Source organism: Streptomyces liliiviolaceus (assembly GCF_018070025.1).
Taxonomy (GTDB): Bacteria; Actinomycetota; Actinomycetes; order Streptomycetales; family Streptomycetaceae; genus Streptomyces; species Streptomyces liliiviolaceus.
This window is the reverse complement of sequence record NZ_JAGPYQ010000002.1, coordinates 1725059-1839193: the sequence shown is the minus strand read 5'-3', so window position 1 is coordinate 1839193 and position 114135 is coordinate 1725059. Positions and strand designations below refer to the sequence as shown.

General features: G+C 71.2%; 101 protein-coding genes (2 of these 101 only partly in view). 50 read left to right on the top strand and 51 right to left on the bottom strand.

The features are described from left to right. The 4 genes from J8N05_RS43465 to J8N05_RS43450 form a co-directional block, all read right to left on the bottom strand. A protein-coding gene (locus J8N05_RS43465; RefSeq protein ID WP_210893116.1) for an outer membrane protein assembly factor BamB family protein crosses the window boundary here: on the bottom strand, positions 1-643 show its start. Its footprint begins 1505 nt before the window's first position; the window shows 643 of its 2148 coding nt (coding positions 1-643); the start codon lies at positions 641-643; its stop codon lies off the left edge, out of view. 165 nt (positions 644-808) lie between these two features. Next, positions 809-1696, bottom strand: a complete 888-nt coding sequence (locus J8N05_RS43460; RefSeq protein ID WP_210893114.1) for a citryl-CoA lyase — start codon at positions 1694-1696, stop codon at positions 809-811. Then, the gene (locus tag J8N05_RS43455; RefSeq protein WP_210893112.1) at positions 1693-2895 is read right to left on the bottom strand and encodes a CaiB/BaiF CoA transferase family protein; all 1203 of its coding nucleotides are present in this window, start codon (positions 2893-2895) and stop codon (positions 1693-1695) included. Before J8N05_RS43455 ends, J8N05_RS43460 begins: the two co-directional genes overlap by 4 nt. Before the next feature lie 127 nt (positions 2896-3022). Beyond that, a complete protein-coding gene (locus tag J8N05_RS43450) occupies positions 3023-3808 on the bottom strand; it encodes an IclR family transcriptional regulator (RefSeq protein ID WP_247706933.1) in 786 nt (261 codons plus the stop codon). A gap of 129 nt (positions 3809-3937) precedes the next feature. Here J8N05_RS43450 and J8N05_RS43445 point away from each other — a divergent pair, with 129 nt between their 5' ends. Genes J8N05_RS43445 through J8N05_RS43420 form a run of 6 tightly spaced genes read left to right on the top strand, consistent with a single transcriptional unit; the run spans position 3938 to position 12054 of the window. Next, the gene (locus tag J8N05_RS43445; protein WP_210893110.1) at positions 3938-5443 is read left to right on the top strand and encodes an aldehyde dehydrogenase family protein; all 1506 of its coding nucleotides are present in this window, start codon (positions 3938-3940) and stop codon (positions 5441-5443) included. Next, positions 5440-7257 (top strand): thiamine pyrophosphate-binding protein, encoded by a 1818-nt coding sequence (locus tag J8N05_RS43440; RefSeq protein ID WP_210893109.1) that lies wholly within the window; start codon positions 5440-5442, stop codon positions 7255-7257. The genes J8N05_RS43445 and J8N05_RS43440 overlap by 4 nt, the downstream gene beginning before the upstream one ends. A gap of 57 nt (positions 7258-7314) precedes the next feature. Continuing rightward, positions 7315-8496 carry an ABC transporter substrate-binding protein gene (locus J8N05_RS43435; RefSeq protein ID WP_210893107.1) on the top strand — a complete coding sequence of 394 codons (1182 nt, stop codon included), beginning with the start codon at positions 7315-7317 and terminating at the stop codon, positions 8494-8496. Positions 8497-8531: 35 nt separating this feature from the next. Then, a complete protein-coding gene (locus tag J8N05_RS43430; protein WP_210893105.1) occupies positions 8532-9401 on the top strand; it encodes a branched-chain amino acid ABC transporter permease in 870 nt (289 codons plus the stop codon). Further along, positions 9398-11281 carry a branched-chain amino acid ABC transporter ATP-binding protein/permease gene (locus J8N05_RS43425; RefSeq protein WP_210893103.1) on the top strand — a complete coding sequence of 628 codons (1884 nt, stop codon included), beginning with the start codon at positions 9398-9400 and terminating at the stop codon, positions 11279-11281. The genes J8N05_RS43430 and J8N05_RS43425 overlap by 4 nt, the downstream gene beginning before the upstream one ends. Beyond that, positions 11278-12054 carry an ABC transporter ATP-binding protein gene (locus J8N05_RS43420; RefSeq protein ID WP_247706932.1) on the top strand — a complete coding sequence of 259 codons (777 nt, stop codon included), beginning with the start codon at positions 11278-11280 and terminating at the stop codon, positions 12052-12054. The genes J8N05_RS43425 and J8N05_RS43420 overlap by 4 nt, the downstream gene beginning before the upstream one ends. Positions 12055-12076: 22 nt before the next feature. Here the strand turns inward: J8N05_RS43420 and J8N05_RS43415 are convergent, their stop codons facing one another. Next, positions 12077-12940, bottom strand: coding sequence for a helix-turn-helix transcriptional regulator (locus tag J8N05_RS43415; protein WP_456339987.1), 864 nt, complete (start codon positions 12938-12940; stop codon positions 12077-12079). Between the two features lie 162 nt (positions 12941-13102). Between J8N05_RS43415 and J8N05_RS43410 the strand changes: the two genes are divergently transcribed. Further along, a complete protein-coding gene (locus J8N05_RS43410; RefSeq protein WP_210893099.1) occupies positions 13103-13969 on the top strand; it encodes an SDR family NAD(P)-dependent oxidoreductase in 867 nt (288 codons plus the stop codon). 44 nt (positions 13970-14013) lie between these two features. Beyond that, positions 14014-15012 carry an aldo/keto reductase gene (locus J8N05_RS43405; protein WP_210893097.1) on the top strand — a complete coding sequence of 333 codons (999 nt, stop codon included), beginning with the start codon at positions 14014-14016 and terminating at the stop codon, positions 15010-15012. Between the two features lie 58 nt (positions 15013-15070). Here the strand turns inward: J8N05_RS43405 and J8N05_RS43400 are convergent, their stop codons facing one another. From J8N05_RS43400 to J8N05_RS43390, 3 genes are read right to left on the bottom strand one after another with little or no spacing between them, the layout of a single operon-like run. After that, positions 15071-15430: an STAS domain-containing protein gene (locus J8N05_RS43400; RefSeq protein WP_210893095.1), complete on the bottom strand. Its 360-nt coding sequence runs from the start codon at positions 15428-15430 to the stop codon at positions 15071-15073. Continuing rightward, complete coding sequence (locus J8N05_RS43395) at positions 15427-16761, bottom strand: PP2C family protein-serine/threonine phosphatase (protein WP_210893092.1); 1335 nt, start codon at positions 16759-16761, stop codon at positions 15427-15429. The genes J8N05_RS43400 and J8N05_RS43395 overlap by 4 nt, the downstream gene beginning before the upstream one ends. Then, complete coding sequence (locus J8N05_RS43390; RefSeq protein ID WP_210893090.1) at positions 16761-17570, bottom strand: alpha/beta fold hydrolase; 810 nt, start codon at positions 17568-17570, stop codon at positions 16761-16763. The genes J8N05_RS43395 and J8N05_RS43390 overlap by 1 nt, the downstream gene beginning before the upstream one ends. 125 nt (positions 17571-17695) lie before the next feature. On the opposite strand from J8N05_RS43390, the gene J8N05_RS43385 reads away from it, so the two are divergent. Next, complete coding sequence (locus tag J8N05_RS43385) at positions 17696-18475, top strand: class I SAM-dependent methyltransferase (protein WP_210893088.1); 780 nt, start codon at positions 17696-17698, stop codon at positions 18473-18475. A gap of 47 nt (positions 18476-18522) precedes the next feature. On the opposite strand, the gene rox is transcribed toward J8N05_RS43385, so the two are convergent. Then, entirely contained in the window at positions 18523-19950 is a 1428-nt protein-coding gene (gene rox, locus J8N05_RS43380; protein WP_210893087.1) for a rifampin monooxygenase, read from the bottom strand. A 210-nt stretch (positions 19951-20160) separates the two neighbouring features. After that, positions 20161-22236, bottom strand: a complete 2076-nt coding sequence (locus J8N05_RS43375; protein ID WP_210893085.1) for an MMPL family transporter — start codon at positions 22234-22236, stop codon at positions 20161-20163. A 120-nt stretch (positions 22237-22356) separates the two neighbouring features. On the opposite strand from J8N05_RS43375, the gene J8N05_RS43370 reads away from it, so the two are divergent. Further along, positions 22357-22836 carry a MarR family winged helix-turn-helix transcriptional regulator gene (locus J8N05_RS43370; protein ID WP_210893083.1) on the top strand — a complete coding sequence of 160 codons (480 nt, stop codon included), beginning with the start codon at positions 22357-22359 and terminating at the stop codon, positions 22834-22836. 16 nt (positions 22837-22852) lie between these two features. Here J8N05_RS43370 and J8N05_RS43365 read toward each other — a convergent pair whose 3' ends face one another. Both J8N05_RS43365 and J8N05_RS43360 read right to left on the bottom strand, forming a co-directional pair. After that, positions 22853-24883: a hypothetical protein gene (locus tag J8N05_RS43365; RefSeq protein WP_210893081.1), complete on the bottom strand. Its 2031-nt coding sequence runs from the start codon at positions 24881-24883 to the stop codon at positions 22853-22855. 134 nt (positions 24884-25017) lie between these two features. Continuing rightward, complete coding sequence (locus tag J8N05_RS43360; protein ID WP_210893079.1) at positions 25018-26262, bottom strand: DUF418 domain-containing protein; 1245 nt, start codon at positions 26260-26262, stop codon at positions 25018-25020. A gap of 175 nt (positions 26263-26437) precedes the next feature. Between J8N05_RS43360 and J8N05_RS43355 the strand changes: the two genes are divergently transcribed. Together J8N05_RS43355 and J8N05_RS43350 are read left to right on the top strand one after the other, a co-directional pair. Then, positions 26438-27103, top strand: coding sequence for a response regulator (locus J8N05_RS43355; protein WP_210894291.1), 666 nt, complete (start codon positions 26438-26440; stop codon positions 27101-27103). A 116-nt stretch (positions 27104-27219) separates the two neighbouring features. Continuing rightward, positions 27220-28302, top strand: coding sequence for a sensor histidine kinase (locus tag J8N05_RS43350; protein WP_210894289.1), 1083 nt, complete (start codon positions 27220-27222; stop codon positions 28300-28302). Positions 28303-28392: 90 nt separating this feature from the next. Here the strand turns inward: J8N05_RS43350 and J8N05_RS43345 are convergent, their stop codons facing one another. After that, the gene (locus J8N05_RS43345) at positions 28393-29058 is read right to left on the bottom strand and encodes a lytic polysaccharide monooxygenase auxiliary activity family 9 protein (RefSeq protein WP_210893077.1); all 666 of its coding nucleotides are present in this window, start codon (positions 29056-29058) and stop codon (positions 28393-28395) included. A gap of 114 nt (positions 29059-29172) precedes the next feature. Continuing rightward, positions 29173-30081, bottom strand: a complete 909-nt coding sequence (locus J8N05_RS43340; protein WP_210893076.1) for a LysR family transcriptional regulator — start codon at positions 30079-30081, stop codon at positions 29173-29175. A gap of 71 nt (positions 30082-30152) precedes the next feature. Between J8N05_RS43340 and J8N05_RS43335 the strand changes: the two genes are divergently transcribed. Further along, complete coding sequence (locus J8N05_RS43335) at positions 30153-31040, top strand: SDR family NAD(P)-dependent oxidoreductase (protein ID WP_210893074.1); 888 nt, start codon at positions 30153-30155, stop codon at positions 31038-31040. Positions 31041-31197: 157 nt separating this feature from the next. On the opposite strand, the gene J8N05_RS43330 is transcribed toward J8N05_RS43335, so the two are convergent. Together J8N05_RS43330 and otnK are read right to left on the bottom strand one after the other, a co-directional pair. Beyond that, positions 31198-31857: a class II aldolase/adducin family protein gene (locus tag J8N05_RS43330; RefSeq protein WP_210893072.1), complete on the bottom strand. Its 660-nt coding sequence runs from the start codon at positions 31855-31857 to the stop codon at positions 31198-31200. Then, positions 31854-33158 carry a 3-oxo-tetronate kinase gene (gene otnK / locus J8N05_RS43325; RefSeq protein WP_210893071.1) on the bottom strand — a complete coding sequence of 435 codons (1305 nt, stop codon included), beginning with the start codon at positions 33156-33158 and terminating at the stop codon, positions 31854-31856. The genes J8N05_RS43330 and otnK overlap by 4 nt, the downstream gene beginning before the upstream one ends. A 157-nt stretch (positions 33159-33315) precedes the next feature. Between otnK and J8N05_RS43320 the strand changes: the two genes are divergently transcribed. The 3 genes from J8N05_RS43320 to J8N05_RS43310 are packed head-to-tail and all read left to right on the top strand — an operon-like array spanning position 33316 to position 36936. Continuing rightward, positions 33316-34731: a homoserine dehydrogenase gene (locus tag J8N05_RS43320; RefSeq protein ID WP_210893069.1), complete on the top strand. Its 1416-nt coding sequence runs from the start codon at positions 33316-33318 to the stop codon at positions 34729-34731. After that, positions 34731-36089 (top strand): GntT/GntP/DsdX family permease, encoded by a 1359-nt coding sequence (locus J8N05_RS43315; protein WP_210893067.1) that lies wholly within the window; start codon positions 34731-34733, stop codon positions 36087-36089. The genes J8N05_RS43320 and J8N05_RS43315 overlap by 1 nt, the downstream gene beginning before the upstream one ends. Positions 36090-36141: 52 nt before the next feature. Then, positions 36142-36936, top strand: coding sequence for a DeoR/GlpR family DNA-binding transcription regulator (locus tag J8N05_RS43310; RefSeq protein WP_210893065.1), 795 nt, complete (start codon positions 36142-36144; stop codon positions 36934-36936). Positions 36937-36985: 49 nt separating this feature from the next. On the opposite strand, the gene J8N05_RS43305 is transcribed toward J8N05_RS43310, so the two are convergent. After that, on the bottom strand, positions 36986-37729 hold the full coding sequence (locus tag J8N05_RS43305) for a class I SAM-dependent DNA methyltransferase (protein WP_210893063.1): 744 nt from the start codon (positions 37727-37729) through the stop codon (positions 36986-36988). A gap of 126 nt (positions 37730-37855) precedes the next feature. On the opposite strand from J8N05_RS43305, the gene J8N05_RS43300 reads away from it, so the two are divergent. Next, positions 37856-39043: an FAD-dependent monooxygenase gene (locus J8N05_RS43300; RefSeq protein WP_210893061.1), complete on the top strand. Its 1188-nt coding sequence runs from the start codon at positions 37856-37858 to the stop codon at positions 39041-39043. A gap of 4 nt (positions 39044-39047) precedes the next feature. Here the strand turns inward: J8N05_RS43300 and J8N05_RS43295 are convergent, their stop codons facing one another. From J8N05_RS43295 to J8N05_RS43275, 5 genes are all read right to left on the bottom strand, one after another. Beyond that, positions 39048-39959, bottom strand: a complete 912-nt coding sequence (locus J8N05_RS43295; protein WP_210893059.1) for an alpha/beta hydrolase — start codon at positions 39957-39959, stop codon at positions 39048-39050. Between the two features lie 108 nt (positions 39960-40067). After that, on the bottom strand, positions 40068-41099 hold the full coding sequence (locus J8N05_RS43290; RefSeq protein WP_210893057.1) for an amidohydrolase family protein: 1032 nt from the start codon (positions 41097-41099) through the stop codon (positions 40068-40070). Continuing rightward, the gene (locus J8N05_RS43285; protein ID WP_210893055.1) at positions 41086-41451 is read right to left on the bottom strand and encodes a XapX domain-containing protein; all 366 of its coding nucleotides are present in this window, start codon (positions 41449-41451) and stop codon (positions 41086-41088) included. Before J8N05_RS43285 ends, J8N05_RS43290 begins: the two co-directional genes overlap by 14 nt. Beyond that, the gene (locus J8N05_RS43280) at positions 41448-41603 is read right to left on the bottom strand and encodes a DUF1427 family protein (RefSeq protein ID WP_210893053.1); all 156 of its coding nucleotides are present in this window, start codon (positions 41601-41603) and stop codon (positions 41448-41450) included. Before J8N05_RS43280 ends, J8N05_RS43285 begins: the two co-directional genes overlap by 4 nt. Beyond that, complete coding sequence (locus tag J8N05_RS43275; RefSeq protein ID WP_210893052.1) at positions 41600-42160, bottom strand: quercetin 2,3-dioxygenase; 561 nt, start codon at positions 42158-42160, stop codon at positions 41600-41602. The genes J8N05_RS43280 and J8N05_RS43275 overlap by 4 nt, the downstream gene beginning before the upstream one ends. Positions 42161-42290: 130 nt before the next feature. On the opposite strand from J8N05_RS43275, the gene J8N05_RS43270 reads away from it, so the two are divergent. Continuing rightward, positions 42291-42770 carry a MarR family winged helix-turn-helix transcriptional regulator gene (locus J8N05_RS43270; protein WP_210893050.1) on the top strand — a complete coding sequence of 160 codons (480 nt, stop codon included), beginning with the start codon at positions 42291-42293 and terminating at the stop codon, positions 42768-42770. Between the two features lie 58 nt (positions 42771-42828). On the opposite strand, the gene J8N05_RS43265 is transcribed toward J8N05_RS43270, so the two are convergent. The 3 genes from J8N05_RS43265 to J8N05_RS43255 all read right to left on the bottom strand — a co-directional run bounded on the left by J8N05_RS43265 (position 42829) and on the right by J8N05_RS43255 (position 47254). Continuing rightward, entirely contained in the window at positions 42829-43587 is a 759-nt protein-coding gene (locus J8N05_RS43265) for a hypothetical protein (protein WP_247706931.1), read from the bottom strand. Between the two features lie 475 nt (positions 43588-44062). Beyond that, entirely contained in the window at positions 44063-44683 is a 621-nt protein-coding gene (locus J8N05_RS43260; RefSeq protein WP_210893046.1) for a hypothetical protein, read from the bottom strand. 150 nt (positions 44684-44833) lie between these two features. Continuing rightward, the gene (locus J8N05_RS43255) at positions 44834-47254 is read right to left on the bottom strand and encodes a beta-L-arabinofuranosidase domain-containing protein (protein WP_210893044.1); all 2421 of its coding nucleotides are present in this window, start codon (positions 47252-47254) and stop codon (positions 44834-44836) included. Positions 47255-47573: 319 nt separating this feature from the next. On the opposite strand from J8N05_RS43255, the gene J8N05_RS43250 reads away from it, so the two are divergent. Both J8N05_RS43250 and J8N05_RS43245 read left to right on the top strand, forming a co-directional pair. Beyond that, positions 47574-48020, top strand: a complete 447-nt coding sequence (locus J8N05_RS43250) for an SRPBCC family protein (RefSeq protein ID WP_210893042.1) — start codon at positions 47574-47576, stop codon at positions 48018-48020. Positions 48021-48090: 70 nt separating this feature from the next. After that, the gene (locus J8N05_RS43245) at positions 48091-48450 is read left to right on the top strand and encodes a DUF6204 family protein (protein ID WP_210893040.1); all 360 of its coding nucleotides are present in this window, start codon (positions 48091-48093) and stop codon (positions 48448-48450) included. A 20-nt stretch (positions 48451-48470) separates the two neighbouring features. On the opposite strand, the gene J8N05_RS43240 is transcribed toward J8N05_RS43245, so the two are convergent. Continuing rightward, entirely contained in the window at positions 48471-49025 is a 555-nt protein-coding gene (locus J8N05_RS43240) for a hypothetical protein (protein WP_210893038.1), read from the bottom strand. Positions 49026-49468: 443 nt separating this feature from the next. Between J8N05_RS43240 and J8N05_RS43235 the strand changes: the two genes are divergently transcribed. Together J8N05_RS43235 and J8N05_RS43230 are read left to right on the top strand one after the other, a co-directional pair. After that, positions 49469-49696 carry a DUF397 domain-containing protein gene (locus J8N05_RS43235; protein ID WP_210893036.1) on the top strand — a complete coding sequence of 76 codons (228 nt, stop codon included), beginning with the start codon at positions 49469-49471 and terminating at the stop codon, positions 49694-49696. A 108-nt stretch (positions 49697-49804) separates the two neighbouring features. After that, positions 49805-50725, top strand: a complete 921-nt coding sequence (locus J8N05_RS43230; protein ID WP_210893034.1) for a helix-turn-helix domain-containing protein — start codon at positions 49805-49807, stop codon at positions 50723-50725. Positions 50726-50761: 36 nt separating this feature from the next. On the opposite strand, the gene J8N05_RS43225 is transcribed toward J8N05_RS43230, so the two are convergent. Continuing rightward, on the bottom strand, positions 50762-51580 hold the full coding sequence (locus J8N05_RS43225; protein WP_210893033.1) for an SAM-dependent methyltransferase: 819 nt from the start codon (positions 51578-51580) through the stop codon (positions 50762-50764). Positions 51581-52175: 595 nt separating this feature from the next. Here J8N05_RS43225 and J8N05_RS48080 point away from each other — a divergent pair. After that, entirely contained in the window at positions 52176-52898 is a 723-nt protein-coding gene (locus tag J8N05_RS48080; RefSeq protein WP_308287107.1) for a helix-turn-helix domain-containing protein, read from the top strand. On the opposite strand, the gene J8N05_RS43215 is transcribed toward J8N05_RS48080, so the two are convergent. Then, positions 52799-53752, bottom strand: a complete 954-nt coding sequence (locus tag J8N05_RS43215) for a MerR family transcriptional regulator (RefSeq protein ID WP_308287106.1) — start codon at positions 53750-53752, stop codon at positions 52799-52801. The two genes, J8N05_RS48080 and J8N05_RS43215, sit on opposite strands and share 100 nt — an antisense overlap. Positions 53753-53845: 93 nt before the next feature. Here J8N05_RS43215 and J8N05_RS43210 point away from each other — a divergent pair, with 93 nt between their 5' ends. Then, complete coding sequence (locus tag J8N05_RS43210; protein WP_210893031.1) at positions 53846-55393, top strand: alpha/beta hydrolase; 1548 nt, start codon at positions 53846-53848, stop codon at positions 55391-55393. A gap of 13 nt (positions 55394-55406) precedes the next feature. Here the strand turns inward: J8N05_RS43210 and J8N05_RS43205 are convergent, their stop codons facing one another. Next, positions 55407-56177, bottom strand: a complete 771-nt coding sequence (locus tag J8N05_RS43205) for a response regulator (protein ID WP_210893029.1) — start codon at positions 56175-56177, stop codon at positions 55407-55409. Positions 56178-56285: 108 nt separating this feature from the next. On the opposite strand from J8N05_RS43205, the gene J8N05_RS43200 reads away from it, so the two are divergent. The 3 genes from J8N05_RS43200 to J8N05_RS43190 all read left to right on the top strand — a co-directional run bounded on the left by J8N05_RS43200 (position 56286) and on the right by J8N05_RS43190 (position 59982). Further along, positions 56286-57893: a sensor histidine kinase gene (locus tag J8N05_RS43200; protein WP_210893027.1), complete on the top strand. Its 1608-nt coding sequence runs from the start codon at positions 56286-56288 to the stop codon at positions 57891-57893. Next, the gene (locus tag J8N05_RS43195; protein WP_210893025.1) at positions 57890-59095 is read left to right on the top strand and encodes a PP2C family protein-serine/threonine phosphatase; all 1206 of its coding nucleotides are present in this window, start codon (positions 57890-57892) and stop codon (positions 59093-59095) included. The genes J8N05_RS43200 and J8N05_RS43195 overlap by 4 nt, the downstream gene beginning before the upstream one ends. 188 nt (positions 59096-59283) lie before the next feature. After that, positions 59284-59982: a LamG domain-containing protein gene (locus tag J8N05_RS43190; RefSeq protein ID WP_210893023.1), complete on the top strand. Its 699-nt coding sequence runs from the start codon at positions 59284-59286 to the stop codon at positions 59980-59982. A gap of 61 nt (positions 59983-60043) precedes the next feature. On the opposite strand, the gene J8N05_RS43185 is transcribed toward J8N05_RS43190, so the two are convergent. The 6 genes from J8N05_RS43185 to J8N05_RS43160 all read right to left on the bottom strand — a co-directional run bounded on the left by J8N05_RS43185 (position 60044) and on the right by J8N05_RS43160 (position 70736). Beyond that, positions 60044-62410, bottom strand: a complete 2367-nt coding sequence (locus tag J8N05_RS43185; RefSeq protein ID WP_210893021.1) for an AbfB domain-containing protein — start codon at positions 62408-62410, stop codon at positions 60044-60046. Between the two features lie 232 nt (positions 62411-62642). Continuing rightward, entirely contained in the window at positions 62643-63584 is a 942-nt protein-coding gene (locus J8N05_RS43180; protein ID WP_210893019.1) for a TauD/TfdA dioxygenase family protein, read from the bottom strand. A gap of 337 nt (positions 63585-63921) precedes the next feature. Further along, on the bottom strand, positions 63922-67047 hold the full coding sequence (locus J8N05_RS43175) for an AfsR/SARP family transcriptional regulator (RefSeq protein WP_247706930.1): 3126 nt from the start codon (positions 67045-67047) through the stop codon (positions 63922-63924). A gap of 343 nt (positions 67048-67390) precedes the next feature. Then, entirely contained in the window at positions 67391-68908 is a 1518-nt protein-coding gene (gene glpK, locus J8N05_RS43170; RefSeq protein ID WP_210893017.1) for a glycerol kinase GlpK, read from the bottom strand. A 27-nt stretch (positions 68909-68935) separates the two neighbouring features. Then, complete coding sequence (locus J8N05_RS43165) at positions 68936-69781, bottom strand: MIP/aquaporin family protein (protein WP_210893014.1); 846 nt, start codon at positions 69779-69781, stop codon at positions 68936-68938. Between the two features lie 97 nt (positions 69782-69878). Next, on the bottom strand, positions 69879-70736 hold the full coding sequence (locus J8N05_RS43160) for a helix-turn-helix domain-containing protein (RefSeq protein WP_210893012.1): 858 nt from the start codon (positions 70734-70736) through the stop codon (positions 69879-69881). A 92-nt stretch (positions 70737-70828) separates the two neighbouring features. Here J8N05_RS43160 and J8N05_RS43155 point away from each other — a divergent pair, with 92 nt between their 5' ends. Together J8N05_RS43155 and J8N05_RS43150 are read left to right on the top strand one after the other, a co-directional pair. Beyond that, positions 70829-71614 (top strand): alpha/beta fold hydrolase, encoded by a 786-nt coding sequence (locus J8N05_RS43155; RefSeq protein ID WP_210893010.1) that lies wholly within the window; start codon positions 70829-70831, stop codon positions 71612-71614. 47 nt (positions 71615-71661) lie between these two features. Beyond that, a complete protein-coding gene (locus tag J8N05_RS43150) occupies positions 71662-72189 on the top strand; it encodes a DinB family protein (RefSeq protein ID WP_210893009.1) in 528 nt (175 codons plus the stop codon). Between the two features lie 36 nt (positions 72190-72225). On the opposite strand, the gene J8N05_RS43145 is transcribed toward J8N05_RS43150, so the two are convergent. Together J8N05_RS43145 and J8N05_RS43140 are read right to left on the bottom strand one after the other, a co-directional pair. Next, complete coding sequence (locus J8N05_RS43145; protein ID WP_210893008.1) at positions 72226-73026, bottom strand: LolA-like protein; 801 nt, start codon at positions 73024-73026, stop codon at positions 72226-72228. A gap of 133 nt (positions 73027-73159) precedes the next feature. Beyond that, positions 73160-74209 carry an alpha/beta hydrolase gene (locus tag J8N05_RS43140; RefSeq protein ID WP_210893006.1) on the bottom strand — a complete coding sequence of 350 codons (1050 nt, stop codon included), beginning with the start codon at positions 74207-74209 and terminating at the stop codon, positions 73160-73162. 307 nt (positions 74210-74516) lie between these two features. Here J8N05_RS43140 and J8N05_RS43135 point away from each other — a divergent pair, with 307 nt between their 5' ends. Next, on the top strand, positions 74517-75506 hold the full coding sequence (locus J8N05_RS43135; protein ID WP_210893003.1) for a TIGR01777 family oxidoreductase: 990 nt from the start codon (positions 74517-74519) through the stop codon (positions 75504-75506). A gap of 108 nt (positions 75507-75614) precedes the next feature. Here the strand turns inward: J8N05_RS43135 and J8N05_RS43130 are convergent, their stop codons facing one another. Continuing rightward, entirely contained in the window at positions 75615-76631 is a 1017-nt protein-coding gene (locus tag J8N05_RS43130) for a LacI family DNA-binding transcriptional regulator (RefSeq protein WP_210893001.1), read from the bottom strand. Positions 76632-76914: 283 nt separating this feature from the next. On the opposite strand from J8N05_RS43130, the gene J8N05_RS43125 reads away from it, so the two are divergent. From J8N05_RS43125 to J8N05_RS43105, 5 genes are all read left to right on the top strand, one after another. Further along, positions 76915-78228 carry an ABC transporter substrate-binding protein gene (locus J8N05_RS43125; RefSeq protein ID WP_210892999.1) on the top strand — a complete coding sequence of 438 codons (1314 nt, stop codon included), beginning with the start codon at positions 76915-76917 and terminating at the stop codon, positions 78226-78228. A 230-nt stretch (positions 78229-78458) separates the two neighbouring features. Further along, on the top strand, positions 78459-79448 hold the full coding sequence (locus J8N05_RS43120; RefSeq protein ID WP_210892996.1) for a carbohydrate ABC transporter permease: 990 nt from the start codon (positions 78459-78461) through the stop codon (positions 79446-79448). Between the two features lie 13 nt (positions 79449-79461). Beyond that, positions 79462-80406 carry a carbohydrate ABC transporter permease gene (locus J8N05_RS43115; RefSeq protein ID WP_210892994.1) on the top strand — a complete coding sequence of 315 codons (945 nt, stop codon included), beginning with the start codon at positions 79462-79464 and terminating at the stop codon, positions 80404-80406. A gap of 90 nt (positions 80407-80496) precedes the next feature. Beyond that, positions 80497-81951, top strand: a complete 1455-nt coding sequence (locus J8N05_RS43110) for a GH1 family beta-glucosidase (RefSeq protein WP_210892993.1) — start codon at positions 80497-80499, stop codon at positions 81949-81951. Positions 81952-82164: 213 nt separating this feature from the next. Further along, the gene (locus tag J8N05_RS43105) at positions 82165-82410 is read left to right on the top strand and encodes a DUF5133 domain-containing protein (RefSeq protein WP_210892991.1); all 246 of its coding nucleotides are present in this window, start codon (positions 82165-82167) and stop codon (positions 82408-82410) included. A gap of 463 nt (positions 82411-82873) precedes the next feature. Here J8N05_RS43105 and J8N05_RS43100 read toward each other — a convergent pair whose 3' ends face one another. Beyond that, the gene (locus tag J8N05_RS43100; protein ID WP_210892989.1) at positions 82874-83791 is read right to left on the bottom strand and encodes a LysR family transcriptional regulator; all 918 of its coding nucleotides are present in this window, start codon (positions 83789-83791) and stop codon (positions 82874-82876) included. An 89-nt stretch (positions 83792-83880) separates the two neighbouring features. Here J8N05_RS43100 and hisD point away from each other — a divergent pair, with 89 nt between their 5' ends. The 7 genes from hisD (at position 83881) to J8N05_RS43065 (ending at position 92049) form a co-directional block, all read left to right on the top strand. Then, a complete protein-coding gene (gene hisD / locus J8N05_RS43095) occupies positions 83881-85200 on the top strand; it encodes a histidinol dehydrogenase (protein WP_247706928.1) in 1320 nt (439 codons plus the stop codon). Between the two features lie 126 nt (positions 85201-85326). Further along, entirely contained in the window at positions 85327-86724 is a 1398-nt protein-coding gene (locus J8N05_RS43090; RefSeq protein ID WP_210892987.1) for an ABC transporter substrate-binding protein, read from the top strand. Next, on the top strand, positions 86721-87728 hold the full coding sequence (locus tag J8N05_RS43085) for a carbohydrate ABC transporter permease (protein WP_247706927.1): 1008 nt from the start codon (positions 86721-86723) through the stop codon (positions 87726-87728). The genes J8N05_RS43090 and J8N05_RS43085 overlap by 4 nt, the downstream gene beginning before the upstream one ends. Further along, a complete protein-coding gene (locus J8N05_RS43080; RefSeq protein ID WP_210892985.1) occupies positions 87725-88525 on the top strand; it encodes a carbohydrate ABC transporter permease in 801 nt (266 codons plus the stop codon). The genes J8N05_RS43085 and J8N05_RS43080 overlap by 4 nt, the downstream gene beginning before the upstream one ends. After that, a complete protein-coding gene (locus J8N05_RS43075; protein WP_210892984.1) occupies positions 88522-89415 on the top strand; it encodes a nitrilase-related carbon-nitrogen hydrolase in 894 nt (297 codons plus the stop codon). The genes J8N05_RS43080 and J8N05_RS43075 overlap by 4 nt, the downstream gene beginning before the upstream one ends. Then, positions 89412-91175: a glycoside hydrolase family 13 protein gene (locus J8N05_RS43070; protein ID WP_210892982.1), complete on the top strand. Its 1764-nt coding sequence runs from the start codon at positions 89412-89414 to the stop codon at positions 91173-91175. The genes J8N05_RS43075 and J8N05_RS43070 overlap by 4 nt, the downstream gene beginning before the upstream one ends. A gap of 94 nt (positions 91176-91269) precedes the next feature. Next, positions 91270-92049, top strand: coding sequence for a DUF4097 family beta strand repeat-containing protein (locus J8N05_RS43065; RefSeq protein ID WP_210892980.1), 780 nt, complete (start codon positions 91270-91272; stop codon positions 92047-92049). Between the two features lie 24 nt (positions 92050-92073). Here the strand turns inward: J8N05_RS43065 and J8N05_RS43060 are convergent, their stop codons facing one another. The 7 genes from J8N05_RS43060 to J8N05_RS43030 form a co-directional block, all read right to left on the bottom strand. Further along, entirely contained in the window at positions 92074-94347 is a 2274-nt protein-coding gene (locus J8N05_RS43060; protein WP_210892978.1) for a glycoside hydrolase family 3 N-terminal domain-containing protein, read from the bottom strand. After that, a complete protein-coding gene (locus J8N05_RS43055; protein WP_210892976.1) occupies positions 94344-96278 on the bottom strand; it encodes a glycoside hydrolase 5 family protein in 1935 nt (644 codons plus the stop codon). The genes J8N05_RS43060 and J8N05_RS43055 overlap by 4 nt, the downstream gene beginning before the upstream one ends. Positions 96279-96350: 72 nt before the next feature. Next, entirely contained in the window at positions 96351-97424 is a 1074-nt protein-coding gene (locus tag J8N05_RS43050; protein ID WP_210892974.1) for a LacI family DNA-binding transcriptional regulator, read from the bottom strand. After that, positions 97421-98248 (bottom strand): carbohydrate ABC transporter permease, encoded by an 828-nt coding sequence (locus J8N05_RS43045; protein ID WP_210892972.1) that lies wholly within the window; start codon positions 98246-98248, stop codon positions 97421-97423. Before J8N05_RS43045 ends, J8N05_RS43050 begins: the two co-directional genes overlap by 4 nt. 15 nt (positions 98249-98263) lie before the next feature. After that, entirely contained in the window at positions 98264-99202 is a 939-nt protein-coding gene (locus tag J8N05_RS43040; protein WP_210892970.1) for a carbohydrate ABC transporter permease, read from the bottom strand. A gap of 64 nt (positions 99203-99266) precedes the next feature. Beyond that, positions 99267-100559, bottom strand: coding sequence for an ABC transporter substrate-binding protein (locus J8N05_RS43035; protein ID WP_210892968.1), 1293 nt, complete (start codon positions 100557-100559; stop codon positions 99267-99269). A gap of 319 nt (positions 100560-100878) precedes the next feature. Continuing rightward, positions 100879-104631, bottom strand: a complete 3753-nt coding sequence (locus tag J8N05_RS43030) for a S8 family peptidase (RefSeq protein WP_210892966.1) — start codon at positions 104629-104631, stop codon at positions 100879-100881. 151 nt (positions 104632-104782) lie between these two features. Between J8N05_RS43030 and J8N05_RS48250 the strand changes: the two genes are divergently transcribed. Beyond that, positions 104783-105082 (top strand): putative leader peptide, encoded by a 300-nt coding sequence (locus J8N05_RS48250; protein WP_407700008.1) that lies wholly within the window; start codon positions 104783-104785, stop codon positions 105080-105082. A gap of 309 nt (positions 105083-105391) precedes the next feature. Further along, positions 105392-106705 carry an NtaA/DmoA family FMN-dependent monooxygenase gene (locus tag J8N05_RS43025; RefSeq protein WP_210892964.1) on the top strand — a complete coding sequence of 438 codons (1314 nt, stop codon included), beginning with the start codon at positions 105392-105394 and terminating at the stop codon, positions 106703-106705. 103 nt (positions 106706-106808) lie between these two features. On the opposite strand, the gene J8N05_RS43020 is transcribed toward J8N05_RS43025, so the two are convergent. Then, positions 106809-107060: a PepSY domain-containing protein gene (locus tag J8N05_RS43020; protein WP_210892962.1), complete on the bottom strand. Its 252-nt coding sequence runs from the start codon at positions 107058-107060 to the stop codon at positions 106809-106811. A 28-nt stretch (positions 107061-107088) separates the two neighbouring features. Between J8N05_RS43020 and J8N05_RS43015 the strand changes: the two genes are divergently transcribed. Next, complete coding sequence (locus J8N05_RS43015) at positions 107089-107382, top strand: hypothetical protein (protein ID WP_210892959.1); 294 nt, start codon at positions 107089-107091, stop codon at positions 107380-107382. Positions 107383-107459: 77 nt separating this feature from the next. On the opposite strand, the gene J8N05_RS43010 is transcribed toward J8N05_RS43015, so the two are convergent. Continuing rightward, positions 107460-108764, bottom strand: coding sequence for a sensor histidine kinase (locus J8N05_RS43010; RefSeq protein ID WP_210892957.1), 1305 nt, complete (start codon positions 108762-108764; stop codon positions 107460-107462). Continuing rightward, entirely contained in the window at positions 108761-109453 is a 693-nt protein-coding gene (locus tag J8N05_RS43005) for a response regulator transcription factor (protein ID WP_210892955.1), read from the bottom strand. Before J8N05_RS43005 ends, J8N05_RS43010 begins: the two co-directional genes overlap by 4 nt. 102 nt (positions 109454-109555) lie before the next feature. Between J8N05_RS43005 and J8N05_RS43000 the strand changes: the two genes are divergently transcribed. Next, positions 109556-110098, top strand: coding sequence for a hypothetical protein (locus tag J8N05_RS43000; protein WP_210892953.1), 543 nt, complete (start codon positions 109556-109558; stop codon positions 110096-110098). A gap of 41 nt (positions 110099-110139) precedes the next feature. Here J8N05_RS43000 and J8N05_RS42995 read toward each other — a convergent pair whose 3' ends face one another. Then, positions 110140-110586, bottom strand: coding sequence for an excalibur calcium-binding protein (locus J8N05_RS42995; RefSeq protein ID WP_247706926.1), 447 nt, complete (start codon positions 110584-110586; stop codon positions 110140-110142). Between the two features lie 215 nt (positions 110587-110801). Between J8N05_RS42995 and J8N05_RS42990 the strand changes: the two genes are divergently transcribed. From J8N05_RS42990 to J8N05_RS42980, 3 genes are read left to right on the top strand one after another with little or no spacing between them, the layout of a single operon-like run. Beyond that, positions 110802-111347: a hypothetical protein gene (locus J8N05_RS42990; protein ID WP_210892951.1), complete on the top strand. Its 546-nt coding sequence runs from the start codon at positions 110802-110804 to the stop codon at positions 111345-111347. Between the two features lie 2 nt (positions 111348-111349). Beyond that, positions 111350-112561 carry a sensor histidine kinase gene (locus J8N05_RS42985; RefSeq protein WP_210892950.1) on the top strand — a complete coding sequence of 404 codons (1212 nt, stop codon included), beginning with the start codon at positions 111350-111352 and terminating at the stop codon, positions 112559-112561. Continuing rightward, positions 112558-113223 carry a response regulator gene (locus tag J8N05_RS42980; RefSeq protein WP_210892948.1) on the top strand — a complete coding sequence of 222 codons (666 nt, stop codon included), beginning with the start codon at positions 112558-112560 and terminating at the stop codon, positions 113221-113223. Before J8N05_RS42985 ends, J8N05_RS42980 begins: the two co-directional genes overlap by 4 nt. A 42-nt stretch (positions 113224-113265) precedes the next feature. Here the strand turns inward: J8N05_RS42980 and J8N05_RS42975 are convergent, their stop codons facing one another. Then, positions 113266-113862: a helix-turn-helix domain-containing protein gene (locus tag J8N05_RS42975; RefSeq protein WP_210892946.1), complete on the bottom strand. Its 597-nt coding sequence runs from the start codon at positions 113860-113862 to the stop codon at positions 113266-113268. A gap of 115 nt (positions 113863-113977) precedes the next feature. On the opposite strand from J8N05_RS42975, the gene J8N05_RS42970 reads away from it, so the two are divergent. Beyond that, a protein-coding gene (locus tag J8N05_RS42970; protein WP_247706925.1) for a class I SAM-dependent methyltransferase crosses the window boundary here: on the top strand, positions 113978-114135 show its 5' portion. It continues 481 nt past the right edge of the window; only the first 158 of its 639 coding nucleotides appear in the window; its start codon is at positions 113978-113980; its stop codon lies off the right edge, out of view.

Here is a 114135-nt window from a genome sequence, read left to right as displayed (position 1 = left end):
CGGTCGAGCCCTCGGTGCCGATGTAGACCAGGCCGTCCCAGTGCACGACAGCGCCCGCGAGGCCGCCGCTGTTGCCGCCGCACTGGCCGCTGTCGTTGTCGCAGCCGTCGTCACCGCCGTTGTCGTCGACGATCAGCGGCTTCTGCCAGACGATCGCGCCGGTCCGCCGGTCGAGGGCGTACACGATGTTGGCGCCGGAGATGGTGAAGACCTTGCCCTCGGCGACGGCGACGCCACGCATGTTGGTGGTCTCGGTGCCGAGGCCGGCACTCCAGATCACCTCGCCGGTCCTGCCGTCGATCGCGAAGACGTTCTGCTGGGTGGTCTCGACGTACAGCACACCGTCCCGCACGACGATCGTGCACTGCTGGTACGCGCTGGTGGAGCCGCCCTCCAGGTTGATGTGCCAGGCCCCGCCGAGCCGTTCGACGTTCTTCGGGGTGATGTCCTGGAGCGTGGAGTGGTTCTGGTTGCCGTAGTCGCCGCCCACCTTGGGCCAGTCGGCGCCGGTGGTGCCGAGCGCGGCGGACTGCCGGGGGACCGGGAGCGCGAGGCCCGGGGCCGCGCTCGCGGTGGATGCCGCGGTGGAGGCGCCGACCGCACTGCCCGCCGCGGCCGTCAGGAGGAAGGTCCGTCTTTCCATCGCCGAGTTCCCTCGATTCGATCAAGGTCCGCTAGATGGTTCATGCGAGCCGCACCATGGGTTCGCGTGATGGGAGGTCACGTTAGGGACGGCTGTGCGTCCATGACAAGACACGTGACAGGGGATTTTCGCGTCGCACGCGTCGATGCGAGGGTCAACGAGCCGCTACGGACGCGCTGTTGGTGCCACCAGGTGGACAGGCACCATGGAAGGCGGCATGGGGCTCTTGTTGCGTCGCCCCTGCCCCGTCTCCTCCCACGCGTGCGCCAGGATGCCGACACTGCGGCTGAGTACGAACAGGCCGCGGGCCAGCGGCGCGGCGAAGCCCAGTTCGGCGTAGATGACGGCCGTGGCGCCGTCGATGTTCATGGGCACCGGCTTCTTGCCGGCGCGTCCGCGGTTGAGCAACTCCTCCACCGCGCGGGCCGCCCGCAGATGGGCGCCCTCGACCAGGCCGTCCGCCACGGCCCGGTCCACCAGCGCGAGCAGCGGGTCGCGGCGCGGATCACGCGGGTGGAAACGGTGTCCGAAGCCGGGCAGATAGCGCGAGCGGGCCCGCCACTCGCCGACGACCTCCGCGACGGCGAGCTCGAACTCCGCGTCCCGGGCGCGCTGTTCGGTCTCTCGGACGGGCTGCCCGGCCTCTCCGTCGGGCCGCGCCGTACTCCCGCTCTGCCGTTCGACGATCTCGCCCAGTAACTCCACACACTGCTGACCGGCCCCGCCGTGCACATCGCCGAGCATGTTCACGCCGGTGGCCACCGCGCTGTTGAGCCCCACCCCGCAGGTGGCGGCCATCCGGGCGGCGGCGATCGAGGGTGCCTGCGGGCCGTGGTCGACGCCGGCCACCAGCGCCGCCTCCAGCAGTCCGGCCTGCTCTGCGCGGGGGAGTTCACCGCGGAGCAGCAGCCAGATCGTCTCGACGAAGGTCGCGTGGCCGATCAGGTCCTGGACCGGGTGCTCGCGCAGTTCGACGATGCCGGGCTCGACCCGGCTGACGGCGGTGGCCCACCACTGCGCGACCAGACCGTCCTGCGGCCCGGTCGCCGTCATGACGCCCGGGCCTCGGCGGCGTGGCGGTGCGCACGCCAGCGGGCGATCAGCCGCTCCCGCTCCTCGCCGTGCTCGTCGAGCAGCGGGGGCGGGGTGTCCGGTGACAGCGCCTCGCCGTCCACCAGTACGCCGTTGCCGCTGACTCTCAGCGTGCGGCCGGAGCCGTCCGGATAGGGCAGGTCCGTGAAGAAGCCGCGATGCGCCAGCTGTTCCAGCTCGACGGCCTCGGGGACGGTCAGGACGCGGGCCGCCGGGACCCCGGCCGCGGACAGCATGGCCTCCCACTCCAGGGCGGTCTTCCTGCGCAGGGCCGCGTTGAGTTCGGAGTTGAGTTCCGCGCGGTGCAGCTTCCGCGCCTCACGCTCGGCGAACCTCGGGTCGTCGATCAACCGGGGCAGCCCGGCGAGACGGCAGAGCGTGACGAACTGCTCCTGCCGGTTGGCGGCGATGTTCAGCCCTCCGTCGGCGGTCTCGAAGGTCCCGGACGGCGCCGCGGTGGCGTTCTGGTCGCCCATCGGCTCCGGATCCACCCCGCTGACCAGGTAGTTGGAGACCGCCCAGCCCATCGCGGAGAGGGAGACCTCCAGCATGGACACGTCCAGCCGGGCCCCTTGCCCGGTCCGCTCCCGTCCGACCAGGGCCGCGCTGATCGCGAGGGCCGCGCCGAGACCGCCGAGCGAGTCGCACACCGGGAAACCCACCCTGAGCGGGGCGGTGTCGGTGGTACCGGTGATGCTCATCATCCCCGAGAGCCCCTGGATGATCTGGTCGTAGGCGGGCGCGGCACTCATCGGCCCCGACTGGCCGAAGCCGGTGATCGCACAGCTGACCAGCCGCGGATTCAGCTCCCGCAGCCGGTCGGCCCCGTACCCCATCCGGGCCAGCACGCCGGCCCGGAAGTTCTCCAGGAGGACGTCCGCGCCGCACAGCAGTTCCTCGAAGTCGGCCCGGTCGCCGGGGTCCTTGAGGTCGAGTACGAGGGATTGTTTGCCCGCGTTCTGGGCGAGGAAGGACGCGCCGATACCGGACCGGTTCAGCTCCGGATCCGGGCCGAGACTCCGTGCGAGGTCGCCCCTGCCCGGCTGTTCGACCTTGACGACCTCGGCGCCGAGGAGCATGAGGTGGTAACTGCAGTACGGCCCTGCGAGCACATTGGTGAGATCGAGTACGCGGATTCCTGAGAGCGGTCGTTCGGGCATGCACCGGCTCCTTCTGCGGTCACAGCGGTTCGAGCGGGTCAGGCAGGTCCAGCGGGTCAGGCGGGTCAGGTAGGTCAGGTAGGTCCAGCGGTTCGAGCGGGTCAAGCGTGTTCTGAGAGTCGTCGGTTCACTTCGCGGGGCTGAGCGGATGGTCGAAGCCCTGCTCCGACATCCGCCGGGCGACCTCGGCGAGCGCGGTGGCGAACCGCTCGACGACGGACTCGGGGAAGCGGTGGCTCGGACCGCTGAGCGAGAGCGAGGCGACCACGGCCCCGCCGCGCCCCACGACGGGTACGGCGACGGCCGTCAGCCCCTCGTCGCGCTCGCCCCGGCTGACCGCGAAGCCCCGCTCCGCCGCCAGGTCCGCCCACACCCGCAACTGCCTGGCATGTCCCTCACCGTGCGGCGAGCCCGCGGCGATCCGGCGCAGCAGGGCATCGGGTGCCGTACGCAGCAGGATCTTCGACGAGGCACCCGCCCACAGCGGGAGTTCGTCGCCGACCCGTACGACATGACGCAGCGGCTGCGGGCTCTCCTGCTGGGCCACGCAGACACGGGACAGGCCGCGCAGCATGAAGAGATTGACCGTCTCCTGCTGTTCCTCGGCCAGTTCGCGCATCAACTTGCGTGTCTCGCGCGGCAGTTCCCAGCTGGTGTGCGCGAGGTGGGCCCAGCGCCACAGGCCCGGCCCCGCCGTGTAGCCGGCCGGGGTGTCCCAGAGCAGACCGCACTGCTCAAGGGTCTGCACCATGCGGACCACCGTGGTCTTGGCCAGCCCGGTCGCGTCGACGATCTCGCGCAGCGTGACCGTCGGCTGATCCTCCGTCAGCAGTCCCAGGATGTCCAGAGCCCTGCGCACACTGCGCACCCCGGTCGCCTCGGCCGCCGCCCCCTCATGGTCGGTCCCGCTCACGCGCCTTCCCCCTCTGCTTCGAAACTTCCTCGAACGGCCCTCTTGTCACCGCGAGTTGGCGCCCGTACGTTACACGCCGACCCACAGAGCAGTCCACCAGTACCACTGAGCGGTTTCCTGGGAGATCTCATGCTCGATTCCCTTCTCAAAGCCGGCAGGGACGCGGCGGTGGCCGAAGCGCCTCCCTACGTCGCCGGCCGATGGGGTGGCAGCGGACCCGCGTCGACCCGAACAGGCCCTTACCTGCGCCGCGTGGTGAGCCGGACCTCGACGGCGACCGGGGACGAGATCTCCCGCGCCCTCGCCCGGGCCCGTACCTCGGCCCGGACGGTGGCCGAGCTCGCGCCCGCACTGCGCGCCGACGTCCTGGAACGAGCATCCCGCGCCGCGTCCGCCCACCGCGAGGGCCTGGCCCGCCTCCTCGCCCTGGAACTGGGCAAGCCGGTCAGGGACGGGCTCGGCGAGATCGACCGGGTCGCCGACACCTTCGCCGTGTGCGCCGCGGAGGCACGGCACATCGGCGGCGAGACCCTGCCCGTCGCGGGCTGGGCACGCGGCGTCGGCAACACAGCCTTCACCTACCGCGCCCCGGCCGGGGTCGCCCTCGCCATCACCCCCTTCAACGCTCCCGCGAACCTCCTCGCGCACAAACTCGGCGCGTCCTTCGCCGCGGGCAACACCACCCTCGTCAAGGCCCCGCCCCAGGCCCCGGCCTCCACCGCCGCGATCGTGGCCCTCCTCCTGGAATCCGGTATGCCCCCGGAGGGCGTGCAGTTGCTGCACGGCGGCGCCGAGGTGGGCGCGATGCTGTGCGCGGCAGACGAGGTGGCCGTCATCAGCTTCACCGGCAGCGCGGAGACCGGCCGTGCCGTCGCCCGCGCGGCCGGGGCCAAACGACTGGTCCTCGAACTCGGCGGGAACGCCGCCACGATCGTCTGCGAGGACGCCGACATAGGGCAGGCCGCGAAGGAGTGCGCCCGCACCGGATACAGCAACTCCGGCCAGAGCTGCATCTCCGTCCAGCGCGTCTACGTCCACCGCTCCCGCTACGCCACCTTCCTCGACGCGTTCACGGCCGCCGTCGACACCCTCAAGGTCGGCGACCCGCTCGACCCGGCCACCGACGTGGGGTCGATGGTCGACGAGGAGGCCGCCGAACGTGTGGTGCGCTGGTCCGCGGAGGCCGCCGCCTCCGGCGCCCGCGTGCTGCGCGGCGGCACCCGCGACGGCGCCACCGCGGCGCCCACCGTCGTGGCGGACCCCGCACCGGACTCCTCGGCCGTGGTCCACGAGGTCTTCGGGGCACTGGTCGCGGTGCTCCCCTACGACGACTTCAGTGCGGTCATCGACCTCTGCAACGCCAGCCGCTACGGCTTGCAGGCGGGGCTGTTCACGCGTGACCTGGGCCGTGTGATCACCGCCTGGCGGGAACTGGAGACCGGCGCGCTGATCGTCGGCGGCACCTCGAACCACCGCCTCGACCACATTCCCTTCGGCGGGGTCAAGGACTCCGGCTTCGGCCGGGAGACACCCCGCTCGATGATCGACGACTACACGGTCGTCAAAACACTCATGCTCCGCGGCCTGTCCGTCTGGGGCGACACGACGTCCATCGACGGGGAGAGCACCGCATGACCGTGACCGCCGCCGAAGCCCTGGTCGCCCAACTGGAGTCGTACGGAGTCGAGTACGTCTTCGGCACCTGCGGCCACACCAACATCGCGCTGCTGGACGCGCTCGGCCCGAGCCCGATCCACTTCGTGATCGCCCGGCACGAACAGGCCGCCGCACACGCCGCCGACGGCTACGCCCGTGCCTCCGGGAAACCCGGCGTCCTGCTCACCCACGTCGGGCCCGGCATGATGAACGCCGTCACCGGGGTGGCCACCGCCGCCCTCGACTCGATCCCGCTGATCGTCATCTCCGGCGACATCCCCTCCTACTACTCCGGCCGCCACCCGCACCAGGAGGTCAACCTCCACGCGGACGCCGACCAGACCGCCATCTACCGGCCCCTCACCAAACGCGCCTGGCACGTACGCCGCGTCCAGGATCTGGCCCGTACGACCGAGCGCGCCTTCTGGACCGCGACGTCCGGACGGCCCGGGGCCGTGCTGGTGAACATCCCGATGGACCTGCTCAGCCGACAGGTCGAGGAGTACGCCGACGACCACCCGCTGCCCAAGGGCGCCGCGCTGCCCGCTCTGGACCGGGACACCGCCGAACGGATCGCCCAGACCCTGCTGGCCGCCGAACGCCCGCTGATCTACTTCGGGGGCGGGCTGCGCAAACCGGCAGCGCGCCAGGCCCTTTCCGCCCTCGCCGAGCACCTCGACATCCCCCTCGCCCACTCCCTGATGGGCAAGGGCGTCCTGTCCGACAGCCACCCCCTGCTGCTCGGCATGCCCGGCTTCTGGGGCCTGGAGACCACCCACGCGTACACCAGGGGCGCCGATGTGGTCCTCGCGCTGGCCACCCGGTTCGCGGAGACCGACGCCAGCTCGTGGGACCCGGCGTACACCTGGACCTTCGGCGAGAAGCACGGCTCGACCGGCGACAGCCACAACCCGCCCGGTGACCGGCACAATCCGCCCGGTGACCGGCACGGCCCGCCCAGCAGGCTCATCCAGATCGACATCGACCCCGCCGAGATCGGCCGCAACTACCCCGTCGAGATCGGCGCAGTGGCGGATGTCGGCGACGCGGTACGAGCCATCGGAGCCGCGGTGAGATCCGCCCGCCCCGAGCCCTTCGTGAGGGAAGGGCTGCGCGAGACCGTCGCCGCCGCCCGCCGGGCCGTCTTCGACACCGCCCGCGAGGACGGCCGCAGCGACACTTTCCCCCTGCGGCCCCAGCGCATCCTCGCCGACCTGCGCGACGCGCTGCCCGACGACGCGGTGCTCGTCACCGACGTCGGCTGGAACAAGAACGGCGTCGCCCAGTGCTACGAACTCCCCGACGGCGGGCGCTTCATCACCCCCGGCGGAGCCTCGACCATGGGCTTCGGCCCCGCCGCGGCGGTCGGCGTGCAACTGGCACAGCCGGACCGCGTGGTGGTCGCGCTCATCGGCGACGGCGGGATGAGCGCGCAGCTGCCCGCGGTGCCGATGGCCGTCGAACAGGGCCTGCCCGTCGTCTTCGTGGTGATGAACAACCGGGCCCACGGCACCATCGCCGACCTCCAGGCCTCGTCCTTCGGCCGGTCCTACGGCTGCGAGTTCACCGATGCCGAGGGCCGGCCCTACAGCCCGGACTTCGCGGCCTTCGGCCGGTCCTGCGGCGCCGACGGACACACCGTCACCGCCCCCGCCGACCTCTCCAAGGCCCTCGCCGACGCGGTCGCCCGGCGCAGGCCCGCCGTCATCGACGTACCGATGGTCAACGAACCCGTGCCGACGCCGGGCCACTGGAACATCAAGGACATCTACCGCGGGTCCTTCGCCGACTGACCGCCATCCCCCACATCGTCCTGTCCGTTCACCGCTCGCCCACAACGAGGTGACCCCATGACCCGCAGCAGCACCCCACGACCACGCACCGGCACGCGCACCACCGCCCGAGCTGTCGTCTGCACCGCCTCGGCGCTGGCCGTCGCCCTCACCGCGTGCAGCGCGCCCGGTGAGTCGGACGACGACACCAAGGCGTCCTCCGGTCCCATCAAGGTCGCCGTCGTCAACGCGCAGAGCGGACAGCTCAGTTCGCTCGGCGACTGGGAGTACAAGGGTGCCAAGCTCGCCGTCGACGAGTGGAACGAGAAGGGCGGGGTCGACGGCCGCAAGATCCAGCTGAAGCTCTTCGACGACCAGGGCGACCCGACCACCGGCACCAACATCGCCCGCAGGCTGGTCAGCGACAAGTACGTCGCCATGATCGGCACGGCGGAGAGCGCGGTGACCATCGCCATGGGTCCGGTGCTGCAACAGGCGAAGATCCCGAACATCACCTCCGGGCAGTCCGACGGGCTGGTCGCGCTGAAGAGCCCGTACCTCTTCCTCAACGGGCCGACCAGCACCACCTACGACTCGACGCTCGCCCAGCACCTGGTGAAGGACAAGGGCTACGAGAAGATCGCCATGATCACGAACAACGGCTCCTTCGGGAAGGGCGAGCACGACGCGTTCCTGAAGGCCGTGAAGGACCTCGGTGTCACCCCGTCGACCGACCAGGTGGTCACCACCGACCAGAAGGAGTTCAGCGCGGCCCTCACGAAGATCCGGTCCACGAAACCGCAGGTGATCTTCATCGGCTCGGAGGAGGTCGAGGCGGGCCTGATCGTCAAGCAGGCCCGGGACCTGGGCATCACCGCCCCCTTCGCGGGCGCGGCCCCCCAGGGCACCCCCGTCTTCATCGACACCGCCGGAAAGGCCGCCGTCGAAGGCACCATCGTCAGCTCGCCCTATCTGAGCAACGACGTCAGCGACGCCTCGAAGAAGTTCGCCGCCGCGTACCAGGACGCGTACGGCAAGGAGGCGGAACTGCACGGCGCCAAGGCCTACGACGGCGCGAACATCCTGCTCACCGCGCTGAAGACCAGCAACGGGGCGAGCGGCCAGGAACTCGCCGACGCCATCCGCGACACCCGGTACAAGGGTCTGCTCGGCGACTTCCGGTACGACGAGTCGGGCGTCGGCATCACCAGGACCACCATCGGAGTCATCCGCGACGGCGAACTCGTCCCGCAGCAGTAGGCATCGGGAGCACTGGGAACCTGGGGAGCACCGAAGTGCAGGAGACACTGCAGACACTCGTCGGAGGCCTCAGCCTCGGGGCGGTCTACGCCCTGGTCGCCATGGGGTTCTCCCTGGTCTACCGCACCATGGGCCTGGTCAACTTCGCGCACGCCGACATCGCCATGATCGGCGCCTACGCCGCCTCCACCTTCTACCTGACCTACAAGCTGCCCTTCGCCGTCGCCATGGTCGTCGCCATCGCGGTCACCGCGGCGATCGGCCTGGTCATCGAGCGGGTGCTGCGGCCCCTGGAGAACAAGGACTTCGACCTGATGCTGATCGGCACGATCGGCTTCGGCATCGTCCTCCAGGCCGTCGCCATCCTGATCTGGGGCACCACCGGACGGGCGGTCCGCTCACCCGTACCGGCCGCCCCGCTCGATGTGTTCGGGGTGCGCGTGCGCACGTACGACCTGCTCGTGATGGCCGTCGCGGCCCTCGCGGTGCTGGGCCTCGCCTGGTTCCTCGCGCGCACCAAGCGCGGCGCCGCCATGCAGGCCGTCGCCATGGACCACGAGGCGGCCACCGCGGTCGGTATCAACGTGGGTCGGAGCAACGCGCTCGCCTTCTCCATCGGCGCGGGCCTCGCCGCCCTCGCGGGTGGTCTCGTCGGACCGATGCTGTACGTCGACGCCTCACTCGGCGGCGCCCTCGGCATCAAGGGGTTCGCCGCCGCGATGCTCGGCGGTTTCGGCTCCGTCCCCGGCGCGGTCGTCGGCGGCCTCGCGATCGGCGTCCTGGACTCCTACGCGGCCGGCCACTTCCAGGGCTATTCGGTGCTGGTGACCTTCCTGGTCTTCACCGCCGCCATCATGATCCGCCCGATGGGTGTCTTCGGGGAGAGGACGGTGAGCCGCGCGTGAAGTTCCGTGCCGCAACCCTCGGGGCCCTGGCGGTGGCCGCCTGGCTGCTGCCGTACGGCCTCGGCGGCTACTCCATCCATGTCGTCAACATCGCCCTCATCTATGCCCTGTTGGCCATCGGCATGGGCCTGGCCATGGGTATCTCCGGGCAGATCAACCTCGCCCAGGTCGCCTTCTTCGGCGTCGGCGCGTACACGCTCGCCATCCTCACCACCGACTCCGGATACGGGTTCTGGGCGGCGGCCGTGGTCGCGGTGCTCGCGACCGTGGCGACGGGCCTGTTCGTCGGCATCCCCGCCCTGCGCATGCAGTCCCACTATCTGGGGATCGTCACCCTCGGTCTGGCACTGGGCTTCATCAACTGGATCACCAACGCCTCCGTCACCGGCGGAGCCGACGGAATATCCGGCATCCCGCTGCCCACCCTGCCCGGCATCGACCTCTCCAGCGAATACCTCTACTACTACCTGGAGTTGGTGGTCTGCGCGCTCGGCCTCGGCTTCGGACTCTTCGTCGTCCGTACGCACCTGGGGCGACGGCTGCGCGCGATGCGCGACGACTCCCTGGCCGCGGGCGCCATGGGCGCGGAGATCCCCCTGCTGCGCATGACCGCGTTCCTGCTCGCGAGCCTGTACGGGGGCCTCGCCGGAGTGCTGTACGCGGGCCTCATCCGCTATGTCGCCCCGGAGACCTTCTCCATCGGCAACATGTTCATCCTGCTCGCCATGGTCGTCATCGGCGGCCGGCGCTCCCTCGTCGGCTGCGTGGTCGGCGCGATCGGGCTCACCCTGATCCGCGAGTGGCTCTCCGACTTCTCGACCTACGCACAGCTCGGATACGGCGTGGTGGTCGTCGTCATGGTCGTCTTCGCACCGACCGGCCTCGCCGGAATCCCCACCCGCGCAAGGGACTTCGTGCACCGGCGGCGACCGCGCGGGAGCCCGGGTGAGGACCGTGCCCGACTGCGCCCCTTCCAGCCGTACGAGCCCGTCGAGCGCCCTGCGGCCACCACCGGGCCCCTCCTCGACATCCGGTCCGTCACCAAGGACTTCCGCGGACTGCGAGCCCTGGACGACGTCTCCCTCACGGTCGCCCCCGGCGAGATCCGCGGCATCGTCGGCCCCAACGGCTCCGGCAAGACCACCCTGTTCAACGTCATCAGCGGCTTCTACCGGGCCACCTCGGGACAGGTACGGTTCGCCGGCCGCGCCACCACCACCGCCCGCCCCTACACCCTGTCCCTCCTCGGCCTGGCCCGCACCTTCCAGAACCTGCGCCTGTTCGGCCAGTTGACGGTCCGCGAGAACATCCTCGTCGCCCTCGACCGCACCAGGACACACACCATCTGGCAGTACGCCGTGTGGCAGCCCGGAGTCGTCCGCCGCGAGCGGCGACTGCGCCGCCGGGCCCAGGAACTCCTGGACCGCTTCGGGCTCACCGACTTCGCCGAGGCGGCGCCCGGGTCGCTGCCCTACGGCATCCAGCGGCGCATCGAGATCGCCCGCGCCATGGCCGTCCGGCCCCGCCTGCTGCTGCTCGACGAACCGGCCGCCGGACTGAACGGCGAGGAGGTACGCCAACTCGCCGACATCGTGCGCTCCATCCGGGACAGCGGCACGACGGTCGTCCTCATCGAGCACAACATGGGCCTGGTCATGTCGCTGTGCGAGCGCGTCACCGTGCTCTCCAGCGGCGGGGTCATCGCGGAGGGCACACCGGCCGAGGTGGTGGCCGCGCCCGAGGTCATCGAGGCGTATCTCGGGGATTCGGCGATGGCGGACGTACCGCGACCGGAACCGCACCCGCACGCGGGGCCAGGGCCGGAGCCGGGGCCTCCGCCTGCTTCGCCTCCACCCGCTTCGAAGGAGGCGACCCGATGAGCCCGATGGGTCCGCTCAGGACCATCCCCTTCCGGCGAACGACCGCACCCGACACGGACACTCCGGCCACCCTCACCGTCGACGACCTGTCCGTCCACTACGGCGGGGTCCGCGCGGTCAGTTCCATCAGCTTCAGCGTGGCGCCCGGGGCGTCGGTGGGCATCATCGGCGCCAACGGCGCGGGGAAGACCTCCACCCTCAAGGCCCTGATGGGACTGGTGCCGCGCGGCGGCGGACGCATCACCCTGGGCGAACGCGACCTGACCCGGACACGGGCCCGCGACATGGTCCGGCACGGCATCGGCTACGTACCGGAGGGCAGGCATGTGTTCCCCGGCCTGACCGTCGAGAAGAACCTGCTGCTCGGCGCGTACGCCCGCCGGTGGGACGCCGGGACCCGGGCCACGCTGGCCGAGGTGCACGAACTCTTCCCCGTACTGGGCGAGATGGGCGGGCGCCTCGCCGGCGCGCTCTCCGGCGGGCAGCAGCAGATGCTCTCCATCGGTCGCGCCCTGATGGCCGGGCCGCGCATCCTCCTCCTCGACGAACCGTCCATGGGGCTCTCGCCCAAACTCGTCGGGGAGATCCTGAGCGCGCTGAGACGGCTGCGCGAGGAAGGGCTGAGCCTGCTTCTCGTCGAGCAGAACGCCAAACTCACCTTCGGCGCGACGAGTCACTGCCTGGTCATGGAGAACGGCAGCGTCGCCATGACGGGCACCTCCGAGGAGCTCGGCCAGGACCCGCGGGTACGGCGGATCTACCTCGGCCTGTGACCCCGTCCGGCCACGGATGGCATCACCCGGTGGTGCCGGCGGCGAACCGGTCGGTGCCCAGCACGGTGAGCAGGGCGAGCTTCTCGTGGCTCTCCGTGCCCGGCGTCGCGGTGAAGATGAGCAACGACTGGCCCTGGTCCGGTTCCAGCAGGAGCTGGCAGTAGAGGTCCAGCTCCCCGACCTGGGGATGCACGAACCGCTTGGTCTCGCTCCACCGCAGGCCCACCTCGTGGCGCTCCCACAACCGGGCGAACTCCTCGCTGGTGCGCAGCAGGACGTCCGCCAGGTCCGCCGCGGTGGAGCCGGGCCCGTCCCGGGTGACGGCCGCCCGCAGCAGCGCCACATTGGTCCGGCTGTTCCTGTCGTACCCGTCGGGGTGGTACCGCTCACGGGCGACCGGATCGGTGAACCACCGGTACGTGGCGCTGCGGGCGTTGCCGGTGTACTGGGTCTGGTGGCCGAGCAGCGCCACCGCGGACGGCGTCTGCAGCAGAGTCTCGCCGAGCGGGCCCATCACCTGGGCGGTGGTGCCCGCCAGGCCGTCCATGACCCGCATCAGCCCGGGGCTCACATGGTGAAGGCGCGCGTCACGGCGGGCGGTGCGGTAGCCGGCCAGCAGGAACAGGTGATCGCGTTCGTCCGGGGTCAGCCGCAGACCGCGGGCGATGGCCGCGACCATCTGCTCCGACGGCTGCGGTCCGTCGCCGCGTTCCAGTCGCGCGAAGTAGTCGGCGGACATCGTGCACAGCTCCGCGACCTCCTCGCGGCGCAGCCCCGGAGCACGGCGGCGCTGCCCACGGCGCAGGCCCACATCCTCGGGTTGCAGCGCCGAGCGTCGAGTACGCAGGAAGGCGCCCAGGGACGAGCGGTCGAACGTGTGGTCCATGAGCCCCATCCTTGGGCATCCGGCAGGGCTTATCCACGACCTCCCATTCAGTGGTTGAGCGTGTCCTTCCACCGTCCTGGCGCGGCGAGTTCACTGAAGTCGCGATCACCGATCGCCCCGCAGCACCGACCCCGCACCCCCCGAATCAGGGAGCCAGGAATCATGCACACGAACAGCTGGACGGCGGACGAACTCCCGGATCTCACCGGCCGCACGGTCGTCGTCACCGGCGCCGGCCGCGGCCTCGGCCTGATCACGGCACGCGAACTCGCCCGGGCCGGCGCCCGCGTCGTCCTCGGAGTACGCGACACCGACAAGGCCCGCCGGGCCGTCGCCGACCTGCCCGGCACCTTCGACATCAGGCCCCTCGACGTGTCCGACCTGACCTCGGTACGCGCCTTCGCCGACGCCTGGACCGGCGACATCGACATCCTGATCAACAACGCCGGGGTGATGGACATCCCCGCCGCGCGCACCGCCGACGGCCTCGATCTGCAGACGACCACCAACTACACCGGCCCGTTCCTGCTGACCACCCTGCTGCTCCCGCACCTCACCGACCGCGTGGTGCACGTCACCAGCGAGCTGCACAAGCAGGGGAAGATCGACCTGGACGACCTCGACTGGCGGACCCGCAAGCACAACGGCATGCAGGCCTACCAGGCGTCGAAGCTCGCCGTCGTCCTCTTCTCCCTGGAGCTCCAGCGCCGGCTGACGGCCACCGGCAGCCCCGTGCGCTCGGTGCTCGCCAGCCCCGGCATCGCCCGTACCTCGCTGGCGGCGCAGTCGAAGTCGAACGTCGTCAACCGGTTCACGTTCCTCACCAACGACCCGGAACGCGGAGCCCTGTCGGTGCTCTACGCCGCGACCCAGGACGTACCCGGCAACGCCTACGTCGGACCGGACGGCCTCGGCGGCTTCAAGGGCTCCCCGGCCCTGCGCCGACCGGGCAGGGCGGGCCTCGACCCGGCCATGGCAGGACGGCTCTGGGACGCGACCGCCGACCTCGTGGGGGCGGGCACCCGATGAACCACCGGAACAGCCACCTGCAAGCGGACGATCAAGGCGAGGACATGACTTTGCGGACCCACAAGATCGGCTCGCACGGCCTGGTCTCCTCCGTCGAGGGACTCGGAACCATGGGCATGACCGCCATGTACGGCACCCCGGACGAGGCGGAGGCCATCAGGACGGTGCACCGCGCGGTCGACCTCGGCGTCACGATGTTCGACACCGCCGACATGTACGGGCCCTTCAGCGGTGAGGAACTCCTGGGACGGGCGCTGAAAGGCCGCCGCGACGGACTGGTCGTGGCGACGAAGGGCGGCGGTGTCACGCTCGACGGGAGCGGACGGTTCGTCGGCGGCCCCAACGGCGGCCCCGACTACCTGCGGGCGTGCGTGGAGGGCTCGCTGCGCCGGCTGGGCACGGACCACATCGATCTGTACTACCTGCACCGGGTCGACCCCGGTGTCCCCGTCGAGGAGTCCTTCGGTGCCCTCGCCGATCTGGTGACGGAGGGAAAGCTGCGCCACCTCGGTATCAGCGAGGCGTCCCCGGCGAGCATCCGGGCGGCGCACGCGACCGCCCCCCTGTCGGCGGTGCAGACCGAGTACTCGCTGTTCAGCCGTGACGTCGAGGTCAACGGCGTACTCGACACGGTCCGTGAGCTGGGCATCGGTTTCGTCGCGTACGCGCCGCTCGGCCGCGGTTTCCTCACCGGTGCTGTGCGATCGGTGCGGGACCTGCCGGCCCATGACTTCCGCCGCACCTCACCACGCTTCGCCGACGCGAACCTCGCACAGAACCTGTCGCTGCTCGACCAGATCGTCGCGACGGCGGACGAGCTCGGCGTGACGCCCGGCCGCCTGGCCCTTGCCTGGGTGCTGGCCCAGGAAGGAGTGACAGCCGTCCCCGGTACGAAGCGGCGCACCTGGCTCGAAGAGAACGTCGCCGCCGCGGCCGTCCGGCTCGACCCCGCGACCCTCGCCGGACTGAGCGCCGCGATACCGGTCGGAGCCGCGGCAGGGGAGCGCTACGCGCCGATGGGCATGGCCTCCATCCAGGAGTGAGCCAGACCCCGGCATCCGGCCCGGCACCCGTCCCCGGCATCCGGTGTCGGACCCGGTGTCAGCCCGCGGTCGGCCGCCAGGCGGCTTCGGCGGCCAGGACCGTCGGGTGGACGGGAAAGACCTGGTCCAGGCCGACGATACGGAAGATCCGGCTGACGGGATCGGGTACGGCGGCCAGGGCGATGCCCGCACCGGCCGCCAAGGCGTGATTGCGGGCCGCGATGAGCACGGTGATACCGCTGGAGTCGCAGAAGGTGACACCGCCGAGGTCGAGGACGAGCTGCCGGCCCGGACGCAGGTCGAGTCCCGGCAGCGCGGCGCGTACCTCGGGGGCGCTGTAGTGGTCCAGGTCCCCGGCGAGCTCGATGACCGGTCCGGCGGGAGCGGTGCGGGTGCGGAGGGTCAGGCGTCGGGTCACGTGAGCTCTCCACTGGGAGGTCGGGGCACATGGATAGCCAGGACGGCGGTGTCGTCGTCCACGCCGCTGCCGAAGGTGTCGAGCAGGTCGCGGATCGCGCCGACGGTGTCCGAGGCGGTGGTGGGAGCCAGCGTGCGGGCGAAATCGAGAAGGGCGTCGTCGCCGTAGCGGTCCTCGCCGTCGACGGCGTTGACATGGGCCTCGGTGAGCCCGTCGGTGTGCAGCAGCAGGGTGTCGCCGGGGGCCAGCCGGACGGCGGTGGTGCCGATGTGGGCGTCGGCCAGCACACCGATGAGCTGTCCGCCCGGGGTGGGCAGCTGGTCGGCGGTGCCGTCGGCGCGCATCAGCAGGGCGGGCGGATGACCGCCACTGGCCAGGGTGACGTGGAAGCCGCCTTGGTCGGGGTCCGGGGTCAGCAGACCGAAGATGACCGTGCAGAAGCGGGGGTCGGAGCCGTTGTACTCGTGGTTGAGGACGGTGTTGAGGTTGCCGAGGACGGCCACCGGGTCGGGGTCGTACACGGCCGCGGCCCGCAGGGTGTAGCGGGTGAGCGAGGTGACGGCCGCGGCGGCGGCGCCCTTGCCGCACACATCGCCCAGGAACAGTCCCCAGGCGCCTTCGGCCAGCGGGAACAGGTCGTAGAAGTCGCCGCCGACCTCGTCGACGGAGGCGATGTGGTAGTACGCGGAGACGTCCAGCCCGGGCACGTTGGCCAGGGCCGGCGGCAGGAGCGTCTTCTGCAGGGTGGCGGCCAGGCGCTGGAGCCGTTCGCGTTCCCGCTCGGCCTCCTCGCGGGCGCGCAGCAGCTCGGTCTCGTAGGCGCGGCGGTCGCGCGCGTCGAAGAGGGTGGTGCGGATCAGCAGCGGCTGCCCGTCCCTGCCCGTCCGCACGGTCGAGGTGACCAGGACCGGCAGACGGGAGCCGTCGGCGGTCTTGAGTTCCAGGGCGATGCCGCTGACCTCGCCCTGCAGTCTCAGCAGCGGGGCGAAGTGGGTCTCGTGGTAGAGCCGCCCGCCGACGGTCAGCAGGTCGGAGAAGTGTCTGCGGCCCAGCAGGTCGTCCCGCTCGTAGCCCAGCCAGTCCAGCAGCGTGGTGTTGACCTTCGCGATCCTGCCGTCCAGCAGGGTGGACAGATAGCCGCAGGGCGCGTGCTCGTACAGATCCTCGGCGCTGTCCTCCAGCAGCGCGGAGAACTGCGCCCGGTCGTCGGAGGAGTGGAGGTCGCCCGTGCGCCAGACGCTCGCCGCCCCGTGTGCCTCGGTCGTTCCGTCCGCGCCACGCGCCGCGCCTGCCCCGGCCACCCCGTTCTCCTCGCCGCAGGATCTGCCCATCAGGCGAGTGCTTCCACGAACGAGGCGATCGCCGCCGTGGTCTCCTCCGGAGCGGCGAGCTGCGGGCAGTGCCCGGTGGCGTCGAGCGTCACCAGGCGGCTTCCCGGAATCCGGGCGTGCACGAACTCGCCCACCTCCCGGGGAGCGATCGCGTCGCTGGAGCACTGCGCGACCAGCGTGGGGACCTTCACCAGGGGGAGATCCTCGCGGTTGTCGGACAGGAACGTCACGCGGGCGAAGACCCGGGCGATGTGCGGATCGGTGCGGCAGAAACTGTTGGTCAGCTCCTCGCCCAGTTCCGGCCGCTCCGGATTGCCCATGATCACCGGGGCCATGGCGCCCGACCAGCCCAGATAGTTCGCGTCGAGCGCTGCCAGGAGCTCATCGATGTCCTCGGCGTCGAACCCGCCCCGGTAACCGGTCACGGGGTCGTCGACGAACCGCGGCGAGGGGGCCAGCAGCACGAGTCCGGCGAACGCCTCGGGTTCCCGGACGGCGGCCACCACACCCATCATCGCGCTCACGGAATGCCCCACGAACGTCACGGGGCCGAGCGCGAGCTCCCGGCAGAGCTCCAGCACGTCCTCCACGTAACCGTCGAGCGTCGCGTACCGGTCCGGGCTCCACGCCGACAGATCCGAGTGCCCCGCGCCCACGTGGTCGAAGAGCACGACGGTGAAGTCGCGCTCCAGTGCCGGGGCCACCAGACGCCACATGTTCTGGTCGCAACCGAACCCGTGCGCCAGCATCACGACGGGCCCGCCGGGCCGCCCGGACACCGTCACATGGTTCCTGTGTCGCACATCCATACGAAGCATCCTCGCAGACCGGAGGCGGTTCCCACGGATCCCACGGAGCGGGCAGCCGCACGGGACGGTGGAGCGCCGGCGGACGGTGGAGCGGCGGCAGCCCTCATGGGTCATAGGGTGACCCGATGGATCAGGACGAGCGGTTGCTCCACTCCTCCTCGTTCGGCGCGGCGGCCGTCGCCTACGCCGAGCACCGTCCGGACTACGCGCGGACCGCGGTGCGCTGGGCGCTCGAACCCGCGGCCGGCCCGCGCGTACTCGACCTAGGCGCCGGAACCGGCAAGCTCACCGCCACGCTGCTCGCGCTGGGCGCCGACGTCGTCGCGGTCGAGCCCGATCCGGCGATGCTGACCGAGCTGCGGCGCGCACTGCCGGGAGTGCGTGCCCTGCCGGGAAGCGCCGAGGCGATCCCGCTGCCCGACGGGTCCGTCGACGCCGTGCTGGCGGGCAACGCCATGCACTGGTTCGACATGGCCGTAGCGGGACCCGAGATCGCCAGGGTCCTCGCGCCCGACGGCGTCCTGGCCGGTCTGTGGAACGTCATGGACGACGGGGTCGAGTGGGTGTCCGGGCTCGCACGGGTCGGCGGGAGCGCCGCCGTCGGTCCGCGCGACACATCCACCGGCTGGCGCGCCGAGACGGCGGACGTGCACGTTCCGGCGACGGCCGCGGCCGCCCGTTTCGGCTCACCGGAGCAGGCCGCCTTCCCGCACGGACAGCGCCGCACCGCCGCCTCCCTGGTCGCGACCGTCGCGACACGCGCGGGGATGCTGGTCATGCCGTCACAGGAACGCGAGGCCACCCTGGGCCGGCTCCACGCGTACCTCGCGAGCCGACCGGAGACCGCCCACGGCGCGTTCACACTCCCGATGCTGACCGGGGTACTGCGCGTCCGGCGGCTGTGACGACACCCCGCCCCGCGACCGTGCCGCCGTCGCCGCCCACGGGACGCTCAACCGGCCGCCCTCCCGAACCACTTGGGCAGGTGGGCGAGCAGGTCCTCCTGGTCCTCGCCGGCCCAGGCCACATGGCCGTCCGGGCGCAACAGGACCGCCGGGACGTCCAGTTGCTCGCTCGCGTCGACCACATGGTCGACGCGGTCCGTCCAGCCCGCGACCGAGAGGCCGCCGGTCCGGTCGAGCAGCAGGCCGCGGCCGTCGTGCATCAGCGAGTAGAGGCGTCCGTGCTTCAGCTCGATGTCCCGCATACGGCGGCCGAGCAGGTCGTGGCCCTCACCGAAGTCGTAGCGCACCCCGACCGCGCTGATCATCTCGGTCACGTAGCGGTTCACCTCCTCGAAGTCCATCAGCTTCGAGAACAGCTCACGCAGCGCGACCGCACCCGCACTCGTCCCCAGCAGCGTGATCTGCGCCCGGGTGTTGTCGAGCACGCGGGCGCCCACCGGGTGCCGTTCGTCGTGGTAGCTGTCCAGGAGTCCGTCCGGCGCCCAGCCGTCGACCGCGGCGGCCAGCTTCCAGCCGAGGTTGAAGGCGTCCTGCACACCGAGGTTGAGCCCCTGCCCGCCGGTCGGCGGATGGATGTGCGCTGCGTCGCCCGCCAGCAGCACCCGCCCGACCCGGTAGCGCTCGGCCTGCCGGGTGGCATCGCCGAACCGGGACAGCCAGCGCGGCGAGTGCACACCGAAGTCGGTGCCCGCGACGTCCCGCAGCCGCTGCTTGAACTCGTCGAGGGTCGGCGCGGTCGCCCGCTCCTCGGCCACCCCGTCGGCGGGCACGATCACCCGGTGCGTTCCGTCGCCGTTGGCGATGGTGCCGAACCGCAGCTGGGTCCTGCGGACCTCCGCGACGACGGCCTCGACCGTCGCCGCGTCCGCGGTCAGTTCCATGTCGCCCAGCAGCGTCTCGACCGTGGCGGGCTCGCCGGGGAAGCCGACGCCGAGCAGCTTGCGTACCGCACTGCGTCCGCCGTCGCACCCGGCGAGGTAGCGCGAACGAAGGCGCGTACCGTCCGTCAGCTCGACGGTCACCCCGTCCTCGTCCTGGCTCAGTCCGGCCACCTCACGGCCGCGCCGGATCTCGGCGCCGAGTTCGAGGGCCCGCTCCTCCAGCAGCCGCTCGGTGACCGGCTGCAGCGTCGACAGACCGTACGGGTGGGCCGTGTCCAGCGTGTCGGGCCACGGCTTCATGATGCCGCCGAAGAGCCCACCGGCCTGGAACTTCTCACTGACCGCGAGGAAGCGGTCCAGCAGCCCGCGCTGATCCATCACCTCGACGCTGCGCGTGTGCAGGCCACGGCCCCGGGTCTCCGCGGTCGGCTCGGTCAGCTTCTCCAGCACCACCACGTGCACACCGTGCAGCCGCAGTTCGCCGGCCAGCATCAGGCCGGTCGGTCCCGCGCCCACAACGATCACGTCAATCATCGAAACCCCAACTCAACGGCGTAGGAACTCCGAAGCCGGTCCGGTGGTCTCCGGCTTCGGCCGGTGATTCTGCGCCACGACCGGGGTCTTGCGGCAAGCCCCCCGGTGAGCTATAGCTTGAAGAAGGCAAGGAGCACACGACTCCTTGCCTTCTTCGTTGCCCGGCCCCGGCCGTCTCCGGCCCCTTCGGTCCCCGGCAGCCTCAGCCCGTTACCGTCGGCGCGCGAGGCGGCCGGGCCACCAGACGGCCGGGCCGATGTCCCTCACCAGGGCCGGGACCAGCAGCGAGCGCACCACGATCGTGTCGAGCAGCACGCCGAAGGCGACGATGAAGGCGATCTGCGCGAGGAACGCGAGCGGGATGACGATCAGGGCCGCGAAGGTGGCGGCCAGGACCACGCCCGCGGACGTGATCACACCGCCGGTGGCGATCAGGCCGCGCAACATGCCCTGCCGCGTGCCCAGTTGCAGCGTCTCCTCCCGCACGCGTGACATCAGGAAGATGTTGTAGTCGACTCCGAGCGCGACGAGGAACACGAACCCGTACAACGGCACCGAGGCGTCCGTCCCGGAGAAGCCGAAGCCGTGCCGGAACACCAGGCCCGCGATCCCGAGCGTGGCGAGGTAGTTCAGCGCCACGGTGGCCACCAGGATCACCGGCAGCAGGAGGCAGCGCAGCAGGACGACGAGGATCAGCAGGATGATCGCCAGGACGACGGGGATGATCAGGGTCCGGTCGTGCTCCGCGGTGCGCTGGGTGTCGTACTGCTGCGCGGTGTAGCCGCCGACCAGGGCGTCGGCGTCGGCCGTGTGGAGCCGGTCGCGCAGCTTCTGCACGGTGTCCTTCGCCGAGTCGCTGTCCGGCGCGGCGTCCAGGACGGCGTCGATCCGCACCCGGCCGTCCACGACCAGTGGCTTCCCGCCCGGTCGGCCCGACGAGGCCACCGCCTGTGCCTCGGCGACGCCCTTCGTCGAGGCGGCGGCGCGCGTGACCTCCGTACGCCGGTCAGCGTCCGCGATGATCACGACCGGCTGGCCGGAGCCGCCGGGGAAGTGCCGGCCCAGGGTCTCCTGCGCCGCGACGGACGGTGCGTCGTTGACGAACAGCTCGTCCAGGGGCACCCCCTTCGACTGCAGCGCGGGGAAGAACGCCGCACCCGCCACGAGCAGCGCGGCGGAGGCCATCCACAGCCGCCGGGGGCGCGTGTCCACCCAGTGGGCGACGCGCCGCCAGATCCCGTGTCCGCCCGTCTCCGCGTCGGCCGAGCGGGGCTTGGCCGGCCAGAAGGCCACCTTGCCCATGAGGGCGAGCACCGCGGGCAGGAACGTCAGGGTCGTCAGTACGGCGCACACGATGCCGATCGCCCCGACGGGTCCCAGCGCACGGTTGTTGGTCAGGTCGCTGAGCAGCAGGGCGAGCAGTCCCAGGGCCACGGTCGCGGCGCTGGCGGTGATCGCCCCGAAGGAGTCGCGCAGCGCCTTCCACGCGGCCTGGAAACGGTCGCCGCTGCGGGCGAGTTCCTCACGGAAACGTGCCGTCAGCAGGAGGGCGTAGTCGGTGGCGGCGCCGATCACGAGGATCGAGAGGATGCCCTGCACCTGACCGTCCACGCGCACGATGTCGTGGTCGGCCAGCACATAGACGATGGCACAGGCGATACCGAGGGCGAAGACGGCGCTGATGATGATCGTGAAGGGCAGCAGAACACTGCGGTAGACCAGCAGCAGGATGAGCAGAACGGCTGCCAGGGCAACTCCCAGCAGGATTCCGTCGATGCCCGCGAAAGCCTCGCCGAGGTCCCCCTGGGTGGCGGCGGGTCCGGCGATCTGGACGCGTGCCCCGGGGACGTCCCCCGCGGCCCGCTCCAACTCGTCCAGCACGTCGCCGAGTTGTTCCCCGAGGTCCGGGCGCAGCGGGACCACGCCCTGGAGCGCGGCTCCGTCCTGTGAGCGCAGGGCCGGTGAGGGCCTGCTCTCGACGCCCTCCACGTCGGCGAGCGACTCCAGGATCCGGGTCGCGGAGCCCTGTTGGGCCGTGGAGACCTCACCGCCGCCCTCGGCGGTCCAGACGAGGATGGCGGGCAGGGTCTCGCGCTCGGCGAAGGCCTTCTGCTGCTCGATGACCTTGGTGGACTCGGCGTTCTGCGGCAGGAAGGCCGCCTGGTCGTTCGTGGAGACGTCCCCGAGCTTGCCCGCGTAGGAGCCGAACGCTCCGCCGAGACCGAGCCAGACGACGACGAGGACCAGGGGGACCAGCCATCGGGCGGGTCGACGCACAGTGTTCATTGACTTTCTCAACAGCTTTCCCCACAGGCGTGGCGCAGGACGAGGACCGGACAGCGGCCGAGTGCAAAGATAACTCAAAGAGAAAGTATCTCAACCATTGAGAGATATTATCCTTGTCCCATGCAGCCCAACAGTCCGGACAGCCATGAAGGCCCCGCCAGCGATCTCCAGGCCTACGCCGTCCTGCTGCGCGCGCTGAACAGCGAGTTCAACCGGATCGCCCACTCGTTTGCCCAGGCCAACGAACTGCATGCCACGGACGTCCACGCGCTGGCCGCGATCCTGGACGCCTCGGCGACCGACGGCGAGCCGATGACGCCCTCGCGCCTGCGGGAGCGCCTCGACCTCACCTCCGGAGCCGTCACGGCCTGCCTGGACAGGCTCGAACGCGCGGGCCACATCAGCCGCACCCGCGAGAGCACCGACCGCAGGGTGGTCCACCTGACCTACAACGCGGGTGCCCGTGCGCTCGCCCGTGAGTACTTCAGCCCTCTGGCGCGCAGCACGGAGGCCGCGCGCCAGAAGTTCACCCCCGAACAGCTGCAGACGATCGCCGACTTCCTCCAGGCCCTCAACAGCGAGCTGAGCAACGAGCGCTGACCGAGCAGCCGTTCGGTCAGGGGGCCCGGACCTCGGCACGCTCGGGGAGCTCTCCGACGACCTTCGCGTCGGAGGTTTTCCTGGGGGCGCGGACGGCGAGGAAGCGCCCGTCGGACTTGGCACGCAGCGGTCCCGACGCCTCGATGCGGTCGACGGACCTGCTTCCGGCGGCCAGCAGGTACGAGGACCCGGAAGGGGCCCGCCAGTCGACGTCGGCCAGCACGTGCTGGCCGAACCGGCTGCACTCGGCGGTGTTCGCGCGGACGCCGGCGGAGCGGGCGGGTCCGCTGCCCGGTCCGAGGAAGAGGTACTCCACACGGCCGGGACCGCGCCAGGTGTCGGCGCGGGCACAGACCCAGGTGGCCCGTCCGGCGCTCTCGGGCAGATCCTGCTGGGCGAAGACCCAGTGGTTCACCGCGCGCACCCCGTGGCCGCGCAGACCGTTCAGCCGGCAGGCGGTGCGTGCCCAGCCCAGCAGCGCGTCCGTGCCGGTGGCCTCCCGGGGCGGGCGCGGCCGTGCCCCCGGCTCCGGCGGCGGCATGTAGGTCAGATGGACGGGCGAGATACCGCCGAGGTCGCTGAGCAGGAACGCGTGCTTCTCGACGATGCGGGTCGAGGACCGCAACTGCACGACGGGCCACGTACGGCAGTCGCCGTCGGCCGACGGCACCGGCAGCGGCTCGGTGAGGCCGGTGCGGGAACGGGACACGTCCCGGGCAGGCGTGTCCGGTGCCAGCAGATCGCGGGTGCCCGCCTCGGCGATCCACGGCGCCAGCAGCATCCGTACGGACTCGGGAGTGCGGGAGACGACGACCGCGGCGGCGGTCGTCACGCTCGCGCCGTCGGTGAGGGCGGACACCAGCTCGGGCGCGCCGTCGCCGTCCAGCGGTTCGCTGTAGCGCACGGTGGTCAGGTCGTCGTGCAGGACGACGACCGCGCGTCCGTCGACGTCGTCGGCGAACAGCAGATGGGGCGCCCGGCCGCTGCCGGTGGACGCCGCTCCGGCCTCCTGCGACCGCCGCCCCCGCCAGGACGGGTCCGACCAGGCCCGCATGGCGCGCTCCAGCAGCGCCCGGTCGCCGGTCCGGGCGCCGCGGGCGGGCCAGGCCGTGAAGTCGACCCGGGCGGTGTCCGCCCAGACGTCGGCGGGCGTCTGACGCAGCAGCGCGGCGCCCACCGCCTTCGAGTCCGTCCAATCGCGCCCTCTGTCGGCGGGGACACCGCTGTCGCCCGCGAGGGAGAGGGAGACGGCTCCGACGCACGCGGCCAGCAGGGCGCCGGTCACCGCCGTGCGCACCCGGTGCCTGCGGCGGAGCAGATCGGTCGGCCGAGCGTGCAGCAGACAGGGGTCGAACTCCGGGGCGAGCAGAGCGGATACGGGTGTCCCGGAGCCGTCGGCCACCGAAGGCGGCCGAGATCCGGTGGCCGCTTCCGCCGCACCCGTGCCGCTGCCCGAGGGGTGCGGGCCGCTCTCGTCGACCAGCCGCCTGGCGGCCAGCAGGGCCTCTGAGGGCTCGGCCACGCCGGTGTCGCGCAGGACGGCGGCCGCCTCGTCGGCGGACAGCTCCTCCAGGACGAGCAGCGCGACGGCCGCCCGCACCGGCCAGCCGGCCTGCGCGAGGGCCCGGTCCAGCAGCAGTTCCTCGGCGCCTCCCGACTGGGGGAAGACACGCAGCCCCCACACCGTCGGCAGCGTGGGGCGCCCAGGCCACCAGCCCCACGAGCGGGGCAGCGGGCCGGGCCGCGCGTCCTGGGCCATGGCCGCCCGCAGTACGGACGTCCGCAGGACCCCGTACTCGTCCGGAGCCGCGTTCCGGGCGTCCCCCGCGCGACGCCGGCCCGGTATGGCCGGCGCCCGGTGGGGCAGCGCCCGCTGTACGAGGCCGTGGGCGGCGAGGACCCGCCGGTGGCGGCCCGGAGAACGGGGGAGAGTGACGTAGACCAGCCGGACCAACCGCGCGTAGTGCTCCATGAGCGCGGCTTCCGCGCGCCGCACATCGAGCACACGCAGGTCGCCGTCCGAGGGTGTCTGCCAGCGCACAAACATGATCGTTTAGCTCTTTCGGGGGACGAGGAAGAACTGTCAGTACGGTCAAACGAGTGATCTTCGATGCCGTCACCTTGGCCGTCGCCCTCCGCTGACGCCCCGACCCGGCCGAACCCGGTGGGCCGCGACGGGTGTTACCTGATGTGACGTGTGATGCGGGTGGTGCGGTACAGCACGTACTCCAGCGGACCGCGGCGGAAACACCGCGTCCAGACGGTCGCCAGCAGCATGGCCGCGGTGACGAATGCGGTCAGCGCGACCAGGGCCGGGCCGGGTTCCTCCTCCATGCCGACCACGTCGATGGCGAGGATGTGCGCGACATAGGCGGTCAGCGCGATCATGCCCACGGCGGTGACCGGCCGGACGGCTCGCGTCAGACGCGGCATCCGGGCGGCGACGGTGACACAGGCCGCCACCACGAGCAGGGCGACACCGGTGTTGCCCAGGACGGAGAACGTGGTCTGGCTGTGGGGCGCGCCCACCAGCAGCCATACGGCCGGGGTCTCGTCGACGGGGTAGCCGACGGTGTCCGACCACCAGGCCGACCCCGCCCCGCCGCCGTCCGTGGCCGCGGCGATCGTGGAGAAGGCGCCCGTCACGAGGTGCAGCGCCACCCAGGAGCCGCCGTAGCCGAGCACGGCCAGTCCGCCACCGGTCAGTGCGAGCCGGGTGCGGGTCCGGGCCTGGGTGAGATCGAGACGGGCGACCGCCATGCCCGCGATCATGAACGGCATCCAGGTGAGCGCCGGGTACGAGCCGGTGAACAGAAGTTCGAGCAGGCCGTCGGTGTCGCTGACGCGCGCCAGCGGATCCGCCGCGATGATCGTGTCGGCCCAGTCGCCGTCGTAGATCGCCTGCTGCACCACGTACACCAGCACGGGCATGAGCAGGGCGCTCGCGGCGGCGAGCAGGGCCAGGGTGCGGGCGCGCAGCCGGTACAGCGGCAGGACGAGCAGGAAGATCAGCCCGTAGAACGAGAGGATGACCTCGACGTCGGTGTCCAGGGCGGTGAGCGCGTAGCCCGCGGCGATCAGGATCAGCGCGCGCAGCACGATCCGGCCCACCGCCTGCCGTCCGGCCCGGCCGGTGTGCGACTGCGGGCGGCCGGTGATGAGGACCAGGGAGAACCCGGCGAGCAGCGCGAACAGCGCGGAGGACCGGCCGCGGGCCAGCTCGGCGAGGAAGCCCACCGGCCCGCCCATGGCCGGCTCGGGGCCCACATGGGCGGCGTACATGCCGAAGACCGCCAGGCCACGGGCGAGATCGATACCGATGAGCCGGCCGGCCGATGACTTGAGGGGGACGTCGGCCGGCCGGCTCGGCCGCGGGACCGGCGAGGGAAGGGCCGGTGCGGAGGCTGAAGGCGCGTCGTGTGTCATGGGTTTCAGGCTGACGCGGCGCACCGGTCCGGGCCCATCCGGCAAGTGGCCGCCATCGTCCAGCCGACCGGCTGGAAGCCCTCCGTCGCCCAGCGGGAACCGTCACCGAGGGAACCCCCGGACGGTCTCCCGCGTGGTACGAATCCTCAAGCGGTCCACGGCGATAGGGGCGCACGTGATTCGCGTACTGGTGGTCGACGACGAAGCGTTGATCCGCACGGGCTTCGAGCACATCCTTTCCGCGGCCGACGACATCGAGGTGGTGGGCGCCGTCGTCGGCGGTCAAGCGGTCGCGGCGGCACGGCGGTTGACACCCGACGTGGTGCTGCTGGACATCCGGATGCCGGACGTGGACGGGCTGAGTGTGCTGGCCCAGCTGCGGCTGCTGCCGGCGGCGCCGGTGGTGGCGATGCTCACGACGTTCGACATGGACGAGTACGTGGCCGCCGCCCTGCGCTCGGGAGCATCGGGGTTCCTGCTGAAGGACACCGACCCCGTACAACTGCCCGTGCTGGTACGCACGCTGGCACAGGGCGGAGTCGTCCTGTCCTCCTCTATCACCCGCACCGTCGTGGACGGCTACCTCGCCAACGGCCCCCAGCAGGCCGCCCTGCGCCGCGTCACCCAGCTGACCGGCCGCGAGAAGGCCGTCCTGATCCTCATCGCGGAAGGGCTGCCGAACGCCGCCATCGCCGCACAACTGCACCTGAGCACCGGCACGGTCAAGGACCACGTGAGTGCCCTGCTGTCCAAACTGCGGGTGGGCAGCCGGGTCCAGGCCGCCCTGCTGGCCGAACGCGCGGGGTTGCTCAAACCGCCGAGCCCTCAGGGGGAAGGGTGAAATCCCGCGCGCACGACGGCGGTCGGGAGCCTTCCGCCAAGCGTCCGAAGGACTGGGCGCAGTGCGCCGCGCGCCCACGGCGCTGGGTCGCGGCCCGGCGCATCCCGGCCCCGGTGATGGACGCCCTGCTCATCGGTATCTCCCTGCTGGACATCTGGGTGCACGTCGAAGCCGACGACCCGGAGCGCAGAGCCGTCGCGGTACTGGCCGCGGCGGCGCTGTCGCTGCGACGCCATCTCCCGCTGGTGGCCTTCCTGTGCGCCCTTCCCGCGACCCTGGTCAGCGACGCGGTGTTCGCCACCCTGGCCGCGCTGTACGCCCTCGCCTCGCTGAGCCGGAGCCGGGTGCTCCTGGTGGTCTGCGCACTGATGTTCGCCGCCTGCGACATCACCTGGTGGATGTGGCCCTCGCCGGCGTTCGCCGACTTCTCCGATCCGTCCGACCTGATCACCGTCACCTACAGCCTGGCCACCGCGGCGGCACCGGTCTTCCTCGGCCAACTCGTGCAGGCCCGCCGCGAACTGTCATTGCGGCTCGCCGAGATCTCCCAGGCGCGCGAACACGGACGCGAACTGCTGGCCCAGAGCGTGCTGGCCAAGGAACGGGCGCAACTGGCCCGGGAGATGCACGACGTGGTCTCCCACCAGGTCAGTCTGATCGCGGTCCGCGCGGGCGCGCTGCAGGTGGGCAGCCGGGAACCGATGGCGCAGGAGGCCGCGGCCACCATCAGACGGCTGAGCGTGCAGACCCTGGAGGAACTGCGGCACATGGTGAGCGTGCTGCGCGCCGCCGGCAGCCGTCCGACGGAACTGACCCCGCAGCCGTCCCTGGCCGATCTGCAGCGGCTGGTCGACACCAGCGGTATCGAGACCGAACTGCACACCGACCTGCCGGACGCCCTGCCCGCGACCATCCAGCGCGCCGTCTACCGCACCGTGCAGGAGGCCCTCACCAATGTCCGCAAGCACGCCCCCGGAGCGAAGGCCGCCATCCGTATACGGCTCGCCGAGGGGACGGTACGGGCCGCCGTCACCAACACCGCGCCCACCCGGCCCGCCCTGCTGCTGCCCGGCGCCCACCACGGCCTGGCCGGCCTGCGCCAGAGAGCCGAGCTGCTGGGCGGCACCGTCATCGCGGGCCCCGCCCCCGACGGCGGTTACGAACTCCATCTGTGCCTGCCGCTGCAGCAGACGCGGTGAGGGTGCGGTGGCCACTCCCGGACGGCCGGCTCCCTGACGGCCGACTCCCGGGCCGCCGAAGCCCGGACGGTCACTCTCAGGCGGTCACTCTCAGCGGAAGTTCACATCGCTGCACATGAAGAACGTCTGGTCCATGTGCGACGCCTGCCAGATCGTGTAGACGACGTGGCGGCCACTGAGGCCGGAAGTGCTCACGTCGATGGCGTAGTTCTGGCTGGGGGCGTACTTGCCCGTCCGCGCGACCAGTTGCATGTCGTCCCAGTTCAGGGGCTGGGTGGTGGGGTCGAGGCCCTGGCGGGTGACATAGACGAGTATGTAGTCGGCGCCGTGGTTGGCCTGGTCGTACAGCTTCACGGTGAAGTTGGCGCCGATGTCCGTCGTCTTCCAGGCGCCCACGGCGTCGAGGGAGTTGTAGCGGCCGCTCTCGGTGTGGCCGGCGCTGCACAGCTGCCCGTCGGGGATCACCGCCTCGAAGTCACCGGCGGAGCCGTTGCGGTAGAGGCCGTTCCAGTTCCACATGGCGTTCGGGTTGTCCTGCCACGCCTGCCAGCACATGGGGTCCTCCTGTGCCATGGCGGGGTTCTGGAAGTCGCTTCCCCAGCGGAGCCAGCAGCCGTAGTTGCGGGACGCCGGGTCGACCACCGAACCGTGGGCGTGGGCCGGTGCGCTCCAGGGGATCAGGCAGAGCAGCACGGCGGCGAGGAGGCTCAGGACAAGGGTCGTCCGCGAAGGATTGACGCGATCATGACAAGTCAAGGTGTGCTCCTTTCGGATGGCTCTTCTCTTGGTGTGTACGGGGCGTGGGAGCGCTCCCGCGCCACCCAGGCTCGGCGCGACGAAACGGAATGGCAACACTCGATTGCGCCAGATTCACGCCCGGGCCGCGGCACGGAGCGCTGCCGCCACCCGCGTGACGGGGTCGGCCGGCGGGTGCGGAAGACGGGCCAGCAGCAGACGCCGCTGCTCCTGGGGCCCACCGCGCACGGGCAGGACGCGTACCCCCGGCGGTGCGGCGGCGGCGAGCGAGGCGGGCACCGTCGTCAGTCCGCAGCCGGCGGCGACGAGCCGCAGTTTCGCCAGCCAGTCGCGGGCCGTGTGGGCGATGTCGGGACGCTCGTCCAGACCGGGCCACACCCCCAGCAACCGGTCCCCTCCGGTGGCGGATCCGGCGATCCAGCGCTGCCCCCGCAGAGCGGTCACGTCGACGTGGTCGCCGCGGGCCAGCGGATGGGCGGCGGGCACCGCGAGACACAGCGCGCGTTCCGTGAGCGTCTCCAGCGCCAGCGGGGGCGACTCCGCGTCCGGCGCGCGGAACGGGGGCGCCGCCGCCAGCAGGGCCAGATCGAGACTTCCGGCGCGCAGGGCCCGTACGAGCGCCGGAGTGCTGCCCTCCCTGCTGACGACGTGCAGGCCGGGGTCGGTGCGGCGCAGCTCCGACAGCGCCTCGGGCAGGAGCACCGCTCCCGCGCTGGGAAACCAGCCCAGCCGGACGGTCCCGGCCTGGCCGGGCAGGCCGGACAGCTCGCGCGCGGTCGCGTCGATCTCGTCGAGCACGACCGTCGCGCGCCGCATGACGACATGGCCGGCGGCGGTCAGCCGCACCCCGTCGCGCCGCCGCTCCAACAGCTCCGTGCCCGCCGCCCGTTCGATGGAGGCGATCTGCCGGGAGACCGCCGACTGGGTGTAGCCGAGCGACACCGCCGCCGCGGTGAAGGTCCCCTGTTCCGCGACCGCGCGGAAGACGCGGAGCGCGGTCAGTGACACCTGCGTGAAGTCCATGAGGACTACGCATACCAGGTGTGCGCGACTCTCGTTGGACGCATGCCCGCGGACCTTCCTAGCGTGGCTCCATGACCGCTTCACGCATCGCCCTCGTCACGGGGGCCAACCAAGGGCTCGGCCGCGCTCTCGTCGAGGGGCTGGCGGCCCGCCTGGGCCCGCAGGACGTGGTCCTGCTCACCGGGCGCAGCCATGGCCGCGTCGCGGAGGCCGCCCGCGAGGTGGCGCGGGCGCCCGGTACGCGCAGCCGGGTGGAGGGCCGGGTGCTGGACGTCTCCGACCGCGAGGCCATCGCCCGCCTCGCCGGCGAACTGCGGACGCGGCACGGCGGGGTCGACATCGTCCTCTCCAACGCCATCGCCCGTCTGCTGCCCGAGGACTCCCAGGCCGAGCGGGCCGACGAGTTCATCGACGTCTCCAACACCGCCACCCACGCGATCCTGCGTTCCTTCGGGCCCGTCCTGCGTCCCGGCGGCCGGTTGCTCGTAGTGGCCAGCACCCTGGGCACCCTCGGACATCTCGACCCGCGGCTGCACCACCTGTTCGACGGCGCGAGCCTCGACGAGGTCGAGGACGCCGTCGAGTCCTGGCGGTGTGCCGTTCACGCCGGAACCGCGGAGGAGGCGGGCTGGCCGCGCTGGTTGAACGTGCCGTCCAAGGTGGCCCAGGTCGCCGCCGTCCGCGCGGTCGCCGCCGAACGCCGCCACGGCGATCTCGCCGACGGGACCCTGATCGCCTCCGTGTGCCCCGGCATGGTCGACACCGCCACCTCGCGCCCCTGGTTCAGCGACTACAGCCAGGCCCGGTCGCCCGCCCGGGCCGCCCGCGCGGTGCTCGACCTGGTCCTCGCCGAGCGGGTCGAGCCCGACCACTACGGCGAGCTGGTCCGCTTCGGAGAGGTCCTGCCCTGGTACAGCGGCACGCCCCCGACGGAGCAGGACCGGATTCTCACGCCCTGAACGGATCGAAGGGATGGGCCATGGGCTGCGGGCGTGCCCGCCCCGTCAGGGGCGCGGGGAACTGCGCGCTCGGCCCCCACCGGACCCGCACCCATCCGACGAGCCACGACGCCGACGCCGCGAAGGCCTCGTCGAGGAGTCCGACAAGCCCCGGCTGTCAGCCGGCCACGGTCCACGGCGCGCCGTACTTCCGCGCCAGCGGTGCGATCTCCTCGGCCGACAGGAGTCGCGGGGCGCGTTCGCCGAGGGCGAGGAAGAGCGCGGAGACCTCTTCCAGCTCCACCGCCGACTCCACCGCCAGGGACATCGAGGGGCCCGCGACGACCGGGCCGTGGTTCTGCAGCAGCGCCGCCCGGAACGGGAACGGCAGGGACTCCATCAGGTCGGCCTGCCCGCTGTCGCCGGGCGCGGCGTAGGGCAGCAGGGGAGTCTGGCCGACGCGCATGACGAAGTACGGCGTCAGCGGGGGTATGGCGCTCCGCTCGTGCCAGGCGGGCAGACACGACACGGCCGCCGCATGGCGGGAGTGCAGGTGGACGACGGCCCGGGCCGACGCGTCGCGGCGGTAGAACGCCGTGTGCAGCGGGAATTCCTTGGACGGCTTCGGCCCGTCGAGGTGTGCCCCCGACAGATCGAGGACGCTGAGCGCGTCGGGATCGACGCGGGCCAGGTCCGTACCGGTGGGAGTCAGATAGATCCGGGAGCCCTCGCGGACGCTCAGGTTGCCGGAGGAGCCGGGGCTGAGGCCGAGCGCGGCGAGGTGGGCGCCCGCGGCCGCGAGTTCGGTCCGCGGGTCGTTCGGTCGCGGGTCGTTCATACGAGCGCGCTCCAAGCCTCGGTGAAGATGTCCGGGGCACCGAAGTTGCCCGACTTGAGGGCCACGTCGACGATGTGGCCCTTCTCGGTGTGTTGGTTGCCGCCGGGTCCGTCGTCGGCGTGAAGGGCGGCGACCTGGGCGCGGGCCCACGTGACGCCCGGGGCGATCGGGGACCCGATGGTGAGCGTGCGCACGCCGAGCGCGGTGACCACCGCGCCGGACGTCTCCCCGCCCGCGACGAGCAGCCGTCGTGCCCCGGCCGCGACCAGGCGCGTGGCGCAGGCGGCCAGCGCCTTCTCCACCAGCGCCGCCGCGGCGGGGGAGTCGTCGAGGTCGCCCGGGTCGCCGACGGCGTACAGGAGGGGTGGCCGCTGCGGGTCCTGCTCCCAGCACGCGCGGGCGAACGCGACCAGCTCGTCGACCGCGCTCTCGAAGTCGGCCCGCAGCGCGGCGAGGTCGAGCTTGCGGTGCGGCAGGTGGGCGCGGCCGTGCGCCACCTGGGCGCGGGTGGCCGAGGACGCGCTGCCGGAGAGCACGACGGCCGGATCGCCGGGACGCGACGCGGCCGCCACGCGGGCGGCCCCCGGCCGCGGGCCGGTCAGCCCGAGCGCCAGTCCCGCGGCGCCGGTGACGAGCGGGTGGTGCGCGGTGGCCGCCGAGATGGTGCGCAGATCCTCGTCCTCGGTGGCGTCCACCACGACGAGCGCGTCGGCGAGGGAGGGATCGTCCAGGGCCGACGCGAGAGCCGCGGCCCCGGCCCGTACGGTGTCCAGGCCCACGAGCCGTACCGGGTGCGTGGTCTGCGGTGTCAGCAGCCGTCCCACGTGCGCGTCGCGCATCGGGGTCAGCGGATGGTGGCGCATCGGGCTCTCGTCGAGAAGCTCGTCGTGGACGAAGAGCCTGCCGCGGTAGACGGTGCGGCCGGTGGCCGGGAACGACGGCACGACGACGGCGCGCCGTTCCCCGATCTCCTCCAGCAGCGCGTCGGCCACGGGGCCGATGTTGCCCTCCGGCGTCGAGTCGAAGGTGGAGCAGTACTTGAAGTAGAAGCGCCGGCAGCCGGCCGCCCGCAGGGCGCGCAGCGCGGCGAGCGAGGAGTCCACGGCCTCGGTGACCGGCGCTGTACGCGATTTGAGCGCAATGACGACCGCGTCCGCGTCGTCCACCGCGGTGCGCCCGGGTTCGTCGGCGATGCTGTCGGAGCCGACGGCCACCACGGTGCGGTAGCCGCGGGCGACCAGCATCGTGGCGAGATCCGTTGCTCCGGTGAAGTCGTCGGCGATGGCCCCGAGGGTCGGCATCGGGCCTCCTTGCGAGGGGTGGGCGGATTCCTCTGGACATGACCGGGGGCCGTGACCAGGGGCTTGTGAAAAAATGTTAACAGACTTTACGTGGATGGGATCTGCTGATACATCTTGTTAACGAGCAGCGCATCGCGCTCGTCATCCAGGAGGGTCCATGAACTTGCACCATCTGTTCGCCGACAGCGGCAACCGGACCGTGCGCTACGCACTGTCCGGAGCCGGCGGCGGCTTCGCCCGGACCCTGCTGGCGCAGACGCCGCGCATCCCCGGGCTGGCCCCCGCCGTCCTGTGCGACCGCGACGTACCCCGGCTGCGCGCGATGCTCCTGGAGCTCGGATACAACGCCTCCGATCTCGACGTCTGCACCACGGCGGACGAGGTGGCCGCCGCCGCGCAGGCCGGGCACATCGCCCTCGTCGAGGGCGGCTCACTGCTGTCCGCCGCGCCCTGGGACATCCTCGTCGAAGCCACCGGCAGCCCCGCCGACGGCTACGCGATGGCACGCGAGGCGCTCACCGACGGCCGGCACGTCGCCATGGTCAGCAAGGAGGTCGACTCCGTCGCGGGACTCCACCTCGCCGACCTCGCGAAGGACAACGGCGTCGTCTACACGACCGCGGACGGCGACCAGCCCGCCAACCTCATCGGCCTCGTGACCTGGGCCGAGCTGCTCGGCCTCGACATCGTGGCCATCGGCAAGTCCAGTGAGTACGACCTCGTCCTCGACCCCGACCGGGGCACGGTCACCCAGCTCGACACCACCGTCCCCGCGCCGGAGCTCGCCGCACTGCTCACGCTCGGCGACGACCTCCGCGCCACCCTGGCCGCTCGTGCGCAGGCGGTCTCCGCACTGCCGGTCGGCGCCACCGCCGACTACTGCGAGATGGCCGTCGTCGCCACGAACACCGGCTTCCGGCCCGACGTCGAGCGCCTGCACTACCCGGTCGCCCGCATCGCGGAACTCGCCGACATCTACGCCCTGCGCGAGGACGGCGGACTCCTCCACCGCGCCGGAGCCGTCGACGTGTTCAGCGCGCTGCGGCTGCCCGACGAGGCGTCCTTCGCCGGCGGCGTGTTCGTCGTGGTCCGCACCGGCGACCCGGCCACCTGGGAGACCCTGCGGGGCAAGGGACACGTCGTCAGCCGCGACGGCCGCTACGCCGCGATCTACCTGCCGTACCACCTCATGGGCGTCGAGACCCCGGTCTCCTTGCTCTCCGCGGTCCTGCACCACCGCCCCTCCGGAGGCACCGACCCGCGCGCCCACGCGGCGCTCGCCGGCCGCGCCCAGCAGGACCTGCCCGCCGGGACCGTCCTGGCCATGGGCGGCCACCACCACGACGTGACCGACGTACAGGCCGTCCTGCTGCGCGACGAGGACACCCCCTCCGACGTCGCCCCGCTCTACCTCGCCGCCCACAGCACGCTCGCCCGCCCGGTCGCCGCCGGTGAACTCATCCGGCTCGCCGACCTCGCCGACGCCGACGAGGAGCTGCTGGAGGCCTGGACCCTGGGCCGCGCCTCCCGCGCCACCGCCACCACCACCGCGTCCGCCGGGAGGGTCGGCTGATGGATACGGACATCCAGCATCTGCTCCTCGGCGTGGCGGCCGTCGCCGTCCTGATCGTGCTGATCACCAAGGCCAAGCTGCACCCCTTCCTGGCGCTGAGCATCTCCGCGCTGGGCCTCGGGCTCGCCGCCGGGATCGGCCCGGGCAAGACCGTCGAGTTCTTCCAGACCGGCTTCGGCGACGCGCTCAAGAGCACCGGCCCCACCATCGGCCTCGGCACCATCCTCGGCGGCATCCTGCTGGGCTCCGGTGGCGCCGACCGCATCGCGACCGTGTTCATCGGAGCGCGGCCGGTCAAGTGGATCCCCACCGCGATCACCGCGGCGGCCCTCCTCATCGGCATGCCGCACCTGTTCGACGTCAGCTTCGTGATGCTCGTACCGCTCGTGTACGCGGTCGCCAAGCGCACCGGCACCCATCTGCTGTACGTCGGGCTGCCGATGGCGGCCGGCCTCTACATCTCGCACGGCCTGCTGCCCCCGCACCCCTCCCCGACGCTCGCCGTCTCCGCGTACAGCGCCAACACCGGCCTGACCATTATGTACGGCCTGATCATCGGCATCCCGATCGCCGTCATCAGCGGGCCGCTGCTCACCAAGGTCGCCAGCCGCTGGTTCGGACCGGCCCCCGACCTCGACAAGGGACCGGTCCCCGAGCCCGAACCGCTGCCCGAGAACCAGCGCAAGCCCGCGTCCTTCACCCTCGCGCTGATCACGGTTCTCCTGCCGCCGGTCCTCATGCTGATCGGCACGGTCGGCACGTCCCACACGGCCGAGGGCTCACTGCCGTACGCGTTCTTCGAGGCCTGCGACTCCTCCGTGCTGTCCCTGCTGGCAGCCGTCGTGTTCGCCTTCTTCGCTCTGGGCGTCCGCTCCGGCTTCGGCCTCGGACAGCTCCAGAAGATGGCGGGCAAGGGCCTCGGACCGGTCGGCGGCATCGTCCTGATCCTCGGCGCGGGCGGCGGCCTCAAGGCCATGCTGACCGCCACCGGTATCGACAAGCTCATCTCGGACTACGCCGTGGACTGGTCGATACCCCCGCTGCTGCTCGCCTGGCTCGTCGCCGCGCTGCTGCGGATCTGCCTCGGCTCGGCGACGGTCGCGACCGCCGCGGCCACCGGTATCGTCGCGCCGCTGCTCGGCGCGTACCCGGGGCTCTCTCCCGAACTCATGGTGCTGGCCAGCGCTTCCGGCGCCGTGATGCTGTCCCATGTGAACGACTCGGGCTTCTGGCTCTTCAAGGAGTACTTCCAGCTCTCGGTGTCCCAGACCTTCCGGACCTGGACACTGATGCTCTCCCTGCAGTCACTGCTCAGCCTGGGTGGAGTATTGCTCCTGAGCACGTTCGTCGGCAGCTGACGCACGAGCCGGTGAGACCAGTCTTGGTGGACGACAGGAAGGACCATCGACGATGGCCGAGGACCGCTCCCTCCCGCTGATTCCCGACCAGCGGCGTGAGCAGTTGCTGAAGCATCTGCGCCGCGACGGAGTGCTCAGCGTCCAGCAGATCACCCAGCTCCTCGGTGTCTCGCACATGACGGTCCGCCGTGACATCGCCGAACTGGAGCGCCAGGGACAGGTCTTCTCCGTACCGGGTGGCGCCCGGATCGCCAGCCATCTGCAGAGCGAACCGAGCCACCAGGCCAAGACCCTCATCGAGCAGCCAGAGAAACAGGCCATGGCCGCCAAGGCCGCGCACCTGGTCGAGGACGGCATGACCGTCTACCTCGACGCGGGTACGACCCTGTCGGCCATGGTCCCCTTCCTCGTGGACCACACCGCACTGACCGTCGTCACCAACGACTTCACCACCGTGGATCAGTTGATGGCCGCCGCTCCCCACCTCGACCTCATCCATGTCGGCGGGAGGGTGGAGTCCGCGAACCGCTCCAGCGTCGGCCGTCTCGCCGCCACCGTCCTGCGGCAGCTCGCCCTCGACATGGCGTTCATCAGCACCAGCTCATGGGACCTCCTGCGCGGGGTGACCACTCCCTCCGACCTCAAGGTGGAGGTCAAACAGACGGCCATGGAGTGCACGGGCACCTCCGTGCTCGTCGCGGGCTCCTCCAAGTTCGGCACCTTCGGCAAGTACCGCGTGGCCGCCCTGAGCGCGTTCGACACGATCATCACCGACAGCGCGCTGGCCGACGCGGCGGCCGAGGGCGTACGGGCCTCCGGAACCGAACTGCATCTGGTGAAGCCGTAGCGGCGACCGGGCAAGGCGCGGACGACACTCCGGCACAGCCCGATGGGCCTTACCGGGATGTCGGCATCCGGTACACGGAGACGTGGGAGCGCGAGTCGGCGGTGAACTCCGTGCCGTCCCAGTCCGCGTGCCTGGACTCCAGCTCAAGTCCGGCCAGTTGGGCCATGAGGTCGAGCTCGGCCGGCCAGATGTAACGGTGCGGGCTGCGGAACAACTGCGCCCGCTCGCTCTCGTCGAAGCGGAAGTGGTGCGAGACGACGTGCTGACGCAGCACGTCGTACGTGTCCAGACCGATGTAGTCGGAGTCGGACTGCCAGACGGTCGCCGCCTGCCCCGGCGGGAGCTTGCGCAGCTCCGGCACCCAGAGCTCGACCACGAACCGTCCACCGGGCGTGAGATGGCGGGCGGCGTTGCGGAAGCACTCGACCTGCTCGGCCTGGGTGAGGAGGTTCGAGACGGTGTTGAACACGAGATAGACCAGGCTGTACTCGCCCGGGACGGCGGTCGTCGCCATGTCCCCGATGACCACGGGGATCGTCGCCTCGTCGGCCTTGGTGCGCAGTTGCTCCACCATCGGCGGTGACAGCTCGATGCCGGTGACGGGGACACCTCGCCCGGCGAGCGGGACGGCCACCCGGCCGGTGCCGATGGCGAACTCAAGAGCGGCCCCGTCCCCCGCGAGGTCGGCGAGCCGGTCCACGGTCGGCCCCAGCGTCTCCGGCGCGAACATGCCGGTGCCGGGCGTGTCGTAGCGCCGCGCGGTGGCGGCGTCCCAGATCTTTGCCTGCTGCATTCCGTCAACGGTCGCCGCCGACCGATGCGTTGTCCAACGAATTTCCCCTATGACGGGCCGTCAACTGACGCTTGAATGGAGTCACTTCGCACATCGTGTACGAGTCGGCCGAGGCGGGGGTCTGGCGTGAAGGCGATCGTCGTGGGAGCGGGCATCGGCGGACTGACGGCGACGCTGAGCCTGCGCCGCGCCGGCCATGAGGTGACGCTCGTCGAGCAGACACCGCGGTTCACCGAGATCGGCGCCGGTATCCAGCTCGCGCCGAACGCCACACGCGTACTGCGGCGGCTCGGCCTGCTGGACGAGGTCGCCGCGCGGGCGTACCACCCGTCCGAGGTGTGCTTCCGCACCTGGTCCGACGGGAGAGACGTCTGCCGCTACCGGCTGGGACACGAGGTCGAGGACGCCTTCGGGGCGCCCTACCTCCTCCTGCACCGCGCCGATCTGCACGAGGCACTGGCCGCCGCGGTGCCGCCCGCGTCGGTGCGCCTGGACACCGCGGTCGTCGGGATCGACCAGGACGACGAGGCCGCACATGTCACCACGGCGAGCGGTGAGCGACTGAGCGCGGACCTGGTCGTGGCGGCCGACGGGATACGGTCCGCGGCCCGCCAGTGGCTCTTCGGCGCGGACAAGGCACTCTTCTCGAAGACCGCCGCCTACCGGGCACTGCTCCCGGCCGACGAGGTCGCCGATCTGGACCTGCCGGAGCTGGCCGTCTGGATGGGACCGAGCCGCCACTTCGTCCACTACTGGGTACGGCGTGGGGAACTGCTCAACGTGGTGGCCGTGTACACGACGGACGAGGCGGGCCGGCCGCAGGAGTCGTGGATCGCGCGGGCCGAACCCGGTGAGCAGCTGCGCGCGTTCGAGGGATGGGACTCCCGGGTGCTCGGCGTCCTGGAACGCGCCGGGCAGATGTTCCGCTACGGCATCTACACGAGGGCCCCGCTGGAGCGGTGGGACATCGGACGTGTGACCCTGCTGGGCGACAGCGCCCACGCGATGGTGCCGTTCCTGGCCCAGGGCGCCGCCCAGGCGATCATGGACGCGGCCGTGCTCGGCGACGTCCTCACGGACGCGACGCCGGCCGAGGTGCCCGACGCCCTCGACCGGTACGTGCGCCGACGGCTGACGACCGCCACGAGCGTGCAGGCCGGGGCCGCGCGGGCGGGCGACGAGTTCCATCTGCCGGACGGCCCCGAGGCCCGTACCCGCGACGCCCGGATGGCGGCCCACGCGGCCGGGAACAGGTTCATGCCGCAGTCGGCCGGGTGGACGGACGACGCCCGTCCCTCCCGGTCTCAGGAGTGAACGGTCAGTGGGACGAAGGCGTGGTGCGCCGCCGGCTGAAGTCCAGCGACAGGGCGAAACACCGCTCGACCTCGGCGTCGGACAGGCCGTACCAGAGGTGATCGGCTCCCTCGATCAACCGCAGGTCGGCGGGCACCCCGGCCTCCCGCAACGCGGCGGCCAGCCGCACGCCCTGGTCGCCGGGGACGATGTGGTCCTCGGTGCCGTGCAGGACGAGGAAGGGCGGCGCGTCGGCGGTGACGTGGTGGACGGGGCTGGCGTCCCGGGTCCGGTCGGGCACGTCGGCCGGCGCGCCTCCGACCAGCAGCGCCTCGAAGGTGTGCCCGTCCGCCGGGTCCCCGGCGAGTGCGAGGAGATCCGTGGGGGCGTACCAGGTGACACAGCCGGTCACGGGCGGGACGGAGGGGGTGGACGGGGTGCGGCGGCGGGAGGTGAGAGCGAGCAGGGCGGCCAGATGACCGCCCGCGGACTCGCCCCACAGGACGGTCCGGGCGGTGTCGAGCCCGAGTTCACCGGACCGTACGTGCAGCCAGGCCAAGGCGGCGGACAGGTCGTCGACCTGGGCCGGATGCACGGCTTCGCCGCTGAGCCGGTAGCCGGGGCAGGCGACGGCGAATCCGGCCTGGACGAGGCGGGCGAACGGGCCGGGCCGCCAGGAGCGGAACGCCGGGCCCGGATCGCCGCGCAGCCCGGTGCGCCAGGCGCCGCCATGGACGAAGACGACGACGGGGAGCGGACCTGTCGGCTTCTCGGGGAGCCACAGGTCCAACTCCAGGGGACGGTGGCCGTCGGGCACCAGGTAGGGGACGCCTCGCAGCAGCCGTACGCCGGGAGAGGGCAGTGCCGCGGGCGGCAGGGGCAGCCGGGCCGGGTCCGGCGGGGCGAGCAGCGCGGCGAGGTCGGGCGGCAGGGACATGGGTTCCTTCGGGATCCGGAGCCGGGAGCGGCGCTTCGGTGAACGAGCCTGGGCGAGCGGGACTTCGGTGAACGGGGCTCGGGTGAGCGAGGCCTGGGCGAAAGGGCGTCAGCGGGCGGCGAGGCGGGGCAGGAGACGCTGTGCGTTGGCGGTGGTGAGGGACCGCCAGGTCACGCTTTCGCCCGGCACCGCGCCCGGCACTGCGCCAGTCACCGTGCCCGGCACCGCGCCCGTCATCGTGGCCGGGACCTGAGCCGCGTCGACCGAGGCGACATGGGCCTCGGCGGCGGCCGGCGGCGTCCAGCAGTAGTCGCTTCCGTAGAGCAGCCGGTCGGGGTCGACCAGGTTCAGGAGCGCCGGGACCTGGCGGGGGAACGGGGTGCCGGCGAGGTCGTAGTGCAGACGGCGCAGGTGCGCGATCACGTCGGGAGTGCCTTGGTCCTCGGGGCTGAACAGCCTCATGAAGCCGTTGACGCGGTCGGCGAGCACGGGCAGGGCGCCGCCGCAGTGCGGGACGACGACCTTGAGATCGGGGTGGCGTTCGAGGGTGCCCGCGAACAGCAGATCCGTGACGGTCCGCGCGGTGTCGAAGATGAACTCCACCATGGGGCGCGGCCGTCCGAGCGCGGACTGTTCCCAGCACACGGGCGAGGTGGGGTGGAGGAAGACCACCGCGTCGCGCCGGGCGAGTTCCGCGAAGACCGGCTCCAGTCTCGCGTCACCGAGGTAGACGCCATGGGTGTTGCTCTCCAGGACCACCCCGTCGGCGCCGAGGGTGTCGAAGGCGTACGCGATCTCGTCGAGGGCGCCGTCGACGTCGGGCAGCGGCAGCGAGGCGAACAGGCCGAAGCGGCCCGGGTGCTCGCGTACCACCCGGGCGCTCTCCTCGTTGACCTCGCGGGCCAGCCGCCGGGCCGCGGCGTCGTCACCGAAGTGCACGCCGGGGGAGGAGAGCGACAGCATCGCCGTGCCGATGCCGCAGCGGTCCATCAGGTCCAGGTGGGCGGCGGGCGACCAGGTGGGCCAGCCGGGCATGCCGTCGGGCCGTTCGTGCCCGGCGGCCCTGGCCTGCCGGATGTAGGACTCGGTGACGAAGTGGGCGTGCACGTCGATGAGTCGCGGAGCGTCAGGCGCTGTCATGAGTGGGCTCCTGGGAGGTGGGGGTCGAGTCGGCGGCGGAGGACTCCGCGCGGCGGCGCGAGCGCCGGTCGCGGACCGCGGTGATGATCCGCTCACCCGCGACGATGCCGGCGAGGCCGGTCAGACCGAGCAGCGGAGGCGCGGGGGAGGGCACGGACAACGCCCAGTAGACGGCACCCATCAGCGCTCCCGCGACGAAGGCGAGCGCGGCGTGTCGGGTGAAGTGCCCGGCGCGGACGATGCTTGGAGCGCCCCTCGGCGCAGTCTCCGGAGCGCCCTTCGGTACGGACGTCGGCACGTCCTCCGGCACGCCCGTCGGAGCGTCCTTCGGTACGGCCTTCGGGGTGTTCACAGTGCCGCCAGGAGGGCCTGGCCGAGCAGCATGCCCAGCAGACCGGACAGCGCGACCGGCGGCGGCGCGGGCGACCTGACGCGCATCGTCGCGTAGAGAGCGCCGACGAGCAGACCGGCCGCGAGCGCCTTGAGGTAGGACACGCCGCTCATCCCCGCGTACGCCACTGGTGATCGGGCAGGAAGCGCACGTCGTACTGCTGGGGGACGGAGCCGAACTTCTGCGGCTCGGGCACGAACGGCCGCTGCGGCAGGCCGAGTTCCTCCGTGGGAGTGCCCAGATTCTCGAAGAACCGCTCGAAGGTGCCACCGGGTCCGGCCGCCACTCCCACGATGCGGCTGTGGTGCCGCTCGATGCGGTAGGCGTGCGGACAGTTCTTGGGGACGAAGCCGAAGTCGCCGGCGGTCAGCAGCTTCTCGTACTGCTCGCCCCCGGTGTCCTCGACGAACAGGCGCACCGCGCCGTCGGCGATGTAGAAGACCTCGTAGGTGTCCGGGTGCGAGTGGGCCGGGATGATGCCGCCCCTGGGGCCCTCGGCGGTGAAGAAGTTGAACGTGTTCTCGGTCTGTTCACCGCCCGCGTAGACGGTGAACAGGTCACCGAACAGATGGGCGCGGTCTCCCATCCCCTTCTCGATGAAGTACGGCCTGCCCGGATCGGAGGGGATGTGTGAGACGGAACGGTGTCGGGCGGCGAATTCAGCGGTCATGTTCTCTCCCGGGGTGGCTCGCGGAGGACACGGTCGAATCCCTATGTCAGGTAGCCTGACATAGGGATTGGCTGCGTGACAATCCCCCGACCTAAGCTCGGACCCCCTGTGCGTCTTTCTTGAGGAACCCATGAAGTCCGTCGGCACTCCCCTCCCGCAGCTGCTCCTCGACGCCCGCCGCTGGTTCGACGAGGCGCTGGTGGCGACGTTGGAGCAGGCGGGAATGGCGCCCATCTCTCCGACCCAGGCGCAGCTGTTCGCCGCGCTGGACGAGAAGGGCACCACGGTCTCCGAGCTGGCCCGGCGCATGGGTGTCACCCGGCAGACCGCGCATCAGGCCGTGCACAGCCTCATCGGTATGGGACTGCTCGAACAGGTCCCCGATCCGTCCTCCGCCCGCCGGCGGCTGATCCGCCGCACCGGCGAGGGCGCGGCGGCGCACCTCGAAGCCGTCTCCGTCCTGGCGGCGCTCGAAGGGGAACTCGCGTTGCGTATCGGCCGCGGCCCCGTAGACTCCCTGCGCGCCGCGCTGGAGGCGCCTCGGGGCGACCCGCCCACGCTTCGGATGCCGTCCGCGGGCGTACCGGATCCCGGAGGCGCGGTTCAGTAGTCAGTCACCGGGCCCCGCGGGCTGTGGTTCGGCGCTTGGGCGGCCGCACGCAATGCGGTCACTCGGACCGCAGGTTCTCCAGGGTCGACCGGGTGTCGGACTTCACCCATCGTGAGACCTCGTCTATCTCGGGCGGTGAGGTCGTCTCGTAGGAGGTCGTGTAGACGTTCCAACTCATCTGGTACGTCATCCAGCCGTCGCGCACCGCGAGAATCACCGCCCGGCTGCCGCCGACCCCCGACCCGGTCGTGGTGTCCTCGGTCACCAGATAGGCCTCGTCACCGAAGCCGGACACCTTCGCCACCTCGTAGTCGTCGTACCGCTGGCCGTACTCGGACCACAGAGCGGTGAACTCGGCGGACGGGTCGGTCTCCTTGTGGAGATCCATCTGTACGGAGAGATACGCGTCCGAATAGGAGGACGTCGAGGATTTCTTCAGCGAGATGCTGCAGTAGCTCTGATCGAGGGCCTTGTGCTTCAGCGCGTTGTGCGTGGGCGCGCTGCCGTCCTCGGGGTACTCGGTCTTGAGCGAGTCGTAGTCGACCGAGGAGCAGAGGTTGGCCCTGGCCCGGTATCCCGCCAGATCCGGGTCGTCGCCGAGCGGACCGAAGAGGAAGAGCCCGCCGGCCCACAGGGCCGAGGCGGCCACCGCGCCCACCGCGGCCCACAGCACCGCGCGCCCCGCGGTGCCCTTGCCGCCGGACGGCGGGGGAGACCCCGGCGGTGGCCCGTACGGGTACTGCCGGCCCGGAGGAAAGGCGGGAGGCGGCCCGTAGCCGTAGCCGCTCGTCGGCTGTGTGCTCTGGTACGGCACCATCGGCGGCTCGGGTCTGGGCGGTGAGGGTGGCGAGGACGGCGGGTGTTGCGCCTGCGACTGGTGTGTCTGCGCCTGGACCGGTGCCTGTGTTTGTGTCTGCGTGTCCGTCTGCGCTGCGGGTGCGACCTGGTCCGCCGGCGGAGCAGCAGGGCCGGGTGGGGCGGTGGAACCGGGCGCCGTGCCGGAGTCGGTCGCAGCCGTGGAGCCGGGGGGAGGCGATGCCTGCGGTTCGGGCTGCGCCGGGATGTCTTCGGGCCGGTTGTGCATCCTGTGCTCCTTCTTCGAAGGGCAGTTCTCCAGAAGCGACCTTCCCGCATCGGCCATCGCGTAGTCGTGGACCGGCCATCACGGAATCCGCCGCGCGCCCCGGCTGCACGCCCGCAGGCGCGGGGCCTCGCAGACGTCGGACATGCCCGCCTCACGCCCGCCATGAGGGGCGCGGGCAGAGGCGGGCACACGGTCGGCCCGACGGGTCCTAGCCGATGTCGAAGTCGAGATTCGTCACGTACCAGGAGTCTTCGATCCTGCCCGAGTGGACCTTGATGTCCAGCTGGTCCGCCGTCACTCCGGTGGAGTGGGACAGGATGATCTTTTCGAGGGTCTGTCCGTCGACGGTGATCTTGTCGGCGGGGTACTCGACGGTGTCGCCGGTGGCCTCGGCCTTGGCGACCTCCACCTTCGGGTCCGCGGAGGGCGGCTCCGGTGTGAACGACTCACCGAGCTGCTCGACGGTCGAGTCGATCTGCTTCCGGTCGGGCGCGTCGTCGCCGCAGGTCTCCTCACTGCCGACCTTGGCGGGCTTCGAGCCCTCGGCCGGTTCCGCCATCACCAGGCAGGCCTCCTTGGGCTGCTGCTTGATGACCGCGGTGACCCACGCGGCGACAGCTCCCTCGGGGGTGGACTGGTCGGCGGCCGAGGCCGGCGACGACGCCGAGGCGTCCGAGTCGGGCTTCTTCTCGTCGGCCGCGGGCGAGGCGCTCGCGTTCGACTTCTTCTTAGAGTCGGAGTCCGAGTCGCCCGAACATCCTCCGAGAGCCACGACCGCCGCCAGCGTCGCTCCCGCGATCGAGCTGATCCGTCTCGTCCTCTGATCCACTAACACCACTCAACAGCCTTTCCTGTGAACACACTTGTGCCTCAGCGGCCCCACGAGTCATCTCTCGTCCCAGTTCCGCCTCGACCATCAAGACGGCGCGCGGAGCCGAGCGGTTCTCGTTCGAACCGCTCGGAATCGGCGGGGTGCCGCTCAGACGAACTGCCACAGGTGGTCGTCGGTGCCGTTGTCCTCGAATTGGACGACATGGGCGCTGTTCTGGGTGGACATGCCGTCGACGCCCAGGACCTTCCCGCTGTGCTTGTTGCGGATCAGGAACCAGCCGCTGCCGGCGTCGACGAACTGCCACAGGTGGTCGTCGGTGCCGTTGTCCTCGAACTGGACGACGTGCGCGCTGTTCTGCGTCGACATGAGGTCGACGCCCAGGACCTTCCCGCTGTGCCCGTTGCGGATCAGGGACCACCCGTCGCCGCGGCCCACGACCTGCCAGGCATGGTCCCCGGTCCCCGAGTTGTCGAACTGCACCACGTGCGCGCTGTTCTCGGTGGACATCCCGTCCACGGCGAGCACCTTCCCGCTGTGCTTGTTACGGATCCGCCGGTACGGGGCCTCGGGCTGCCAGGGCGTGCCGTCGGGGGAGGCGGTCGGAAAGGACGCGATACGGAGCCGGGCCGCGCCCATGGGGATCAGCGTGACCTGCTCCACCGCACCCGCGGACCGGGCCGGGCTCTGCTGCAGCGGAGCCACCACGTGCTCGTCGTCGGCGATCCACTCGGGGACACGGCGTGCGTCGGCGGTGATGGAGATGGGGGTGGCCGACTGGGTGAACGGGTTGGCGGCGACCGGCCCCGAGGCACGGCGCACCACCAGGTTCCCGCCGGGCACGAGCCCGTAGTTCCAGGGGGTCGTGGCATGGACCTCGTACTCGGGGAAGGTCGTGTCGCCGCCGTAGCGGACGTATCGCTCGCCGATGCGCAGCGCGTAGGTGAGCGGACCGTGGCTCACGCTGACCGAGTCGCGGTTTCCGGGCCAGGTGTGCACGGTCGTGCTCTGCGGCAGACGCAGGGAGACCCGGTCGCCGTCGGCCCAGGTGCGGTCCACGCGTACGAAGGCCGGTCCGCTCCGTGCCGGCACGCTCTGCCCGTTGATCTGGAGCCGGGGCGCCGCGCACCAGCCGGGTATCCGCAGCAGCAGCGGGAAGCTGACGGAACGCGGTGTGGAGACGACGAAGTCGACCGTCTCGCCGAACGGGTAGTCGGTGGTCTCGGTGACGGTGACGGAGGTGCCCCCGGCCACCTCCGTCGTGACCTGGCAGGCCGCGTACATGGCCGCGGCGAGGCCGCCGTCCGGTGTGCCGAGCCAGAGTTCCTCGGCGAAGTAGGGCCAGCCCATGCCGTAGTTGTGCGGGCAGCAGCGGTACTGGTCGATGCCGGGCTGGAAGGACTGCATGGCGAAGCCGTTCTGGAACTGCCCCTGCGTCTTGCGGGAGTTGTCCAGGTCGACGCTGTTGGCGCTGGTCACGTAGTGCACGCCCTTGCCGTCCGGGTCCAGGGACGCGGGCAGCATGTTGAAGGCCAGCTCCTCGCACCGGTCGGCCCAGAGCGGATCGCCGGTGACCCGCGTGAGCAGTTCGTGGCTGGCCATGAACTCGACGACACCGCAGGTCTCGAAGCCCTGCCGCGGATCACCGAAACCGGGCCGGATGTTCTCGTCGCCCGCGAAGCCCCCACCGGCGAACTGGCCGTGCGCCGCGAGGAGTTCCGTGTACGTGCGATAGCTGGCGCGGGTGTGCTCCGCCGAGCCGGAGCGCTGCGCGTACTGGGCCGGCTCGCGGAAGCCCTGCGCGATGTTGACGTTGTGGGCGTTCGGCAGCGCGCCGGTCCAGTCGGCACCCCAGGTGTGCATCTTGTCGACCAGGTCGAGGAGGAAGGGCTCGGGCGTCCGGCGGTACAGCCACAGGGCGATGCCCATGCAGTCGCCCCACCGCTGCGACACCCAACTGGTGTCGAAGGCGCCCTTGCCCTGCGTGTTCATGTACCGCAGGAACCGGGTGAGGAAGGGCACGACACGGGTGTCGCCGGTGAACTCCTCGAAGGTGCGCAGTGCTTGCAGCAGCGGGAGGAAGGGCCAGAAGTCGGGTCCGCCGTTGAGTGCGGTCCGCAGTGCGCGCGGCCCGAAGAAGCCGTCGCTCTGCTGGGTCGTGAGAATCGCGTCGATCCAGCGCCGCGCCCGGTCCAGCGCGGCGGTGTCGCGGGTGGCGACGGCCAGCGGCACGTAACCGCGCAGCCAGTACGGCAGTTCCTCCCAGGCGCTGTTCTCGGGGTGGACCCAGCCGCTCGTGGCGAAGTCCAGGAAGTGGGACTTCTCGGTGAGACGGCCGCAGAGTCCGTCGAGCTGGAGCCGCAGCTGACCGGCGAGCCAGCCGCGCGGGACGATGCTGCCCGGTTTCAGCCGGAGGAAGGCGTCGGCGGCCACGCTGTCGGCGGCCCCGGCCCCGGCTTCGGCTGCGGCCACCCGGGATGTGGCGGCGGCGAGTCCGGTGTTCATCAGGGGTGTGCCCGCACCGAGCGCGAGGGTGCCGGTGCGCAGCAGGTGGCGTCTGTTGATCGGCATGTCACTGCTTCCTGTTGGGGGAGAGGAAGGTGCCACCGACGGCTGCCGTGGAGGACGTTCGGACGTCGGCCGTGAGCGGCGGAACAGAGGCTGTACAACGTTGGAAAGTAGGCTTGCGGCATCACAGCACGGCGTACGGCGGCTGTCCAGAGAAATGACAAGGACATGCCTGTTCTGTCGCGTCTGCGGCCTGTCCCGTTGGGCCTGCGGGTCCCGGCGCGGCGGCGTATGGTTGAGCCGCCTGTTCTGACGTGTGGACCCGCGGCCTCGGCAGCGCCCGACCGTCCACCGCCGGCCACCGCCATCCCCGGGAGAGCCCATGGGTACCCAGTTCGAGGCCACTGTCGACATCGACCGCCCGATCGACGAGGTCTTCGCCTTCCTCGCCGACGGCACCAACGACCCCGAGTTCAGCCCCCGTGTACAGAAGATCGAGAAGACTCCGGACGGGCCGACGGCCGTCGGCACGGTCTTCCGCAGCACGGTGAAGGACGCCGGCATGACGACGGGCCGCGAGTTCGAGATCACCGAACTCGTCTCCCCGAGCAGGATCCGCTGGAGCGAGCGGTCCAAGAACCTGATCACCGCGGCCGACGGAGGGTACGACCTGGAGCCGACGCCGAGCGGCGGAACCCGCGTCCGGATCTTCAACGTGCTGGAGGGCCACGGCATCGGCAAATTGCTGCTGCCTGTCGCGGGCGGTGCGGCCCGCAAGGACGCCCCTGCTTTCGGACAGCGCATCAAGGCGGCCGTGGAGGCCTCCTGAGACCGCGGACCTGGGCGCGCGCTCGGAAATACGGTGGAGCGCCGCCCATCCGGCTCGTTAAGGTCGCCCGATGAGTACGCGTACCTTCCGCATCACCGTCCGAGGCGTCTTCGACGGGCTCGGTGCCGATCAGCGGGCCGCCCTGCTGGCCGACGCCGCCGAGCACGACGTGCTGCGCGCGGCCTTCACCCCGGAAGGGCATCTGAGCTACGACATCGCCGCACGGTCCGCCTTCACCTTCCGCTTCGCGGACACGGGGGAAGCGGAGGAGGACATCCTCGACGCGACCGAACGCGCCGAGACGGCGGCCGAGGCCTGGCTGACGGCACGCGGCTACGGCTTCAAGAACCTGCGGTCCACCGCCGAGGATCTCTCACAGGCCCCGCTGGGCAAGCGGCAGCGGCGCGAGGCGGCCCGGAAGTACACCTGACCGGACCGCCGGACGCGCGCTCAGCAGGGCTGTCTGCCCAGTGTGCGCGCGAGTTCCGTCGTGGCGTGCGCGATCTCCGTGTCGTCCTCCGACTCCAGCACGTCGAGCGCGTCCTGATGGGCATGGACGGCCTCCCTCGCCGCACGCTCCCACACGGCGGGGTTCTCGCGGTGGTTGAGCAGCTTCGGATAGGCGTCCGCGATGCTCTCCCACTGCCGGGTGTCGGCGATGTTCTTGAGCAGGTGCAGGATCGATGCCCGGCACGTCACCTGGGGCAGCTGCGCGAGCTCCCAGAGGAAGGGGACCGTGGCGGCGGTCGCCTGCTCCACGACGAAGCCGTACTGGCAGACGCGTTCGCGCAGTTCCTTGAGGGCCGTCGCGGCGGTCTCCGCGTCGCCCCATGCGACATTGCTGAGGAGCAGGGGGATGGCGGTCGCCGAGCCCGTGGAGTCCCGCATCTCGCTCCACGGGATGTGGCCCATGGCGGTGAGCGGTGTGGTCGGCGCCTTTCCTGTCCGGGCCGGCTCGTGCCCTCGCTGCCCGGTCCTCGGCTGCTGCGGCGGAACGCTATGCATGGCGTAAGGCCTTTCCGGCGTGTCGTATCGGTCCGATGGCGAGAGCGGCGCATCCGTCCGGAGCGGGGGTCCGGAGGGACGTACCGCGCCCCGGGTGTTCACGCAGGGATGCGACTGCCGATACGACTGCCCCGCCGGCCATCAGAGGCGGTCGCGCCGGAAGTCCGGTGAACCTGCCCAGGCCTCCTGCCGTTGCTGCGGTCGGCCGCAGCGACGAGGGCTCTGGACGCGCGGGTGACAACACGTCATCTCCCTGATGTGACGTCAGGACTCAATGTCCTGGCTGGGGTTGTCGGCGCTGCAGTTATTATCCACACTGAACACGGTCGCGTGCAATTGCACGCGAAATTGCGTGAAGTTTGGCCGAAGACGCTTGGTCGAGGGCCGCCGGGCCACCGGCTCGATTCGGCGCGGGGCGACAACGGGAACAGCAAGGAGATGCGGTGCCACAGGTGGAGAACGGGATACGGGCCAGCGCGCTGGACGTCAGCTGGACCAAGAGCCGCCACAGCAATGCCGAGGGAAACTGCGTCGAGGTCGCCCGGATCGACGGGGGCATCGCCGTGCGCAACTCCCGTGATCCCGAGGGGCCCGCGCTCGTCTACACGTCCGCGGAGCTGGCGGCTTTCCTGGCGGGAGCCAAGGACGGCGAGTTCGACCATCTGCTGTGAGCCGCCGGTCACCGGCCCAACTACCCGAAACCTGAAGGGGGATGGGATGCCGGGCGGTCCGGTGCGATACTGTTGCCGTCCTTGTGCCGGATTGCGGGGGAGCCGAAGATGGTCACCGAGTCGCCGCGCGTCGCACGGCTCGAATCCTATCTGGAGCGTTCGGAGCCGGCTCCGACCCTGCTGAAGATGCTGGTCGGCGTCCAGCTCTCGGGATTCCGGGAGGACGCCGGCCTCGCTCAGGACCAGGCCGCGCGCTCCCTGGGCTTCAGCGGGGCGAAGCTCTCACGCATCGAGTCGGGCAAGGGCCGCAAACCACCGACCGAGACCGACGTACGCGCCCTGCTGCGGCTGTACGGCACCGATGAGTACGAAGCCTCGGTGCTCCTCAAGCTGCTGCACCGGGCCGGTGAACCGGGCTGGTGGCAGCGTTACGACAAGCGCCTCATGCCCGAATGGTTCGAGCGGCTGGTCGGCCTCCAGGAGGCGGCCGCCGCCATCCGGACCTTCGAGATCCAGTACGTGCCCGGCCTGCTGCAGACGTCGGCGTACACCCGGGCCGTGGTGGAGCGGGGCCTGCCGAACGCACCGGCAGCCGAGGTGCACCGCAGGGTCGAACTGCGGATGCGCCGCGCCCAGTTGCTGCACCGCGAGGACGCCCCGCAGCTGTGGGCCATCATCGACGAGTCCGTCCTGCTGCGGGTACTGGGCAGCCGGGCGGCCATGCGCGAGCAGCTCGCCCACCTCATCGACATGGCTCAAAAGCCCCATGTGGTCCTGCAGACCGTGCCCCTGGACGTCACGAACGCCTCGGCGCCCGCCATACCGATCACATATCTGCGGTTCGGCGGACTCGACCTGCCGGACGTCGTCTACCTGGAACACATCAGAAGCGCGCACTTCCTTGAGGACCGCGACGAGACCGAGGAATACCGGCTCACGCTCGACCGGCTGGCCGACGAGGCCCTGACACCACGTGACTCCCTGGAGATGCTGCGGACCACGATGGAGCAGCGCTACGGGCCGGAGTGACCCGCGCGCGGCGGACGGGAATGGCCGGACAGTGCTTTAGGGAAGCCGGCCCAGACCGCCGAACTCGATCCATTCCTGGGAGAGCTGCCGGGTCTGTACCTCACTGTCGGGGCGCCAGGTGGAGACCTCCACCAGCCCGGGATCCAGGATCTCCATGCCGTCGAACAGCGCCGCCACGTCCTTCTCCTGGCGTACGCGCCCCCAGTGGCCCTGCGTCGCCTGGTCCATGAAGTCGGTGACGAACGAACGGACTTCGGCGTCTTCGCTGACCAGCTGGCAGATCACCATGAAGCTGCCGGGCGCGAGCCGCTCGGTGACGCGCCCCACCACGGCCTGCGGGCCGTCGGTGTCGCTGTCGGGGATGCAGTGGAACACCGAGTTGAACAGCGCGGCGACCGGCTGCGAGAAGTCGATCAGACGCCGGGTGTCGGGATGGGCGAAGATCTCTTCGGTGTTGCGCATGTCCGCGTGGATGACCGCGGTGCGGTCGTTCTGGTCCAGCAGCGCCCGGCCGTGGACGAGCACCATGGGGTCGTTGTCGACATAGACCACGCGTGAGTCGGGGTCGATGCTCTGCGCGACCTGGTGCACGTTGTCCTGGGTGGGCAGGCCGGATCCGTGGTCCAGGAACTGCCGTATCCCGTAGTCCGTCGCCAGCGTCCTGACCACCCGCTGCAGGAAGCGCCGGTTGTTGAGGGCCAGCCGACGGGTGCTGGGCACCACCTTGTCGAGTTCCTCGCAGGCCGCGCGGTCCGCGGAGTAGTTGTCCTTGCCGCCCAGATAGTGGTCGTACATACGGGCAGCGGTCGGAACACTGGCGTCGATCTTCTTGGACAGCGGCCTGTCGGTGTTCATGGTTCCCCCGGCTCGATCGGCACCAGCTGCATCCGTAACAGGAACTACATCTTAGGTAGTTGACGTTTGCCGCGGCCAGCCTGTCGCCGGATCAGGCCTCCGAATGAACGAGTCGGTCGTGTGTCCGACGACCAAGGGCCCGGATGTCGGCGCGCCCCCGCCGCATGACGGATGTCACCGGTTCGAAGGCCGTTCCCACTGCCGCCGATGGGCTTTCGGCACTGCTGCCCGCTCCTCGCCCGTCCCAGGGTGGAGCCCATGGGCGCGGCCGAACGGCCCGTGGCTACTCCGGCGGAAGCACGCGTGCTTGCGCCGAGCGGCGGACGACGGCACCGAGGCGTTCGCCGAGCATGACAGGGACAGGGACAGGGACGGCAACAGGGACAGGACGGCAGGCGACACGGGGGTGGAGGTCATGGACGCGGTCAGTACCGGCGGATTACCGACGCGGGGGCGACTCGCCTTCCGGCGCGAGGCCGGCTCGAAGATCTGGGTGCCCCACGGCCCTCTCGACGACACCGCGAGACCGTACCCGGCAGCGTCGGCGGCTGTGGCGTCTGCGGTGTCTGCGACGAATTCGGCCACTACGGCGACCTTGGCGACGGACCTTCCGACCAGTCAGCTGCTCGTGCTGCAGTTCGGGCGCTCGTCACCGCCGTTGCCGCCGTTGGATCTGCGGGGCCTGACCGCGGTCCGCACCGCGGGCGACGGGGTTATCGGCTCGCTGTCGTCGCAGTTCCTGCTTCTGCTGGCGCGGCATCTGCGCGGACTCGGACCGCTCGACACCGCCCGGCTGGTCGGCCGCACGCTGGATGTGCTGACCGCGGCGCTGGCCGACGCGCTGGACGTCCGGAACACCGTGCCGCCCCACACCGGCCGACGGGCGCTGTCGGCCCGGATCCACGCCTTCATCCGGGAGAACCTGGGCGATCCGGGACTGACCCCGGACACGATCGCGGCGGCGCACCACATCTCCCTGCGCTATCTGCACAAGCTGTTCCACGCCGAGGGGCGCACCGTCGCCGCCTGGATCCGCGAACGCCGCCTGGAGCAGTGCCGACGCGATCTGGCCGACCCCGCCCTGTCCGAGCGCCCGATCCGCGCGATCGCGGCCCGGTGGGGGTTCACCAGCCCAGCGCATTTCAGCCAGGTCTTCCGCAGCGCCCACGGCTGCTCACCGCGTCAGTTCCGCCACCGCAGCACCACGGCGAGCGGGGATCAGGCCGCCGCCACGCTCGTGGTCAACGCCTCACGGAGCCAGGAGTCCGCCCCGCCGAGGGTCGGATCGGGCGTCAACTCCGCCGCCAGCTGCCAGTAGCGGGCCATCACCGGGTGATCCGCCGCGGCGAGACGGACCGTGAGGGCGCGACGGAAGGCGGGGCTGTCCCGGGTTCCGGCGTCGCGCGCGTGGGCGGCGACGTAACAGTCCAGCGCCTCGCCCGGGCCCGGGGCGCGCTCGGCCCGCAGGGCGGCGGCCACCAGGAGGTACGCCTCGTGCAGACCGTCGTAGAGCAGGTCCGGGTGGGCGGCGGTGGCGGGCCGGTGGGACACGAGGCAGTGATCGGTGGCGGCCGTCGCCAGGGCGTGGAGGCGCGCGAAGGCGAGGACCTGGTCCGCGGTCGGATCGGCCGGGGGCTGTGGCACGGCCGCCTCGGTGACGGCGCCGCGCAGCCGGGCGGAGAGGCGGACCGGCAGCACCCGGCGCCAGTAGTGCGCGAGGGCGGAGGTGCTGGGCGGGACGCTGACCGCCCCGATCAGCTCCAGGCGCTCCGCGAGCCGCTCCGGGTCACCCTCGTGCACCGCCCGCAGCGCGGCCTCACGCCAGCGCAGGGCGGCGAGTTCGCTGCCGAGGTCGGCCAACCGGCGTGCCAGCACGGCTTCCAGGGTGGCGCCGCGGTCGAGGACGCGCCCGATCTCCGGGACGGGCACGCCGAGCGAGCGCAGCGCGCGGATCGTGCGCAGCCGTTCCGGCGCCCCGGGACCGTAACGCCGGTGGCCGCCGCTGCTGCGCGAGGCCTCGGGCAGCAGGCCCCGGTCGGAGTAGAAGCGGACGGTCTTGACCGTTGTCCCCGCCCGCGCGGCGAGCTCACCGATGCTCAGGGTGCCGTCGATGCCGCTCATGCCGCTCATGCCGTCCATGGCGTTCGCGTCGTCCGTGACGTCGGGTGGCAAGGGTTGAACCTCCCTCAGGGGGAGTTCCTAGGTTAGCCAGGGCGGTGGCCGGCCAGGACGGTCGGCCGTCACGAACCCACCCTGGAGGTATCGATGTCCGTGTTCGTCCTGGTCTCGGGACCGTTCACCGACGGACGGATCTGGAGCGAAGTCGTCGGGCGGCTGAGGGAGTCGGGCGCCCAGGCGCACCCGGTGTCGCTCAGCAGGCGACCCGGGGCCGATCTGGAGACGCACGTCGAGGACGTGGTCCGGAGACTCGATTCCCTCGATCTGCCCGATCCCCTCGATCCCCGAGATCCGGCGGGGGAGGTGGTGCTGGTCGGCCACGACTACGCCATCCACCCCGTCCTGGGCGCGGCGGACCGCCGCCCGGAGCGGGTCGCACGGGTCGTTCACCTGGACGCCGGGATACCGCAGGACGGCGACGCGGCCCTCGCCCTGGTGCCGGACCCGTCGGTGCACGAACTGCTGGGCGCGAACGGCGATTCCGGGCCCGTCCCGCCCCCGGAGCCGGCGCAGTGGCAGCGGTGGGGCAGCACGGAGGGTCTGTCGGCGGGGCACCTGGAGCTGCTGAGCGGGCTGGCCGCCCCGCAGCCCTCGCGCACGCTGACCCAGCCCCTGCGCCTGACCGGCGCCGCCGCGGACATACCCACCACCGGCATCCTGTGCACGGCCGGCGGCACGACCGTGGAACTGGTCGAGGCGCTGGTACGCACCGGGCCGCCGTATCTGCGGAAGCTGGCCGATCCGAGGGTGGGCTTCTTCGAACTGGCCACCGGCCACTGGCCGATGCTCTCCCGCCCGGACGAACTGGCCGGGGTACTGCTCCGCGCGGCGGCCGGCGAGGGGCGCCGGCTGACCGTACCCGAGGAGGAGTCCTCGTACGCCCGGCCGTTTCTGCTCGACGCTCCGGAGCGTCCGCGGGTGCGCAGCGGGCGGGTGGACCTGCACCTGCCGGAGACCGGAGCGGGCCGGACGGGGGCGGGGGGAGGGGCGCGAGGTCCCTGGCCCGCGGTGCTGTTCGTGCACGGCGGGCCCGTGCCCGCGGACCTCGTCCCGGCGCCGCGCGACTCGCCGTTCTACCTCGGTTACGCCCGGTACACGGCGAGCCTCGGCGCGGTGGGTGCCGTCGTGGAGCACCGGCTGCACGGCATCACCGACTACGCGCGCGCGGCGGACGACGTGGCGGAGGCCGTCGACCTGCTGCGGGCCGACCCCAGGATGGACGAGCGGCGTATCGCCCTGTGGATCTTCTCCGGTGCCGGACTGCTTGCCGCGGACTTCATCGCCGCGCCGCCGCCGTGGCTGCGCTGCCTCGCCCTCACCTACCCGATCCTGGCCCCGCTGCCGGGCTGGGGCGCGGTCGGCCCCCGTTTCGACCCGGTCGGCGCGCTCCGCACCGCCGCCGGGAAGCCGGCGCCGCCCGTCGTCCTCACCCGGGCGGGCCTGGAGACACCGCAGATCGCGGCCACGGTACGGGAGTTCGTGACCACCGCGAAGGAGACGAAGGCCCCGGTCGAGATCATCGACGTCCCGCACGGCCGGCACGGCTTCGAGACCGACGAACCGACGGACGCATCACGCGAGGCCGTGGCCGGGGCGGTGCGCACGGTGCTGGCGCACCTGGCACGGCCGTCGTGACGCGTCCCGTGCTTCAGGGGCGGGGCCGGGTGGCGGTGTCGAGGTAGAAGGCGTCGATGCTCTGGACGGCCTGCTCGAACTCGTCGAGATTGACGGGCTTGGTCACATAGGCGTTGGCGTGACTGCTGTACGCGCCCGTGACGTCGTCCGGAGCGGTGGACGTCGTCAGGACGACCACGGGGATCGTCTGCAGGTCGTCATCGGTCTTGAGGACCTTCAGCAGGTCGCGGCCGTTCATCCGCGGCATGTTCAGATCGAGCACGATGAGGTCGGGGCGCGGGGTGCCCGGCGTCCGCAGATGCTCCAGCGCGGCGACCCCGTCGGTGACCTGGACCAGATTGCGGGCCCCGCGCTCGGAAAGGGCTTCCTCGATGAGCATGGCGTCGGCCATGTCGTCCTCGACGAGCAGGACGTCGAAGGGGCGGGCGGGGGTGGTCATCGTCGGTTGCTCCGTGGGTTTCTCGTTGGAGTGGTGGAAGAGCCCGGGCCAGCGGCGTCGGGCTCCCTGCCGGGTCATCCCGCAGGCGGCGCCGATCTGCGGGTATCCGGCACCCGCGCGTGCGGCGGCCACGGCCGCTTCCTGCTGCAGTCGTTCGGTGGCCTGCTTGAGATGATCCAGCACGTGCAGCAGGGCCAGGGCTTGTGCCGGGTCGTCCGCCGAGGAGGACGACGGGGCTTCCACCAGCCGGCGGGCGAGGCGCTGCGCGAGATCGCCGACCGTCGCGTCCGCGATGGTGGCCGTCTCCTGCGGAGTGATCCGCGGTGCGAAGTCCTTGCCTGGCATACCCGGCACTCTAGGTCCCCGAGGAGGCCCGCGACAACAAGGGTTGTCGCCCTCTAAAGTGTGCTGGCCACACAAGCAAGGCGATGCTCACAGCGAGGAGCCCACAGAATGACCGGCGATGAGAGGCAATCGCGTACGCGAGGGCTTTCCGCGTGGACGACCAGGCGGTGGCTTCGTGTAGGGGTGGCCGCGTCCCTGGTGGTTCTGGCCGTGCTCGGGGTGGCGGGCGCCTACGTCCTGGGGCGGACCGAGTCGATCAGCCGTGATCTCGTGGATGTCCGGTCTCCCGCGTTCACCGTCGCGGTCCGCCTGGAAGCAGCCGTGCTCAACCAGGAGACCGGGATCCGCGGCTACGGGCTCACCGGCAAGAAGGGGTTCGTCACCCCTTACGAGCAGGGGGTCGAGGAACAGGAGACGAACCGCAAGCAGCTCACCGAACTGCTCCGGGGCGACTCCGCACGTCTGAAGGACCTCAAGACCGTGCAGGACGCCGTGACGACATGGCAGGAGAGGTTCGCCCGGCCCGTCGCCGCCGCGCCGTCCGGCGTGCCCTCGCCGCTGGCCACCGCACGGGCCGCGGAGGGCAAGGACCTGTTCGACGACGTCCGCGAGGCCCTCGACAGGCAGCAGGAACGGCTGCGCGCGGACCGGGTACAGGCCAGGGACGACCTGATGTCCACGATGGCCCTGCGGAACTGGGTGTTCAGCGCCATCGCGGTGCTCATCGTCGTCCTCACGGCGTTGATCTTCGAAGGGCTGCGGCGCGGTATCAACAGGCCCCTGGAGCAGCTCGGCGCGGACGCCCGTGCCATCTCCGGCGGCGACTTCGACCACCCCATCACTCCCACCGGCCCCGCGGACCTTCGGCGCCTGAGCGGTGAGATCGACTTCATGCGCCGGCGGCTCGTACGGGAACTGGCCGTCAGTGAGGAGACCCGGCTGCGGCTGGACGCGCAGACCGCGGACCTCCAGCGCTCCAACGCCGAGCTGGAACAGTTCGCGTACGTGGCCTCCCACGACCTGCAGGAGCCGCTGCGCAAGGTCTCCAGCTTCACCCAGCTCCTCCAGCGGCGCTACGGGGGGCAGCTCGACAGCCGGGCCGACCAGTACATCGACTTCGCGGTCGACGGGGCGAACCGCATGCAGATCCTCATCAACGACCTGCTCGACTTCTCCCGGGTCGGACGGCTCCACAACGCCCACCAGGGCGTCGACCTGGACGACGTGCTGGAGAGGACCCTGTCCACGATGAGCGTCGGCATCGAGGAGGCCGGCGCGACGATCACCCACGACCCGCTGCCGACCCTGGTCGCGGACCCCACCCAGCTGGGCATGCTCTGGCAGAACCTGATCGGCAACGCCGTCAAGTTCCGGCGCCCGGGCGAGGCGCCGAAGATCCACGTCACGGCGGACCGGGAAGGCGACCTGTGGCGGTTCACCGTCACCGACAACGGCATCGGAATCGCACCGGAGTACGCCGACAAGATCTTCGTGATCTTCCAGCGGCTGCACACCAAGGACACCTACTCGGGCAGCGGGATCGGCCTCGCGATGTGCAAGAAGATCGTCGAGTTCCACGGCGGCACCATCGCCGTCGACCCGGCCTACCACGACGGCGCCCGCATCGTCTTCACGCTCGCGCCCCGGCCGCCGGAGAGCCCCGGCGAGGACACCACCCCCGAGGCCACCCGCGCGGAGGCGGAGCAGGCACGATGACCGGACCCACGACGGCCGCCCCGGGCGCGGCCTCCGACAAGCCGATGTACCGCATCCTCCTGATAGAGGACGACCCGGGCGACGCGCTGCTGGTCGAGGAACTCCTGTACGACACCGGACTGGGATTCGAGCTGACCATCCGGACCACGCTGGCCGAGGCGCGCGCCGAACTCGCCGGCAGCCCGATCGACTGCATCTTCCTCGATCTGCACCTGCCCGACGTGTCGGGCATCGACGCGGTCACCGCCGTCCGAGGGATCGCCCCGCACACCGCGGTGATCGTCCTCACCGGGCTGTCCGAGGACCGGGCGGGCACCGACGCCATGGCGGCCGGAGCCCAGGACTACCTCGTCAAGGGAAAGGTCGAAGCCGACCTCCTGCAGCGGACGCTGCGCTACGCCGTCTACCGGAGCCAGACCGAGCGCGCGAGCGCCGCGGCCCAGGCCGCGCAACTGCGGGCCGAGGAGAACGCCCGTCTGGAACGCGGTCTGCTGCCGCAGCCGATCCTCGACACCTCCATGATCAGGGTGACGTCCCGCTACCTGCCCGGCGCCACGATGGCCCTGCTCGGCGGGGACTTCCTCGATGTGGTCGAGGGGGACGACGGGCTGCTGCACGCCGTCGTCGGAGACGTCAGCGGCCACGGCCCCGACGCCGCCGCGCTCGGTGTCTGCCTGCGCATCGCCTGGCGCTCCCTCGTGCTCGGCGGGCATCGCGGGGACGACCTGCTGCATCTGATGGAACGCATACTCATGGCCGAACGCGGCAGCCAGCAGCTGTTCGCGACCTGCACCCTGCTCACCCTGGACCAGGAGGCCGCCACCGCGACCCTCCACCTCGCGGGCCACCACGAGCCCCTTCTCACCTCACCCGAGGGGACCTGGGAGGTGACCGCCGCGCACGGCATCGCGCTGGGTATCTTCCCCGGGGTCCACAGCTGGCCCTCCACGGTCGTCCCGCTCCCGGCCACCGGCGCGCTGACCCTCTACACCGACGGCCTCACCGAAGGCCACAACGGGACGAAGGAGGAGCGGCTCGGCGTCGAAGGGCTGCTCGCGCTGATACGCAGACTGCCGTCGGCGGACCCGGCCGCCCATGTGGACCTCCTCATCAAGGAGACCCATGCGCTGAACGCCGGCCGGCACTCCGACGATCTGGCCGTGCTCCGCCTCGACTGGGGCGGCCGGCCCGCTCGTCCCTGAGACCCGGCGCACAGCCGCTGCCCGCCCGGGGCCCCTGGTCCGCCCGGGACCCCTTGTCCGACGGGCGAGTTCACCCGGGCGGGTTGTTTGCACGGCGGGTGGGACCGGCCGACGCATGAGCGCCGACCGACTGGGGAGAAACGGACTGCGCGCATTTGTCCCTTTCCTCCATCGCAAGGAGCCGGACTGTGTCCGACGTCGTCTTCACAGCCGATTTCAGTTCGCGAAGGCAGTGGGTGGCCGGCCGCTCCTGGGCCTATCCCGAGGGCGGTCCGGTCAATCCGACCGACAACAAGCTGGACTACCTGGTCTCCGACCCGGCGTACTCCCGCACCGGCACGTTCCGGGCCACGCGCCGCAAGGACGGCCTGTGGAGTGCGGGCCTGCTCACCACCGAGGGGAGCGAGGACGACTTCATGGTGCGCGCGGGGGACGTGCTGGAGGCGCGCGTGCGCCTGCCCGTCGAAGTGGGGGCCTGGCCGGCCATCTGGACCTGGCGGGACGGGGGCCAGGAGATCGACGTGTTCGAGTACCACCCCGACAACCCCGACCTGCTGGAATTCTCCAACCACGTGCGCGGCGGGAACCTCTATCACCACGATGAGGCCGTGCGCCCCGGTGGCCATGTCGACCTGCGGGTGGAGTTCGGCGCCCGTTCGGTGATCTGGTGGCTCAACGGCACACGGATCTTCGCCGACAGGCGCGGGGTGGGGAAGGGCTGGCACGCCTACCTCATCGTCAACCTGTCGGTGAGCGCCGGGCGTTACCACCCTCGTCCCGCGGCCGGGACCAAGGAGATGTCGTTCGCCGTGGAGAGCCTGACCGTGCGCCGTCCGACCGTGGTGTCGCCCCGGGCGGCCGAGGCGGAGGAGCGGGCGGACCTGTGAGCGGAAGAGAGGGCGGGGGACGGCGGCCCGGCGGCTGCCGTCCCCCGCGCGCGGTCAGCGGTCAGGGGGCCCAGGGTGCTTCGACGGCCCAGGTGGTGTCCTCGGTGAAGGAGCCGGGGTTGTCCCAGGCATGGGAGCCACCCGGGGTGGCCAGCCACAACTCGGCGTTGTAGTGCCGCAGATACTGCTCGGGGAAGTTGGACGCGGACAACCGGACGCCGCCGTTCGCGCCGCGCACGGCACAGAAGGTCGCGTCGGCGTTGAACAGGGCTCCGCTGCCCGACTCCTTGTAGACGCGGTACTCACGGTGCCGCAGATACTGACCGGGGTAGTTGCGCGACTCGAAGGAGTAGCAGGCGCTGTTCGCGAGGCCCGGCACGATCTTCCAGGTGGCGTCGTTCTTGAGCAGGGCCGCGCTGTTCGCGTCGACCACGTCGGTGTAGGCGGCCCCGTCCCGGTGCCGCAGATAGCGGTCCGTGTAGCCGGACGTGGTCACCCGCAGGGACTTGTACTGGTTCGCGGGCAGGACGACCGGGGAGGTCGTGGCCCGGGAGGCGTCGATGAGGGCGCGGTTGGCGGCCTGCACGCGGGCCGCGTCCACCTTGACGACCTGCCGGTCATAGGTGAGGAGGCCGTTCGCCTCGTTCTCCACGTCGGTGATCTCCGTGTAGACGGAGGCCGAGAGTCCGGCGGGCATCCGCACCTCGCGCAGCGCGTCGAGGAGTCCCACGAAGCGGTTGTTGAGATGGGCCTGGTCCGCCTGGTCCTCGTAACTGAAGCCGCCGCCCGGATACCACTCGTGGCCGGAGACCTTGAAGCCCAGACCGCCGTACTCACCGAGAACGGCGGCGCGGGTGGCACTGGGCACGGTCGTGCCGGGCCCGACGTAGACGTGGTGGTCCAGGACGTCGCCGTTGCCGCCGTCGACCGCGCCGCAGCAGTTGATGCCGCTCATGTTGTTCACCAGCCGTGAAGGGTCGTACGCCTTCACGTGGTCGGCGATCCGGGCCTGGTCGTACTGCCCCCAGCCCTCGTTCTGGTCGACCCACATCACCAGCGAAGGCGAGCTGCGGTGCTGGTCGATGATCCGGTCGTACTCGGCCTCCCACTGGGTGCGGGCGGCGCTGTCGGGGGTGCGGGTGTCCATCGCGGGCATGTCCTGCCAGACCAGCAGCCCCAGCTTGTCCGCCCAGTAGAACCAGCGCTGCGGCTCGACCTTGATGTGCTTGCGCACCATGTTGAAGCCGAGGTCCTTGTGCTTCTGCAGGTCGTACTTGAGGGCGTCGTCGGTCGGCGCGGTGTAGATGCCGTCCGGCCAGTAGCCCTGGTCGAGCGTGCCGGTCTGGAAGACGAACTTGCCGTTGAGGACGGGACGCAGGACGCCGTCGACCCGTGCGACCCCCACGGAACGCATCCCGCTGTAGCCGCCGACGGAGTCGACGACGGTCGAACCGGAGAGCAGATCGGCCTTCACGTCGTACAGGAACGGATCCTCGGGGGTCCACAGATGCGGATTCGGGATGGCCACGGTGATCGTGCCGCCGACCGCGCCGGTCGCCGTGCCCACCGTGGTCGAGCCGGAGGACACGGTCACCCGGGCGCTCTGCCCGGAGATTCCGTCGCCCCTGACGGTGACCTTGAGGGTGTTGTTCGTGAGGTCGGGCACCATGTCAAGACGCGTGATGTGCGCCGCCGCCGTCGGTTCCAGCCACACCGTCTGCCAGATGCCGGAAGCCGCGGTGTAGAAGATGCCGCCCCCGGGGTGCGGCGCCACGTCGCTGATGCGCTGCTTGCCGACCGCCCCGATGCCCGTCTGACTGGGGTCCCAGACGGACACGACGATCGTGTTGGTGCCGCCGTTGAGCAGACCGGTGATGTCGTACGAGAAGGAGTCGTAGCCCCCGCTGTGCGTGGCGCCGGCCTGGCTGCCGTTGACCCAGACCGTCGTACGCCAGTCGCTGGCACCGAAGTTGAGCTGCACGCGGCGGCCGTTCCAGCCGGCCGGGACCGTGAAGGTGCGCTTGTACCAGAGCTTGTCGTTCTGGGTGATCTTGCGCTGGATACCGGACAGCGCCGACTCGGCGACGAACGGCACCCGGATCTGCTCGGAGAACGACGCGGGCTGGCCCGCGTCCGCCGAGGTGACCGCGAAGTCCCAGATGCCGTTGAGATTGGCCCAGTCGGGACGGGTGAGCTGCGGACGCGGGTACTCCGGCAGCGGATTGTCCACCGATACCTGGTTGGTCCACGGGGTCGTCATGGGAGAGGGCTTGGGCGTCCACGCGGCCGGTGCGGCCTGCACGGTGCCCGTGGCGGTCAGGGCGGCCGTGCAGACCAGCGCGAGGGTGGCGAGCACGGTGGTGATCCGCCTCGCCCGCCGTCTCAGCCAGACTGCCCAGGGGCGCGGGTCCGGGGTGGTGCTGCGCATCGTGACTCCTTGGGTGTCGTGGGGCAAGGACGTACACGTACGGAGAGAAGGCTGGCGGCTCGGCTTCCCAGCCTGTACAACGTTGGAAAGGGTGATGGTTGGCATGACAGCACGACACCGAAGGTCTGTACAGGTACATGACAAGAACATTTCGGAAGAGCCACGGCACCGGCCCCTGGACCGTCCTGGTCCAAGGGCCGGGTGACGTGCTCGGTACGGGCGCTCTCCCGCCTCAGAACGGGCGGTCGCCGGCGATGGCGACGCGTTCCGCCACGCGGCGGTGCGAGCCGTAGTCGTTCACCGCGTAGTGCTGGGTGGCACGGTTGTCCCAGAAGGCGACGTCCCCGGCCTGCCAGCGGAAACGCACCTGGTACTCCGGAACATGCGCCTGCTGTACGAGGTGGCGCAGCAGCTGGTCGCTCTCCTCGCGGGGCAGGCCGGTGATACGGGTGGTGAAGGAGGTGTTCACGAACAGCAGCTTCCTGCCGGTCTCCGGATGCGTGCGCACGACCGGGTGCTCCACGGGCGGGAAGGCGTCCTGGAACGGGGCGAGCCGCTCGGGGCCGTAGAAGCGGGCGAAGCCGGGGATGAAGTCGTGCACGGCCGTGGCCCCGTCGATACGGTTCTTCACCTCCTGCGAGAGGTTGTCGTACGCGACGGCCATGTCCGCCCACATGGTGTCTCCGCCGAAGGGCGGCACCTCGCGCAGCTGGAGCACGGCACCGAGCGCGGGCCGCTCCCGGAAGGTGACGTCCGCGTGCCACACGTTCTCGAAGGTCGGTGTGGCGCCGGCCCTCTTGTCGAAGCGCACCACGTCGGCGCTGGAGCCGCGGGCGAGCAGGGGATTGGTCTCCAGCTCGCCCCAGTTGCGGGCGAAGCCGCTCTGCTGCTCGGAGGTGAGGTGCTGGGCGCGGAAGAAGAGCACCTTCCACTCCAGCAGCGCCCGGTCGAGCTCCTCGCGCAGGGCGGGGTCCAGCGGTCGTGAGAGATCGACGCCTCGTATCTCCGCGCCGATCGTGGCCGCCTGAGGGACGAGTTCGAAGAGATCGTAGGGGCGGTCGGACCCGCCCTCGGGCAGGCGCCGCAGCTCACGGGCGCCCTCGTAGATGCCGCCCGTCGGCACGCGGGCCTCACGCAGCGTCGGTACGCCGGCCTGCGGAATGGTCACGGTCATGGAAATGCTCCTCGTTCGCATGGCTCGACAGCTCGATGGCAGGAGTGCGGAAGTGCAGGAATGCGGAAGTGCGGGAGGGCAGCAGCCACGAGACGTGAGGAGAGTCGGAGAGTCGACCAGCACGACGTGGACTGCGGCGCGGCGAGCCTCACGGCTCGGCCTGGGGGAGGAACCCGCTAGAGGCCGGAGCGCTCGCAGCCGGTCCGATTCGGGGCGCGCAGAGGCCCCGTCATCGTGCCGCAACAGTGCCAGGTCATGCTGATCATTGTGGGAGGAGCCCTCGATGCTGTCAACGGACACCTGTACGGTCCGTGGGCCGCGGGGCCCACGGACCGGCTCAGGCGCAGTCGGGACTGTGCGTGTCCTGCTGCTGTCGTGCCTCCAGCGCGGCCAGTGACTCGCTCACGCCCGCGGCGCGCGGTGAGCCGATGGCGCTGTACAGGGCGAGCGCGTCCTGCCAGTGCCCTCGGGCCGTCGGCAGGTCGTCGCGGTCCTGGTGGATGCGGGCCAGGCCGATGTGGGCCCGGGCCTGCTCCTCCTTCTCCTCGATCTCCATGGCCAGGGCGAGGGCGGCACGGTGTGCGGTCGCGGCCTCGTCCGGTGTGCCCGAGCCGTGCAGGGCCTCGCCGAGACCGTTGAGGCTGCCCGCTTCGCCGTACCGCTCGCCGGTCCGCTGGAACAGGGCGAGCGCCTCCCTCTGTCGGGTGGCCGCCTCCCGGTGGTGGCCGAGGCGGTTGTGGGCGTCACCGAGATTGCTGAGGGCGTGCGCCTCGCCCCCGCGGTGGCCGAGCCGCCGGAACAGGGCGAGGGCCTGCTCGAAGTGCTCGGCCGCCGTCGCGTGCTGGTCGAGCCGGGACAGCACGATGCCGAGGTTGCCCAGCGCGCTGGCCTCACCGAAGGCATGACCGAGGGAGCGGAAGAGGGCGAGCGCCTGCCGGTGCTGTTCGGCGGAGGTCTCGTAGTCGTCGAGCAGTTCGTGCACGATGCCGAGGTTGTTGAGCGTGTCGGCCTCGCCGCCGATGTCCCCGACCTTCCGGAAGAGGACGACCGCCTCGCCGTGCCGCTCGGCGGCCTCGCGGTACTGTCCGCGCAGTTCGTGCAGGACACCGAGGTTGGTGAGATTGCGGGCCTCGGTCACCGGCAGTCCGATCCGCCGGCACAGGGCGAGCGACTCCGTGTGGTGCCGGACCGCTTCGTCGTACTGCGCCAGCCGTCGGTGGGTGGTGCCGAGACAGGTGCGCACCTCGGCCTCGCCCCGCCGGTCGCCCGCCGCGCGGGCGGCACGCAGGGCGTTGCCGTGGATGACGAGTGCGTCGGTGAACAGTCCACGGCTGTCGAAGTGGCGGTGGAGCGTGGTGGACAGGCCGACGGCGTGCTCGGCCCTGCCGCGCCCGGCCTCGGTCGCGGTGACGGCCGTGAGCACGGCGTGCTCGGCCGCCAGCCACTCCTTGGCGTGGGCCTCTTCGGGAAACGGCGGCAGCTCGGTCCGGGGCGCCGGGATCCGGGGCCGCAGATGTCTCTCGGCCGGGAACAGCACGTCCATGGCGGCGCAGGACGCCGCGAGATAGTGGGTCAGGAGACGGTCGAGCGCCGTCTCGCGGTCGGCCGGCCCGTCGTGTCGTTCGGCCTGCCAGGCCGCGTACACCCGCAGCAGGTCGTGCATGCCGTAGCGGCCGGCGCGGGTGGGCTGGATGAGATGGCTGCGGGCCAGCAGCTCCAGTGTCCGCCGGGTGTCGTCGACGGGGCGTCCGCACAGGGCGGCCGCCGCGTACGCGTCCACATCGGGTCCCGGGTGCAGGCCGAGCAGCCGGAAGGCGGCGGCGGCCTCGGGGGGCAGGCGGTCGTAGGACCAGGAGAAGACGGCACGTACGGCCGCCCGGGGATCGTCGTCCGAGTCCAGCAGTTCCAGCCGGCCGCGCCGGTCGTCCAGTTCGGCGGTGAGGGCGCTCAGGGGCGACGCGGGACGGGCGAGCGCCAGCTCCGCGGCGATGCGCAGGGCGAGGGGGAGCCGTCCGCACTGTTCGGCGAGGACGGCCGCGGCCTGTGGTTCGGCCGTGGCCCGGGGGCCGATGAGCCTGCTCAGCAGGCGTACGGCGTCCTCCAGGGGGAGCACGTCGAGCACGAGCCGGTGGGCGCCGTGCAGGGACACCAGGGAGCTGAGGACGTCCCTGCTCGTCACCACGGTCCTGCAGCGGCTCGCGCCGGGCAGGAGCGGGCGTATCTGCTCGCTGGACGAGGCGTTGTCGAGCACGACGAGCATGCGGCGCTCGCTCAGCTCGGTGCGGTAGCGGGCGGAACGGTCGTCGAGGCGCAGCGGGATCTCCGGGCCCGGGACTCCGAGGGCCACGAGGAAGCCGGTGAGGACGTCGGCCGCGGGCACCGGTTCGTCCGTGTCGTAGCCGCGCAGGTCCGCGTAGAGCTGGCCGTCGGGGAACTGCTCGCGGATCCGGTGGGACCAGTGGACGGCGAGGGCGGTCTTGCCGACTCCGGCGGTGCCGGACACGGCGGACACCACGACCGTGTTGGTGGCGTCGGCCCCCTCGTCGGTGGCGAGCAAGTGCTGCGAGAGTTCGTCCAGTTGTTCCCTGCGGCCGGTGAACGCGCGTACGTCGAAGGGCAGTTGCGCGGGCCGGGAGGGTGAGGTCCGTGTGCCGCCCGGAGCGGGTCCCGACTCCGTGCCGCCTGCGGGCAGGGGGCGGTCGCGCAGGGCCTCCTTGTAGGCGGTGCGCAGTTCCACCCCGGGGACCGAACCCAGCTCGTCGGCCAGTCGGCGGCGGACCTCGGCGTAGTGGTCCAGCGCCTCGGCGGTCCGGCCCGCCTGGGCCAGGGATCTGACGAGCAGGGCGGCCAGCGGTTCCGCCAGGGGGAACTCGTCGGACAGGGCCCTTATCCGGCCGATCGCCTGCGAGGCATGGCCCGTCGCGGTCTCGGCCCGGGCCCAGTGGAGGGCGGCTTCGAGCCGTTCGTTCAGCCAGGCCGTCCGGGTCCGCTCGGCCCAGGCGCCCGGCAGGTCGGCCAGCGGCGAGCCCCGCCACAGATCGAGGGCGTCGCGCAGCAGCCGGCCGCACTCGGCGTCGTCCGGACGCAGCTCACGGGCCCGGGCCACCAGCGCCCTGAAACGAAGGAGGTCGATGCTGTCGTCCGCCGCCCGCAGCAGGTAGCCGCCCGACACCCGGGCCAGTTGGATCGACGGACGGTCCGCCGTCCCGTCCTCACCGCGCGCCGCCTCGTCCAGCACACGCCGGACCCGGCTCACATGGGAGTACAGCGTCGAACGGGCCGTGTCGGGAGGGGTGTCGTCCCACACCCGGTCCACCAGGGCGTCCACCGTCATCAACCGGCCCGCGTTGGCCGCCAGCGCGGCAAGGACCATGCGCTGCCTGGGCTGTCCCAGCTCGATATGACGGCCGTCGGCCCACAGTTCCAACGAGCCCAGTAATCGAAGATCCACGTCCCCACCCACGATCGGCCGCTCTGTCGTTCACGAACTCCCCCGATCTTGCCCAGGATTCCACACATGGGAGGCCGGTGGTGCCGTCATGGTGATGGTTCCGGTACGCCCCGTGATCTAGGTTCGCCCGAGCCCGGCAAGGTTTTCACAAGGTTCCTCTTGCAGTCTTCGAACAGCCGGTTGGCCGGCCCGGCGATCGGACCCCCCTTCGCGCCGGGACGGTCAACCGGATCAGCCGCAGGTTCGGCACGGAACCTGTTGTGGGGCTTCGCCCGTCGCCGCTGTCAACGGGGGTCAGCGGCGGCGGAGCGGGGCACCGGACACAGCCGGTGCCGCGCTCCGCGCATGTGTGCCGTCAGGGGACGCGTACCCAGTCGAGGGTGCGTTCCACGGCCCTCTTCCACCCGTCGTAGCCCTCCGCGCGCCGGTCGTCGGACCACTGCGGCTCCCAGCGCTTCGACTCGTTCCAGTGGGTGCGCAGTTCGTCGGTGTCCCGCCAGAATCCGGTGGCAAGACCCGCCGCGTACGCGGCGCCCAGCGCGGTCGTCTCGGCGACGACGGGACGGCTCACGGGCACGCCCAGGATGTCGGCCTGGATCTGCATGCAGAGGTCGTTGGCGGTGACCCCGCCGTCGACCTTGAGCACGTCGAGGTGGACCCCGGAGTCCTGTTCCATGGCATCCACGACGTCCCGGCTCTGGTAGCAGATGGCCTCCAGCGTCGCCCGCGCCAGGTGCGCGTTGTCGTTGTACCGGGCGAGACCGACGATCGCCCCGCGCGCGTCGGAGCGCCAGTAGGGCGCGAATAGCCCGGAGAAGGCGGGCACGAAGTACATCCCGCCGTTGTCCTCGACGCTGCGGGCCAGCTCCTCGCTGTCGGCGGCGGTCTTGATGATCTTCATCTGGTCGCGCAGCCACTGCACCGCGGAGCCGGTCACCGCGATGGAGCCTTCGAGCGCGTAGACCACCGGCTCGTCACCGAACCTGTACGCGACGGTGGTCAGCAGCCCGTGCTCGGAGCGGACCAGCTCCGTGCCGGTGTTGAGCACCAGGAAGTTGCCCGTGCCGTAGGTGTTCTTCGCCTCGCCCGGCGCGAAGCAGACCTGTCCGACGGTCGCCGCCTGCTGGTCGCCGAGGACGCCCCCGATGGGAACGGCCGCGCGCAGCGGCCGGGAGGCGCGGGTGACGCCGTACGCCTCCGGGTGCGACGAGGGCTTGATGGCCGGCAGCATGGCCCGCGGGACGCCGAAGAAGCCCAGCAGTTCGTCGTCCCAGTCGAGGGTCTCCAGGTTCATCAGCATGGTGCGGCTGGCGTTGGTCACGTCGGTGGCGTGGATACCGCCGTCGGGCCCGCCGGTGAGGTTCCACAGGACCCACGCGTCGGTGTTGCCGAACAGGGCATGGCCCTGCTCCGCCGCCTCGCGTACGCCGTCGACGTTCTCCAGGATCCACTGGATCTTGCCCCCGGAGAAGTACGTGGCCGGCGGCAGCCCGGCCTTGCGGCGGATGACGTCGCCCTGCCCCGAGCGTTCCAGGGCCGCCGCGATCTTGTCGGTGCGGGTGTCCTGCCACACGATGGCGTTGTAGTACGGGCGGCCGTTGCGCGGATCCCAGACCACCGTGGTCTCGCGCTGGTTGGTGATGCCGATCGCGGCCAGGTCGGTCCCCGACAGGCCGCCGTGGCGCAGGGCGTTCTGGATCACCGAGTTGGTGCGCTCCCAGATCTCCACCGGGTCGTGCTCCACCCAGCCCGACCGCGGCAGGATCTGTTCGTGCTCCAGTTGGTGCTTCGCCACCTCGTTGCCGCTGTGGTCGAAGATCATGAATCGGGTGCTGGTGGTTCCCTGGTCCACCGCGCCGATGAAGTCCGCCATGGGTTTCCGCCTCTCCGGCCGGTCGGGTCAGTCCTTGGATGCCGGGACGCGTCCCGGCGGCTCGGGTTCCGCGGACGGCAGGAAGCGGCTGATGAAGACCTTGTACAGACCGGCGCCGAGCAGGCCGCCGACCAGCGGGCCGATGATCGGCACCCAGAAGTACAGGTTCCCGTACTGATCCCGCCACGCTCCGCCGTATCCGGTGAAGAAGCTGGCCAGCCGCGGTCCGAAGTCACGGGCCGGGTTGATGGCGTACCCCGCGTTCGTCCCCCAGGCCATACCGATCGCGACGACGACCAGGCCGATGACGAACGGGCCCAGGTTCGCGCCCGGCGGTGTGTTCAGCATGTCCGTGATGGCCATGATCAGCAGCAGCAGGATGGCGGTGCCGATGACCTGGTCACGGAACGCGCCCCACTCGTGGACGGGGAGGGCGGGGTTGCCGTTGCCGGGCAGCGTCGAGAACACGCCTTGCGTCTTGATGGTGTGTCCGGGGTCGGCCTTCGCCAGCGCCTCGCTGTAGTTCCAGCGGACGAGGAGCGCGGCCACGAAGGCGCCGGCCGTCTGGGCCAGCGCGTAGGGAGCCACCTTGCGCCACGGGAAGCCCTTGAACGCCGCGAGTGCGACGGTCACCGCGGGATTGAGGTGGGCGCCGCTCAGCCTCGCCGCCACATAGACGCCCAGGGTGACACCCAGGCCCCATGCCCAGGCGATGCTGTCGTGGTCACCCAGGCCACCGGCGGGATCGGTGAGAGCGCCTCCCGCGGACACCTGGGCCACCACACCGCATCCGAAGAGGATGAGGATCAGGGTGCCCGCGAACTCGGCCGACAACTCGCCGACCAGACCGGACCGTATACGTCGCTCAGCCATGGAAGCTCACCCTCCGCCGGCTGTACCGGCCGTCGACCGCCCCGAGCGATATCCGTCAGGCTAGGACGGTTCACCGGAAAGTGCATATCAGGGCATTTCAGGTGCTCGATCGGTCGATGGCGGTCATCGCCTGCCACGCACCCGGGCGGACACCCGTCGCGTTGAGGAAGAACACCGAGAAGTTGGACGCGTCGGGGAAGCCGAGTGCGCGCGCACAACCGGCCGACGTGAGCCGGTCGTGGGCGAGGAGCCGCCGGGCCTCCAGGACGATCCGGTCGACGATGTACGCCTTCGCGGTGCGACCGGTGGCCTGCTGCACCGCCCTCGAAAGCGTGCGGGGCGCGTAGCCCAGCGCCCGGGCGTAGTACGCGGCGTCGTGATGCTCCCGGAAGTGAGCTTCGACGCCGGACCTGAACAGCCGGAACGTCGGATTCGTCGCCCCCGTCCCACCGTGCGGCGGCCGCAGCCGGGCGACGAGCGCGGAGAGCAGGATCTCGGGCAGTTCGGTCGCCCTGTCTTCGGGCGGGGCGGACGCTTCGAGGAGGAGATGTCTCCGCGCGGCGTCGACGAACGGCCAGTCGGCGTCGGGAACGCGCCACCGCGCGACCCGGTCCGCGGACGCGACGAGTTCGCGCGTGGCACGGGTGACCGGCGCGGTCGGCGTGAACAGCACGACGTGCCCTGCCACATCCGCGATGTCGTCCCATCGGTGCACCGCGCCGGGAGCGACCCACACCGCGGACCGCTCCCCGAGCGGATGCCGCAGGAAGTCGACCGTGACGGCTCCCCGCCCGGCGTCGACGAGAGCCAGGACATGGAAGTCGGCGCGTTGTGTGCCGCCGTCGTTGAGCTCGCGCAGGCGGTCGACCGTCATCGTCTCGACGGCGCCGCCGTCGCCCCCGATGGGCTGATAGGTCATCTGCCGGATCACACGCACGTGTCCAGTTTCCACCATGGGACGACCGGTCGTGCCGATGTCCTGGAGCGGCCACGGAGCTTCAATCGATGCAGGAAGAAGAGCTCAGCACACTGATCGAGGAAGTCGCGATGACCCGTACACCCCAGACGCTGCCGACACCGCTGCCCGTTTACGACCACCGCTCCGGGACCGGACCGACCCTGGTGTTCCTGCACTACTGGGGTGGTTCCGCCCGCACCTGGGATCTCGTCGTCGACCGCCTCGTGGGGCACGACCTGCTCACTCTCGACTTCCGTGGATGGAGCCGCTCAAGCGCTCTGCCCGGCCCGTACACGCTCCGGCGGCTCGCCGACGACACGCTCGCCGTGCTCGCCGACGCGGGCGTCACCGACTTCGTCCTCGTCGGCCACTCCATGGGCGGCAAGGTCGCACAACTGATCGCGGCGACCCGGCCCGCCGGCCTTCGCGGGCTCGTCCTGGTCGGTCCCGGTCCGGCGAGGCCCGCCGCGGAGATCACTCCCGAGTACCGGGAGGGCCTGTCCCACGCCTACGACTCCGACGAGTCCGTCGCCGGCGCACGGGACCACGTCCTGACGGCGACCGAGCTGCCCGCGTCGATCAAGTCGCGGATCGTGACCGACTCCCGTGCGAGTGCCGACGACGCCCGCACGGAGTGGCCGCTGCGGGGGATCGCGGAGGACATCACCGGGCACACCCGCCGGATCGGTGTCCCCACCCTCGTCGTCGCCGGAGAGAACGACCGGGTCGAACCCGTCGACGTGCTCCGCGACAACCTGCTGCCCTACCTTTCCGAAGCCGACTTCGTGGTGCTCCCGCACACGGGTCACCTGATCCCGCTGGAAGCCCCGGCCGGCCTGGTCGAGGCGATCGTCGCCTTCGCACCCGTTTCCTGACCGGCACAGGGCTGTGGGACGCGGGCAGCCCCTGCGAGGGTGGGCCCATGCATACGACCCCGGACGGACGACCCGTCCCGCCCGCCCATGCCGGTGAACGCGCCATGCTGGAAGCCTGGTTGGACTTCCACCGTGCGACGCTCGCCCTGAAGTGTGCGGACCTGAAGGACGATCAGTTACGACGGGCAGCGGCGGCGCCGTCGTCGATGACACTGCTCGGCCTCGTCCAGCACCTGGCCGAGGTGGAGCGCAACTGGTTCCAACGCATCTTCGCGGGACAGGACGTGCCACCTGTCTTCGGACGGGGCAATCACGACGGCTTCGCCCTTGAACCGGGCCGGGGACTGGCCGAGGTCACCGCCGTCTGGCAGGCGGAGATCGCCCGGGGCCGTGAGCTGATCGCCGACGCGACCCTGGACGACTCCGGCCGCCTGTCGGAACAGGACGCGGAACACGTCGGCGATCAGGGAGTCTCGTTGCGCTGGATCCTGGTGCACATGATCGAGGAATACGCGCGTCACAACGGTCATGCCGACCTCATCCGGGAGGGGGTCGACGGAGTCACCGGCACCTGACGGACGCCGACCGGGCACCGGCGTCCGAGCCGCCGCTCAGGCCAGCATGACGTCCTCGCCCGCCGTCACGGGGACGATCTCGTCGTCCGGCGGCGCCTCGGCCTTCACCGGCGTCCCGAAGTCCGACAGCGTCATCGTCGTCACGGCCTTCATACCGCCGAAGTAGGACAGCCTGACCTGGACCGCGCGCCCCTTCCCGTCGACCCACACATCCGCGTAGACAGGCACGTCGTCGCCCAGTTTCTCGCGCACCTCGTCCAGACCCTGTCTGGTCCTCGTCGTCATCCGGAGCGTCGCCGTGGCGTGGTCGATCGTGCCCCGGTAGTGCACCGCCGGAGCGTCGTTCACCCGCTCCTCGCCCTCGTTCGACACCTGCCGCATCGCCTTCATCTGGCGGAGCAGATGCTCGGGGTCGTTCAGCGGGGACCGCAGGAAGTAACGGGTCTGGGCCTCGCTCCGGTCGGCCGCGGCCCACTTGTCCTCGTCCACAGCCCGCGAGCCCCGGACATAGACCGTGTCACCGACGAAGACCTCCTCGACGGTGTCCATGCCGCTGTCCTCAAGGTCCACCGTGAGCCGGCCCCTGTCATCCCCGAGGTCGAAGGCGCCGGCGATCGCGAACACGTACGTCCTGGGGCTGTCGGTGGACCGCATCTCGATCGTCTCGTCCACGCGGGCGCTGGCCGCGCTCGTCCTCGCGATCGCGGCGCGTACGGCCGCCGCGTCGGCCGCGGCCTTCTTCGCGCTCTCTCCCGTGTCGCCGTCACCGCCCGCGCCGCCGGAACAGGCGGTGCAGAGCAGGAGGACGGCGGTGGAGAGGAGGTGGGCGTGGCGCATCGGCTCTCCGGGAAATCGTCACTGCGGTGGGGTGGGGCCCGCTAGGGCCTGGAGATCTTCGCACGCGACCGGTGCCGCGGCACGCGATTTTCGGCTGCGGCACACTGCGCGGAGAGGGGGCGCATGCTCCGCCTCATTGCGGGCGGGCCCGTCCGAGTATGCGGCCGAGCCACCGGGTTCGGGCGTCGCGGGCCTCGCGGGAGAGTGCCGCGGCCGGGGCGACGGAGTCGAAGCCGTGGAACGCGCCGGGCCAGACGTGCAGTTCGGCGTCGCCGCCGGCCCGCCAGATCCCGTGGGCGTAGTCGACGTTCTCGTCACGGAAGGTCTCCGCCGAGCCGACGTCGATGTAGGTCGGCGGCAGTCCGCCGAGATCGGTGGCGCGGGCCGGGGCGGCATAGGGCGGCAGATCGGACGCGCCGTACCCGTCTCCCAGGTAGGCCTGCCAGGCGACGGCGGTCGAGGCCCTGTCCCACAGACCGACGCCGGCCAACTGGTGGGCGGAGGGACTGTCGAGGCGGTCGTCGAGCATCGGGCACAGCAGGAGCTGCCCGACGGGTGCCGGCCCGTCGCCCCGGTCCCGGTTGAGCAGCGTCAGAGCCGCGGCGAGCCCGCCCCCGGCGCTCTTGCCCCCGATGACCACGCGCCCGGCGTCGATCCCGAGCGCGTCCGCCCGGTCCACGGTCCACAGGAGGCCCGCGTGACAGTCCTCCAGCGGTCCCGGGTAGGGCGTCTCCGGAGCGAGCCGGTACTCCACGGACACGACCGCCAGGCCGAGCGGGCCGGACCAGTCGCGGAGGATCCTCGGCAGCACGGACCATGCGTTGCCCATGATCATCCCGCCGCCGTGGAGGTAGTACAGGACCGGCAGCGGTCCGGTGGCGTCGGCGGGCCGCGCGTACACGAGCGTCACGTCCGGCCGGTTCTCCGTACCGGGCACGCTCAGCTCCTCGACGGAGAAGCGGCCGTCGGCCCGCAGCTCGTCCGCGGTGGGCCGGGGCCTGCTCGCCGTGTCCCGGGCCCGCTGGACGGCGAGGTTCTCCGCGGTGAGCCGGGCCCCGGACAGGTCACCCAAGGCGGCCAGAGCGGCGGCCAGTTCGGCATCGAGCGGCGGGGCCGGTCGCACGGAGCCGACGATGCTCGCGTCGACCTGCTCGGAGGCCGCAGGGCCCTGACGCCCTGTCATGACGTGCGCCCCTGGCGACCGAAACGACGCACCTGGGCCCCGCCGAGCCGTCGACCTGAGTCCGGTACAGCTCCGACGCAGGATGCGTTGCTGACGCACATATCGGCGCTGACGCATATACCGGTGCGAAGGCCTGCGCCTGTGCTTGCGCCTGGGCCGAGCGGCGATGTCACACAGATCATGAGTCCAGGAAACCAGCAACCGGGCAGGTCGGGGCCGCGAAGCCCACAGCTCACCCCGACTCCTAGTTGAACATGTTCAAAAATGCGGGATACGCTGTCGTCGAACGAAGCCGAGGGGGTGTTCGATGAAGGTAGTGCTGCCCGGGGGAACCGGACAGGTGGGCGCGATTCTCGACCGTGCGCTGACCGCGGCCGGACATGAGGTCACGGTGGTCACCCGGAACCCGTCGAGGGCCCACGACATCCGCTGGGACGGGACCACGCTCGGACCCTGGGCCGAGGCGGTCGACGGCTGCGATGTCGTCATCAACCTGGCCGGACGCAGCGTCTCCTGCCGGTACACCGAGGAGAACCTGCGCGCCATGATGGACTCCCGAGTGGACTCGGCGCGCGTGGTCGGCGAGGCGATCGCCGCCGCGGCACGACCACCGCGCGTCTGGCTGCAGATGAGTACGGCGACGGTCTACGCCCACAGTTTCGACGCGGCGAACGACGAGGCGACCGGGGTGATCGGCGGTTCGGAGACCGGGGTGCCGGACTACTGGGCGTACAGCGTCGAGATCGCGAAGAACTGGGAGCGGGCGCAGACCGAGGCGCCGACACCCGCGACCCGCAAAGTGGCCCTGCGTGCGGCGATGGTCATGAGTCCGGACCGGGGTGGCGTCTTCCACGTACTGTCGCGGCTCGTGCGCCTCGGACTGGGCGGGCCGGTGGCGGGCGGCGCGCAGTACGTCTCCTGGATCCATGACGAGGACTTCGTGCGCGCGGTGGAGTTCCTGATCGACCGGGACGACATCGAGGGACCGGTGAACCTCGCCTCGCCCGGACCACTTCCGCACCGCGACTTCATGCGGGCGCTGCGCACCGCGTGGCGTGTCCCGGTGGGGCTGCCGGCGACGCGCCGGATGGCCGAGCTGGGGGCGTTCGCGCTGCGCTCGGACACGGAACTGCTGCTCAAGAGCCGCCGGGTAGTGCCGGGTCGGCTGGACGAGGCCGGGTTCGCGTTCGCACATCCTGAGTGGGGGAGTGCCGCCGTTTCTCTCGTCGAGCGGGCCAGGCACCGGCGTGCCGGCCGCGACGCCGACCTGGTGAGCAAGCCGACGCCGACCTGCTGAGCGGGCGGTAGGGGGTCCTTCGCGTTGAGCACATGGACTGCACGGACCGCACGGACCGTACGGACTGCACGGTCCGTACGGACCGCATGCACCGCACGAACCCCCGGCTCAGGACGATTCGCGCACGACGAGTTCCGTGGGAAGCACGACCTGCCTGCGCGGCTCCTCGGGGTTGCCGATCTCCTCCAGGAGCAGGCGCGCGATCGTCTCGCCGATCTCCTCGACCGGCTGGCGCACACTGGTGAGCGGCGGGTTGGTGTGCCGGGCGATGATGGAGTCGTCGAAGCCGACCACCGCCACGTCGTCGGGCACGGCGCGCCGTTGCCTGCGCAACTCCACCAGCGCCCCCGCGGCCATCACGTCCGAGGCGACGAACACGGCGTCGAGCGCCGGGACTTGTTCAAGGAGTGAACGCATCGCGGCCTCGCCGCCCTCCTCGGTGAAGTCGCCGGAGGCCACCAGCCGGTCCGTGGCTTCGTGCCCCGCCTTCTCAAGGGCCTCACGCCACCCCTGGAGCCGGCTGCGTGCCACGTCCATGTCGAGGGGGCCGCTGATCGTGGCGATGGTCCGCCGCCCCTGCGCGAGCAGATGGCCGACGGCCGTCGCGGCTCCGCCCGCGTTGTCGGAGTGCACATGGCTGAGCGACTCGTCGGGGGAGCGGCGCCCGGCGAGCACCGTGGGCAGCCCCATGTCCTCCAGCAGGCCCGGCAGTGGGTCGTGTTCGTGCACCGAGACCAGCAGGACCCCGTCGACCCGGCGTTCCGCCACCGACTCGGTGAGCTGGTCCCGTTCCGCCTGGTCGCGGACGAGGACCAGTTGGAGCTGGGTGCGGGTCTTCGCCAGAGCGGTGCTGACCCCGCGGATGACCGCCGAGAAGTACGGCTCGGAGCCCAGCCTGCTCTCCGACTCGGGGATCACCAGTGCCACGGAGTTCGTCCGGCTCGTCACCAGGCCCCTGGCGACCGAGTTCGGCACGTAGTTCAGCTCGGCGATGGCGGCGAGCACGGCGGCCCTGGCCTTCTCGCTGACCAGCTCCGAGCCGTTGATGACTCGTGAAACCGTGGTGCGTCCGACACCGGCGCGCGCGGCCACGGTCTTGATGGTCGGACGCTGTCCGCCCCGCATGTCGCCTCCTCGCCCACGCGCCGCCCCAGCGGCTGCCACCTGCGCATTGTGCCAGACCCGCGAAGAGCGCCCGAAGGGCCCGGGCGGGGCCGCACGACATCTTCCGGCAACGAAGTGGTTTCAACTTCTTGACAGGACCCTGTGACGGCGGCCACGCTCTGGGCCACCGAGTGGGCACGTTCCCATCGACGTTTGGGAACGTACCCACCGGACAAATCGGGCCTGCGGAGCGGACCGCGGGGCTCGAACTCCGGTGCGTCAGCGCCGCCGCTAGGAGGACGAAATGGGCAAGGTCCGAAAGAAGTTGCGTACACGAGCCGTGGCCGCCGTATCGGTTGTGTCGGCTCTCGGCCTGGTCGTGGGCTGCGGAGGCAGTGACAGCGGGGGGACCGGTGGGGGGAAGAAGGACGGCAAGACCACCATCACCATGGGCCTGTTCGGCGTCATGGGCTTCAAGGAGACCGGCCTCCTCGACAAGTACATGAAGGAGCACCCGGATGTCGTCATCAAGGCGGACGTCGCGGGCGACGAGCAGACGTACTACACCGCGCTGCAGACCCACTTGGCGGCCGGCAGCGGGCTGAAGGACATCCAGGGCATAGAAATTGGTAGGGCCAAGGAGCTGTCCGACACGCAGCAGGACAAGTTCGTCGACCTGGCCGGCGCGCCCGGGACGGACCACTTCCTTCCGTGGAAGCAGAGCCAGGTGACCACCTCGGACAAGAAGGTCATCGGGCTCGGCACCGACATCGGCCCGATGGCCGTCTGTTACCGCAAGGACCTGTTCGAGCAGGCCGGTCTGCCCACCGACCGCGAGAAGGTCGCCAAGCTGTGGGAGGGCGACTGGTCGAAGTACGTGGCGGCGGGCAAGAAGTTCAAGGCCGAGTCCAAGGACGACAAGGTCGCCTTCATGGACAGCTCCAGCGGACTGTTCAACGCCATGATCTACGGCAACTCCCAGCAGTTCTACGACAAGCAGGGCAAGCTCATCTACGAGACGAACCCTGTCGTGAAGGACGCCTGGAAGCTGGCCTCCGAGGCGGCCACGTCCGATCTGACCGCCAAGCTCCGCCAGTTCCAGCCCGGCTGGGACCCCGGTCTGGCCAACAGCACCTTCGCCTCCACCGTCTGCCCGGCGTGGATGCTCGCGCACATCAGCGAGAAGGCCGGACCGAAGAACAAGGGCAAGTGGGACGTGGCCAAGGCACCCCAGGGCGCCAACTGGGGCGGGTCCTTCCTCGGGGTGATGGAGAAGAGCCCGGTCAAGAAGGAGGCGCAGGAACTCGTGGCCTGGCTGACCGCTCCCGAGCAGCAGGCCTACCTGTTCAAGGAGATCGGCAACTTCCCGTCGTCGCAGACGGCGCTGGAGATGCCCGAAGTAGTCGACGCCAAGTCCGACTACTTCGCCGGTGCGCCCATCGGGCAGATCTTCGGCGCGGCGGCCAAGGAGATCCCCGACGAGCAGGTGCTCGGCCGCAAGGACGGCACGATCAAGGACATCTTCTCGCAGGGTCTGACCTTGATCGAGGCGCAGAACAAGAGCCCGAACGAGGCGTGGAAGACCACGGACAAGCGCATCGAGAAGGCCGCGGGCTGACCTGGGCTCCCTTCGCCCACGGCCCACTCGGCCAGGGCCCACGGCTCAGGGCTCGACAGCCTGGGGCCCTTGGCCGACGGACGGCCCGCAGTGCACGACTCACCGCCCGTTGACGCTTCCGTAGCAGTGCCCGGCGTCCCATGGAAGGCCCGTACGGGCCGCCGGGCCTTGCCTCCTCGTCACCCCCGAGCACCACCCCCGCTCCCACCCTCCAGGAAGGACGCCTTCCGGTGGCCATCTCCACCTCGACACCCCCAGACGGTGCGCCCGGCACCGCCGCGCCGGACGGGTCCGGTTCCGGCGCCGAGCGCCGCAGTACGCTGCTCCACCGCCTCGACGTGCGCGGCGCCCCGTACGCCTTCGTCGCCCCGTTCTTCGTCGTCTTCGCGGCCTTCAGCTTCTACCCGCTCGTCTACACCTCGTGGATCTCGCTGCACCGCGTCGAACTGTCGACCCTGAACGTCATGGAGTGGGTCGGCTTCGACAACTACACGGCTCTGTGGGACGACGACCGGTTCTGGAACGCGCTGCTCAACACGTTCACCATCGGTGTCCTGTCGACCGTGCCGCAGCTGATGATGGCGCTCGGTCTCGCGCACCTGCTCAACTACCAGCTGCGGGGCTCGACGTTCTTCCGTGTCGCCGCCCTCACCCCGTACGCCACCTCGGTGGGCGCTGCGGCCCTCGTGTTCACGATGCTCTTCGAACGCGACTTCGGCATGATCAACTGGATGCTGAGCCTGGTCGGCATCGACAACATCGACTTCGAGAACAACAAGTGGGCCGCGCAGACGGCCATTTCGACGATCGTCATCTGGCGCTGGACCGGCTACAACGCCCTGCTCTACCTCGCGGCGATGCAGGCGATCCCGCGCGACCGCTACGAGGCCGCGGCCATCGACGGGGCCTCGCGCTGGCAGCAGTTCCTCAAGGTCACCGTTCCCGGAATCCGTTCCACCATCGTGTTCACCATCGTCCTGTCCACGATCGGCGCCACCCAGCTCTTCGGTGAGCCCCTGATCTTCGGCCAGGGCCCGAACGGCATCACCGGGGGAGCGGACAACCAGTACCAGACCCTGGGACTGCTCCTGTACGAGGAGGGCTGGAAGAACTACCAGATGGGCCGGGCCGCCACGGTCGCCTGGGCGATGTTCCTGCTGCTCATCGTCCTCTTCGTCGTCCAACGACTCGTCAAGCGCGTCCTGGCGCGCAGGGCCTGACCGGGAGACCCCCATGACCACAGACAGCATCCCGGTCGAGACGGCGGACGCACGCCCCGGGACCGTACAGAAGAAGACACGCAAGAACGCCCCGCCCGGCGGCCGGAGCCGGCAGCTGTTCCGGCACCCAGGTGCCGGACGTCAGCATCACGCGGGCCCCCTCGCCTACATCCTGCTGGGGATCGCGGCGCTCTTCTCCCTCTTCCCGCTCTACTGGACGATGGTGGCGGCCTCGACCGACAACACGCGCGTCACCCAGACGCCCCCGCCGTTCCTGCCCGGCCCTCACCTGCTGGACAACCTCGGCAAGGCCTGGCAGGACGCCGCGCTGGGCAAGGCCATGCTGAACAGCCTGATCGTGGCCGGTGTGATCGCCCTGTCCACGGTGCTGTTCGCCACCCTCGCCGGTTTCGCCTTCGCGAAACTCCGTTTCAAGGGCCGCAACATCCTGCTGATGCTCGTGATCGGCACGATGATGGTGCCGCCCCAACTCGGCGTCGTACCACTGTTCATGATGATGACCGAGCTGGGCTGGGGCCAGCAGTTGCCCGCCGTCATCTTCCCCACGCTCGTCAGCGCCGTCGGGGTGTTCTTCATGCGGCAGTATCTGAGCGAGGCGCTGCCCGACGAACTCGTCGAGGCCGGCCGGGTGGACGGCGCGCACTCCCTGCGCATCTTCTGGAGCATCGTGCTGCCGATCGCACGGGCGCCCATGGCCGTCCTTTTCATGATCACGTTCGTGCACGCCTGGAACGACTTCTTCTGGCCGTTCATCGTGCTCGACATGTCCAACCCGACCGTGCCCGTCGCCCTGACTCAGCTGAGCGCGGGATACGTGCGCGACCAGTCGCTGATCATGGCCGGCGCCCTCCTCGGCACACTGCCCCTGCTCGCCATGTTCGTCGTCTTCGGCCGTCAGATCGTCGGCGGCATCATGCAGGGAGCGGTCAAGGGATGACCGACCCGCCGTCCCCGCGGTGCCGGGGTCCTCCGGCGTGCACGTCCTCGCTCCACCCCTCCCGTCCCGCAGCACTCTGGAAGGACTCACGTGACCACCGTTACCCGACGCGTCGCGCCCACCCCGGAAGACTCCACCGCCGTCCGGTTCCCGCAGAACTTCACCTGGGGCACGGCGACCGCCGCCTACCAGATCGAGGGCGCCGCCACCGCGGACGGACGCACCCCCTCGATCTGGGACACCTACTCGCACACGCCCGGCAGGGTGCGCAACGGCGACACCGGTGACGTGGCCACCGACCACTACCACCGCTGGCGCGAGGACGTCGAGATCATGGCCGACCTCGGGGTGAGCGCCTACCGGTTCTCCCTGTCGTGGTCACGGGTGCAGCCGACAGGCCGCGGCCCGGCCGTCCAGAAGGGGCTCGACTTCTACCGCGCCCTGACCGACGCCCTGCTGGAGAAGGGCATCGAACCGGTCGTCACCCTCTACCACTGGGACCTGCCGCAGCACCTGGAGGACGCGGGCGGCTGGCCGGAGCGCGTCACCGCCGACCGGTTCGCCGACTACGCGACCCTCGCGGCCCGCGCGCTGGGGGACCGGGTGAAGACCTGGACCACCCTCAACGAGCCCTGGTGCAGCGCCTTCCTCGGCTACGGCTCCGGTGTGCACGCCCCCGGCCGCACCGACCCGGTGGCCGCCCTGCGCGCGGCGCACCACCTCAACCTCGCCCACGGCAAGGCCGTACAGGCACTGCGCGCCGAACTCCCGTCCTCCGCGCGGGCGTCCATCACGCTCAACATCCACCACGTCCGGGCGCTGACCGAGTCCGCCGAGGACGTGGACGCGGCCCGCCGGATCGACGCGCTGGCCAACCGGGTCTTCACCGGACCGCAGTTGGAGGGCCGGTACCCGCAGGACCTCCTCCAGGACACGGCCGGCCTCACCGACTGGTCCTTCGTGCGGGACGGCGACCTCGCCGAGATCCACCAGCCGCTGGACTTCCTGGGCGTCAACTACTACACGCCCACCCTCGTCTCCGCCGCCACGGCTGGGGCCAGCCACGGCTCCGACGGGCACGGGCAGAGCGAGCACAGCCCCTGGCCGGGGGCCGAAGTCGCCTTCCACCGTCCTGAGGGCAGCACGACCGCGATGGGCTGGGCGGTCGACCCCAGCGGCCTGTACGACCTGCTGCTGCGCCTCAAGGCGGACTTCCCCGCCATGCCCTTGATGATCACCGAGAACGGGGCGGCGTTCGACGACTACGTGAACCCGGAGGGCGAGGTGGTCGACCCCGAGCGTATCGCCTACCTGCGCGGCCATCTGTCCGCGGTGCACCGGGCGATCAAGGACGGCGTCGACGTACGGGGCTACTTCCTGTGGTCCCTGCTGGACAACTTCGAGTGGGGCTACGGCTACAGCAAGCGCTTCGGCGCCGTCTACGTCGACTATCCGACCGGCAGGCGCATCCCCAAGGCCAGCGCGCGATGGTACGCCGACGTGGCCCGCACCGGCCTCCTGCCGGACGGAGGGGGCGAGCGCTGAGCCGGTCCGCCCTCGCACGCGCGCCCGGACCGCGCTGACCCGTGCGACGGAAGTGAGGCATGCGCAGGCATGGACGCACCGGGACGGGGCACCCGAGGTGTACCCGACACCTTCGGTGTCGCCCAGTGACAACGACGCCACTGATGAGGTCCGGATTCTCGCGGTGGCGTCTGCCCACGTGCGAGCTGTGCTGTGTGTGGGAGAGGAATCACCATGATGGTGCCGGCGGAGAAGGAACTGCGTACGGTCCTGGCCCGGTTCGCGGAGGTGCGGATCGAGCACGACGTGCGCCCCACCGGCCGCACCAGCCGCGCACTGGAGAACGTCACCTACACGCTCTGCGTCATGACCGCCTCACGCACCGCGGAAGAGGCCCTGCGTACGGCCGACCTGCTGATCGAGCAGTACCGCACCGCCCGAGAGGGCGTGGTGCAGGAGGACGAGACGCTGGCCGCGTAAGGCCGAAGAGGCGTGAGGCACCGGCCGGGTGAGGACGGGGCCCGGTGACGGGCCGTGCCGACGCGGGGGCACAGCGGCTCCCCATCCGTAGGTGTCCCCGCGCCGGTTTGTCCTCCCCCTGTCGGAGCGAGCGGGAATCGCTCCGAGGACGGGGGAGGACGAAATGCCGGGGCCCCGGTGTCCGCTGCGAGGATCTGAGGACCCCGGCCGTCTCGCGGCCGTTCTGCCTGTTCCGATGAGCGGCGCGGGGTCCGGGAGCCGAGCGGCGCGGTGACCCTGCGGGCTGTCAGCACGGGTACCTGCCACCGCCCACCACTGTAGAGGGGCACGGGTGCCCGGCGCGGCGGCGCACACCGGGCGGACCGCGGCAGGGGACAGCGCACCGACGCACACACCGGTACGGAACACCTCCCGACACCTTCTGTCCCTAGGGGCGCGGTCGGTGTGCGGGCCGATGTCCGGATCAGTGTTCCAGCAGCATGCGCCGGGCCAGGCGGGCGATCTCCCGGGTCGCGGGGGACAGCACGGCTCCCTGGCGCCGGACCACGGCGATGGTGTCGTACAGCGGCTCGGCGAACCCGACGGTGTGCAGGTTCTCCGGGAACGTGCGGCTGCCCGCGACCGCCCGGGACACGATGGTGTCTCCCGCGCCCCGGGCGACCAGATGCAGCGCGGAGTCGACCTGCTCGACCTCGACCACCGGCGACAGGGTGATGCCCTCCACCTGGGCGCGCTCGGCCAGCTGGCGCCGGGTGGGATCCCGCCAGCCGTAGTGGGCGTCGTACAGGATCAGCGGCGCCTCGGCGAGGTCGGCCATCGTCACGGGCCGGGCGGTGCGCGCCGGGTCCGCCGAGGCGTAGACGACCTCGTCGCGCATGAGCGGCGTGATGTCGAGGCCCTCGGCGTCGATGGGCAGGACGACCAGACCGGCCTCCAGATCACCCGCGGTGACGGCCTCCGCGACCTCCACCGAGTTCAGGCCCACGATCCGCAGCCGCACCCGGGGATGCCGGGCGTGGAACGTTTCGAGCAGATCCGACAGCAGGTAGTAGTCGGCGTTGCGCAGCAGGCCGAAGGTGGCCACTCCGCCGTCGAGCGAGGTGAGGGAGCGCAGTGCCCGGTCGGCGCCCTCGGCCGCCTCCGCCGCCTGCTCGGCATAGGGCAGCAGTTCCTCGCCCGCCGCGGTCAGGACGAGCCGGCGCGCTCCCCGGGTGAACAGGGGCACCCGGTAGTGGTCCTCCATGCGTTTGATCAGTTCCGAGACCGAGGGCTGGGTGGTGCGCAGCTCCGCCGCGGCGGCCGAGAACGTGCCCAGCCGGGTGGCGGCGAGGAAGGCGCGCAGCTGGTTGAGCGTGATCGCCGGAGCGGACGAAGGTGGCATGCCGCCCACTCTGCCATAGGGTCGCCCTATGGGGTGGCGAGGACAATTCGAGGTTGTCCCGGGGCAAACCGTCCTTCAGGCTCATCAGTATGAAATTGAGCTCCCGCTTCACCGCTGCCTTCTCCGACCGCTACACCCTGCTGAAGGCTCCCGCAGTCGACGCTCCGCCCGCCCAGCGCGACCCCGAGGTGATCGAGACGGTCAGCCGCATGCTGTCCGAGATCGAGCGCGACGGCCTCGACGCCGTCCGCCGCTACGCACGCTCCCTCGACGGCCAGACCGACGGCGCGATCGAGCTGGACGCGGCCGACATAGCGCGCAGCGGCGACCGGCTGCCGAAGGACCTGCGTGCGGCGATCGAGCTCGGCGCGGAGCGCACCCAGCGCTTCGCCGCCCTGCAGCGCGACCATCTGGCGGACTTCGAGGAGGAGATCGCCCCCGGGCTGGTGGTCGGCCAGCGTTACGTACCGGTCTCCGCCGTCGGCGCCTACCTCCCCGCGGGCCGTTTCCCGCTCACCGCCAGCGCCTTCATGACCGTGGGCGTGGCCAAGGTCGCGGGCGTACCCACGGTGATCGGCTGCACCCCGCCCCAGCCGGACGGGCGCGCCAACGACGCCGTCACCTACGCCGCGCACCTCTCCGGCATCGACCACCTCTTCGTCGTCGGCGGGGTCCAGGCCCTCGCGGCCATGGCCTTCGGGCTGCTGGGCCGGGCGCCCGTCGACATGCTCGTCGGCGCCGGGAACGCCTATGTCGCCGAGGCCAAGCGCCAGTTGTTCGGCACGGTCGCCATCGACCTCCTCGCGGGGCCCTCCGAGGTGGCCGTCATCGCCGACGGGACGGCCGACGCCGAGGCCGTCGCGGCGGACCTGCTCGGCCAGGCCGAACACGGCCCCAACTCGCCGGCCGCCCTGGTCACCACCTCCGAGCGGCTCGGCCGTGACGTAATCGCCGCCGTCGAGCGCCAGCTGCCGACCCTGTCCACACAGGACATCTGCGGACCTGCCTGGCACGACTTCGGCTCCGTGATCTTGGTGGACAGCAAGGAGGACGCGGTCGCGGTCATGGACGAACTCGCCCCGGAGCACCTGGAGGTGCACACGGCCGACGACGACTGGTACCACGACACGCTGCGCAACTACGGCTCCCTGTTCCTCGGGCACTGGAGCACGGTCGCGTACTCGGACAAGGGCATGGCCGGGACGAACCACACCCTCCCGACCGCCGGAGGTGCCAAGCACAGCGCCGGGCTCTCCGTCTCCCGCTACCTGAAGCCGCTCACGTACCAGCGCATCGCCCGTGAGGCCACGCCGTCGCTCGCCGAGGCGGTGGAGGTCATCTCCGCGAGCGAGGGCATGACCGCCCACCAGGCCACGGCCACCCTCCGCCTGCGCTCCTACGCCGGCTGACCTCTCCCGCACAGGTCCGTACGTACAGATCCGTACGTACAGATCCAAGAAGACCCGCACAGATACGCACATACCAATACAGAAAAATACAGACCCTTACAGGCCCACACAGGAACGGTGCACCGGATGAAATCCGTACGTCGTGAGGTACGCCGTCGCGTACTCCGTGAGAGAACGGGCGGGAGAGCGGGCGCGCCCCGGCGTGCCTGGGGCGCCGCCGCGGCCGTCGCGGTGGCCGCCGTCCTCGCCTGCGCCGGGTGCAGCGCGCCCGGCGCGGGCAAGTCCGCCACCGCCGGGACGCAGTCCTTCATCACCGAGCCGGTGACCACCGAACAGGTCGCCGACCTCGGTGACGTCACCCTGCGGATGTGGGCGGACCAGGCGGAGAAGCCACTGATGAAGTCGGTCGTCCCGGCCTTCGAGAAGAAGTACCCGAACGTCACCGTCGACATCACCTACAAGAGCTTCGACGACCTCATCGCCACCGTCGTCAACGCCGCCTCCGGCAGCACCCCGCCCGACCTGTTCCAGGGCAACATCGGGTACGCGGTCGACGGCGCCCTGGTCAAGGCCAAGCTCGTCCGCCCCCTCGACGACGTGGCCGCGACCTACGGCTGGCTCACCGGCACCGGCGCGAGCACCCTGGCACCGGCCCGCTGGAACAGCGCGGGCACCGCCTTCGGCGACGGGAACCTCTACGGGATGTCCCCGATCAGCGAGGTCCAGGGCATCTACTACAACAAGGCCCTGCTCAAGTCCCTGGACCTCGAACCGCCGCAGTCCCTGAGCGACCTGGAGAAGGACCTCCCGGTCGTGAAGGAGGCAGGCAAGCAGCCGATCATGCTGGGCAACAGCGACCAGTACGCCGCCACCCACATCTTCTCCGACCTCGCCGTCACCGAGCAGAGCCCCGCCTCGATCAGCGACTGGATCGGCGGCAAGGCGGGCACGACCTTCGCCACCACCGGCAACGAGAAGGCGGCCGACACCATGGCCGACTGGGCGAAGAAGGGCTACTTCGGCTCCGGCTACGACGGTCTCAGCAACGAGGACGCCATCGCCCGCTTCGCCAAGGGCTCGGGCGCCTTCTTCGTCGGCGGCTCATGGAACGGCGCCAAGCTCGACCCCGAGAAGTTCGGCTTCGGCGCGCTCACCACCGGCGGCGCCGGAGCCACCGCCTCGCCGTGGCACATCGCCGCCTCCTCCAAGGCCACCCCCGCCGCCGTCGCCTTCCTCGCGGCCCTGCACACCCCCGAAGCCGGTCAGGAGATCCTCGACACCGGCCGCCTGCCCGTCGTCACCGACGGCGCGAAGGGCGCGAACAGCCTGCAGAGCCAGACCCTCGACGTGCTCAAGCGCACCATCGCCGCGGGCACCCAGGTCGGCTACTACGACTGGAGCGCCACCGACATGCTCTCCGTCATGGGCGGCCGACTCCAGGAGGTCATGGCGGGCCGCACGAGCAGCGCCGCCTTCACCAAGGCGGTCCAGGACTCCTGGCGGAAGGCGAGGGAGTCCGAGTGAGCACCGTCGCCCCCGCGCGGGAACGCGACACCGCGCCCACACCGACCGGCATACGCCGCAGCAGTCGGCCACGCCGCCATCTGACCTCCCTCTCCTGGTCCTCGCTGCTGTACGTGGCTCCGGCCCTGGCCTTCTTCGCCGTCTTCGTGGTGTACCCCATCGGCATCTCCGTCTGGTACTCCTTCTACGCCTACGACGGCCTGACCGAGGGCACGCCGGTCGGCCTCGACAACTACACGGCCGTCTTCACCGACCCCGACCTGCGCGCGGCCCTGCTGCACTCACTGGTCCTGCTGTTCTTCTACGCCGCCCTGCCGGTGGCCGTGGGCCTGCTGCTCGCCGGAGCCATGTCCCGTATCCGCGTGTACGGCCTGACGCTGTTCCGGGCCCTGCTGTTCGTGCCGCAGATCCTGTCCAGCGTCGTCGTCGCCGTGGCCTGGCGGAACCTCCTCGCCGAGGACGGACCGGTCAACGCGCTGCTGCGGTCGGTGGGCCTGGGCCGCTTCACGACGAGCTGGCTCGGGAACTTCGACACCGCCCTGCCCTCGATCGGAGTGGTCGGCACCTGGGTCGAGTACGGCCTGTGCATGGTGCTCTTCCTCAGCGGCATCGTGGCCATCGACCGGTCGACCTACGAGGCGGCCCGGCTGGACGGCGCCGGAGCGGTGCGGGAGTTCTTCTCCATCACGCTGCCCGCCCTGCGCCCCCAGATCTCGATCGCGCTGATCCTCACGGTCACCTTCGCCCTGCGCAATTTCGACCTCATCTGGAACACCACCCGCGGCGGACCCGGCACCTCCACCACCGTCCCCAGCCTGTACGTCTACCAGGACGCGTTCCAGAACCGCATGCTCGGCCGGGCCTCCGCCCTGGCCATCGTCCTCACCGTGGTCATCCTCGCCGTCGTGGTCGCCGTACAGCTCCTCCTGCGCGAACGCGACGGCAGGGGCCGCGGGCTCCTACGACGCGGTCCCGTCCGACCGGCCAGGAAGGTGCAGCCATGAGGATCGCCCGTACCGAGAGCGTCACCACGCACGCGCTGCTCGTCCTCGCGTCCGTCGTCGCCGTCTTCCCGCTGGTGTCGATCGTCGTCTCCTCGTTCGACGGCTCCTCCGGCGGACTGTCCCTGGACAGCTACTCGACGGCCTGGACCCAGGGCCGCTTCGGCTCCGCACTGCTGTCGAGCGCGCTGGTGTCCGTCACCGTCGTCGTGGTCACCGTGCTCCTCGCGAGCCTCGCCGGGTACGCCCTGGCCACCATGCGCGTCCCCGGCGGCAAGGTCATCCTGGGCCTGCTCCTGCTCGGCCTCGTCCTGCCGTACGAGGTCACCGTGCTGCCGCTCTACGAACTGCTCGCGGGCTGGAACCTCATCGACACCTACTGGGCGCTGATCCTCCCGCAGATCGCCCTGTCGGTGCCGCTCGGGGTGCTCTGGATGCGTACGTTCTTCGCCTCGGTCCCGCAGGAACTGCTCGAAGCGGCGCGCATCGACGGCACCAGCAGGTTCCAGACCCTGCGGCTGGTGGTGCTGCCCATCGCCGGGCCCGCCCTCACGACCCTCGGCACCGTGCTCTTCCTGTTCACCTGGAACGAGTTCCTGCTGGCCCTCATCCTGGTCCCCGACAACGCGGCGGTGCAGACCGTTCCGCTGGCGCTGTCCTTCTTCTCCGGGGCCGCCCGCTCCAGCGACCCCGCGGTCACCGCCGCGGCCGCCGTCCTCGTGGCCCTTCCGGTGCTGCTGGCGTACACGGTCCTGCAACGGCGCCTGATCTCCGGCCTCACGGAAGGAGCGGTGAAATGACCGCCGGCCGTTCGTCCGCCGCGAAGACCGGCGTGACCCGTGTCGTGTGCGAGCAACTGGCGCCACGCGTCGGCGATCTGTCCTACAACAAGTCGATGGCCCTGGACGCCGTCCGGCGGGCCCTGGCGGACGGGGCCGACATCGTCGTCCTGCCCGAACTGGTCACCTCCGGCTATGTCTTCGAGACCGCCGAGGAGGCCCGGACTACGGCGATCACCGTCGAGGACCCCTTCTTCTCCGAACTGAGCGCGGTGCTCGCCGGTACGCGGAGTGTCGTCGTGCTGGGCTTCTGCCAGCACGCGGACGACGCGGACGACACGCTGTACAACAGCGCCGCCGTGGTCGACGCGAGTGGTGTGCGGGCGGTCTACCGCAAGACACACCTGTGGGACCGGGAGACCTTGTTCTTCACGCCCGGGGACCGGACCCCGCCGGTGGTCGACACGGCACACGGCCGTATCGGTGTACTGATCTGCTACGACCTCGAATTCGCCGAGATGCCCCGCCGGCTCGCACTCGCCGGCGCCGACCTGATAGCCGTTCCGACCAACTGGCCGCTGGTCGAGCATCCGGCGGGCCAGTATCCGGCGGAGATCATCCAGGCCCAGTCCGCCGCACGCGCCAACGGTGTCTTCATCGCGTGCGCGGACCGCAGCGGCGTCGAGCGGGGACAGGAGTGGACGCAGGGGACTGCGGTCATCGACCAGTTCGGCTGGCTCACGTCCGCCGTCACCGCTCCCACCACTTCGAGCAATCCGGGCGATTCGGAGCAGCGGGCCGCGGCCGACCTCTTCCTCCACCTGTCCCGCGACAAGGCCATCTCCCCGCACAACGACCTGCTCGGCGACCGCCGGCCCGACATCTACGCACAGGAGACCCCGCTGCTATGACCACGGCAGACTCCACTCCCGCAGCCGCTGCCACTCCCGCAGCCACCTCCGCAGCCGCTGTCGCTCAGGCCGGTCCGCCGTCCGGGGCGGCCGACGACGACTGGTGGCGGACCGCCGTCATCTACCAGATCTATCCGCGCTCGTTCGCCGACGGCGACGGTGACGGCACCGGTGACCTGCCCGGCATCACCGGACGGCTCGACCACCTGGCGGACCTCGGCGTCGACGCCCTGTGGCTCTCCCCCTTCTATCCCTCGCCGCAGCGCGACGGCGGCTACGACGTGGCCGACTACCGCGCGGTGGACCCGCGCTACGGCACGCTCGCCGACTTCGACGAACTCCTCGCGCGGGCGCACGACGTGGGCATTCGCGTGATCGTCGACCTCGTGCCCAACCACTGCTCCTCGGAACACCTCGCGTTCCGTGACGCGCTCGCCGCCGCCCCCGGCAGCGACGAGCGGGCCCTGTTCCACTTCCGTGACGGCCGCGGACCGGACGGCTCCCTGCCGCCCAACGACTGGACGTCGATGTTCGAAGGGCCCGCCTGGACCAGGGTCACCGAGGCCGACGGCCGCCCCGGGCAGTGGTACCTGCACCTGTTCGACGCCTCCCAGCCCGACTGGAACTGGGACAACCCCGCCGTCCGCGAGGACTTCGAACGGACGCTCCGCTTCTGGCTCGACCGCGATGTCGACGGCTTCCGCGTCGATGTCTGCGACGCCCTCGTCAAGGCTCCCGGTCTGCCCGACTGGCCCCGGCCGACCCACGGCGTGATCGAGCCCGTCGACGGCGTGATGCCTCCCATGTGGGACCAGGAGGGCATCCACGAGATCTTCCGGAGCTGGCGCCGGCTGCTGGACACCTACGACGGCCGGCGCATCCTGTGCGCCGAGGCATGGCTGCCGCCGGAGCGCGCCGCGCGGATCATCCGCGCCGACGAGATGCACCAGGCCTTCAACTTCCGCTTCCTGGAGACGCCCTGGCAGGCGGCCCCGCTGCGGAACGTCATCGCCGAGTCGCTGGCGGCCAACGACGGCGTCGGCGCGCCGACCACCTGGGTCCTGTCCAACCACGACGTGATGCGGCACGCGAGCCGCTTCGGGTACGAGGGACAGGTCGAGCTGGAACACGGCGTGGGCGCCGACGACCCGCAGCCCGACCGGCCGCTGGGTCTGCGCCGGGCGCGCGCGGCCACCGCGCTCATGCTGGCCCTGCCCGGGTCCGCCTACCTGTACCAGGGCGAGGAACTGGGCCTGCCCGAGGCGACCGCCCTGCCGGACGCGGCACGCCAGGACCCGGTGTGGGAACGGTCCGGACACCGCATCCGAGGACGCGACGGCTGCCGGGTGCCCCTGCCGTGGACCGAGACGGACCCCGCCTTCGGCTTCGGCACCCGCAGCGGCTCCGACACCTGGCTGCCCCAGCCGCCCGACTACGGCTCGTACGCCGTGGCCGCACAGCGGGGCCGTCCGGGGTCGACGCTGGAGCTGTACCGCACCCTGCTGGACCTGCGCCGCCGCTACCGGCTGGGGGAGGGGACCCTCAAATGGCTGAGTTCTCCCGACGCCGTCCTGCACCTCGCCAACGGCTCCGTCGAAGTCGTCGCCAACCTCGGCGCGCAGCCCGTCCCACTGCCACCCGGGGCACGAGTCCTGGCCGCGTCCGAGCCGGTGACGACCCACGTGCCTCCGGACGCCACGGTCTGGTTCACCACGGGGGAGCCGGACCGGGCGGAGGCTGCCGTCACGGCGGTGGCCTGACGCGCACGGCAGCGGTTCCCGCGAGGCGTTGAGGTCATGTTCTCGCGAGGCCTCAGGAGTCATGGATGCGCGGGCAGGGGGAAACCGACCGGGCATGGACGCAACGACAACGACGCGCGCACGGAGCCTGGTTGCCCTGCTGGCTGTCGTCCCCCTCGTCGCGGCATGCGGCGGAGGGCACGACGGGAACCACGACGAAGGCGGATGGGGAGCCGCGGCACTGCCCGCCGTGGCCCGGGGCGCCGACCTGGTGATCACCACCGACAACGGGGTGCGGCTGCGCCCCGCGGACGGCGACCGGGTCGGCGTCGGAGGCCACATCCGGCACGAGTGGTCCCACCGGGACGACACCTGGGTGCTCGACCTGTCGTGCCCGAAGCAGGACACCGACGGTCAGGAGTCCGGCGAGGAGTGCGCCCGGATGCCCGAGGTCGACGTCCCGAAGGGCGCGTCCGTCACCGTCTCCGCCCGCAACGCCGGAATCGACGTGGCCGGCGTCTCTGCCGCGCTGGACCTCACGACCGTCAACGGCGACGTCACCGTGACCAGGTCCGGCCGGAAGGACGCCCCCGTCCGCCTAGAGACCCGCAACGGATCCGTACGCGCGGGCACCCTGCGAGCCGACGACCTGCACGCCGAGACGGTGAACGGCGACGTGACGCTCGACTGCGCCACCTCGCCGGACGGCGTCGGTGCCCTCACCACCAACGGCTCGGTCCGGGTCATGCTGCCGCACGACGCGCCCGCCTACCGGGTCGCGGCGACCACCGACAACGGCCGCCCCTCGGTCACCGTCCCCACCGGCGACGGGGACGACGACCGCAGCATGACGCTCACCACCGTCAACGGTGACGTCACGGCCGGCGTGGAGTAGGCGCGTACCGCGCGGGACGGAGGATCAGGGCCCCACCGTGAGGGAGACCCCGCTGGTCCGGTCGGACGACGGGCCGGTCTCCAGCCGGAGTTCGCCCGCCTCGACACCCACGGTCAGATCACGGGTCACCGAACCGAGCGTGTCCGCGTCGATGCCGAACACGGCTTCCGCGCTCTCGCCCGGGGCCAGCCGCACCCGGGTGAACCCGCGCAGCTCTCTCGTCCTGGGCCACGAGGAGCCGCCGGACAGCCGCCGCACATAAAGCTGCACGGTCTCGCACACCGGCCGCCGCCCCGTGTTCGTGACGGTGACCGCGCAGGTCAGCGTGGGCGCGTCCAGGGGCACGGACGTACGCGACAGCTTCGGCTCGCCGTAGGACACCGACGTGTACGACAGTCCGTGGCCGAACGGGTGGCGGGCGGAGGCCGGTTGGTCGACGTATCCCCGGTAGCGGTGGTCCTTGCCGTTGTAGAAGACGGGCAGTTGGGCCGCCGAGCGCGGTACCGACACGGGGAGCCGTCCCTCCGGCTCGGCCCGGCCGAACAGGACGTCGGCGACGGCCCGGCCGCCCCAGGGTCCCGGATACCACGCGCTGAGTACGGCGCCCGCGGTTGAGGAGAGGTCCGGCAAGGCATGCGGACGTCCCTGGACCAGGACCACGACGACCGGCGTACCGGTGGCGACCACGGCGTCGATCAGCTTCAACTGCGCGACGGGCAGCGCGAGGTCGGCCAGATCGACGCCCTCGCCGCAGGTCATGCCACTCGGCGTGGCCGCACCGACCCGCGCGGCCCCGTTGTCGTCGAAGGTCGTCCCACCGTCGCGGGCGCTGGAACCGCCCAGGACCAGCACGGCCACATCGGCCGCGGCGGCCAGGGCGACCGCCTCGGGGAGCGCGGACAGATCGGCGCCGGTCAGCGCGCACCCGGCGGCATGGGTGACCTCCACGCCGTCGGGAGCCACTTCGCGGATGCCTTGCAGCACCGTGATTCCCGTCCCGGGTCGCTGGGGCGCGGTGTAGTCCCCGATCTGCTGCGGTACGGAGTCGGCGTTGGGCCCGAGGACGGCGATCCGCCGGGCCGCCGCCGACAACGGTAGGGTGTCGCCGTCGTGTTCGAGTAGCACGACGGAGGCTCTGGCGATCCGCTCGCTCAACTCCCTTACCGGGAAGGGCGTTTCATGAGTGGGCCGCCCGGACGTGTACGGCCGCTCGAAGAGGCCGAGCCGGAACTTGAGGGTCAGGACCCGGGCGACGGCGGTGTCGAGCGTCGCCTCGGGAACGAGTCCACGGGAGACGGCCTCGGCCAGCTGTGGGAAGCACGCGTCCCACAGGCCGAGGTCGCAGCCGGCCGACAGCGCCATGGCGCCCGCGGCCACCGGGTCGCCGGTGAGCCGCACCAGACGGTCGATGGCCCCGCCGTCCGCCATGACTATCCCCTCGTAACCCCACTGCTCACGCAGCAGTCCGGTCAGCAGAGGCTGGTTCGCGACACAGGGCAGGCCGTCGAGTTCGTTGTACGCGGCCATCACCCCGGCCGCACCGGCCCGGATGCCCGCGCGTGCCGCCGCGAGGTGGATCTCGTGGAGTTCCCTGGGCCCGAGTTCGGTGGCCGCGCTGTTGCGTCCGCCGACCGTGGCACCCTGCCCGGCGAAATGCTTGAGGACGACCGCGGCATCCGCCCTGCGCATACCGCGTACCAGCGCCTCCGTGAACCGGGCCGCCAGGTACGGGTCCTCGCCGAAGCACTCCTCGGCGCGGCCCCAGCGCGGGTCGCGCACCAGGTCGAGGGCCGACACGAGCGCCACATGGCCCCCGCGGGAGCGCAGTTCGGCGCCCGCCGCCTCGGCGGCGGCCTCGTACAGGTCGGGGTCCCAGGTGGCGCCCACGCCGAGGTTCACCGGCAGAAGGGTGCCGTCGAGGGCCTGATGGCCGTGCGGTACCTCCTCCACGAACAGCACCGGGACACCCAGGCGGGTGTTCTCCACGACGTGCCGCTGCACGTCGTCCGAGACCCGGGCGCCGTCGGCCGCCGTGATGCCGTCCGCGAACCCGACCCCCGACCAGGGGTCGGCGCGCTGGAGCCCGTAGAGGGCGCCCATGCCGTCACCGTCGGCGACCTCGGTCAGGAAGGCGTCGGTGAGCCGGTACTCGCCGGACGGCGTCCGCTCGTAGGCGTCCCAGCCGTAGAGGCGCTGGTTGACCTGGCCGACCTTCTCCTGGAGGGTCATGCGGCCCAGCAGGTCCCGCACCCGGGCCTCGACCGGTGCGTCCGGGTCCCGGTAGAGGGGGCCGGTCATGTCAGCTCCAGGACGACGACCCCGTACGGCGCGAGCCGCACGTCCGTCACCTGCTCGCCGGACGTCAGGTCGTGCAGGGTGCCGACCGCGTCCGGGCGTACGGTCAGTTCCTCGGCGGACTGGCTGACCAGCCACACGAAGCGCCGTCCGTCCTCGTGCACGAGCAGGTCCGCGCCCACGTACGGGCTGTCGACGGTCACCGGACGCGCGGCGCCCGCGAGGTCGGCGAGCGCCCCGTACAGACGGTGTGTCTGCTCCGGATTGATCCGGGCGGTGCGGGCGGCCATGTGCTCCAGCGGGTAGGTCGCGAGGACCGTGCGTCCGCTGCCGGTCTCGCGCACGAGGAGGGCGGGGCGGCCGTGCCCGTCGACGGCGACCACCCGGGCGTCGCGCGGGACCACCGGCAGGTAGGCCCGGCTGTCCTCGTTGCCCGCCACCGGGAACGTAAGGGTCTCACCGGCCGCGAGCGGACCGAAGTCCTCGGTGAAGGTCATCTCCAGTACGTCGTCGGTGATGGGCTCGGCGACCCCGTACGACAGTTGCAGCTCGACCCCGAAGAGGCCGTCGAGGTCGTCGAACCACGGGCCGCGCGTGCCGGGGTGTTCACCGGAGCAGAACGACAGGTAGACCGTCGCCCCCTCCTGTGCCCGCCGGGCCAGTTCGCGCCGCGTACGGGCGGTCAACTGCCGGGTGGCGGGGAGCAGATAGAGCTTGGCGTGGCCGGGGAGGTGGTCGGCCTCGCGGACCAGTCCGGCCGGCAGGTCGGCGGCGCGGGCGGCGACGTACGCCTGGTGCAGCGAGGTGAAGATCAGCGGTCGGTCGGCGGGCCTGCTGTAGGGGTAGCCGCGCTCCAGGAACGCGGGCACGACCAGGGCGGCGTCGGTGTCGGCCCGCCGGCAGCGGGCGAAGTCCACCGCCTCCAACACATCCGCGAACGCGGCGAGTTCGAGCAACGGAGCCTTCGGCGCGCCTTCGCTGTCCGTGATGCCGAAGTGCATCTCGAAGGGGTGGTGGTCGTACGGCGAGCGGTCCCACAGGTCGTCGTAGTCGGTGTTGTTCCAGGCGATCCAGCCCGTGGCACCGCCGAGCAGCGAGTTGTGCAGGGTCTGCCGGTAGTAGATCCCGGCGTTCTCGGCGGACACGGTGTCGGTGGACAGCCCGAACTCCTCCAGGACGACGGGCTGTTCCGTCACCGAGGCCAGCTCGCACTCGAAGGCGGCCCGGTAGTGCTGGCGGGGCCGGTCGGTGTCCGAGCGGTAGACGTGCGGGCCCACGAAGTCGACGTACTCGGCGGTGTCCCGGAGCGAGAAGCCGTTGTCGCGGCCGGTCACCTCGATGCCCCAGGCGCCGTCCCCGAGGGAGACGGGCTGGGTGCCGCCGGCCGCCCGTACGGCGTTGCACATGGCCTGCGCCCAGGCCGTGACGACGTCGGAGGAGGGCGGGTTCTCCTGGTAGACGCGACCGTAGCCGGGCATCTCGTTGGTGATGAGCCAGCCGGTGACCGCCGGGTGGTCCTTGAAGCGGCGGGTCATCTGCGAGGCGAACCACGCCTGGCGGCCGACCATCCACACGTCCTCGTACAGGTCCCGGCCGCCCCGCCACACGGGGTCCCAGTTCTCGCCGGACATGTGACCGACGATGAAGGTGGGCACCGTGCCCATGCCTGCCTCGGTATGGGCGTCGAGGAAGTCCGCGAAACGCTCGCACAGGGTCTCGTCGATCCGGTGCGGCTCGGGGTGGAAGTCGGGCCAGTAGAAGAAGGAGCGCGTCATGGTCAGACCGTGCTCGCGCAGCACCTCCAGTTCCTCGCGGACCGTCTTGGGGTCATAGTCGCGCCACATCAGCGGACCGCCGGTGCGGGACCAGAAGTTGGCGCCGAGCCAGGGCAGTACGGCGGAGTCGTGGGTCAGGTGGGCGCTGTGGCGTCGCATGGTCCTTTGGTCCTTCTCGGATCGATCGGTGGTGCGGTGGCAGGTGCGGGCGTGCGGCACACCGGGGCCGGGTCAGGAGGCGGGTCTTCGGGGAGCCGGGCCGGTGGACTCCCGGACGACCAGGCGGGGCCGGTCGTCGAGCCGCTCGGCCTCGACGTCCTCGCCGCACCGGGCGAGCAGGACCCGCGCGGCAGCCGCGCCGACCCGCTGCACCTGCTGGTCGACGGTGGTCAGCCGCGGATGGAGCCAACGGCCGAGCGGCAGGTTGTCGTAGCCGACGACCGAGAGATCGCGAGGGACGCGCAGCCCCGCGCGCTGCGCGGCGCCCATGCCGCACACAGCCATGGAGTCGTTGGCATAGACGATGGCAGTGGGGCGGTCGGCGGTGTCGAGCAGCGCGACCGTCGCGGCGACGGCCGACACCTCCGAGAAGTCCGTGTGCAGCACGGCGACCGGCCGTACCCCCGCCGCGCGCAGGGCCGCGTCGAAGGCGCCGTGCCGCAGTCTGGTGTGCTGCAACTCCTCGGGACCCGCCACATAGGCGATGCGCCGGTGGCCGAGTTCCAGCAGATGGGCGACGACTTCTTCGACGCCGGCGCCCTGCTGACCGAGGCCGACGCTCGGCACCGCCGCCGCGCGGTCGGGAGCGCCGAGCAGCACCGCGGGCAGGCCGAGGCGGGCCAGCAGCGCGGGGCGGGGGTCGACGGCACGCGCGTCCGTGAGCACCGCACCGTCCACCCGGCCCTCGGCGGCCAGCCGTTCGTAGAGGACGTTCTCCTCCTGCGCGCCGGCGACCAGGTGCAGCAGCAACCCGTAACCGCGCGGGGCGAGTTCGCCCTCTATACCGGTGATCAGTTCGCTGAAGTGGGGGTCCGCGCCGAGGACGTCGGTGGGGCGCCGGACGACCAGGGCGAGCGTCCGGGTGCGGGCGCTGCGCAGGGCCGCGGCGGGCGCGCTCGGCGACCAGCCCAGCTCCAGCGCGGTGTCCAGGATGCGGCGGCGGGTCGTCGAGGACAGCCGCCCCTTGTCGTTGAAGGCCTGGGAGACAGCCGCGGTGGACACGCCGGCTGCCGCCGCGACGGCCTTGATGGTGGGACGCCGTCCTGCCCTGTCCGGCGTGCCGGGCTCTTCGGTGGACGTGCTCACATCTTCACCGCCCCGCTGACGAGCGCCTGCTGCATGCGCTTCTGCAGCACGGTGTAGACGACCCACACGGGTACGAGGGTGAGGACCGTGCCCGCGGTGAGGACGCCGTAGTCGGTGCCGGTGATCGACTTCAGGGTGGGCAGGGCGACCTGGACCGTGCGCTGGGCGGGATCGGGCCCGATGATCACGAGCGAGTACAGGTACTCGTTCCAGAAGGTCAGGAAGTTCAGCAGCAGCACCGTCGCGATGCCGGGCATGCACATCGGGACGTAGACGTGTCGCAGGACCGCGAACGTGGACGCGCCGTCCATCCGCGCGGCCTCCTCCATCTCCTTGGGGATGGTCCGCATGAACTGCACCAGGATCACCACGGACAGCGGCATCGCGGTCGCGGGCAGGAACAGCACCATGAACGTACGGGTGTGGAACAGTCCCGTCGCCGCGGCCAGCAGGAACGTCGGGAAGAGCGCCGCGAAGGTGGGGATGAGGAAGCCGAGCGAGAACACCTTCTCCATGACCGACGCGAGCCGACCCGTGGAACGGGCGAGCGCGAACGCGGCGGGCAGCGCCAGCCCCAACGTCAGGACGAGCGCGAGAACCGTCACCAGCGTCGAGTTGACGACGGCGAGCCCCAGGTCGGCGCTGTCGAAGGCGGTACGGAAGTTGCCGAACCCGAACGAGGTGGGCAGGGCGAAGGGATGCGCGAAGATCTCGTCGTTCGTCTTGAAGGCCGAGGCGAGGAAGTAGTACAGCGGCACGATCAGCAGGACGGCGTAGGACCACACCAGGATGTGCGCGGGCAGCCAGCGCTTGCCGAGCTTCATGGTGAGCGGCTCCGATCAGTAGTTCTGGCGGAATGCGCGGCGGATGGTGAGCAGTCCGACGAGCCCGGCGAGGAAGAGGATGACGCCGACGGTCTGGCTGTAGCCCAGGTCGGCCGCGATGAACGCCTTCTGGTAGACGAGGAACGACAGGGTGGTGGACGAGCTGCCCGGTCCGCCCTGGGTGAGCAGCAGGACGTGCTGGGCGGACCCGAAGAGCGTCCACAGGAACTGGAGCATCGTCACGACACCGACGTAGTCGCGGATCACGGGGAAGTGGATGAGCCACATCGTGCGCCAGTGCCCGGCGCCGTCGAGTTGTGCGGCCTCACCGAGTTCGTCGGGCACACTGCCGAGCCGGGCCGCGAACAGGACGGCCGTGAAGCCGATGCCCGCCCACACGTCCAGCGCGATGAGACAGGCCAGCGCGGTGGACGGCGAGGCGAGCCAGGCGTCGGTCAGCGAGCCGAGTCCGACGGACTCCAGCGCGCCGTTGGCCAGCCCGTCCGGGGAGAGCGCGGCGTAGAAGACCATGGCCTTCGCCGGCGTCGAGATGAGCCCCGGGATGAAGAGCAGATAGCGGATGACCCGGTGCCCCGGCGGCTTCTGCGCCACGTAGTAGCCCAGCATGTAGGCGCACACGATCATGATGGGCAGGGCGACGGCGAGCTGGACGGCGGTGTTGCGCACCGCGTCCCAGAACACCGGGTCGTCCATGACCGTGCGCACGTTGCCGAGGCCGGCGAACGACACCGGCTGCAGCATGCCGGGCCAGTGCAGGGCGGCGACCACGAAGATCGCGATCATCGGCCCGACCATGAAGACCAGGTACCAGATCAGGGCCGGCACGGCGAGGACGGTGCCGCCCTGCCGGGGCGGGCGCCGCTCCGCGGTGGCGGACGGCGGGCCGGGGCGGCGGACCGTGGTGTCGCCCGGTGTGGGCGTCAACGTCGTCATGCGGTGACTCCGATGGACTGGGGCGAGGGACGCGGGGGACACGGGGGAGGGGGCGGGGAGAGGCTCATGCGGAGCGGTACGCGGCTTCGAGCGCGGCGCGGACCTTCGCGGCGCCGGTACCCCGGGTGAAGGACGTACTGGTCGCGGTGATCAGCGGCTGGGTCGCAGCCGGCGGCACGTACACGTCGGGCAGCAGGACCTGGCTGACGTCGTCCCCCAGCCGCTGGGCCGCCGCGACCAGCGGGAAGTCCGTACTGACCGTGCCGGAGCGCAGCGCCATGTCGCGGCCGCTCTCCTTGATGAACCGGGACACGGTGTCGGGGCGGTACATGAACCGCAGGAACTTCTCGACGGCGTCGATCTTCTTCGTACCGTTCGGACTGATCCAGAACCCGATGAGCGTGTACGTCCGCAGGATCGTCGGCAGCTTGTGCGCGGCGCCCTCGGCGAGCGGCCAGCCGCCCACGTCCGTGTGCCGCGCGACGGACTCGGGCACTTTCGCGAGCGCCGACGACATCGCCGACTGGATGGCGGCGGACTGCGTGTTGTACTGCGTGGTCATCAGGTCGGAGGTCAGACCCTGGGCCTTGTCGACGAACACCCCGGCGTCGCGCAGCGCCACGAAGTACTCGATGCCCTCCATGGCGCCCCTGCTGCCACTGAAGTCACCGGTGGAGTAGACGTGCCGGGCCTCGTCCTCGCTGAGGAAGGTCTGAATGATCTGGGCGAGGAGCTTCTGCCCGGTCCAGTCGTTGCCGCCGGTGGTGACGGGGGCGATGCCCTTGGCCCGCAGTTTGCGGGCCGCGGCGATCAGCTGGTCGCCGGTCACCGGGATCTCGTCCACGCCCGCCTTGTCGAGGAGCGAGCGGTTGTAGGCGACGGGCCAGTTGGTGGCGAAATAGGGGAAGGCCCGCAGCCTGCCCTCGCCGTCGGTCCAGGCGTCCAGGGCCACGGGCAGCACGCGCTCGCGCAGCCCCCAGTCGTCCAGATAGTCCTTGACGTCGACCGTGGCGCCGACATCCGTCCAGGCCAGGGTCTTGTCGTAGAGGTTGACCATCACGACGTCCGGCTCCTTACGGGCCAGCCGGGAGGTCTCGTAGACCTGGGCGAGGTCGTCGCCGTTGACGAGGTTCTTGACCTTGAGCCCCGGGTTCTCCTTGCGGAAGCGGTCCAGGGAGTCCAGATAGGTGGGCGATCCCGGCGCGGTCGTGCCCAGCTGGCTGTGCACGACGAGCGTGTCGGGATCGGAGTCCGCCGCGGCCAGCGCGGAACAGCCGGACAGAGCGGGCAGGGCGGTCGCGGCGGTGAGGCCGGAACCGGCGGCGAGGAAGCCGCGCCGAGTCAGCGGTGAGCGCACAGCGGGGTGTCTCCAACCAAGGCGGTTAACGAGTGGTTAATCGATGTACCTGCGGAAGTGCGAGGACTTTAGGAGGGGTTCCGCGTGCGGTCAAGACCTGGAAGGGATCTGCTTCCCCGAACGGGGGCGGATCCCTTCCAGGCCACCGCGGGCGAGCGCCCCGAAGGGGCGCGGGGAACTGCGCGCTCAGCCACCGCCGACCGGCAGCCGCCACACGTCGGATCCCCGCGCCCCGGAGGGCGCTCACCCCGGTCACCCCGGAGGGCGGCCCACGCCTGAGGACCAGGCGCCACAGCCACCCGTAAGCCGGTCGGCTGTGTCAGCCGACCCCCACCGCCCGCACGATCGTCTGCACGACGGAGTTCCCCCGCGCATCGGACGCATGGACCCGCACCGAGAGGAACTCGGCCTTCCGCGGAGCGGCGAGACGGGCGAGCGCGCCCTCGGACGACGTGGACAGCGAGGCCCGCCGCCAGCTCCGCCCGTCGTCGTACGACACCTCGACCTTGTCGACCCGGGTGGCGGCGCCGGAGACTCCCGGCACGTGCGAGGCCGTGACCAGCACGGGCGCGGTCCGCCGGGCCGTCCCGTCGGCCGCGGTCGGGATCAGGTAGTCGAGCTGCACCAGCGGCAGCAGACCGCTCTCGCCCTTCTTGGGAGTCGCCGACGCGAAGCCCCACTCGGTACGGGTGGAGGTCGAGTACGGGAATCCCTCGGTGCGCTCCGTCGTGGTCACCAGGCGGTAGCCGGCCCTGGCCGCCGGTACCTCGCCTGCCACGGAGTAGCCGTCGGAGCCCGCGACCAGGGCGTCGCCCCGGTACAGCTCCGTCCGCTGCGAGGTCGTACCGGTCCCATAGGTGCTCACATGGCCGTTCGTACCGTCACCCCAGCCCGGCACGTTCGCCTCGACGGTGTCGCCGGTGCGCCGCGGCAGCGTCTCGCTGACGTTGACCCGGGGCCGCTGCACGGGCCCGAACCACTGCACGTACGTGCTCCGCCCGGCCGGGTAGGCGAGCAGACCGGACTTCTGCGTCGCGAAGGCAGTGGTCGCCTCCTCCATCCACCGGACCCCGCGGTCCGAGGTCACCCAGTCGGTGCGCCGCGCCCCGGAGTGGGACAGCCGCTGCATGCCGATCTTCACCCCGAGGTAGGGCTGGATGTCGTAGCGGAACTCGTCGACCTCCTTCGCCGGATCGTTGCGGAAGTCGACGTCGACGCGGGCGAGCTGCCGCTCGGTCGGCGCGTACGTCGGCTTCTGGGGGATCGTGTCGTGCCAGGAGCGCACGAGGTCGTACAGGTAGCCCGTCTTCGCGTGGGTGACCGTGCGCATCGCGACGGAGCCGTCCGGGCTCGCCTTGATGCGGTCGATCAGTGCCGTGCCCTCGGTGCGGGACAGGCCCACGACGGTGAGCGGGGTCTTGCGGACGGGCTCGCGGAGCCTGCCGTCGAGGTCGTTGACGATCACCAGCAGGGCGACGCCGGCCTTCTCGGCGGACTGCACCTGGTCGGGGGCTGCGGCGGCCTTTCCGGCCGCAAGATCCTCTTCGTCCCCGTCGTCCTCCTCGTCCTCCGGGAGGTAGTTCACCACGGCGATCCTGCCCCGGGCGTCCAGCCCCTCGTAGTCCTCCGTCAGACCGGCACCCGCGTGGACGGCACGCAGGGTGCGGTCGCCCTCGGCCGGGTCGGCGGACCCGGGCTGGACCCACAGGTCGTCGAAGTCCTGCTTCCCGGAGCTCAGGCTGACGAGGGGCTGCTGCATCCGCCAGCGGGCCGTGTAGGTCAGTTCGCCCGAGGCGGGCTTCGCGGTCGGCAGGGCCCACAGGCTGTCGTACCCGCTGCCGACCGTCCAGGAGTCGACGACCGGAGGCGAGTCGTCCCCGAACGTCCGGCTGAAGTCGACCCGGACATCGCTGTCCGTGCTGGCCTTCGGCGTCACCACGCGGGTCTGCACCAGACGCGTACCGTCGAGCGTGACGTCCGTGTCGCCGCGGACCTCCACGGTGGGCGCGCTCAGCAGCGCCAGGCCCCGCGAGGACTCGCCGTGCGTCCCCTCGACCGGCGCCCAGACCCAGACCGTGTACGTACCGGGCCGTACGAGAGCGTCGAGGGCGCCGCCGGCCGCGTTGGCGGACTGGCTGTACTCGTCGCCCTGCCGCTGCCAGTTGACGAACACGAGCGACGGGCTCGGGACACCGGAGCGGTCGGTCACCTGAACACGCAGATGGAAGGGCTCCTCGTACGTGCTGACCCCGAGGAGCGACCTGGTCAGCGTCCTGCCCGAGGCCTCGGCGGTGAGCTGTGCCGTATAGCGCCGCTCGGTGGCGGCGCGGTCGAGATGGGTGGTCACGGTCGTCGCCGCGGAACCGCCCGCGGGGACGACGAGCTGCTTGTCGGCGACGGTGAACAGGCCGGTCGGCGCCGTCTCCGTGGCGGCCACGGACAGGTCGACCGTGACCGGCTCGGCGCCGTCGTTGCGCCACCGGACCGTCTTCTCGACGGTCTCGCCCGGCTCGCTGGTGGTGTGGATGCCGGCGTCGACCGTGCCCGTGGCGAACAGCGTGCCCCCGGTGGCGGCGACCGCGTCGACCCGGCCGTTGCCGCCCGCGTCGGCGGAGTTGTCCGGCGTGGCCTTGGACCTGCTGACCAGCGCGTCCTTGATCTCGGAGCCGGTCCAGCCGGGATGCGCGGCGGCGACCAGCGCGGCCACACCGGCCACATGCGGGGTCGCCATGGACGTACCGCTCTTCGCGGTGTACGAACCGGTGCCCGACGTGTACTGCGAACGCGCCGCCAGGATGCCCACCCCCGGCGCGGTGATCTCGGGCTTGAGGGCGTCGTCCCGCAGCCGGGGACCGCGGCTGGAGAACTCCGCCACGGCGTCGTCCGCGTCGACGGCGCCCACGGTGAGCGCGGCGTCCGCGGCGCCGGGAGCGGCCACCGTGTGGTCGTACGGTCCGGCGTTGCCCGCCGCGACGGCGAACAGGGCGCCGGTCTCGGCACTGAGACGGTTCACGGCCTGACTCATCGGGTCACTGCCGTCGGAGGGGCCGTTCGAGCCGAGACTCATGCTCACGACCTTGGCCTTGGCGTCACGGGCCGCCCACTCCATGCCGCTGATGATCCAGGAGTCGTAACCGTTGCCCGCGTCGCTCAGGACCTTGCCCACGTGCAGCCTCGCGCCCGGTGCGACCCCCTGCTCGACACCGCCCTCGGAGGCGGCGCCGCTGCCCGCGACGGTCGACGCCACATGGGTGCCGTGCCCGTTGCGGTCCGTGACGCCCTCGCCGGGTACGAAGCTCTCCGACGAGACGACGACGTCCTTCAGATCCGGATGCCCGGTGTCGTATCCGGTGTCCAGGACGGCAACGTCGACACCCGCACCCGTGTTGCCCTTCGCCCAGACCTCGGGCGCGCCGATCTGCGCGGTGCTGTCCGCGAGTTCGGCCTCGACCTTGCCGTCGAGCCACACCTTCTGGATGCCGCCGGCCAGCTTCGGGGCGCTTTTGGCGGCGGTGGTGGCCGACTCGCCCTCGGCCGCCGGTGCCGTGAGGTCGCTCCAGAAGGCTTCCGCCCGGGTACGGTCCTGGACGAGCGCGGTGCTGTTGATGCTGCTCAACGCCCGTGCCCCGGTGGCCCCTTCGGGCAACGACGTGGCATCCGACTTCCGCCGGGCGGCGGAGGCGTAACCGACGATGAGGGGCAGGCCGTCGGCGTGGGTTTCCCCGTAACCGTCGGCCAACAGGCGGGTGACGTTGAAGAGTTCGGGGTCGAGGAGGCCGGCGCCGACATAGGTGTCGGCGGAGGACGGGTACACGTACGTGTCCTCGCGTTGCCGGGTGATCCGCGCGTCGGCGCGCAGACCGTCCGGCCCCTGTACGGAGACGGTGTCGGGGCCGGCGCCACCCGGAGTGACGGTGACCTGATCACCTGTCAGCAGCGTGACGGTGTGGCTCTTGCCGTGGGTCCCGGTCTTTGAGTCGGTGACTGCGCTGCCGGAGCCGGCAACGTTGTCGGTGAGGGTGGACAGGTCCAGGTCGGCCGCGACGGCGGACGGGGTTGCTGTCAGCGCCACGAGGGCCGTTGTGATGGCCAGCAGTCTGTGTCTGCCGGGATGCGTCAGTCGCACGGGCGTCCTTGATCGAGTCGAGTGCAGGCGGACGGCTGGACACTAGCCATCCGATGACTGCTGCGGGAGGGCGTTCCCGGAAAGATCGTTCCGTGAAATGTGCTGGCAACGTGGGGAGTTGGGCGGCCGGGGCCGGGGCCGGCGGGTCGGGGTGGGAGCGCGAGGTGCGGGCGCGGGTCCGGGTGCGGGGGTGGGGGTGGGGGGGGGCACTCTTGACAAGGGCGCACCTCCGCAACGTACGTTCAGTGCGCAACCACCTAGCGCGGGAGTCACCTTGAGGGCGTCACACGTCAGGGCGTCACACAGCAGGCCGGTCCGCGGCGCGGTGACGCTGCCGGTCTGGACGAAGCGTCGGCACGTGGATCTGTGCCGGACGCAGGGCGCGCTCTGTAGCTGACCCCTGGTTCCGGAACCGGTCTCGGTTCCGGCTCTCCACCCCGGCGGCAGCCTCGTAAGCCCCGCATGTCTCGCATGCCTCGCGAATCGCGCGTGCCCATGTGTCCGTGCGCATCGCGTGTTGCCGCAGTCCCGGCCGGTCGCGTCCGATCCGGTGTGTCCGGCAGGTCCGGACGACGCCCGCGCGCGCCGCCGGAATTCCTCCGCCCTCAGACGTCACCGGTGCTGACGCCGGTGTCGCCGTCGGTGTCGGCCTGGGCGTCGACACCGGCCTCGGCATCGCTCCCCGACCGGTGGGAATGGACGATTCGTGAGTGCAGAACGCCCCAGGACGCTGAAGACCGTGACCGGAGCAGGCGGCACGTCCGAGACGTACGACCTGGCGATCGATCCGACCCGATCGACGCTGGACACCGCCGTGCGCGTGGCGGGACTCGCCGAGGCCGCGAGGATCGACGCCCTGTTCACCGCCGATCTGCTCAGCTTCGGCGCCCAGGGCCCGATCGGCTCGCAGGAACCACTGGTCTTCGTCTCGGCGCTCAGCCAGGTGACCTCGCGGATCGGCCTGATCGCCACGGTCTCGACGACGTTCCACCATCCCTACAACCTGGCCCGGCTGTTCGGCACCCTCGATCACGTCAGCAACGGTCGGGCCGCCTGGAATCTGGTCACCTCCTCCATCGGCGAGGAGAACTTCGGCCCCGGGGAGCTGCCCGGACCCGAGGAGCGCTACGCGCGCGCCGCGGAGACCTTGGAAGTGGTCAACGCCCTGTGGGACAGCTGGGAACCCGGCGCTCTGACCGTCGGCGCGGACGGCAAGGCGGTGCTGCACCGCGAGCGGGTGCATCCGATCGACCACTCGGGTCCGTTCTTCACCGTGGCGGGTCCGCTGAACATCCCGCCGCTGCCGCAGCGGCGCCCGGTACAGCTCCAGGCCGGTCAGTCGGAGGCCGGGCAGGCGCTGGGCGCCCGGTACGCCGAGATCGTGTTCACCTCGCTGCCCACCCTGGACATCGCGGTGGACTTCACCCGGAAGATCCGGAGCCAGGCCGAACGGCTCGGCCGGGCCGGCGGACTGCCGCTCATCTTCAGCTCGTTGCACGCCACCTACGGCTCCACCGAGGAGGAGGCACGCCGGCTCGTACGGGAGAAGCGGGAGTCGATCGACTTCGAACGCGGTCGCGCGCAGGTGGCCGACATGCTCGGCGGCGGCATCGACCTGTCGGAGATCCCGCTCGACTCGAAACTGCCGGAGAGCCTGCTGCCCGACATCACCTCGGTGAACCGCCGACGGGGCCGCGTCGACATCTTCACGGGGTACGCGCGCCAGGGCTATACCCTGCGGGAACTCGTCGTCGCGGCCCAGGACACCGGGCACTGGGCCGCCGCGGGCACCCCCGAGCAACTCGCCGACGCGGTCGAGGAACGGTTCCGGGCAGGTGTCCTCGACGTGATCTCGCTGAGCGGCCTCGCGGACCCGCGGCAGCACGACTTCGCCGTCAACGGCCTCCTCCACGAACTGCGCAAACGGAAGATCGTCGCCCCCGACTACACCGGCACAACCTTGCGCGAGAACCTCGGCCTCGAACTGCCGGCCCGCGCCTCCGCGACCGCCCGGGTCTGAACCGGCCCGGCGACCGCACCGTGAACGGGCGTGCCTTAGCCGCGGCCGCCACCCATCCCGTGCGGGGCAGTTGGGACGGCCCCGCACGGGATGGGAGGGAGGATCAGTCGTGGTGACGACCGTGGCGGCCGTGACGGCCGTCGTCGTCGGAGCCGCCGTGGTCGTCGTCGGACTTGGTCCGTGACCGCGTGATCTCGCCGCTGCCCCGGTCGACGTGGACCTCGTACCGGCTGCCGTTCTTGAGGATCTTCACGCTCCACACCGAGCGGCCGTGCTCCGTCTCGGCCTCGACCTCGCTGATGGTTCCGCCGCCCACGTGGGAGAGCGCGATCTCCCCGGCGCGTCGGCTGCCCACCGACGAATTCGGGTGTGTGGGAGTGGCCGTGGCCGGTCCTGCCGTGTCGTCGTCGGCTGTCGGAGCCGTGGTCGGAGCCGTTGTCGGCGACGCGGACTCCGACTCCGACTCCGATTCCGACCGGGACGGGGACGCGCTCGGTGCGTCGGAGGCCGGTCCGGGGGTGGCCGTGGCCGTAGCCGAGGTCGAGGCCGACGACGTGCTGCGGGAGTGCGACGTGTCGTCGCTTCCGCCCGCCAACGCCGTACCGGTGATCGCGGCGACCAGTGCTCCCGAAGTGAGCAGGACGAGTGATGCGCGCTTCATGGCGAACCTCCTGTGATTGCTGGTGTTGAGGAGAGGTTCGCGCGGGCCGGGATAGGGCCGCGCTGCGGCAGTGCTAAGAGCGCGCTAAGGCGGTCATGGGGGCGGGGGAGGGGCGACCCGGGGCGTGGGCGGTCCCAGTTCCAGAGTCACCCGGGCGCCGCCTGCCGGGCCGGTCGTCAGGGTCATGTGGCCGCCACTGGACTGGGCGGCCCGGCGGGCGATGTCCAGGCCCAGGCCGGTGGATCCGCCGAGGCTGGTGCCCCGTCGGGCCAGGTCCGCCGACAGCCCGGGTCCTTCATCGGCCACCGTGAGCACCGCGCCACCGCCGGAGCGGGGGGACAGGGTGACGGAGAAGGCGGTCCCGTCGGGGGTGTGGGCGAACACGTTCCCCAGCAACGCGTCCACGGCGGCGGCGAGTTCGTCCGCGGGGACACCGACCGGCAGGGGGCCCTCCGCCGTGACGTCCAGGGCGACGGCCCGCCCGGTGTCCTCGGCCAGTACGGTCCAGAACGCCACCCGCTCGCGGAGCGCCGGGGCCGCGTCGCACCGCGCGTGCGCGTCCGCCTCCGGGCGGTGCCGGGCCTGGCTGATGAGGCCGGTGACCGCCCGTTCCATGGCGTCCACCCGGGCGGTGATCCGGGCTGCGTCGGCTCCGGTCAGCGATTCCGCCTCCAGCCGCAGGGAGGTGAGGGGTGCGCGGAGCCGGTGGGAGAGGTCCGCGACCTGTTCGCGTTCCTCGCGCAGCAGTTCCTGGATCCGGTCGGCGAGATGGTTGAGGGCGCCGGCGACCTCGCGCAGTTCCGGCGGCCCGTCGGGGCGGGCGCGGGCCGTGAGGTCGGCCCGTGCGAGCCGGTGGGACACGGCGGACAGATCCGAGATGGGGCTCACCAGGGCACGGCTGAGGCGGTCGGCCACGAGCAGGCCCAGCAGCAGGAGCGCGGCGCCCAGACCGGCGAGTACCAGCCAGGCCTGTGTGACCCCGCGGGTCAGTTCGGCGGCGGGCACGAAGGCGCGGATGACGGCCGTGCCGTCCGGGCGGCCCAGCACGGCCACGACGATCTCGCGTCCGTCGGCCCGTTCCACGGTCCGGCTGACCCCGGCCAGGTCCGCGAGCCGTACGGCACTGGTCCGCGCCACCGGGGTGCCCAGGACCGACCCGTCGGCGAGGTAGACGGTGAGCGGCCCCCGGGCCCCGGCCGCCACGTGCTCGACGCTGCTCCGCAGGGTCTTGGGGTCCGCGGTCCCCACCAGCGACACCAGACTCTGCGCGTCCGCGCTGGCGGCGACGGTGGCACGGTCCTGCGCGACCGTACGCAGCAGCAGCGCCAGGGGCACGACGAACGCGAGGAGCGCCAGGCACATGGTCGCCGCGACGAGCAGGGTCAGACGGCGTCTCACGCCGGGTCCGCGGGCGCGCTCAGCCTGACACCGACACCTCGTACGGTGTGCAGATAGCGGGGGTCCTGCGCACTCTCGCCGAGTTTCCGGCGCAGCCACGAAAGGTGTACGTCCACGGTTTTGTCGGCGCTCCCGTACGGCACCCGCCACACCTCGGTGAGCAGTTCCCGCTTGCTGACGACCTGGCCCGCCCGGCCGGCGAGATGGTGGAGGAGGTCGAACTCGCGGGGTGTGAGGTCGAGAACGGTTCCGGCGAGGCTCGCCTCGCGGGTGCCCGGGTCGATGCGCAGTTCACCGACGACGGTGGCGGCGGCGGGCTCCCGGGAGTTGGTGCCGCGCCGCAGCACCGCCCTGATCCGTGCCTCCAGTTGGGCGGCGGTGAACGGCTTCACGACATAGTCGTCGGCGCCGGCGTCGAGCCCCCGGACGATCTCCGCCTCGTCGTCCCGGGCCGTCGCGATGATCACCGGGACGGGGCTGACCGCCCGCAGCATGCGCAGCAGTTCGATGCCGTCGAGGTCGGGCAGGCCGAGGTCGAGGACCACGAGATCGGGACGCTCGTCCAGCGCGGTCTGCAGCCCGCCCATCGCGGTGTGCGCGGCGGCGACGGCGTGACCGCGCTCGCGCAGGGCGCGGAGCAACGGCGTCCGTATCGTCGGGTCGTCTTCGACTATCAGGAGGTGAACCACAGCAGGCACGCTATCCGAGCGGTCGGACAGGTCCGCGCTGTTAACCATCCCTTAGGTTTCCCCGGTGCTCTCCTTATCGACGGCCGGGGCATAGTCGTACGCATGCCATCCCGTACTTTCCTCGCCCTGGCCGGCTGGACGGCCGCCGCCGTGGCCGCCACGCTCACCGGCCTGGCCGCCGTCGAGATCATCGGGGACGGGATCACCGGCTCCTCCGACGGCAGGACGCTCAGCTCGGCGCAGGTCGAACAGCAACTCGACGCGGCGAAGGCCTCGTCGTCGGGCCCGGGCGGAGGATCGGACACCGCGACCCCGACCGGCTCGACCGACCCGACCGACCCGACCGGAACTCCGGACACCGGGACGCCCACGTCCTCCCCAGCCACGACCGCACCCGCCGCCACCGCACCCGAGGTGAGAAAGACATTCTCCGCTCAGGGCGGCACGGCGATCGCAACCTGCCGGGGGGCGACCGTACGGCTGCTCTCGTGGGCTCCCGCCCAGGGATACGGGGTGAAGAGCGCCGACCGGGGCCCCGACGACGAACACGTCGAGGTGAGGTTCGAGGGCACCGCGGGCAAGGCCGAACTCCGCGTGCGCTGCGTGGACGGCCGCCCCACCGGATCGTGGAAACTGGACGACTGACACGGTTCGGTTTGACGCACCGGGTGGTGGCGGACACGGATTCACTGTTTGTCGTGGCTGCCTCTGGCAACGAGCCGGTGGAGTCGCCCGCGGTGGTGCAGGGCGACATAGCCGACAGCGAGCGCCGCGCCAGTGGTGAGGCACGCACCGATGGCGATGTCCCAGCCGGAGGGATGCGACGCCGAGGCGCCACCGACGCCGGCCCGTGCGCCGAGCGTGGGCAGCACGGAGGAGGGGGCACTTGGTGAGGCCGGGGTGGTGAGGGCGGCGGTACGGCGGGGCAGAACTTCGCAGGCGATGCCGTCGTCCGGGCCCTGGTCCTCGTCGAGCCGGTTCGGGTCACTGCGGTCCTGGTCGTACACGGCCTGCGCGTCTTCCTGGTAGGTGAAGTTGCGGCAGTCGAGGTCCTGGGCGTGGGCGGTCCCGGCGAGTGGCGCGATGGACACGATGGCACCGGCTATGCATGCGAGGGTGGCGCGGCGTGGCATGAGTTCCTCCTACTGGCCCGAGCGGCCATCGTGTCGACGCTAGGAAGAGACCGGGCTCGGCGGCGCGAGATGGTGGGCCGGACGGGTGGCCGGGACGCCGGCTCGACGACCGTGCCGGATCGTCCGCGGGTGGAGGAGATGCGGGCTCGAACTCCACCCGTACTTCCACCCATGGGTCCAGGTGTTTCGGGCCCGGAAACGCCAATCTTGAGGGCATGACCACCACCGACTGGATCACCGATATCGCCCTCGTGCTCATTGTCTTCCGGCAGTTGCGGGAAGGCCGCCTGGACCTCAAGTCCTATCTGATCCCGCTGGGGATCGTGGCCTTCGTGGCCTCCCACTACCTGCACACCATCCCCACCGCGGGCAACGACCTGGTGCTGATCGCAGCGCTGGTCGGCGTCGGCGCGGCGCTCGGCGTCGCAGGGGGCGTCTACACCCGGATCCGCAGTGCCGACGGACATCTCTTCATCAAGGCAGGCGCCATATCGGCGGTCCTGTGGGTGCTGGGCATGGGTGCGCGCATGGGCTTCCAGGTGTGGGTCGACCACGGCGGCGCCGACGACGTGGGCCGGTTCAGCGTCACCCACGACATCACCACCTCCCAGGCCTGGGTCGCCGCGTTCGTGCTGATGGCGCTCACCGAGGTGGTCACCCGGCTGGCGACGATCTTCGTCAGGAGCCGTCTGGCGATGCGCGAGCCGCAGCTCTCCGCGGGCCCGCGGCCCGCCGCCGCAGCCCTCGACCACACGGTCTGACCATGGGCTATGGTCGCGGCGTGTCCGCATCAGTGAGTGCCCCGCACCCCGGGCCGGCCCCCGACAGGGAGCCCGGCCCCCGGGCCGTGCCCCGCCAGGACCCCCGTCTCCAGTGGGCCATCACCCTGGCGGTCGTGGTCATCGCGATCGTGACCGTCCGGCCGTTGGACACCAGCGGCCGTGGTCTGGCGGTGGCCGCCCTGATCGTGGTCAACTCCGTGGCCCTGATGGCGCGGCACGTTCCCGAGGCCAGGGTTCCGCCCCGCGTCGCGCTCGTCTGGCTGACCACGGGTGTCGTCGCGGCCGCCGCCCTGATCGGGGTCTGCCGCAGCGGCTCCTGCTACCTGTTCGCCTACTTCCTCGTCGGCCACATCGGCTACCGGCTTCCGCTCAAGCAGGCCCTCTCGCTCGCGGCGCTGACCAGCCTGCTCTGCAGCGGTGTCCTGTACTTCCGCCTCGGCCCCGGCCACGAGGCGCTGCCCTGGTCCCTCGGCCTCACCATCGGCGCTCCGGTGGTGGTGGGGATCCTCAGCCGCAGCAGACAGCGCGCCCTGGAAGCGATGCTCTCGTCCGCCGAGTCCGCCGAGCGGGCCGCCCGCGCCGAGGCCAGGACCGCCATACTCACCGAGCGCGGCCGCATCGCCCGGGACGTCCACGACGTACTGGCGCACTCGCTGGCCGGGATCAACATGCAGTTGGAACTGGCGGACGCCCTGATCGACACCGGCGACCTGGAAAAGGTCCGCGAGGCGAACGACAAGGCGCACAGCATGGTCAAGGAGAGCCTGAAGCAGGCCCAGTGGACCGTGCACGCGCTGCGGGAGGACTCCCTTCCGCTGCTCGACAGCCTGAGCGCGATGGTCGAGTCCTCCGGCCACCGCGACGCCCTCACCGTCACCGGAACCGTCCGCGAACTGCCGGCCACGGTCACCCAGAACCTGCTGCGCATCGCCCAGGAGGCATTGACGAACGCAGCCCGGCACGCACCGGGCGGCGACGCCGGGGTGGAGCTGACCTTCGACGCCGCATCGACGACACTGAGAATCCGCAACGGGCCCGCGACCCGCGAGGTGACCGCAGGGGTCGGCAGCGGAATGGGGCTGATCGGGATGCGTGAGCGCGTCGCCCTGCTGGGTGGCACCATTACCGCGGGCCCGGTCACCGAGGGCCCCGACCAAGGCGGCTGGCAGGTGGAGGCAGTGATCCCGGGATGAGTGAACCGACCGATGACCCGCAGCCGTTGAAGGTGATCGTCGCCGACGACCAGGCCGCCGTCCGTGAGCCCCTTGCCGCGGTGCTCGGCATGTCCGAGGACATCGAGGTCGTCGCCGCCGCGGCGGACGGCACCGAAGTGCTCGCCGCCGTGGCCGCCGCATCGGTGGACGTCGTCCTGATGGACCTGCGCATGCCCGTGATGGACGGCATCGAGACGACCCGCCGACTGAGCGAGGAACACCCACAGGTCGCCGTGGTCGTACTGACCACCTTCGCCGACGACGACTCGATCCTGGCAGCGCTGGGCGCAGGTGCCCGCGGCTATCTGACGAAGAACGCGGGGCGCAAGGACATCGTCCGAGCGATCCGCGCCGCCGCCGCGGGACAGTCCGTACTCGACCGCGAGGTCCAGGACCGCCTCCTCGCCACCGCCCGCGCCCGTCCGTCGGCCCCGGACCAGGCACTTCCGCCGGACCTGACGCCACGCGAGCGCGAAGTGCTCACCCTCATCGGCCAGGGCCTGCCGAACCGGGCCATCGCCGAGAAGCTCTTCATCAGCGAGGCCACGGTCAAGACCCACATCAACAACCTGTTCGCCAAGGCCGGCATCCGAGACCGCCCCGAAGCCGTCCGCCGGGCCATCGCGGCGGGCCTGGCCTGACCTCCGGACTCTCTCACTGTCCTCTCGCTCGGCTTACCAGGCTCACTCGGCCGGGACCTGCTTCGGTGCCGCACGGACGTGTGCGCGTTCGCCCTGTCTCCCGATGAGACTCAGGAACTCGACGGGACCGGCACCGGTGGCCCCGAACCAGTGCGGGGTGCGCGTGTCGAATTCCGCGGCCTCCCCGGACCTGAGGATCAGGTCGTGCTCCCCGAGGACGAGGCGGAGTGTCCCGTTGAGGACATAGACCCAGTCATAGCCCTCATGGGTACGCAGGTCGGGTTCGGCGTCGTCGTTTCCGGTCGGCAGGACGAACTTGTAGGCCTGGATCCCCCCGGGCCTGCGGGTCAGCGGCAGGACGACCGCGCCGTCACCGCAGGGGATGGCACGAAGGTTGATACGGGGATCGCCCGTCGGCGGTGCGTCGACGAGCTCGTCGATCGTGACCCCGTGGGCGCGGGCGAGCGGAAGCAGCTGCTCCAGCGTGGGGCGCCGCAGGCCGGCCTCCAGGCGGGACAGGGTGCTGGTGGAGATGCCGGTCTCCGCCGCCAGGTCGGTGAGCGTGACGCCCCTGTTCAGCCGAAGACGCTTCAGCCTCGGTCCGACGGCGTCCAGAGTGCGGTCGATCGCTTCATCCATGCCGCCATTTTGCCATTCGGCAACGACGTTTGCCGAATGGCCGTACCTCTCTGCACTGTGAAGCAGGAACCGGGAAACGCCTCCGCAGAGGGGTGTCACGAACATGGAGGGCGTAATGGCGACGCACGGATTCGACAAGGAATATTGGGAGCGGCACTGGGAGCAGGGGTCGGCCGACCGCCCCGGCTCCATGGGCGGCAACCCGCCGAACCCGTACCTCATTCATGAGACCGCCGACCTGACACCGGGCACGGCCCTGGACGCGGGATGCGG

What these genes read in the sequence shown, in the direction of transcription:
- J8N05_RS43410 (WP_210893099.1), top strand. Translation starts at nt 13,103, where the DNA reads ATGCACACGAACAGCTGGACGGCGGACGAACTCCCGGATCTCACCGGC.
- J8N05_RS43290 (WP_210893057.1), bottom strand. Translation starts at nt 41,099, where the DNA reads ATGACAGCGCCTGACGCTCCGCGACTCATCGACGTGCACGCCCACTTC.
- J8N05_RS42985 (WP_210892950.1), top strand. Translation starts at nt 111,350, where the DNA reads ATGGGCTATGGTCGCGGCGTGTCCGCATCAGTGAGTGCCCCGCACCCC.
- J8N05_RS43455 (WP_210893112.1), bottom strand. Translation starts at nt 2,895, where the DNA reads ATGCCCGAACGACCGCTCTCAGGAATCCGCGTACTCGATCTCACCAAT.
- J8N05_RS43200 (WP_210893027.1), top strand. Translation starts at nt 56,286, where the DNA reads ATGACCGGCGATGAGAGGCAATCGCGTACGCGAGGGCTTTCCGCGTGG.
- J8N05_RS43205 (WP_210893029.1), bottom strand. Translation starts at nt 56,177, where the DNA reads ATGCCAGGCAAGGACTTCGCACCGCGGATCACTCCGCAGGAGACGGCC.
- J8N05_RS43210 (WP_210893031.1), top strand. Translation starts at nt 53,846, where the DNA reads ATGTCCGTGTTCGTCCTGGTCTCGGGACCGTTCACCGACGGACGGATC.
- J8N05_RS43100 (WP_210892989.1), bottom strand. Translation starts at nt 83,791, where the DNA reads ATGCCACCTTCGTCCGCTCCGGCGATCACGCTCAACCAGCTGCGCGCC.
- J8N05_RS43105 (WP_210892991.1), top strand. Translation starts at nt 82,165, where the DNA reads ATGATGGTGCCGGCGGAGAAGGAACTGCGTACGGTCCTGGCCCGGTTC.
- J8N05_RS43280 (WP_210893053.1), bottom strand. Translation starts at nt 41,603, where the DNA reads ATGAGCGGCGTGTCCTACCTCAAGGCGCTCGCGGCCGGTCTGCTCGTC.
- J8N05_RS43125 (WP_210892999.1), top strand. Translation starts at nt 76,915, where the DNA reads ATGGGCAAGGTCCGAAAGAAGTTGCGTACACGAGCCGTGGCCGCCGTA.
- J8N05_RS43295 (WP_210893059.1), bottom strand. Translation starts at nt 39,959, where the DNA reads ATGTCCCTGCCGCCCGACCTCGCCGCGCTGCTCGCCCCGCCGGACCCG.
- J8N05_RS43415 (WP_456339987.1), bottom strand. Translation starts at nt 12,940, where the DNA reads ATGGACCACACGTTCGACCGCTCGTCCCTGGGCGCCTTCCTGCGTACT.
- J8N05_RS43275 (WP_210893052.1), bottom strand. Translation starts at nt 42,160, where the DNA reads ATGACCGCTGAATTCGCCGCCCGACACCGTTCCGTCTCACACATCCCC.
- J8N05_RS43000 (WP_210892953.1), top strand. Translation starts at nt 109,556, where the DNA reads ATGCCATCCCGTACTTTCCTCGCCCTGGCCGGCTGGACGGCCGCCGCC.
- J8N05_RS43460 (WP_210893114.1), bottom strand. Translation starts at nt 1,696, where the DNA reads ATGACGGCGACCGGGCCGCAGGACGGTCTGGTCGCGCAGTGGTGGGCC.
- J8N05_RS43065 (WP_210892980.1), top strand. Translation starts at nt 91,270, where the DNA reads ATGGACGCAACGACAACGACGCGCGCACGGAGCCTGGTTGCCCTGCTG.
- J8N05_RS42975 (WP_210892946.1), bottom strand. Translation starts at nt 113,862, where the DNA reads ATGGATGAAGCGATCGACCGCACTCTGGACGCCGTCGGACCGAGGCTG.
- J8N05_RS43255 (WP_210893044.1), bottom strand. Translation starts at nt 47,254, where the DNA reads ATGCCGATCAACAGACGCCACCTGCTGCGCACCGGCACCCTCGCGCTC.
- J8N05_RS43195 (WP_210893025.1), top strand. Translation starts at nt 57,890, where the DNA reads ATGACCGGACCCACGACGGCCGCCCCGGGCGCGGCCTCCGACAAGCCG.
- J8N05_RS43180 (WP_210893019.1), bottom strand. Translation starts at nt 63,584, where the DNA reads ATGACCGTGACCATTCCGCAGGCCGGCGTACCGACGCTGCGTGAGGCC.
- J8N05_RS43060 (WP_210892978.1), bottom strand. Translation starts at nt 94,347, where the DNA reads ATGACCGGCCCCCTCTACCGGGACCCGGACGCACCGGTCGAGGCCCGG.
- J8N05_RS43150 (WP_210893009.1), top strand. Translation starts at nt 71,662, where the DNA reads ATGCATACGACCCCGGACGGACGACCCGTCCCGCCCGCCCATGCCGGT.
- J8N05_RS43330 (WP_210893072.1), bottom strand. Translation starts at nt 31,857, where the DNA reads ATGAACGACCCGCGACCGAACGACCCGCGGACCGAACTCGCGGCCGCG.
- J8N05_RS43145 (WP_210893008.1), bottom strand. Translation starts at nt 73,026, where the DNA reads ATGCGCCACGCCCACCTCCTCTCCACCGCCGTCCTCCTGCTCTGCACC.
- J8N05_RS43245 (WP_210893040.1), top strand. Translation starts at nt 48,091, where the DNA reads ATGAGTACGCGTACCTTCCGCATCACCGTCCGAGGCGTCTTCGACGGG.
- J8N05_RS43240 (WP_210893038.1), bottom strand. Translation starts at nt 49,025, where the DNA reads ATGCATAGCGTTCCGCCGCAGCAGCCGAGGACCGGGCAGCGAGGGCAC.
- J8N05_RS43225 (WP_210893033.1), bottom strand. Translation starts at nt 51,580, where the DNA reads ATGAACACCGACAGGCCGCTGTCCAAGAAGATCGACGCCAGTGTTCCG.
- J8N05_RS43385 (WP_210893088.1), top strand. Translation starts at nt 17,696, where the DNA reads ATGGATCAGGACGAGCGGTTGCTCCACTCCTCCTCGTTCGGCGCGGCG.
- J8N05_RS43420 (WP_247706932.1), top strand. Translation starts at nt 11,278, where the DNA reads ATGAGCCCGATGGGTCCGCTCAGGACCATCCCCTTCCGGCGAACGACC.
- J8N05_RS43045 (WP_210892972.1), bottom strand. Translation starts at nt 98,248, where the DNA reads ATGAAGCTCGGCAAGCGCTGGCTGCCCGCGCACATCCTGGTGTGGTCC.
- J8N05_RS43395 (WP_210893092.1), bottom strand. Translation starts at nt 16,761, where the DNA reads ATGGGCAGATCCTGCGGCGAGGAGAACGGGGTGGCCGGGGCAGGCGCG.
- J8N05_RS43075 (WP_210892984.1), top strand. Translation starts at nt 88,522, where the DNA reads ATGACCGCCGGCCGTTCGTCCGCCGCGAAGACCGGCGTGACCCGTGTC.
- J8N05_RS43375 (WP_210893085.1), bottom strand. Translation starts at nt 22,236, where the DNA reads ATGAACACTGTGCGTCGACCCGCCCGATGGCTGGTCCCCCTGGTCCTC.
- J8N05_RS43165 (WP_210893014.1), bottom strand. Translation starts at nt 69,781, where the DNA reads ATGGCTGAGCGACGTATACGGTCCGGTCTGGTCGGCGAGTTGTCGGCC.
- J8N05_RS43040 (WP_210892970.1), bottom strand. Translation starts at nt 99,202, where the DNA reads ATGACGACGTTGACGCCCACACCGGGCGACACCACGGTCCGCCGCCCC.
- J8N05_RS43185 (WP_210893021.1), bottom strand. Translation starts at nt 62,410, where the DNA reads ATGCGCAGCACCACCCCGGACCCGCGCCCCTGGGCAGTCTGGCTGAGA.
- J8N05_RS43360 (WP_210893079.1), bottom strand. Translation starts at nt 26,262, where the DNA reads ATGACACACGACGCGCCTTCAGCCTCCGCACCGGCCCTTCCCTCGCCG.
- J8N05_RS43335 (WP_210893074.1), top strand. Translation starts at nt 30,153, where the DNA reads ATGACCGCTTCACGCATCGCCCTCGTCACGGGGGCCAACCAAGGGCTC.
- J8N05_RS43130 (WP_210893001.1), bottom strand. Translation starts at nt 76,631, where the DNA reads ATGCGGGGCGGACAGCGTCCGACCATCAAGACCGTGGCCGCGCGCGCC.
- J8N05_RS43055 (WP_210892976.1), bottom strand. Translation starts at nt 96,278, where the DNA reads ATGCGACGCCACAGCGCCCACCTGACCCACGACTCCGCCGTACTGCCC.
- J8N05_RS42980 (WP_210892948.1), top strand. Translation starts at nt 112,558, where the DNA reads ATGAGTGAACCGACCGATGACCCGCAGCCGTTGAAGGTGATCGTCGCC.
- J8N05_RS43305 (WP_210893063.1), bottom strand. Translation starts at nt 37,729, where the DNA reads ATGCAGCAGGCAAAGATCTGGGACGCCGCCACCGCGCGGCGCTACGAC.
- J8N05_RS43160 (WP_210893012.1), bottom strand. Translation starts at nt 70,736, where the DNA reads ATGGTGGAAACTGGACACGTGCGTGTGATCCGGCAGATGACCTATCAG.
- J8N05_RS43250 (WP_210893042.1), top strand. Translation starts at nt 47,574, where the DNA reads ATGGGTACCCAGTTCGAGGCCACTGTCGACATCGACCGCCCGATCGAC.
- J8N05_RS43080 (WP_210892985.1), top strand. Translation starts at nt 87,725, where the DNA reads ATGAGGATCGCCCGTACCGAGAGCGTCACCACGCACGCGCTGCTCGTC.
- J8N05_RS43230 (WP_210893034.1), top strand. Translation starts at nt 49,805, where the DNA reads ATGGTCACCGAGTCGCCGCGCGTCGCACGGCTCGAATCCTATCTGGAG.
- J8N05_RS43365 (WP_210893081.1), bottom strand. Translation starts at nt 24,883, where the DNA reads ATGTTTGTGCGCTGGCAGACACCCTCGGACGGCGACCTGCGTGTGCTC.
- J8N05_RS43115 (WP_210892994.1), top strand. Translation starts at nt 79,462, where the DNA reads ATGACCACAGACAGCATCCCGGTCGAGACGGCGGACGCACGCCCCGGG.
- J8N05_RS43440 (WP_210893109.1), top strand. Translation starts at nt 5,440, where the DNA reads ATGACCGTGACCGCCGCCGAAGCCCTGGTCGCCCAACTGGAGTCGTAC.
- J8N05_RS42995 (WP_247706926.1), bottom strand. Translation starts at nt 110,586, where the DNA reads ATGCCACGCCGCGCCACCCTCGCATGCATAGCCGGTGCCATCGTGTCC.
- J8N05_RS43320 (WP_210893069.1), top strand. Translation starts at nt 33,316, where the DNA reads ATGAACTTGCACCATCTGTTCGCCGACAGCGGCAACCGGACCGTGCGC.
- otnK (WP_210893071.1), bottom strand. Translation starts at nt 33,158, where the DNA reads ATGCCGACCCTCGGGGCCATCGCCGACGACTTCACCGGAGCAACGGAT.
- J8N05_RS42990 (WP_210892951.1), top strand. Translation starts at nt 110,802, where the DNA reads ATGACCACCACCGACTGGATCACCGATATCGCCCTCGTGCTCATTGTC.
- rox (WP_210893087.1), bottom strand. Translation starts at nt 19,950, where the DNA reads ATGATTGACGTGATCGTTGTGGGCGCGGGACCGACCGGCCTGATGCTG.
- J8N05_RS48250 (WP_407700008.1), top strand. Translation starts at nt 104,783, where the DNA reads ATGTGCTGGCAACGTGGGGAGTTGGGCGGCCGGGGCCGGGGCCGGCGG.
- J8N05_RS43350 (WP_210894289.1), top strand. Translation starts at nt 27,220, where the DNA reads ATGGACGCCCTGCTCATCGGTATCTCCCTGCTGGACATCTGGGTGCAC.
- J8N05_RS43270 (WP_210893050.1), top strand. Translation starts at nt 42,291, where the DNA reads ATGAAGTCCGTCGGCACTCCCCTCCCGCAGCTGCTCCTCGACGCCCGC.
- J8N05_RS43445 (WP_210893110.1), top strand. Translation starts at nt 3,938, where the DNA reads ATGCTCGATTCCCTTCTCAAAGCCGGCAGGGACGCGGCGGTGGCCGAA.
- J8N05_RS43390 (WP_210893090.1), bottom strand. Translation starts at nt 17,570, where the DNA reads ATGGATGTGCGACACAGGAACCATGTGACGGTGTCCGGGCGGCCCGGC.
- J8N05_RS43070 (WP_210892982.1), top strand. Translation starts at nt 89,412, where the DNA reads ATGACCACGGCAGACTCCACTCCCGCAGCCGCTGCCACTCCCGCAGCC.
- J8N05_RS43405 (WP_210893097.1), top strand. Translation starts at nt 14,014, where the DNA reads ATGACTTTGCGGACCCACAAGATCGGCTCGCACGGCCTGGTCTCCTCC.
- J8N05_RS43435 (WP_210893107.1), top strand. Translation starts at nt 7,315, where the DNA reads ATGACCCGCAGCAGCACCCCACGACCACGCACCGGCACGCGCACCACC.
- J8N05_RS43155 (WP_210893010.1), top strand. Translation starts at nt 70,829, where the DNA reads ATGACCCGTACACCCCAGACGCTGCCGACACCGCTGCCCGTTTACGAC.
- J8N05_RS43265 (WP_247706931.1), bottom strand. Translation starts at nt 43,587, where the DNA reads ATGGTGCCGTACCAGAGCACACAGCCGACGAGCGGCTACGGCTACGGG.
- glpK (WP_210893017.1), bottom strand. Translation starts at nt 68,908, where the DNA reads ATGGCGGACTTCATCGGCGCGGTGGACCAGGGAACCACCAGCACCCGA.
- J8N05_RS43310 (WP_210893065.1), top strand. Translation starts at nt 36,142, where the DNA reads ATGGCCGAGGACCGCTCCCTCCCGCTGATTCCCGACCAGCGGCGTGAG.
- J8N05_RS43140 (WP_210893006.1), bottom strand. Translation starts at nt 74,209, where the DNA reads ATGACAGGGCGTCAGGGCCCTGCGGCCTCCGAGCAGGTCGACGCGAGC.
- J8N05_RS43090 (WP_210892987.1), top strand. Translation starts at nt 85,327, where the DNA reads ATGAAATCCGTACGTCGTGAGGTACGCCGTCGCGTACTCCGTGAGAGA.
- J8N05_RS43340 (WP_210893076.1), bottom strand. Translation starts at nt 30,081, where the DNA reads ATGGACTTCACGCAGGTGTCACTGACCGCGCTCCGCGTCTTCCGCGCG.
- J8N05_RS43135 (WP_210893003.1), top strand. Translation starts at nt 74,517, where the DNA reads ATGAAGGTAGTGCTGCCCGGGGGAACCGGACAGGTGGGCGCGATTCTC.
- J8N05_RS43315 (WP_210893067.1), top strand. Translation starts at nt 34,731, where the DNA reads ATGGATACGGACATCCAGCATCTGCTCCTCGGCGTGGCGGCCGTCGCC.
- J8N05_RS43370 (WP_210893083.1), top strand. Translation starts at nt 22,357, where the DNA reads ATGCAGCCCAACAGTCCGGACAGCCATGAAGGCCCCGCCAGCGATCTC.
- hisD (WP_247706928.1), top strand. Translation starts at nt 83,881, where the DNA reads ATGAAATTGAGCTCCCGCTTCACCGCTGCCTTCTCCGACCGCTACACC.